Genomic DNA, 108,054 nt, shown 5'->3' with positions numbered 1-108,054 from the left:
TTGAGTTGAGGTCACACCTGTTCCCATGCCGAACACAGTAGTTAAGCTCTTCTTCGCCGAAAATACTTGGATGGTAACGTCCCGGTAAGATAGGGTGCTGCCGACACCTATGCACCATTAGCTCAGATGGTAGAGCAACTGACTCTTAATCAGTGGGTCCTGGGTTCGAGTCCCCGATGGTGCACCACATTCCCGTAACGGGCAGATATATTTTTGCTCGCTGCGGTTTTTCTTTATATGCTGCAGCTCAGCATTATATGGCCCGTTGGTCAAGCGGTTAAGACTCCGGCCTCTCACGCCGGCATCGGGAGTTCGATTCTCCCACGGGTCACCAATATTTCCTCTCGCTTGCGTGAGGTCGTTATGCAGCTTCTCAAAAAGCTTGCTATTTTTTTTGCTCTATGTGGACCATTAGCTCAGTTGGTTAGAGCAACCGGCTCATAACCGGTGGGTCCGGGGTTCGAGTCCCTGATGGTCCACCACATTTTTTATCTAGGGGTATAGCTCAGTTGGTAGAGCAGCGGTCTCCAAAACCGCGTGCCGAGGGTTCGAATCCTTCTGCCCCTGCCAGAGTGTTTTCTAAGTCGTAGACGTTTTGTCTGCGGCTTTTTTTGTTTATCTGCTACAAATTTTGCAGTATCAATTCGTATAAAGATACAAATTATTGGAAACTTATAAATAAAACTATTGACAAAATTATGATGTTGATTTAAGATATGAGTGTACACGAAAAACATCATATTTTGACATTAGGCAATAACGGTATTCATATCTGTTTTGCTTTAATTGGTATATTAGGTCGCTTTTTAATGTTTTTCAAAAGGTGGCTTTTTTTATATGGTAAAAGGAGTGGCAGATTTGAATGAGTTGGATTTTGACTTGATGGTACGATTGATAGCATGTGGGCTGTATGAGAAACGGCAGTGCAACGATAAGTATAGTTACAGTAGCAAGCTTTTTGCTGGGATAAATAGGCTTGCAGCTTTGGCGGCTGTGAATGAGCAATATGATATGCTTTCAGATCTCCATGAATGCGCTTTTATTGAGAATTATGCTGTGAAGCCAGTGAAAACGTGGTTTGAGGGGTGGAACAGTGATTTTGTCAAAAGTGTGGAAAAGTTTGACCTTTATCATACAAATGCGTTGATAGAGTTAAGTGAAAATCGTCGATATACTCTTACCGACGATTGTGTTGATCTTATTTCTGATTCAGAGAAAGATTACGCAAATGACTTGGAACAGCGTTACATTTATTCTCTATTGACTAACCTTACCAACGAATTGTATGTGGCTGTTCGGCGGTTTATTGTGGAAAATCCAATTTGTTCTGATGAAAAAATGCGTAAATTTAAAATGGAGCATTGTCAAGACTATGAGATTTTAAATAAGATGTTTTCGCAAGCCTACGAAAATGTACCAAATGAAAGCTATATTTGTCCGAAATGCGGCTGGACAATGACTTTTTATGGAGCACAAGCACAGTGCTGTAACAAAAGCTGTTTGAAAAATATACCGAAAAAAGATGATTTGAAGCCATTGAGATTTCAGGACGGCAATTGGCGGCTTAGGCATGGTGTTATGAGATATATGTGTTTGCCTGGGCAGTTGGAGTTGAAAATACAGAAAATTGCGGAAAAATGTGGTTGCGGGGCGGAGCTTTGGCCTGACAGAGATAAGTATGATGTAAAGATAACTTTGCCTGACGGGCAGGTTTGGGCTATTGACGCAAAGACCCACAGAAACCCTTATATGCTGAAAAAGAGCATTGAAAATGACTATGATTTTACTCATACTAAGGCACAAAAAGTCTTTTATGTTGTGTCTGACGATTGTTTGACGGATTATCCTGATTATTGCAAGATATGCAATGATGCGTTAGCAAGCAGTTTTCCTGATTCAATTGCTAAATGCGTTTCCATGAGAATTTTTTCAAAAGAGCTGAAAGGAGAGGTGGAAGATGTCAAGCTTAGAAACTATCAAAAGAAGTCTTAGAAATTATCTTCCAACTTCTGTGAATCTTGATGATTTCATCAAGGCAGAAATGACCCTTGCTCTTTTGGAAAAATGCAAGCCCGAGGGCGACCCCACAAAGGCGTATCTTCTGCTTCATAATTACAGCCTTTTGGGCGAGGTAGTTTGCGATGAAACTGCTTTTCTGCTTCAAAAAGCTCACAGACTTTTACATTCTTGCAGTTCAAAGATGAATTGGGCAAAGGTTCTTGAAAATTACCGCAATGCTCAGTCAGAGTTTTGTTTGTATATTTTTACAGAGAAAATCGAAAAGGGCAGCAAGGTCTTGAAATTTGCCCGAAACACCGAGCTGGCAGTTGAGCCTGACCGTGCGGACGTTTACTTCGACTATATCAGAAACCATAAGGAAGAAAAGCATTTTGGATACGCAAAAGGTGGGGAATACAGCTACAGCATTAAGGACAAGACAAGCTCCACTGTATATAGCGCTGATGTTGAGATACCTGACTGCACACCGCAAATGCCTATAAGTCCTCCGCCTAAGAAAACCAGAAAAAAGATAAGTGTTTCTACAGATGAGTTGCTTGCAAGTGCGGCTGAAATGGCTGAGAAAAAGCCTGATGATTATTGCTATTCTATACTCAAAAGCAACACCCTAAAAGCTGTCACGGAGGGCAATGTTAAGAGTGCAAACAGGCTTGAGATCGACAAGATAACAAACCTTGTTGGCATGGTCGGCTCAGGAAAATCCACTCTTATGAAAGTGCTGTCTTATCACCTTGCAAAGGCTGATAAAAAGGTCGTTCTTGTGCTTGACACTGTTTCAGTGTGCTGGAGATGTGTTCTTATTTATCTCAGTTTGGAGTTAGTGTCTCACCTGTGATAGGCAGGAGCGGACGTGAAAAATACATCGATCAGGTGGCGAAAGCTCAAGAAAAATATTTGCAAAATGAGTATTCTAAGTATCTCACTGCCCCTTGTATTATCGACGGCATGGCAAAAAATAAGAGCGACAAAAGTTCTGCACCAATGTTTGGAAACGAGCCGTGCAGGTCGCTTATGAAAATTAAAAAGCACTATAATTGCCCTTATATGGATATTTGCCCTGCGGTGAGAATGTACCGAGATGTTTATACGTCAAATGTTATCGTGACCACCGTGCAGGGGCTTGCGGCAATAAGGCTTTTGGGGGATAACAAGCTGTTTTTGGAGTATGTGCTGGAGCAAGCCGACCTTGTGGTATTTGATGAATGTGACAAGGTGCAGAAAACACTTGACGAGTTTTTCACACCGTCAGCAAGCTTTGATAAGTTTAGGCAGAATGCGGCGGCTTTATGCAGTGAAGCAATGAACAAGGAAACGGAAGCTCTTGACGGCATGGAGAAAAATGAATCGGGATATATCCGTAAACTTATGAGATCTTTAGGAGTCTGCATGGCGGTGAGAGAAGCCATAAGTGCTTATGGTGGCACATGGCGAACGATACTTAGCAGGACGTTTTCAGCAGAAATATTGTATCAGGCAATTTGCAGAGAAAACCAGAAAAATAAATACATATCTGACAAATCACTTGAGCATATGCGGCGTGTGACTATTGGATTGGATCATGACAAAGACATTGAGCATATATTAAAATTTGCCTTGTCGGAAGATGATATAAAGATTTTTTCTTCCGATATAAGCGATTGGCTCACGGACAATAACTGTAAGCCTGACAAAACTTTTTCTGACCATATCAAGCTTTATCTTGTGGTGGCGGCATTCGATAATTACATCAGGGAGATAAGCGATTCCTATTTGTTTTTGCCGTATGAGCGGAAAACACAGCAGGAGCTTACTGACTTTTTGTCTACACGTTTTACCGCACAGCAGAAAATTCTCCCTTCATCTGCAATGGGTAATCTTTTCGGCATGAAGAACGACCCGCAAAAGGGGCTTATTCTTTACCGTCAATACGCATTCGGACGTGCGCTTATGGACCGTATGCCTTGGCTTCGGCTCACGGATAAGGGTCAGCCCGCAGGACCTAATGTGCTGCTGCTTTCGGGTTCAAGCTGGGCGGACGGCTGTTTGCAATATCATGTCAATGTGCCTGTGAAGTATCTTCTTGAAGCGGAGGAGTGGAAGCGCAGGAAGATAGCGGAGTCGAAAATGATAGACCTTGGAACTGCTATAAGAGTTTCAGGCAGTGGCAGTGAAGAACGTGAAGAAAATCTTACAGAGGTCATAAAAAAGATAATTGGGACAATAGAAGCGGAGCTTCGCTCTGAGGGAAAACTGCTTATGATAGTGAACAGTTACAGTGAAGCACAAACTGCGGCAAATTATCTCAACAGACTTTTGTCGAATGGAAAGACGGTGGCGTGTATGAGCAGGGAAGCAGATGAATTTGACGAGAACATGATACTCAGGAGCGAGATAGCAGACTTTTCAGATCATTCGGCTGATATAATGGTAGCCCCTGCGCAGGCGATAGAGCGAGGTTATAACATTGTTGACAAGGACGGTCATTCGGCGTTTGGAAGCGTATTCTTTTTGGTGCGCCCAATGGAAGTTCCTGACGAGATATCTTCAAAATGCACAAAGCTAAACGGCTATCTTGAAAGACACTGTGTTCTGTCCGGGAAGAAAAACGCTTTTGACAGGGCGGCAAAGCTTCGCAGTGAAGCCACAAGGCAATGGTCGCTCATGGAACGTCAGGGAAAAATGCAGTTAAGCTCCCTTGACCCTGTGATGAAGCTTGACGTAACGGCAAGCTTGTTTGTGCTTATTTTGCAGATATTCGGACGGCTTTGCAGGATAACGGACGAGAGCAAGCCTGCACCGAGAGTTTATTTTGCAGACGGAGCTTTTCGCCGTTCTGAGAAAAATACTGCAGGCTACGACCTGCTAAACGAGCTTATAGATTATATTGACAGCATGATTGACAACAAAGAAACGGGAAAGATAGCAGAAACGCTTTATCAGCGTTTTATGAAGCATTCAAAAAAGGAGTTGAAAAAAATGAATTCGCCGATATATTCGATGACATTTATTCCGAAGAAGAGGAATTTTAAGCTGTATTATCTTGCTTTTCCAAAGTCTTGGAAAGAACTGCTCATACAGTTGCAAGTTTCTGCCAACAAAAAATACGATCCGGAGTATTATATGAAGCTGTTCGGCTTGAAAGCATGCCTGAACGGGTGGCTTGACGAAGTTGTAAACGTGGGCAACATGAAAGCAAATTCTGATGACAGCAGGTGGTTCGTGTCTTTGAATGAGCCTGATGTTCATAAGATATGCAAGATAATGAAAATATGGGTCACGGCAGAATATGAGCTGAATGATAAGGCAACCTCGGAAACAAAGGCGATAGCAGAAAAGTTTAAAAGCGAGATAGACCCTGATGTGCTGAGATATGGTATCACCTCGGAAGAAGTATGCCTTTTCAACGAGGACGGCACTGCGGCGGTGGACTATGCCTTTGACGCCTTTGCGCTGTATGTGGCGAACTCTCTTAATGGAAAGACCATACCCTTTTTCGGTCAGGAGCTTACGTTCAGCAATTGTGGCTTAAAAAAGCTTGTTAGCCAGCCTATAGAATATAAGGGTCAATATTATTCCTACGGGCTTGAATTTTCAGTTCAGACAACTCCGCCCCAGCGTGAGTGTATGCTTCTTGTTTTTCCAAGCGTGAAACGCTTTGTTTCAAATGCTTGGAAAAAGAAGATATACCTTAAAGAGAACATAAACGCTCTTGTGAAAATGTCTGAAAATAAATACAGAGTTATGAAAATGAAGCAGCAGCAAAAAAATATTGATAAAGAAAAGACAGAATATTTTCGTGATTGGAACTATGCTGACATAAACTGCTATGGATTGTATCATAATAACTCAAAATTTCCTGCGGCGGACGAGGTGCTTAAACACCCTGAAATTTATGTGGGCAAAAATGCGAGACCGCAGATACTTTTGCCTTATAAATTCGGCATGGATTTCACCAATATGAAAATTGGCACAGGAGTGTCTGTAAAGGAAAAATGTGAGTTTTATCATCAGCTGACGCCGCTTCTGAAAGATATCGCAGAGCCTATGGGCGAGGTGCAGTCTGTGGGTGCGGTGCATTATAATAAACCTGATAAAAAGAAATTTGAGGCGGCTGATATCCAGAAAATGCGCAGAGAAAGGCTGAAAGTCTGCACGGGCAGGGATAAGATCACTCTCGAGATATACGGTCATGACAGCGACGAGCCTTTAAAAAACGCTATTATGGAGGATATCTGCCAGTATTTTGGCAACACGGACGGCTCAGATGTGAAAATAGAGATAGAAAAGTGCAGTATAGGCTCTCTTGGGGATATGATGAACGGCAAAAGCTATGAAGACCACCTTTTGCGCATAAAAAGGGTGCAGGAAAGCGTTGAGAAGTCGGCTGAGATAAAGGGCGCAGTGGTTATCCTGAAAAACACTTCTGAGGAAAAGGGCGATCCGAAAGCCGCACTGAGGGCAGGTTTTGCGGACACAAACCGCCTTACGCAGTTTATTGTCCCTGACGTTTTAGATGAGAAAGCTAAGGATAAGCCTTCAAAAAGCAGGATACATGGAGCGGTGCTGGATATTTTCAGACAGTTTGGATACACGGAATTTGCTGACAACAGGAACACAGTGAAAAATCCTGCCTGCGCCGCTGATGTGATAGGTGTGTATGCTTATCAGACTTTAAGACCTTTGTGGGCGGCTGAAAGCAAATCGCCAGTGTTGACGGCTAAGTTCCTGCCTGCGTATGTGACTTTCAACGCACGAAGCGGACAGGTAAAAGCCGAGTGCGGTCTGTTTGATGAAAGAGAGCTTTCTTATCCCGAAGCGCTTATTGCTTTTTCAAAGCTTTCAAGAAAGGACGATTTTGTAGACAAGTGCAATAAAGCCGCAAGGGGTGGATTTGTCACTAAGCTTTTGGGCTTGAGAGATCTTTATAAGGAAAGCGACGGACTTGTGCTTGTTTCTTGCAATGGTTTGACAAGAAAGTTGTGGCACGGAATATCTGACACGAGCATTTCAGGCTATAACATGAAAAAGCCTTTTGTTCCTGAGAAAATTAAGATAGGAAATTCTATCTCTGAAAGGACGGCAGCTTTCACAGACTCACATCTTAGAATTATCCGTCTTAGAGAGGGCGTAAGCACTTTGGAAGTGCCTGATTATTATACTGAAATAAATGCAAAGGGCGATTTTACTCGTGCTTCAGGCGTTTATCGTCATAAAGATGTTTTTTGGGGAATTGACCTCTGTCCAAACAATTTTGAGTTTAAGGACAGCTACAAAAAATGCAGGGCTGACAATCCAAAGCTGAACTTTGACGAATGCGCTCTTATGGAGTATTATCCTTTACAGCTTAGGGGGGAGGACGACCCTAAGCAGTGGGTGGGATATGCAAATCTACTGAGAGAGCTTATGCCTGAAAATCCTTCCAGGCAATCTGTCCGCCTGCCTGCGCCGTTGCACCTCGCCAAACTCATGAGCGAATATTTTCTACTTTGCGACAAAGAAAAATAGTCTTGTTTACCTCAAACGGAAACATAATAGGATATAATAAAAGCAGTACCGAAATGCTTGGCACTGCTTCTAGGAAAGGAAATCCATATGATATACAAAATAACCTTGTTTGACGCCAACTGTCCCTCATGCACAAGCGGCACAGCTTCGTTTTTTACTGAGGATATCGACGAATTTGAACACAATTATTTTTCTGATGAAAATGTGGGATCGAACCAGCTTGAAGCGCAGAAACAACGCTATTTCCGCAGTAAGGCAGGGAAAATTGTCACCGACTATTACTCCGATGCCCCTGAGCTGAACATTTTTCAGTATGCAGAATATGGCACTATCGAAAAGCGAAAGACTTTTCATTACAAGGACAAGATCTTTGAGCTTCACAACGGATATTTAATTCCTTATCCTATATACGCCGCAGAAGCTATTGTGGAGCTGGCGCAGATAGCTTTTAAAAAGAACCCTAATGAGGAGGGCGAAAAGTATCTTGCGGTAAGATATTCACTGAGCGGAGTGTGCTGTGTGGGTTCTTCTTCGGATAAGTTCGAGGACTGCACCCCTTATGGAAATCCTATTATCAAGACCTGCTATCCTGAAGATCTGCCGTACAAAGGTGAAAAAGAAATCTATTCTGATTGCAAACTGTCAACATTTGCATGGGTGGAGCTGTATCAAAACTGTTTCAAGGGCGACCATGTCAACGGCTATGAGATAGAAGAGCCTACAGAAGAACAGCTTGCGTGGATAATGCGTGATATTCCAGGGGAGGCAGGCTAGTCTGCTGTGATGACACTGCCTATATCAATGTCGTTTTCTCTGAGATATCGGTCAGCTATTTTCAACCATTTTTGTGTGCCGTCAGAGCTTTCGATCAAAACACTGCACATGAGTTCGCTGTCCTCCGGTATGCCCTCGCAGCCGTAATCCTCTTCACTTATGTCTATAACTTTGTATTTCATGCTTTCAAGACCTTTCCGGTGTGATATTGGTGATACTATAATTATAGCACGGCATTAATTTTTTTCAAGAGAAATATACTAAGCACGGCACATGACCGTGCTTTTTTTGTTAGGTCGATTGTTAATAAAATGTAAAATATCTCTACAACCTGTTGACTTGGAGCTAACTCCAGGTGGTACAATATAAGTAAGCTAAAGCTAAGAAAAATTATAAATAAAACAGGAGGAAATGAAAATGTATCTTGAAAAAATAAACTCACCTGCTGACGTTAAAAAGCTCACTGTTGATGAAATGACAGCGCTGGCTGAGGAAATGAGAAAGGCTCTGCTTTTCAGGCTCAGCAGGCATGGCGGACATTTTGGCCCTAACTTCGGCATGGTGGAAGCCACTATCGCAATGCACTATGTTTTTGAGTCCCCCAAGGACAAGATAGTTTTTGACGTTTCACATCAAAGCTATCCACATAAAATGCTCACAGGCAGAAAGGAGTCCTATCTTGACGCTGACAAGTTCGATGATATCTCAGGCTACACAAACCCGGAGGAGAGCGAGCATGACTTTTTTACGGTTGGCCATACTTCCACTTCTGTGAGCCTTGCAAGCGGTCTTGCAAAGGCTAGAGATCTCAGGGGCGAGGAGGGCAACGTTATCGCTGTTATCGGCGACGGCTCACTCAGCGGTGGCGAAGCTCTGGAGGGTATCGACTTTGCAGGGGAAATGGATACAAACTTCATAATCGTTGTGAACGATAACGATATGTCTATCGCTGAAAACCACGGTGGTATGTACAGAAATCTCAAGCTTCTCCGTGATACCGAGGGCAAGGCTGAATGTAACCTTTTCAAGGCAATGGGTCTTGACTACGTTTTCGTTAAGGACGGCAACGATATCCCTTCGCTTATTGAGGCTTTTGAGGGCGTAAAGGACAGCAAAAAGCCTGTTGTCGTTCACATTGTAACACTAAAGGGCAAGGGCTATGCTCCTGCGGAAAAGGATAAGGAAACATGGCACTGGCATATGCCCTTCGACCCTGAAACAGGCAAGTCCCTTTACAATTCTGAGGGCGAGGATTACGGAACTGTTACCTGCGATCATCTTCTTGAGAAAATGCAGGCTGACAAGTCCGTGTGTGCTATAACTTCCGCTACTCCGACGGTTTTCGGCTTCACTACTGATGTCAGAAAGAAAGCAGGCAAGCAGTTTATGGACGTGGGCATTGCAGAGGAACACGCAGTGGCACTTGCCTCAGGTATAGCAAAGAACGGTGGGAAGCCTTTCTACGGCGTTTACAGCTCGTTCTTACAGCGTACCTACGACCAGCTTTCTCAGGACGTTTGCATAAATAAAAGTCCTGTTACAATAGCTGTTTTTGCGGCTTCGGTTTACGGCATGAGTGACGTTACTCACCTTGGAATTTACGATATACCGATGATATCAAATATCCCTGAGCTTGTTTATCTTGCACCTGTAACAAAGGAAGAATATCTTGCAATGCTGGATTGGTCCCTTGAACAGAAAGAACACCCTGTTGCAATAAGAGTTCCTGCAAGCATTGTTTCAGACGGCAAGCCTTTCACAAAGGATCTTTCAAAGCTCAACAAGTATGAGATGACACAGCAGGGGAGTCAGGTTGCTGTTATTGCACTTGGCTCGTTCTACGGCATGGGCGTTGAGGCTGCAAAGCTTATCGAGGAAAAAACAGGTGTCAAGGCTACTGTAATAAACCCTTACTACATCACAGGCATTGACAAGGAAATGCTTGAAAGCCTCAAGGCTGACCACAAGACTGTTATCACTCTTGAGGACGGCGTTCTTGAGGGCGGCTTTGGCGAGAAGATAGCAAGATTTTACGGTGACAGTGATGTAAAGGCCCTTTGCTTTGGTCTTGAAAAGAAGTTCTATGACCGCTATGACCCTGCCGAGGTGCTGAAAGAAAATCATCTTACTCCTGAGCAGATAGCTGAGGACGTTATAAAGACGCTTTGGTAAATTTTGTCATTAAGGAGCTTGCTTTGGCAGGCTCTTTTTTCTTGATTAAAAATGCAAATCGTGATATACTATAATAAGTTTAGATACATCAAGGAGAGAGAAAAAATGCTATTTAGTGAAGAGGCTATCGGCTTTTTGTTTGAAAATCATACGAGAGATAGTAAGGAATGGTTCAAGGAGCATAAGGCGGATTATCACAGGCTTATAGAAGAGCCTTTTGCGGAGCTTATCACTGCGCTAACGCCTATAATGAACGATATTGACAGCAGGATAGTATGCAACCCGAAAAAGATATCAAGGCTTTACAAAGACGCACGTTACAACAAGGGCGGACCGATATTCAGAGAGAGCGTGTGGTGTTCTTTGAAATGCCAGCGTGACAAAAGCGAATATCACCCCATGCCTGAGTTTTATTTCTATATCTCTACCCATGGTTTCGGCTATGGTTGTGGATATTACAAAACCGACAGAGAAAGTATGGACGAAATGAGGACGATGATACTTGCAGGGGCGCAGGAATATAAAAAGGCTTACAAGGCGCTGAAAGACAACAGCAAGTTCGTTTTGTTCGGTGACGAGTATAAGCGTGACCATTTTCCAAATGCCAGCCGTGAGGACGCTTTGTGGCTCAATAAAAAGGATATCGGTGTAAGTTTTGACAGTGAAGACCCTAAGCTGCTTTTCAACGTGAACTTGCTGGACACAGTATGCAGTGACCTTGCTTCTCTTGGAGATGTATACAGATTTTTTATGAGGGCGGAGGATAATATTTTGCAGAAAAAAGTAAAATAGCGGAGAAATTGTGTCTTGTTTGAGAATGCTTTCTGACAATTTTGTGTAAAACGCTATAAATTTTCTGGTTGTTTTATTGAAATATACAATTTATATGCTATTTGTTCAAAGAAATATTGACAGTGAATTGATTATATGTTATACTTTTATTATCCGAGGCACCGATGAAGTAAGGTGTATACTATGGGTGGATAAAAAATTATAAAGGCAAGACGTTTGAAATCTCTTTAAACGGTGTTGTCATGAAGGGGATCAGTGTGTGCGGCAGGCTTTTTATAGAATTACCTGCGGTGCAGCAAAAAGAGTGATAAAAATGCTCTCCGAGGTTTTCGGAAAGCATTGCAGAGCGTAGCTTATTTATCTTTTCACAGCCTGTGCAGCGAAATGCTGACAGGTCTTTTTGTTTATACGGATATGTTTGCTTGGGCTGACTTTAAATATGATATGTAATTCTGTCGGCAAAGATAGTTATAAGCGGCAGAGTTACAGCACTGAGGATAGTGGTGACTGTAAAGATCTCTGAGGCTGTTTTAGGGTCCTTGTCAAGATTTACAGCGAACATTGTACACATAGTCGCAGCAGGGCAGGCGGCGGCTATGGTAACTGTCATAAGAACTATCGGAGGAGGGTCAAGTATCCACGCTGCAAGGAAGCCTGCCACAGGGAGTATTATGAGTTTGCACAGTGAAACGTAGTAGATACGGCGGTTTTGAAGGGCTTTCAAAACGTTGGTCTGTGCGGCTGTTGCACCTGCTATCACCATGGCGATAGGCGTGTTCATATCTGCTATGTACTGCAAAGCTGTTGCAGGAACTTTCGGCAGTCTGATATTTGTAAGATAGCAAATAAGACCGACCACAACGGCTATAACTGACGGTGAGATAAGGGCTTTCACAAGAGAAGAAAAGTCACGCTCGCCTTTCATTGTCATAAGTCCGTGCGTCCAGATAAGGACGTTGAAGAACGTAAGATACGCTGTAAGATACAAAACGCCCTCTGAGCCGTAAATGCCGTTTATAAGGGGTATGCACATGAATGCACAGTTTGAATATATTGACGAAACACGCTCCACCGCAAGGTCGGGAGTCTTTTTTCTTATAAGAACATAGGTGAGCAAAATGGTCACTGCATAGGATATCGCTGACAGCAGAAAAGACCACAGCAATCCATGCACAAGGCTCTTGTCATATTTTGACTGATAGGACATGAATATAAGCACAGGATTGATTATATTCAGTGCGAATGAGGACAACTGTTTTGTTCCGTCCTTTGTGATTATCCCTTTTAAATAGCAAAATGCGCCTATAATAAGGATAATGAACATTATTATTATTTGGTTTCCGATTATCAGACCTGCTTCCATTTTTACTTCCTCTTTCACATATATTTTTCTTCTTTAGGTGTTCTTTCGTCAGAATACCCAAATAGTATATCAGACTTTTGTGAAAAAAGCATGAACTCACAGTATACATTGATGGGCGATTTTTGTATTTTTATGTGCGTAAATAAGGTAAAAAAGCAAATAATGCACCGATCTTTACACTCCGCCTTATCTCTTGACATAAAAGTTTAAGGGGTGTATAATGTTAAGAGCAGTATTGTCTTGAAAAAGAAATATAGTACATGGTCTGAAAGGATATTTACATATGGATATAAAGAAAATATGTGCGGCTCTCTGCGCTTGCGTGGTATGCTTGTGTGCAGCGGGCTGTTCAAAGGATAGTAAGGACAGCTCTTCTGTCACAGAGAGCAAGGCGAACGTTTCAACAGCCGACAATGCCGACAGCGCAAAGTCTGAGGACAGCAAGGGCAACGAGAGTGATGCGGACAGTAAGGTATTGAACGAGCAGGGCGAGCTTATTGCAAAAACCGCTGCGATCTTTGACGGTGACTACACTCTGAAAACGACCTGCACAGAAGCCGACGGCTCAAAGCAGGAGGTAGTAAGAGCCAAAAAGGGCGGAAACATATATCTTAAAGTCACATCAGATATAGGCTCCAGCGGATTTATCTCAGTTGACGGAGTAGGATATGATTACGATAACGTGACCGGTGTTTATCACAAGTCAGACGTGACGGAGCTTGACGGCGTTCTTGAAAGCATAGTCAAGCAAAACCTGCCGAGAACCTATGGTCATATAAACAGTGATGAGGCTGATGATTTCGATATCGAGGAGTACACTTATACGGGCGACACATACATTACTGCTATCGACCTGTATTTTGATAAATCTGACGGAAGCTTAAAAAAATACACGCAGACCTTTACTGTTGAAGGCTCAGATGATACAGTTTCAGAATATACTGTTGACGAGCTTTCGGGGGATGCTGACGACAGCCTGTTTGACGTATCTCAGGCGACAAGTCTTGTGGACTTTGACAGTATGTCAGAGGATCAGAGGCTTGGCTATTGTCAGGGTATCTTCAACAAAGCAGGCGTTACAACAGACGATCTCAGTGCAGGGGGATATCAGACGGACGATCTTAAGACCATATCCTATGACAGCTTTGTGAGCCTTGTTTACACATACGGCTACAAGCCTGCACAGCAGTAAGTCAAAATGCACAATTTCAGCGTGGAGATTTGTTGAAAACGCAGGGCGGAAAATGCCCTCTCTATGCTTTACTTGTATGCGTTTTTTTGGTATAATTATAGGTGCGGTCGTTACCGCATAAAAACGTATGCTAACAAGAGGACATATATAAAAATGAATATACTAAAGTTTTTGAAGCCGAAGGCTTGCGTGGATTTTGTCTATGATGACAACACAGCAAGGCAGGCTCTTGAGAAAATGAAAAATCACAGCTTTACCGCTGTGCCTGTTATCGACCGTGAGGGCAGATATGTAAAGACCCTTGCAGAGGGCGACTTTCTGTGGTTCATGCTCAATAATGGCATTCAGGATATGCGTGAGCTGGAAAAATATAAGATAAGCGAGATAACAAGACGTGTTAGAATGAAACCCGTCTATGTTTATTCTACTATCGAGGATCTGATACTTCTTTCAATGGATCAGAACTTTGTGCCTGTTATTGATGACAGGGAAGTTTTTATAGGTATTGTGACGAGAAGAGATATACTTAAATATTGTCACGATACTCTTAACGAGTATGAAGCGAAATATGGTCATAAGGAAGAAAAAGAGGAGATAGGTGCAGTATAAGCACTAGGAAAGGAATTGTTGTAAAAATGAAGAGGACAAACAAAAAGGGCGGTGCAGCTATAGTTGCTGTGCTTATAGTTATAATGCTTGTGGCTGTCGGTTCAGCGGCACTGGTGGTGACAGGAAGATATACCATTCAGGCAAGCAAGGTGACAGACGCAGTTGTTAAGGTGAACAGCAAACCTGAGGAAAGCTCTTCTGAGGAGGTTTCAGAGGTTGACGACCTTTCATCAGTTGGGGAAGAGCCTGTGAGCAATTATCCTGTGAAGTCTGCAAATTATCAGGATATAAATATAAAGGGTATGACAGCAAACTCAGCTATACTTGTTGACGCTGACACAAACGAGATAGTTGCAGGTTATAATTACGAGAAAAAGGTATATCCTGCTTCTCTTACAAAGATGCTTACGCTTCTTGTAGCCGCAGAGAATATTCAGGATATGGACGCTACATATAAGTTCACAAGCGATGATATCGACCCTCTTATCGAGGACAACGCATCAAGAGCAGGCTTTGAAGCCGGAGAAACTGTTACAATGAAAGACCTGCTTTATTCAGCTATCCTTGTGAGCGGTGCTGACGGCACAACAGGTCTTGCAAACGCAGTTGCAGGCTCAGAGGAGAAGTTTGTTGAGCTTATGAACGCTAAGATCCAGGAGCTTGGTCTTACCGGCACAAAGTTTGTGAATGCAAGCGGTCTGCACAACAAAAATCATTATTCCACAGCGCAGGATATCGCAGTTATCACAAAGGCGGCTATGGATAACGAAACTTGTCGTGAAGTGCTTACAGCAACAAAGTACACAACTTCAAAGACAAAACAGCACAAGGACGGTATCGAGCTTACAAGCATTGTTGCACAGAGAATTGAGGGTTACTATGTGGATTGTGACGGCGACGGCAAGGCTGACGACGGCATAAGCATCGAGGGCGGAAAGACAGGCTTCACAGACGAGGCCAAGTATACCCTTTCAACTATACTTGATGATAACGGACACACATATATTTGTGTTACAACAAAATCTAAGGACGAGCTGAAGTCTGTTGAGGATCAGATTGCTATTTATGAAAAGTATCTGGGCGGCAAGGCTTCTGATAATAAAGACAAGGACAGCAAAACGGACACTGACACGTCTTCTGTTTCTGAGGTCGAGGATTAATTAGACAGGATAAAAAAATAAATGCGGATATCGTGGAGGTATCCGCATTTTTGTATTTGATTGCAATTTAATGTAGGGGCGAACAGCGTTCGCCCGTCGAAGTGATAAAGCTATCGGTTTTACTATCCCTATGTAGCGTTTGTGTCAATTCGTGTAACATTGTATCAATTTTTATAGCGTTTTTACAAAAAGCGGGCGAACAATGTTCGCCCCTACATGGATTGACAGAATATATCATATCACACAAGCTTTTGTATCACACCTATGACCTTGGAAAGGTCATCACAGCAGGCATACAGAAGCTTTTTTGTTTCCTCGTCAGGCTGTGAAAGGTCGGGTATCATAACAGGCTTGCAGCCTGCGGCGTGGGCGGAGCGTATGCCGTTTGGTGAGTCCTCAAGGGCAATGCACTCGCTAGGGTCAAGCCCCAGCTCCTTTGCGGCGGCGAGATAAATATCAGGGGCGGGCTTGCCGTTTTCTATCATGTTTCCGCAGATAAGCTTGTCAAATCTGTCAATGATATTTATAGAGCTGAGATACAGCGTGGTGCGCTGTAGGTCGGTGGCAGTGGCAACGGCTTTTTTCAGCCCTGTGCTGTCAAGATAGTCAAGAAGCTCATCAAGCCCCTTTTTCTTTTCTATGCCGTTTTGCCTGATAAACTCGTTCATAAGCTCGATACGCTTGGCACGAACTTTGTAGTAATCAAAATCCTCTCCGAAAATGCCTTTAAGATGTGGGATAGCATACTTCGCTGCAAGAGAGCGTATGCCCAGAACGTGTTCCTTTGTCATTGGATAGCCGTAATGATTCGCCGCCTCGCACCAAAACCTTGTGAGCAGCTTTTCCGTATCTATCATTAGTCCGTCCATATCAAATATAACGCCTTTGAGCATTTTTATCACGCCTTTCCAACTTGGTATCTGTTATTATATCACACTTTTGACAAGTTTTCAATAAAACTGCACAAATTAGAGGTGCAGAACATACATTCTATTGTGCATCTATATAATTCGTAATTAAAATTATATAATCATATTGACAAATTATTAGAATGTGGTATAATAAGTACAGTGATAAAAGGCGACGCCATATGGGAACGCCTTAAAGAAAGGAATGAGAGCAAAGTGAACAAGAGCGTGTATAGTCTGGTGCTTGCAGACGATGTGGTGGAGGCTATCGACAGACTGGCATATTCCATGAATACCAGCCGTTCAAATCTGATAAATCAGATTTTGGCAGAGCGTGTTCAGCTTCTCACCCCTGAAAAAAGAATGCGTGAGATATTCTCTAAAATAGAACAGCTTATGGACAGCAGGTTTCAGACCCTTAATCAGCCCTCTGACGCTATGATGTCTATAAAAAGTCCTTTGAGATATAAATATAAGCCGACCATACGATACAGCATAGAGCTGAGCCGAGATTTTCACGGAAAGGTGGGGAGGCTGAAAGTATCTTTCAGAACCCAAAGCACACAGCTCATTTCAATGCTTGACAGCTTTTTTAAGCTGTGGGCAAGGCTCGAGGAAAAATATCTTTCGTATCTTTTCACAACGGGTGTGCCTTATGAAACAGCCGAGGGCAGATTTACAAGAGATTTTTACGCACCGCCTCAGTCGGAGCTGACCGACGAGGATATAGCGAACGCTATCGGTGATTATATAAGCTGTATGGACAGCTGTATTCAGCTTTACTTTGACAACGCTGCAGAACCTGAAACGGCGGCAAGAAAGGTATCTGAAATGTATGAAAGATATCTGAAAAAAGGCGTTGTCGTTCTTTAAACGGTGGGCGGAGCATTCCGCCTGCTGTGAGCATATATCTTTTTAAGATGATAAGGGAGGTAATTTTATGAACGCTCAGAAATTGACACAGAAATCATTGGAAGCTTTGCAGGAAGCGCAGAGCATTGCCTCAAGAAACTCAAATCAGGCTGTTGACCAGCAGCACCTTATGCTGGCTTTGCTTTCACAGGAAAACGGTCTTGTGCCGCAGCTTTTTGTAAAAATGGATATCGCCCCTGAAAATATAGAGGCGGCTCTTACAAGAGCAGTTGACGATATACCTAAGGTACAGGTAGGCGGACGTGCGCAGGACTATGTATACATTTCAAGCGACCTTGACAAGGCTTTTGCGGAAGCTGAGTCGGAAGCTTCAAGAATGAAGGACGAGTATGTTTCAGTAGAGCATCTTGTTATGGGCATAATGGACAGCCCTAACAGCGCAGTAAAAGAGATCTTCAAGACCTTTGGGGTAACAAAATCAAAGTTTCTGAAAGTTCTTCAAGCTGTAAGAGGAAACGCTCAGGTAACGAGCCAGAATCCGGAGGAAACCTATGACGTGCTGAAAAAGTACGGTCAGGACCTTGTGGAGCTTGCAAGACAGAACAAGCTTGACCCTGTTATCGGCAGAGACAGCGAGATAAGAAACGTTATAAGGATACTTTCAAGAAAAACAAAGAACAATCCTTGCCTTATTGGTGAGCCTGGCGTTGGTAAGACCGCCATTGCAGAGGGTCTTGCTCAGCGTATCGTCAGTGGAGATGTTCCTGACAGTCTGAAAGACAGACAGGTTTTCTCGCTTGATATGGGTGCGCTTATCGCAGGCGCAAAATACAGAGGCGAGTTTGAGGAGAGATTTAAGGCTGTCGTTGAGGAGATAAAGAAGTCTGAGGGCAGGATAATCCTCTTTATAGATGAGCTTCACAATATCGTTGGCGCAGGCAAGTCAGACGGCGCAATGGACGCAGGCAACCTGCTGAAACCTATGCTTGCAAGGGGCGAGCTCCATTGTATCGGTGCAACGACTCTTAACGAGTACCGTCAGTATATTGAAAAGGACGCCGCTCTTGAAAGACGTTTCCAGCCTGTTATGGTAGACGAGCCTACAGTTGAGGACACTATCTCTATACTCCGTGGTCTGAAAGAAAGATATGAAGTATTCCACGGCGTAAAAATTCAGGATCAGGCGCTTATTGCGGCGGCTGTTCTTTCAAACAGATATATCACAGACAGATTTCTTCCTGATAAGGCTATCGACCTTGTGGACGAAGCCTGCGCCCTCATCAGAACGGAAATGGACTCAATGCCTACCGAGCTTGATGAGATAAGACGTAAGATACTCCAGCACGAGATAGAGGAAACTGTCCTTAAAAAGGAAACTGATAAGCTTGCAGTTGAACATCTTCATGAGGTGCAGAAAGAGCTTTCAGAAATGCGTGAGCAGTTCAATGAGATGAAAGCTAAATGGGAGAATGAGAAGTCTGCTATCTCTAAGGTGCAGAAGCTCCGTGAGGATATCGAGCAATGCTCAAAGGATATCGAGAGAGCGGAGCGTGAATATGACCTTAACAAGCTTGCAGAGCTGAAATACGGCAGAATGGCTGACTTGCAGAAGCAGCTTGCCGAGGAAGAAGAAAAGGCAGAAAAGTCAAAGACAAAGAACACTCTGCTAAGAGATAAGGTAACAGAGGAAGAGATCGCAAGGATAATCTGCCGTTGGACAGGTATCCCTGTGGCAAAGCTTATGGAGGGCGAGCGTGAGAAGCTTCTCCACCTGCCTGATATCCTCCACGAGAGAGTTATCGGTCAGGACGAAGCCGTTGAGCGTGTGTCTGAGGCTATAATGAGATCTCGTGCCGGTATCGCAAATCCAAATCAGCCGATAGGTTCGTTCCTGTTCCTTGGCCCTACAGGCGTTGGTAAAACAGAGCTTGCAAAAACTCTTGCTCAGGCTTTGTTTGACGACGAGAACAATATCGTTCGTATAGATATGTCGGAGTACATGGAGAAATTCAGCGTAAGCCGTCTTATCGGAGCGCCTCCGGGATATGTAGGCTATGAGGAGGGCGGTCAGCTCACCGAGGCTGTAAGAAGAAAGCCTTATTCAGTAGTTCTTCTTGACGAGATCGAAAAGGCTCACCCTGACGTTTTCAATATCCTTTTGCAGGTGCTTGACGACGGACGTATCACAGATTCACAGGGCAGAACGGTTGACTTCAAGAACACTATCATAATCCTCACTTCAAACCTTGGTTCTCCTTATATTCTTGAGGGCATCACACCTGAGGGCGAGATATCTCAGGAAGCAAGGGACAAGGTGGACGCTCTGCTGAAACAGCAGTTCAGACCTGAGTTTCTTAACAGACTTGACGATATAATCTACTACAAGCCTCTTATGAAGACGGAGATATACAAGATCGTTGACCTTATGCTTGCAGAGCTTGGCAAGCGTCTTGAAGACAAGAGGCTAAGCATAGAGGTAACAGACGCCGCTAAGGAAGCTATCGTAAATCAGGGCTACGATCAGAACTTCGGTGCAAGACCTCTCAAGAGGTTTATCCAAAGACGTATCGAAACTCTTATCGCAAAGAAGATCATTGCAGACGAGCTTGAGCCTGATTCTATCTTGCAGGTAGATTATGACAAGGACTTCGTTGTGAACGTTATTTATAATACTGTTACAGAAGAGTGATAGTATTATGCCAAAGGGCAGTTCCGAGAGGGGCTGCCCCTTTTTTTGTGGAAAAAGAAGGTTTTAATTTATTTTAGGTTAATAATAAAAGAATTATCTTGTTAATGTTTTGGTAAGATATACTGTTTGTAAACAAAAAAGAACAGTTTATTTTGTGAATTATTCTAGGCTATTTTGCTTGCAAATGAGTTACATATATGCTAAAATATTAATATCGTGAAATATGTGATCTGATAAGGGGAATTAATATTTATGAAAGCAAATTTTTCTGATACGAATGATTTTGTTCAGAGCATGAACAGAGGAAAGCGCAAAAAGAAGATAGCGTTGCTAGTGCTGTGTATAGTGCTTGCGTTCCTTGTGGCTGCCTGTGTTATCGTGGGTCTGAAAATAAGGGAGAATAACCGTATCGCTATGGCGAAATCGGTCATAACAAAGCTTGACATAAGCACCACTTTCAAAGAGTCGGAGTTTTCTGACGATCAGGACTGGGACGGTGACGGCATAAAGAATGCCGATGAGGTACGTCATGGCACTAACCTTCAAAGCGAGGATACTGACAATGACGGAATAAGCGACGGCGATGAGATAAAGCTAGGCACGAACCCTATTGAAGCCGATACTGACGGCGACGGTCTTCTTGACGGCTATGAGCTTATGGCAGGCACAAATCCGAGAGAGTCAAAGTCTGACGGAAAGACCAATGACGCTGAAAGAGAGCTTACAGTGGAAAAAAATGCAGGGGACTGCCGCCTTGAAATAAAGGGCGACGCAAACGCTGCCAGTGCGACCCTCGTTGAGCTTGACCTCTTTGGTATCTCTTCAAATGCAAGTATCGTCACAAAGGCTTATGACGCTTATTCTGACTATAAGTTCAACTCGGCAAAGATAACTTTTGATATCGACACTGCAAAGCTGAGTAAAATGGGATATTCATTTGATGACCTTACAGTGCTGAGATTTGATTCACGCTCGACCCTTTACACAAAGGTGGATTCAAAGGCAGACAAGAGCAAAAAGACAGTTTCGGCTTCTCTTACAGAGCTTGGCACTTATGTGGTAGGCGTTGAGAAAACTGTAAACGATGAAGCCACAACAAGGATCTGCTTCCTCGTTGATAACTCCGGCTCTATGTATCCAAAGGAGCAGTGTGTAACTTCTTCTGAGAATGATGTTGACTTCAAGCGTCTTGAATTTGCAAAGAATCTTATCGACAAGTTTGAGAGCCACTATCAGGTCGGCATTTGCAAGTTCACAGGAAGCTACAAAAAGATGGTAGACTTCACTGATGATAAGACGAAGCTTACGGAAGCTCTCGATAAGATAAAGTCTGAGAAAGAGATATTTAACGGCACTCACAGCCAGACGGCTCTTAAAAAGTGCATGGACGAGTTCAAGACAACTTCCGGTGGAAAATACAGGAATATCATTGTGATGCTCACCGACGGCGAGTCTGACGAGCCAAATCCTGCAAGCGTTTCAAGCCTTGCAAATACCGCAAAGGATAAGGACATAATCGTTCTTACAGTTGGTCTTGGCAGAGATGTTGACAGAGATTGGCTTCAGAAGCTTGCTTATTCCACAGGCGGAAAATATTACTCGGCTTCCGACGCAAACGCCCTCAATGACGTTTACAAGCAGATAGTTACTACACTGAACTATGATATCGTTACATACACAAACGCTGACGATAATGTAAGAGGTTATTCGCTCTACAACACAGGCTTTGACCCAAAGGTGAACGGCTTCTCATTCAAGAATTTCAGGACAACAACTACCGCAAGCGTTGACTTCGGCATGGCTGTTATGGCAAGAGATTGGTATCTCGGAAATGTAAAGACTTCTCTTGGGGATATCGCTCCGTCAGATAAGAGCGACATAAAGGTGAATGCCGCAGGCTATGACATAAGCGGAACAGACTTTGGTAAACAGTATGACGAAAGAGTGCCGCTTAGCAAGATAACCTCAGACCTTTTTGCGGGCACATATTCAGACGTTACAAAGTATCTCGACTATTCATGCACAGGGGATATTCTCACCCTTAATGATGACTATAAGTATGACAGCAAGAACAAGGGCTGGGTAAAGGACGTTACGAAAATATCAGGCGGCAATCTCCGCTGGAAAAAGGTCGAGCTGCTTGATATGGATATAGCAAACGGCATTGGCAAAATAAAGGGTGGCTATTCCTCAAATGACGCAGAGTTCGCAAAGGCACTCTACAGACTTAACGCCCTCCAGTGGGACGATTCTTCGTCAGAGTATAACCTTAACAACGACAGCAAGGGCTTTGAAAAGCTTGAAGACCAGCTCAGCCTTGGCATACCAGTTGTTACAACTATAGACGATACTCATACAGTGAACGCTATCGGACTTATTCAGGATTCTGATTGCCACAGAAAATATATCCTTCAGATATATGACAACAACTATCCCGGTGAAACAAAACAGCTTTATATCCAGAAGCTTCCGAAGTGCAAGCTCAAGATAGACAGCAATGGCAAGGCGATAGTTGTTGGCACAACGTTTGAGTATTCCGCAACATATGAGGGCAAGCAGGTCGGCATAGAATTTTCTGACGTGACAGCTCATTAATAAGAACAAAAAAACGGAACGGCTTTGTGAAATGCTCCCCTTTTGTTAGACAATGTGTATAATAGAAATATACCAATAAAAAATCTAACGAAAGGGGGGCATTTTTATGCCAAAAGGAAAACCAAACAAAAGATACACACCGGAATTCAAAATCAAAGTAGTGGAAACAATGCACAGAGAAAAGTTAAGCTATCGTGAAACTGCACGTCAATTTGACATATGCGATCATGATAGAGTAGCAGCATGGGAACGAATCTATCTTGAAGAAGGAGCGGATGGACTTTACGCAGAACGCAGAGGAAGGAAATCCACAGGGCGACCTCCGAAAATTAAGAAAGAAGAAGATCTGATTGCAGAAGTACAGCGTCTTCGTGCGGAGAATGCATACTTAAAAAAAATTGAATGCCTTGGTTGCCGAGCGGGTACGGCAAGAGAAAAAGCAAAAGAGCTTGGATGCGGAGCAGTATGCTTTGAAGGAAATATTGATTTTTATGGAAAAAGCGGATTTAAACAGGAAAGCGAGTTTGGCATCCGCTATCATGGATTGCCGGAAGGCGAGGATGCATCTTTCTGTGCAAAGAACTGATACTGGGATATCTTAATGGAATTACAGGAGAGTATGCACCTCCGGCAGGGTATCTAGTAAATGAAAAGGAAGCAGAGGCATTTGATAGAGAGTTCCCGTATATGGAGAAGAAAAACTTCTGGGACAGATTTTTGAAGGAGATATTCTGTAAATTAGGACTTCGTATTTGTAACAGCTTTGCTGATTTCAGTGGAAAGCCGAGTTCTGATAATGATATTCAATTGATGGTTTATTCCATACGGGAATAAATCTTCATCAAATCTTTATTTTTTTCTGTTAGGTTATATTTCAGTAAGAAATGAAATATGGAAGGATAGTAAAGATGGAAATGATGTTACAGACACAAAATTTGTGTAAATATTTTAGAAAGCAGAAAGCGGTAAATAATGTTTCACTTAATATCGAAAAGGGACAGATTTATGGACTGCTTGGACCGAATGGCGCTGGTAAATCTACCACATTGAAAATGCTGACCGGTATGATGAAACCAACTGCAGGAAAGATTTACTTTGATGGAAAACTTTTGGATAGGAAAGATTTATCAAAAATAGGAGCGTTAATTGAAAATCCGCCTATTTATGAAAATCTTTCCGCCAGAGAGAATTTGAAGGTAAGACAATTATTGCTTGGTACAGATGAAAACAGAATTGATGAGGTCTTGCAGATTGTATCACTTACAAACACCGGAAAGAAGAAAGCAGGACAGTTTTCTTTGGGAATGAAGCAAAGACTAGGCATTGCAATGGCATTGCTTGGAGAACCGGAACTTTTGATATTGGATGAACCTACGAATGGATTAGATCCAATAGGCATCGAGGAATTACGAGAGCTGATCTGGTCTTTTCCGGAACAGGGAATCACTGTAATTCTCTCCAGTCATATTCTCTCAGAGGTACAGTTACTTGCAGATAAAGTCGGGATTATTTCAGGTGGAATCTTAGGATACGAAGGAGCATTAAAGCAGGGAGATAATCTTGAAGATTTGTTTATGAATGTGGTAAGAAAAAACCAGAAAGCAGGTGAAATCCATGGTTAATATTATAAAAGCAGAACATCAAAAAGCCAAAAGAACCATGCGAAAAAAGTTTATCTGGGAATTTCCTCTTCTTACATTTGTCATGGCATTTATATTTACTCTTGGGATGACAAATGCTTATGCAGAAAGTGTTTGGAACTGGTGGTATACACTTTTGCTGCCGGGGATGATTGCTCTATTTTGTTATCTTTCTGTGGCGCAGGAGAAAAAGATAAAATACTATCATTTAATGACTATTCCCACAGACAGAAGAAAATTGTTGCTTGGGAAAATTATTTATATTGGGTACATGATTTTGTTTTCTAATGTGATTGTGTTTGCAGGAGCAACGCTTGGAGGCTTTCTTCTAACGACACATGTTCCAGTTGGAGGAGCGTTGATTGCAGTATTGTTTCTGACGGTTTCTGAGTTATGGGAGATTCCGGTAGCTTTATTTTTAAGTGAACGATTTGGAATGATTGTAAACCTGTTCATCTGCCTATTTATTACCGTCAGCGGTGTGGTAATATCACAAACCAGAATCTGGTATGTACTTGTTTCTGCAATCCCTATGCGAATGATGTGCCGTTGCTTCATGTTTTACCAAATGGACTTGCCGCAGAAGCAGGGAATCCTCTTTTGGATACTGGAGTCATTGTTCCGGGAATGTGTCTCTCAATCATCTGGTTTGTTTTTGTAACGGTTCTTTTTTTGAAATGGTTTGAGAGAAGAGAGGTGAAATAAGATGATTGGAAGATCTCTTAATGCAGACTTGCGAAAGATGAAAGGAACATCTGTGATTCTGGCACACTTACTGATTCCGATTATAACCAGCGTTATATTTTTAATATATTACTTTTTTTCACCATGGAATGAAAATATGAAAGTGATTGCATTTTATCAGGCGATAGGAGCAGGACTTCCGGTACTTATTGGAATTTTTACAGCAAGTGTGATGGAACAGGAACAAAATGCAGGTGATTTTCAAAATCTGTTGTCTTTACCGGATAAACCTGCAGCATTTTTATCGAAACTGTTGATGCTACTGGTTTTGTGTATGTGCTCTATCCTATTGACAGCAATCATATTCGGAATTGGATTTGGAAGAATCGCATCAAGCGATATCGAAATCATGAAAGGATGTATATTTGCAGCATTGCTGCTGTGGGGAAGCAGTGTTCCACTTTATCTGTGGCAGCTGATTCTGGCTTTTCAGTTTGGAAAAGGGGTATCCATTGGAGCAGGGATTATATCAGGACTAATTAGTGCATTGATGCTTACCGGACTTGGAGATTATGTGTGGAAATATGTATTTGTCTGCTGGACGGGTAGAGTACCATATACTTATCTGCAATCTGTATTGGGAGAAACTAGTGTAGGTGAATGGTTGTCATTCATACCAGGTTGCTTAATATTTACAGGAATTAGTATGGTATACTATTTTTGGTGGGTAAACCATTGGGAAGGAAACAGAATATCGGAATAGAATCGAGGGAAACTATGGCAAAAATACTGGCAGTTGATGATGAACCGGCAATTCTGGAAATGATAGAAAGCATTTTGAATAAGGATGGACATCTGGTTACCAAAGTAAGTAATCCGCTGAAACTTAATATGGAAGAATTACATCGTTATGACCTGATTTTACTTGACATTATGATGCCTGGAATGGACGGCTTTGAATTATGCAAAAGAATCAGGGCACTTGTGGATTGTCCGATTTTGTTTCTTACCGCAAAAACGGAGGAAAAAAGTCTGGTGAACGGACTTTCGTTGGGAGCAGATGATTATATTTCAAAGCCATTTGGAGTGATGGAACTTCGGGCAAGGATTCATGCACATCTTAGAAGAGAGCACAGGGAACATTCTGTCCGGATGGTTTTGGGGAGGGTCTGTATTCAAATATCTCAAAAGAAACTATTGGTTGATGATAAGGAACTTCCTCTTACGAAAGCGGAGTACGAAATTTGTGAATTCCTGGCTAAAAACAGGGGACAGGTTTTCTCGAAAGAACAGATTTTAGAAGAGGTCTTTGGTTTTGACAGTGAGAGTAATGACAGTGCCATTATCACGCATATCAAAAATATAAGAGCAAAATTTGCGGATTATGATTATACACCGATAAAAACAGTCTGGGGGATTGGATATAAATGGGAAGAGTAAAGAGAAGCAATGCACTCAGCTGGATTTTTATGAGATATGTACTGGTCATGCTTGGATCATTAGTAGGTTTGGTGATTGTTGCTTGGCTGCTGCTGTACCTTTTGATTAGTGTGGGCTGTATCTATCCGGCGAATTATGCAGAGCAAAAGATTAATGAAGCATATGATACGATTTTACGTGCGGATAAAGTAACTGCTGAGATGATTCCTGCACTTTGTGATTATGTAATCTTTTCAGAGAATGGAGAGAAAATAGGTGGAGATCTGTCAGAACAATACGAACAGATAGCATGGAATGTTGCAAAGTACGGAAACGCATCCGGGAAATATTTTTATAAAGTAATTGTAAGGGAAAATGAATATGTTGTATTGCAATATCGCCTGACACCTCAATATCATTCAGCTTTTTTGAGGGAGCATTTTATAGGACCACAGAATGTGATGAGTATTATGTCAGTGATTGGAGCGGTAGCGATTATCATCATTCCGTCCATACGTTTTGGAAAAAGAATCAAAAAGCAGATGCAGCCTGTATTAGACGCAATCAGACAAATAAAGGATCAAAATCTGGAATATGAGACATCCTGTTCCGGTATCAAAGAGTTTGATGACTGTTTATCGGCAATCGATGATATGCGAGATGCATTGCGAGAATCTTTAGAAAAGCAGTGGAAAACAGAGCAGGAAAAGAAACAACAGATGTCTGCTTTGGCGCATGATATTAAAACACCTCTTACGATTGTACGGGGAAATGCAGAACTACTTTCAGAGACTGAACTGACCACAGAACAGAAGAATAATATCACTTATGTTTTGAACGGCACAACACAGATACAAAGTTATGTAAAACAGTTGATAGATGTCACAAAATCATGGAATTGCAGTGATGTTACCTATACAACGGTGAGGTTAGAAGATTTTTTCGCAGATATAAAGGAACAGGCACTCGGACTGGTAGAAATCTATCACCAGAAAATAGATTGGAAGGCGGGACAAAGTGATAAAAAGGTAACGATTGCTTATGATCCAATGTTCTGGGCCGTAATGAATATGATTCAGAATGCAGTGGAGCATACAAAAGAAAATGGAATCATTTATATTGACGCAAAGGAGCAGGATGGCCGGCTGACATTCATTGTGGAGGATAGCGGATCAGGATTTACAAAAGAAGCATTATTGCATGGCACAGAGCAGTTTTTTATGGATGACACAAGTAGAAATGGCGAAGCCCATTATGGGATGGGACTATTTTTTGCAAAAACCGTGGCTGAAAAATATGGTGGAGGTATTAAACTTTCAAATTCTGAAAATACTGGTGGGGCGAGGGTAGAAATATTTTTCCTGAGTAGTCAAGAAACAAGCTAAATAGACCGCAATTAAGCTATGTAAAAGAAATTTTACATGCTTTTATCTAATATGTAAAAGCCTTTTGATAGACATTACTACTACGTTTGCTGTAATCTCATGGAAGAAGGAGGCATACAGAATTATGATAGCTGATAAAATTAAAAATGCTCGTACTATTCTTTATTACATAACTATCATTATAGTTGGGATTATATGCACATATAAGAAGAGAATAATATAACTTTTGTTATGATATCAAATGATTTTTTTCATTTAATATAACATTGCATTGGATGAAAAATGTGTTTGGAGATGAAAACATAATCGAATTGAAAGTTGACGATTCAAACATAAAAAGAGCTGGGTGGCATCTACCCAGCTCAATCTTCTACATGGAAGACATCTTCCACCAATAAATTAGAGTATTTAGAAATCCGTAGCATAAACTCGGCAGATGGGGTGCTGTCCACACGTTCTATCCTGCCGACAGTTTTGGTGCTGAATCCGATAGCAGCGGCAAGGTCATCTTGGTAAATGCCACGCTGTTCTCGGATTTCTCGGATATTATTGGTAACCGCCATAAAAATCCATTCTTTCAGTTTTATAGAATTTTCTTATTGTCAATTATGCAAAATAATGTGTCCGATAAAAAGGACTTGCAATTTTATCGGTAATGTCCTGTAATAGCAGAAGCATCAGATTTTCCAAGAACTTTTCCCAATATGTCTAAGCGGTCATTTTCACTAACCTTGATAGGTGCATACTTTTCATTAAGATTAAGAGAGATAAGGAAGATTGAAATGCTCCCTTTTGTTAGATAGTTTGTCAGGATTATTTGATATAGTATACCCAATTGTCTTTTCTCTCGTGACCCTCGGGATATTCACCCTCAGTGTAGCCAAGTGCGCAGTGACCGATGCCCTCGTATTCGCCCTCGATGCCAAGCTGCGGAGGATCTCCTTGCCTTCTTCAGACTCAAATTCTTCCTTTGCACGATGTATCCAGCAGCTTCCAACGCCCTCGTTGTGTGCGGCAAGCATAAGATTTCCCATAACAAGACTTCCGTCATAAATGTAAGTCGGGCAGGATTTGTCAGCTAGTACAATAAGAATAACAGGCGCACCATAGAACGGGTCGAAGCCCTCAGCCCAGCCGCCTATCTTTCTGTTCATCTCAGAAATTTTGTCACGCATTTCCTTGTTGGTGACAGCAATGATAATAGGCGACTGCAAGTTTCTTCCTGTGGCGGAATAAGTTCCTGCTATTATGATGCGGTCGAGAACATCCTGCGGTATCATGTCAGGCTTGTATTTTCGTACACTTCTTCTGGTTTTCATAAGTTCGAGCAGATCTTTCATAAAACAGCCTCCTTTGTAGGTTTGACAGTTGTTTGCTTATAATTTGATTTTAGCATAGTTTGTGGAGAATGTCAACGGCTGTTTAAGTGAGGAACGAAGTTAAGTGAGGAGTGAGGAGCGGTTTAAGTGAGGAGTGAGGAGTGAGGAATGACATAGCCGCACCGAGTGGGGCTGAATGAGGAATGAGGAATGACAGCGCCGAACAGAGTGGGGTAGCCAACACCGAGCGAAGCGAGCAAAAGGTCCAGGGGCACGCCCCTGGTCAGGGTCAAGGGGTGAAACCCATTGCAGGGTCTAGGGACAGAGTCCCTAGCGGAGTTTGAGGCAGAGCCTCATTCGGCGCAAGCCGATTAAGCGGTGCAGAGGTGAAAAGAAGAAATACAAACTAAATCACTAAACAAATAAGTATCGAAGAATAAGACCTGCACCGCTTTTGTTGTTTCCTGCACAACGTAAAATCCACAAAGAGCGAAGCGATTTTGCGGCACGGCAAAGTAGCGTCCCCTACATGGTTTGTGAAAACATAAATAATGTGTGGATATCGCAGGAATGTATGGGCAAACAAGAAACAGGCGACCAGCGGTCGCCTTTACAAAAAATTTATCGCCGACAGGCGATACCATAATTCCTCATTCCTCACTCCCCATTCTACAAACGCCGCTTTCTTCATAAAAAATCTCTTGCAATTTAAGCGATACTGTGCTATACTAACAAGGTATGTTTAAAAATGCAATGAAATATGGAGGAATAATTTTGGGTAAGCTTGAAGATGAGATCAAACGCCGCCGTACTTTTGCGATAATCTCCCACCCTGACGCAGGTAAAACAACTCTTACGGAAAAATTTCTGCTCTATGGTGGTGCGATAGCACAGGCAGGTGCTGTAAAAGGTAAAAAGAACTCCCGCCATGCTGTTTCAGACTGGATGGAAATAGAAAAACAAAGAGGTATCTCTGTTACTTCTTCTGTTATGCAGTTTCAGTATAAAAATTATTGTATAAATATCCTGGATACTCCTGGACATCAGGACTTCTCTGAGGATACCTACCGTACTCTTATGGCTGCAGACTCAGCCGTAATGGTAATAGACGCTTCAAAGGGTGTGGAAAATCAGACCAGAAAGCTTTTCAAGGTCTGCGTTATGCGCCATATCCCTATATTTACTTTCGTAAATAAAATGGATCGTGAGTCCAGAAATCCTTTCGATCTTATGGAGCAGATAGAGTCTGAGCTTGGTATCCAGACCTATCCTGTGAACTGGCCTATCGGCTCAGGCAAAGAGTTTAAGGGCGTTTATGACAGAGATAAAAAGCATATAATCTCTTTTGAGGCAAGCGGTGGACAGCATCAGGTGGCAGCTACAGAAGTCGACCTCTCCGACCCGTCACTTGACAGCCTTATCGGCGAGGATCTCCACTCAACTCTCTGCGATGATATCGAGCTTCTCGATGGCGCAAGCTATGAGTTCGATATCGAAAAGGTGAGAAAGGGTGAGCTTTCGCCTGTGTTCTTTGGCTCTGCTCTTACAAACTTCGGCGTCGAGCCGTTTTTGGAAAACTTTCTCGAAATGACAACTTCTCCTACTCCGAGAAATTCTTCTGCCGGTATCATAGATCCGTTCGACCCTGAGTTCTCGGCTTTCGTATTCAAAATTCAGGCGAATATGAACAAGGCTCACCGTGACCGTATCACTTTCCTGCGTATCTGCTCGGGCAAGTTCGATAAGGATATGGAAGTTCTCCATGTTCAGGGCAATAAAAAGCTCAGACTTTCTCAGCCTCAGCAGATAATGGCTCAGGAAAGAGAGATAATCGACGAAGCCTATGCAGGAGATATAATCGGTGTGTTTGACCCGGGTATCTTCGCTATCGGCGATACGATTTGCTCGCCAAAGAAAAAGTTCGAGTTCGAGTCTATCCCGACCTTTGCACCTGAGCATTTTATGAGAGTCCGTCAGAAGGATACCCTCAAAAGAAAGCAGTTCGTAAAGGGTACAACACAGATCGCACAAGAGGGTGCGATACAGATATTCCATGAGCCTGACAGCGGTATGGAAGAAGTTATCGTGGGCGTTGTGGGCGTTCTTCAGCTTGAAGTTTTTGAATACAGAATGAAAAATGAGTACAACGTTGACCTCTTCAAAGAGGGTCTGCCTTATTCTTATATCCGCTGGATAGATAACAAGGATATCGACCCTAAGACATTGAAGCTTTCAAGTGACACAAAGCTTGTCAAGGACTTCCGTGACAACTATCTGCTTCTTTTCACAAGCGAGTGGAATATCCGCTGGGCGCTTGAAAGAAACGAGGGTCTTGAGCTTTCAGAATTTAACAGAGGCGACCTGCAATAATACAATATTGCTAAATACCCTTTTCTAAAAAGTGATAAACTGACCAAAGTGTGTGCTTTGGTCAGTTTTTTTCTTGACTTTTTATTTGATATATGTTATATATTAAGTAGATATATGTATGAAATATTAAGTAGGTATATGTATGAAAACTATTTTTGTGGGGTGATATGTATGATAAAAAAGATAAGTGCGGCGGCAATTGCGGTCATTATGTCAGCGAGCATGATGTTCACTACAGCTTCGGCAGATGCTTCCTATGTTCTTGATAAGGACGCAGGAGAAGACTTCGTCAATTTCATAGACGGCAAGCTGCCTGATATTTTAAAGAGTATGGACAGTGTTGCAGACGGCGATAAGATCTACTTCGACTATGGCTCATGGTTCATGGATCTGGATTATGACGGTGTGCCTGAGTTTATAATAGGCGGTGAAATGGCTGACGGCGACAGACATTATTCTATTCTTACCAAGGACGGCAAGGAGATAAAGATAGATGACACTGTTGCAAACGGACAGTATTTTCCGGGATTTATGGGCTTTGATTATATGCCTTACAGAGATCTTTATACAGGGGAGGTATCATATTTTTCAAGTAACGATAAGATAAAAACTATGACCTTTGACCCTGAAAAAGGCGTTACTGAAAAGGAGCTTTGCTCGGAAGAATACGATTTGGAAACTGACAGCATTGTTTACAAAACAGACGGCAAAGAGGTCAGCGAGAGCGAGTATTATAACTATAAGTCCACCCTCAGCAGATTTATCCCTCTTGAAGTGGAAAATACAGAGCTGACATCAGATGAAACTGCACAGGCTGACGCTGATAAGCTTCTGGAAATGTATAACGAGTATAACTGCGTTGTCATGACGGCGGAGAACAAAAAGGACGATATGACAAGCGTAATAGTCGAGATGTTCGATCTTCTTAAAGAGATAATGGCTGACGCTCCTTATGAAATTGCTAGTGATGTTGATTGGAGCTATAACAGTTGGTTTGAGGATTTAAACTTTGACGGCGTTCCTGACTTTGTTATCGGCGGTATTGCAGACCTCTTAGATGAAGGTACTGCTTTAAGGCTTTATGACGTTATCGGTATGGGCAATGCAGGCTTTTTGGCGGATACCAATGTGTCGAACGAACATGGCGACGGTGAGAACGGCTTCGGCTTCAAGCCTTATGTAAACAAGCAGACTGGCGAAAAAACATACCTCTCAGAGGATAGATATGCAGAGGACGGCAAGGAGCATTACGCAGTGAGAAAGCTTTTTAGCTGTCTTGGTGAATGTCTCACCGCTGATATCTGCACCGCAGAATATGACAGCAAAAAAGGCGTGACTTCATACACCATCGAGGGAAAGGAAGCCACATCAGAGGAGTTTCAGGCGTATCTTGCAAAGCTTAACAGCGACTATGATGAGCTTTCTGTAATAATAAGCACCATGGGCGAAAACAAAGTCCCTAATAATGAAGGCACCCTTGCAGAGTCATATGACGATTATAAGCTTGGGGACGTTGTGGGCGGAGCAAACTTTACATATGTAGAAAAGAAGAACACTTCAAATGATATCTCTATCCCTGACAAAACAGCAGGCTCTCAGGCTTCAAAGAATTATAATACCGATTCGTCAACAAATCCGTCAACAGGTGCGGCGGCAGGCGTTACAGCTGCAATAATAGCCGCTGGAGCAGGTTTGGCGATATGTGCAAAGCGTAAAAAGAAATAGTCTTTTCAGCCTAATATATGCAGAGGTGAACAGCGTTCACCCGTATATTGGCATATTATCTGTGTGCTGAATATTTTATCACCGTACCCTCTCGTGGTGCGGTGATTTTTTTGCATAAGCCGTCCTTTGTCCGCATAACTTGTACAAAGGACAAAAACTAGGAGGGCGGATATATGTTCAGAAGATTGCAGAATATTTTGTGCTGTGTGGTGATAGCAGGGTTTGCGGCAGTGTGCTGGTATGGCAAAAACAACGGTGAAGCCGTCATGACAGGTGGGGCGGTGAAAACGACCATGGATAAGCCTGTGGTGGTCATCGACCCAGGTCACGGTGGTATGGACGGAGGCTGTGTATCTGTTGACGGCACGCCTGAAAAGGGGATAAACCTTGCGGTGGCGGAAAGCTCCGTGACGGTCTGAAGCTTCTCGGCTATGATGTCGTTTGCACCCGTGAAAGCGATATCTCTATCTATGACAAAGGCACAGAGGGGCTTGGGAAACAGAAAAAGTCCGATATGAAAAACCGCCTTGCCATATTCTCGAAATATTCCGAGGGCATATCAGTTTCCATACACCAAAATCAGTTTACCGACAGCCGCTACAGCGGTGCGCAGATGTTCTATTCTAAAGACAATGCCGAGGGTGAAAAGCTTGCGGGAGTGATGCAAAAGCAGTTCGTTTCCCTTTTACAGCCTGACAATACCAGAGAAACTAAGCCGGTAGGCGACGAGCTTTATTTACTTAATAATACCAAAAATCCTGCGGTTATGATAGAGTGCGGTTTTCTTTCAAACCCTGAGGAGGCTCAGAAATTGGAGAATGAGGACTATCAGCGTCAGGTTGCGTTCACAGTGCTGACAGGTATCAGCGAATACAGGCTAATGCAGAAATAGTCCATTGGTGCGGCGGCAGTGAGAAAACACTGTCCGTCGTTTTTTGTTTGTAAAACGTCACATAAATTGCTTGACTTTTAAAAGGGGATATTGTATAATATAATAGTGTATTTATAACATAGTATATTTTTTAACTTTTTCCTGTCGTAAATTCTGGCAGGAGAATAAATAAAGGTGGATGAAACATGGGATTATTTGATAAAATATTCGGCAACTATTCTAAAAAAGAGCTTGCCAAGATCGAGCCTATAAAGAATAAGGTACTCGAGCTTGAAAGTAAGTATGCCGATATGTCTGACGAGGAGCTGGGCGGACAGACTGCCATTCTGAGGGGCAGGCTGGACGAGCTTTCAACTCTTGATGACGTTCTTCCTGACGCTCTTGCGGTTTGCCGTGAAGCTGCGTTCAGAGTGCTTGGCAAAAAGCCTTATCCTGTTCAGATAATCGGTGCTATCGTTCTTCATCAGGGACGTATCGCTGAAATGAAAACAGGTGAAGGTAAAACTCTCGTTGCCTGTCTGGCGGCTTATGCTAACTCCCTTACAGGAAAGGGCGTTCACGTTGTAACAGTAAACGACTATCTTGCTAAGTTCCAGTCTGAGGAAATGGGCAAGGTGTTCCACTTCCTGAACACTTCTATCGGCGTTGTGCTTACGGGCATGAATAAGGAGCAGAAGAGGGAAGCTTATAACGCCGATATTACATATGGTACAAATAACGAGTTCGGATTTGATTATCTCCGTGACAACATGGTTATCTATAAGAAAGATAAGGTTCAGAGAGAGCACGCTTTTGCTATCGTGGACGAGGTGGACTCTATCCTCATAGACGAAGCAAGAACTCCGCTCATCATTTCAGGTCAAGGCGACAAGTCAACAAAGCTTTATTCACTTGCCGACAGATTTGCAAAGACCCTGAAGCCTGTTACAGTTGTTGAAATGGACGATAAGGCAGATAACGACCTTCTGGACGGCGACTATATCATCGACGAAAAGGCTAAGACTGCAACTCTTACAAAGAGCGGTGTTAAGAAAGCAGAAAAGGCGTTCAACGTTATAAACCTTATGGACGCTGATAATATGACCCTTGCCCACCACATCAATCAGGCTATCAAGGCAAACGGCGTTATGAAAAAGGATATCGACTACGTTGTTAAGGACGGAGAAGTTCTTATCGTAGACGAGTTCACAGGCCGTATCATGCAGGGCAGACGTTTCAATGACGGTCTGCATCAGGCTATCGAAGCAAAAGAGGGCGTTGAGATAGCAAGAGAGTCAAAGACTATCGCTACTATCACATATCAGAACTACTTCCGTCTTTATGGCAAGCTGTCAGGTATGACAGGTACTGCTCTTACTGAGGAGGACGAGTTCAGGGAGATCTATAAGCTCGACGTTATCGAGATACCGACAAACAAGCCTGTTATCAGAGTTGACCACCCTGACGTTGTTTTCAAAACGGAAAAGGGCAAGTTCAACGCTGTTATCGAGCAGGTGATAGAGTGCCATAAAAAGGGACAGCCTGTTCTTGTTGGTACAGTTTCCGTTGAGAAGTCAGAGTATCTTTCAAGACTGCTGAAAAATAAGGGCATCAAGCATGAAGTGCTTAACGCCAAGCACCATGACCGTGAGGCTATGATAGTTGCACAGGCAGGTAAATACGGTGCAGTTACTATCGCTACCAACATGGCAGGACGTGGTACTGATATCATGCTTGGCGGTAACGCTGAGTATAAATCCCTTGCAGACCTCCAGAAAATGGGCTATTCTGAGGAAGTCGCTGTCGAGGCAGCAGGTTTCTCAAATACTCAGGACGAGGAAGTTCTGGCTGCAAGAGCAGAGTATAAGAAGCTTTATGCAAAGTATTCTGACGAGGTAAAGGAGCTTGCTGAAAAGGTAAGAGAGGCGGGCGGACTTTATATAATCGGTACAGAAAGACACGAGTCAAGACGTATCGACAATCAGCTTAGAGGACGTTCAGGACGTCAGGGCGACCCGGGCGAAAGCACATTCTTCCTCTCACTTGAAGACGACCTTATGAGAATTTTCGGCGGTGAGAGAATAACAGCTATGATGGACACTCTCAAAGTTGACGAGAATACTCCAATACAGTCAAAAATGCTCACAGGTGTTATCGAGTCCTCACAGAAGAAGATAGAGGGCAGAAACTTCAACATCAGAAAGAACGTCCTTAACTACGACGACGTTATGAACACACAGCGTGAGATAATCTATAAGCAAAGACAGCAGGTGCTTGACGGAGAGGATCTCCATGACAACATTCTCGGCATGATAAAGGAGTTTGTTGAGGATTCTGTAAATATGTATATCACTGACGAGGACGTTCAGGATAACTGGAACCTGCAGGGTCTTAAGGACAGACTTATGGGCATAATCACAGTTGAGGACGACTTCAACTATACCCCACAGGAGCTTGACGAGATAACAAAGAAGGATATCGTTGACCTCCTTGAAGACAGAGCTTTGAAGATATACGCAAAGCGTGAGGAAGACCTTGGTCAGGAACTTCTTCATGAGATAGAGAGAGTCGTTTTGCTTAAAGTTGTGGATACAAAGTGGATGGCTCATATCGACGATATGGACGAGCTTAAAAAGGGTATCGGTCTTCGTTCATACGGTCAGAAGAACCCAGTAGTCGAGTATCGTATGGAAGGTATGGATATGTTCGACGATATGGTAGCTTCTATCCGTGAAGATACTGTAAAAATGTTGTTCACCATTCAGGTAAGGAAGAACAGCGCCGCTCCAAAGAGAGAGGACGTCCTCAAGCCGGGCGAGCATCATAACATGACCGTAAGAAAGGCTAAGAAGCCGGGCAGGAACGATCTTTGCCCATGCGGAAGCGGCAAGAAGTATAAGAACTGCTGCGGTGCCGGAAACGGTGTACAGGCTGACGAAGCCGAGCAGGCAGAGAATAGCTCTGACAGCTCTGAGAAATAAAAACAATATGCAGGACGGTGAAAACAGCCGTCCTGTTTTGGATATAAGAATAATAGGAGTGTAGTGAAATGTCAACAGCATTTAAAAGCGCAGATATACTTCTGCCTAAGAACGCCGATATGTCAAAATGGGCAGTAGTTGCCTGCGACCAGTATACCTCTGAGCCTGAGTATTGGGCTGACGTGGAAAAGATAACAGAGGGTGCAAAAAGCGCACTTAACCTTATCCTGCCTGAGGTCTATCTGGAGGACGATAACGTTGATAAAAGAATAGCCGACATACATAAAAATATGGACAGCTATATCAGCGAGGGCGTTTTTGAAGAGTATAAGGACGCTATGATATACGTTGAAAGAACACAGTCTGACGGAAAGGTCAGAGCAGGCATCGTTGGCGCTATCGACCTTGAAGAGTATGACTACCGCAAAGGCTCGAAGTCTGCCGTAAGAGCAACAGAAGCCACAGTTGTGGAGAGAATACCGCCTAGAATAAAGGTAAGACGTGGCGCACCTGTTGAGCTGCCGCATATCATGATACTCGTTGACGATACAGAAAAAAGCGTTGTTGAGCCGCTTGAAGCCCACAAGGGAGAAATGAAAAAGCTCTATGACTTTGACCTTATGAAAAAGGGTGGTCATATCGCAGGCTATCTTATTGAAAAGCCTATGCAGGAAAAGATAATAGCCGCACTTGAAAAGCTTGGTGATATCGACGCTTTCAATACAAAGTATGGTCTTAAGGAAACTTCACCGCTCGTTTACGCTATGGGTGACGGCAACCATTCTCTCGCTACTGCAAAGGAATTTTACGAGGAGCAGAAGAGAGAGAACCCTGATAAGGACATGAGCAATGCTCTTTGCAGATATGCCCTTGTGGAGATAGTGAACCTTCATTCGCCTGCACTTGAATTTGAAGCTATCCATAGAATAGTTACAGACGTTGATACAAAGGCTCTTATGAGCGAAATGACAGCGGCTCTGGAGCTTTCTGAGGAAAAGTCAGAGCAGGCAATAGTTGTCTGCGACAATGGCGAGGAAAAGACTCTCTATATACATAAGCCAACTTCAAAGCTCACTGTTGGCTCATTGCAGAATTTCCTTGACAGCTATATCAAGGAAAAGGGCGGCAAGGTGGACTATATCCACGGCGCAGAGGTCATAAGAGAGCTTTCCACAAAGGAAAATTCCATATGCTTTATGCTCCCTGACATGGGCAAGGAAGAGCTTTTCCCTACAGTTATCGTTGACGGTGCACTGCCGAGAAAAACGTTCTCCATGGGTCATGCCGAGGATAAGAGATTTTATGTTGAGGCAAGGAAAATATTGAAATAGAAATATTAAAGAAATGTTGAAATAGAAAAATCGTAGACAATATATTTTAAAAGGAGTTTTTACGATGATAATTGAAGAAGTCAAAAAGGAACTTACAGGACATATCATTCCCTTCTGGAACAAGCTGAGAGATGATGAGAACGGTGGATTTTACGGCTTTATGAGCTATGACCTCAAACTGGATAAGCAGGCTGATAAGGGCGTTATCCTCCACGCAAGAATACTTTGGTTCTATTCAAAAGCGTATATCACTCTGGGCGATAAGACACTTCTTGACAACGCACGCCACGCTTACGAGTTTATCAAAAACCACTGTATCGACTATGAGTACGGCGGAGTTTATTGGATGATGAACTATAAGGCGAGCCTGCCGACACTATGAAGCATACATACAACATCGCATTTGCTATCTATGCACTGTCATGCTACTATAACGCAAGCGGTGACAAAGAGGCTCTTGAGCTTGCCTATAAGCTTTTCCACGATATCGAGAACAACACTCTCGACGAGTACGGCTACAGAGAAGCTTTTGACAGACAGTGGAACTTGGTATCAAATGACGCTCTTTCAGAGAACGGCTTGCAGGCTGATAAGACAATGAACGCTATCCTCCACCTTATCGAAGCTTATACCGAGCTTTATAAGGCAGACCACAACGAGGAAGTTGCTAAAAGGCTTAAATTCCAGCTTGGTCAGATGAGAGATATTGTTTATACTCCTGAAACAAACGCTCTGAAAGTTTTCTTTGACACAAAGTTTGACCTTGTTGGAGATATCCATTCATTTGGTCACGATATCGAAGCAACATGGCTCATGGATCTTGCCTGCGATACTCTTGGGGACGAGGAGCTTAAAAAGCAGTTTGCTGAAATGGATCTTAAGATCTCTCATAATATCCAGAACATCGCTTTGGATAACGGCGCACTGAACAACGAGCGTGAGAATGATAAGATAGACAAGAAGCGTGTATGGTGGGTAGAAGCAGAGTCTGTTGTTGGCTTCATCAACGCTTATCAGCACAGCGGAGAAAAGAAGTTCCTTGAAAGTGCAAGAAGTGTGTGGGAGTATATCAAGGCTGAGATGATCGACAAGAGAGAAGGCTCAGAGTGGTATTCCGAGGTTTCCTATGACCATAAACCGCACGATTGGAAAGAGATAGTAGGCCCATGGAAATGCCCTTATCATAACGGCAGAATGTGCATGGAGGTCATCAAGAGAGGCGTGGACTTCTGATGTTCAGGTATGAAACACACCTGCATACCGCCGAGGGAAGCGGCTGTGCCTCTGCAAGCGGAGCAGAGCAGGCAAGGCGTTATAAAGCCCTAGGCTATGACGGGATCATCGTCACCGATCACTTTTTCAACGGCAACTGTGCTGTCACCAACTTCGACAGTTGGGAGGACAGAGTGAACAAGTTCTGCAGGGGCTATGAGAATGCCAAAGAAGTGGGTGACAAGATAGGTCTGAAAGTCTTTTTCGGTCTGGAGTATTCCTACTTTGGCGCAGACCTTTTGACATATGGTATCGACAAGGACTTTCTTCTTGCCAATGATAACATCAGTGATATAAGCTTTTATCAGTTTGCCGACAGAGTGCATAAAGCAGGGGGCGTGCTAGTCCATGCCCACCCTTTCCGTGAAGCAGATTGGTATATCCATGAAATAAAGCTCCTGCCAAAGTGGATAGACGGAGTAGAGGTCTATAACAGCGGCAACAGCAAAGAGGTCTATAATCAGCGTGCGAAATGGTATGCCGAACAGTTCGGCTTTAAGCAAACAGGCGGTACGGATAACCACCACCTGTGGGTGGAGGACAGCCGTATCAGCGGTGTTGCAACTGACGAGCCTATCAATTCCATAGAAGATACATAGAATTTCTCCGTGACGGAAAGCTTACCCCGATAATTCCGGAAAAGCCGGCTGAAACATAAAACATAAATAAAAACTTCAATGACGTTTTTTCGCCATTGAAGTTTTTTTACTATGAAATTTTGCTTTCATTTACCGAAACATCGTCGGAATAAGATTCCGATTCAGCGGCAGAATCGTCGGGAACACGAATGTAAGTATCAACGGCGACGAATGTGTTTTCATCAACATAATTAAATGCTAAAGCGAAAGCATTTTCATGTTTTCCATAGTCAAATTCAATTAGTATCTGATCTCTTGCTTCGTGATAGGTTTTAATAGTATATGTTCTGGTTTCAGACCACATTTTTATCGTATCCTGCTTTGCGGTCTCGTCATAAAACGTAAACAGCTTATTGCAAAGATATTCCGAATCTCCGCTGTATTTCAGAGTGTTGTTTTCTCCTATTATAAAATAATCTTTGCTTGTATCTCCGTTTGGATAATATTTTCCCATATTCAGCGTTGGTTCCTGATAGGTATCGTCATGGGGACAGCTGTAGTTAAAGGTATTTATTCCGCTTTCATCATCTTCAGGTTCATCAGAAGAAACTATGTTCTTTAAGCCAAAATACCAAAAGCAAAATATAAAAGCGGCAGCAACGATTATCCATATTATTATGCCAACGTGTTTAGCTTTCATAGTTGTACCCCCATATAATTATCAAATTAAATACTCTGTGTTTAAATTATACAGTTTATGATTATAATTGTCAATGAACAAAATGAATAACAAAAAAATTAAATTTTGTATATATAGTCACATTTCAACAGAACTTTGTGCGTTTATCTAATTTTATTATTCCTATTGACAAATCCACATTAATGAGCTAAAATATAAATGTTATTATTTTATATGGTGAGAAAGGAAAACCAAAATATGAAAATCAAAAGACTACTTGCGGCAGTGCTTTCCCTTGCAATGGGCGTATCAATGATGACAGCCTGTGGCAGTTCGGACAGCTCCTCAAAGGCTGAAAACGATTCTTCAGCTACAGAAAATACTCAGAAGCATACCAATGACCCTATGACAGTGACCACTGCAAAAGACCTTGTGGCACAGATGAAAGTGGGCTGGAATCTTGGCAATACCATGGACGCCACAGGCTCAGGTCTTGACGCTGAAACCTCATGGGGAAATGTGGAAACCACAAAATTGATGATAGACCAGGTCAAGGACGCAGGCTTCAACGTGTTCAGACTTCCTGTTTCATGGGGTACTCACATGGACGAGAACTATACAGTTGACGAAGCATGGATGAACAGAGTTCAGGAAATAGTTGATTACGGTATCGACAACGGAATGTTCGTTATCCTCAACACCCACCACGAAGAGTGGTATATGCCTAAGAAAGACCGTGCCGATAAGGATATAGAGCAGCTCAAAGCCCTCTGGAAGCAGATATGTGACAGATTTCAGGGTTATGACGAGCACCTCATTTTCGAGGGCGTGAATGAACCTAGACTTAGAGGCGAGGGCAACGAGTGGATAGGCGACGCTGAGTCAAGAGAAGTTGTGAACCAGTATGCAAAGGCATTCGTTGAAACTGTCCGTGCTTCTGGCGGAAACAACCCTAACAGATGTATAATGGTAACGCCATATGCTGCTTCATCATCAAAACAAAACATGGAAGCTTTGGAAGTTCCACAGGGCGACGATAAGATAATAGTTTCTATCCATGCTTATCTACCATATTCATTTGCACTTGATACCGCAGGCACAGACCAGTATACAAGTATCGACTCTTCTATCACAACACTTTTCACCGATATCAATGAAGTGTTCCTCAGCAAGGGAATACCTGTAATAATCGGTGAGTTCGGCTCTGTAAACAAGGATAATACAGAAGCAAGAGTTCAGTGTGTGAAGGATTATCTCAGCACTGCAAAGCAGTATGGCGTACCATGCTGTTGGTGGGATAACGGCACAAGAATAGGAAACGGTGAGAACTTCGGACTTCTCAACAGATCCGAGGGTGGCTGGTATTTCCCTGAAATAGTTGACGCTATCATGGAAACAGTAAATAGCTAAAAAAATCAAGGACGGAAGCGATTCCGTCCTTTTTTTGTGAGCAAATTCTATTTTTTTCTGTAATGGCAAATGTCACTCGTTCCCGACAATCTGTTTATAAAACAAAAAAGGACGACCCCAAGTCGTCCTTTTTCATATCTATTCCCCTGAAAGGGTCTTTTTCATTGCAATGTGCGGACAGTATTCGTCCTTGTAAACATCACCATATGCCCTGTAGCCAAGCTTCTCGTAAAATTGCTGTACTCTCGTTTGCGCCGATAAGCCGACTTCCTTGTAGCCCACTTTTTCAGCCTGCTTTTCAAGGGCTTCCACTATCATTCTGCCAAGATCTCTGCCACGATATGCCTTTCTCACGCAGATACGTCCAATGTGCGCTTCACCATTTTCGTCAAACAGCCTGCCTGTTGCAATGGGATATCCTCCTGTGTAGATAACAGCATGATAAGCCTCAGGGTCGATATCGTCAAATTCGTTCACAAAGCCCTGCTCCTCAACGAATACCTGCTGTCGTATGAGTCTGGCGTCTGCGTTGTTTGCAAGCCCTTTTGCGATCTTTATGATGTAGCCGTCCATTCTGTCAGCCCCCAAGACGTATCATTTCGTCGATACATTTTCTTGCAGAGGTTATCTCCTCGTCAGTCATCTTTATCTCAAAACCGCCGCCGTTGCCGATGCCCTCGCAAGTCTTGTAAACGTCCATAAGAGTGGTGAGTTTCATGTTAGGACAAAGTATCTTCTTTGAGAGTACGTAAAATTCCTTCTCAGGGAATCTGTACTGCAAATGCTCCGCAATGGAAATCTCAGTGCCTATAATGAACTCCTTTGCGTCAGACTCAGCCGCAAAATTCATTATGCCGGAAGTCGAACCAACATAATCAGCCATTTCGCTTACAGCAGGGATACACTCAGGGTGACAAAGCACCAGTGCATCAGGGTGAGCCGTCTTAGCCGCTATCATGTCAGCCTTTGTTACCGACGCATGAACAGGACATCCGCCCTGCAAAAGCATTATATCCTTTTCAGGACAGGCTTTTTTTACGAATGCACCAAGATTGCAGTCAGGAATGAACAGTATCTTGTCAGCGTCCATGTTCTTTACTATCTTCACCGCAGACGAGGAAGTAACGCAAACGTCGCAAACCCTCTTGAGTGCGGCTGTGGTGTTTATGTAGCATACTACCTTTCTGTCAGGCTCCTGCGCCTTTATCATTTCTATCATCTCAGGTTCCATTTGCTCTGCCATTGGACAGCCTGCCGATGGATTTGCAAGATATACGTTCTTGTCAGGGTTGAGCATTTTTGCCGCCTCAGCCATAAAATGCACTCCGCACATAAGTATGTTTTTGTTTGAGACCTTCTGCGCCTCAACGCTTAGCTTGTATGAATCACCCGTAATATCTGCTACCTCCACTATCTCCTTAGCCTGATAGCTGTGCGCAAGTATACAAATATCGTTTTCTTTCTTTAACTGAAGAATTTTTTCCTGTACGTCCTTAATCATATCCAGATCATGCCTTTCGACCTTTGAAAAGCATATCCTCCTTTCGGTGTTTCGGCATTTGCCGAAAGATTTATACCATATTATTATAGTATGATATAGGCATTTTGTCAAGGGCATTTGTACCAGAACAAGCCATGCACTTGACAAATTCATCAACAGGGTGTATAATCAACAGTGTTGACAATCAACCGCCTTGACATTTGGAGGAATAACAATGAACGATAAAACAGCCCAGCGTTTTGGAGAAGTTTTCAGACGATTTTTTGAAACAGGATATATGGACGACCTTGCAGAGCTTTTTCAGGGCGAAAGCAAAGTGATAGTCTATCTTAGCACAGCCGAGGGCATAGTCTACCCCTCGGACATAAGCCGTGACCTTATGATATCACGTCAGCGTGTGACCTCTGTTCTCAGCACAATGGAGAAAAAAGGCTTTGTTAGCCTTGTGCGTGACCCTGAGGATAAACGCCGTGTGCAGGTGAAACTCCTCCCAAAAGGTGAAAAGTCCATTGAAGAAAAGCAGCAGCGTCTTGAAAAATATTTCAGCGTGTTCGTTGACGCACTGGGTGAGGAAAATCTCAAAAACCTCCTTGACAGCTCCGAAAAAGCTGTTGCGGCACTTGAACATACAATGAAAGGCAGCTCTCAGACAGTCTGAGATGCGGAAAGGAAACTGCTATGAACATTTATAACGAATTTAGAAAAACGGCAATAAACCGCTATAGCAAGACCGCTCTCGTGATGATGAATGACGAGGGTGAAACAAAGGAATATACATTCGGACAGACTTTACAACAGGCAGATGTTTTTTGCAGTCGCCTGAAAGCCATGGGCGTTGTGGCAGGGGATAGGGTCTGTATCGCCTCTGAGGGCAGACCTGAGTGGAATATCGCATTTCTCGCCTGTGCAAAGCTAAACGCCACAGCCGTCCTTTTGGATTATTCGCTTCCTGCGGCAGAGCTTGTCGCACTGGTGAAAAAGTCACAGCCTGTGTGCGTTGTCGCTTCTCAAAAGGCGGCAAAGAAGCTTACAAGCGTGAAAAATATACCTGTTCTCGATATCCAAAACCAGCTTGACAGACTTGACGGTTCAGGGGAAAATATACTCCGCCAAGGTGAAGTAGGCGATCCTGATATCGCAGTGATAATCTTTTCAAGCGGTACGACAAGGACAGCCTCAGGCATCATGCACACCCACGATTCTCAGATAAATTCCTGCAAAATGGTCTGCCGGTGCAACGGCATAACCGATAACGAACGCTATCTCGGGATCCTGCCAAACAGCCATATCTACGGACTTTTTGCACAGGTCTTAGCCCCTCTCCTCACAGGTGGAACAGTGTGCTTTATTGAGTCTCTCTCCGCAAAGGGCCTTTCCGCAGGCTTTCAAAACTTCAAGCCGACAGTTTTCCCGGGCGTGCCAAAGGTCTATGAGCTTTTGAAAACCCAGATAATGCAGCAGATCAACGCAAGCAAAGTATCTTCAGCACTTTTCAGGAAAATGTTTCCTGTTGCGCTTCATCAGCGTAAGATCTACGGCATAAACAGCGGCAAAAAGATCTTTGCAAAGATACATAAAGCCTTGGGCGGCGAACTTAGATTTCTCTGCTCCGCAGGCTCGCCAATGTCAAAGGATACATTTGATTTCTTCTACGGCACAGGCTTTAATATTGTGAACAACTACGGTGCGACCGAAACGAGCATACCAACTATCGGCACATATGGCAAGCACGTCTATGCCGACACCTGCGGCAAGCCGTACCCCGATATCAAAGTGAAGATAGACCGCAGCGGTGAGCTTCTCATAAAGTCACCTTATATGATGATAGGCTACTATGGCGACAAAAAGTCCACAGATGAAGCTTTCAATCCTGACGGCTGGTTCAAGTCAGGCGACCTTGCAAAGTTCGATAAGCATAAAAATATCGTCATTCTCGGCAGATGTAAAGAAAATATTGTCCTATCCACAGGCAAAAAAGCCGCCCCTGACGATATCGAACAGGTCTATAGGGGCATCGAGAGCGTTGACGAGCTTGTGGTCTGCGGAGTGCCTGCGAAAGAGGGAAGCTATGACGAGGTGCACGCCTTTGTGGTCTGTGCTGAGGATAAGCGTGAGCAAACGGAAGAAAAGCTAAAAGAGATAAGCTCATCCGCAGGGCAGGCAATGAAACTCAGCGGCATACATTTTGTGGATTCTATACCAAGAACAGCTATCGGCAAGCCAAAGCGTTATCTGCTGAAGAAAATGGTCATGGAGGATGACCTTGACAGCCTTACAAAGCAGGCAGAAAAGAGTATCGACCCGTCGGATATCCCGTCAATGGTGAGAAACGCCGTGGCAAAAATAGCACACGTTCAGCCGAATGAAGTCAAGCTCAGTACAAAATTTTTGCAGGAGTTCACCATAGACTCCCTCTCAGCTATCGAGCTTGCATTGGAGATAGAGGAGTTCAGTGGTGTGCGTGTTGACGGCTGTATGGATAAGAACATGACAGTGGGCAAGCTTATCTCCCTCGTTCAAAACCCAAACCGTATAAAGCCGCAAACAGTGAAATCAATGCTCTATCCACTGGATAAGAAAAAGATAGACTATCGTATTTACCGCTTTTACAGAAATCTTGTGACAGCCTTCTATGAGGTCAAGGTCGCAAACGAGGAAAATCTACCTGATAAGGACGGTTATATAATCTGTGCAAATCACGTTTCAAACTTCGATTTTATCTTCCTCACCCTGAATTTCAGATACGAGCGTTTTGCAAAATTCTGCTGTATGGCGAAAAAAGAGCTTTTCAACGGCAGTTTAGCCAGCCGACTTATAGTAAGAATAGGCGGTATGGTGCCTGTTGACAGAGGCGGAAGAGTAGACGAAACAATGGCGGCTCTGCGTAAAAAGCTTGGTCAGAAATGGGGTGTGCTGGTTCACCCGGAGGGTACAAGAAGCAAAACCGGTGAAATGGGCAAGTTCAAAAGCGGTGCAGCCGTCCTTGCTATCGAAGCCAATGTACCTATAGTACCAGCCTACATCAAAGGCGGACACGAGATATTCCCGCCAGACAGAAAGCTCCCAAGGCTTTTCAACTGGAAGCGTCTTAGCAAATATAAAGTAAAAGTCGTTTACGGTGAGCCTATTTATCCAAACGGGGAAAGCCTGAGGAACTTATGGCGAAAGTCCGTGAAGCGGTTTTGGCTTTGAAGAACGAAGAAAACTGAGCGGAACGCTCTAATGAGGAATGAGGAGTGAGGAATGACAAATGAGGAATTAGGAATGAGGAATGAGGAATTAGCATAGCTGTGGTTTGAGATACTCCAAGAGGTAAGTTAATAAGAACGTTGGTGAGTTAATTGTGCGAACGCAGTTCGCAATAAAAAAATCATCGCCGCAGGCGATACCTTCATTCCTCACTCCTCACTCCTCACTCCTCACTCCTCACTTCTCACTCCTCATTCCTAATTCCTCATTCAACCTCATTCCTCACTCTTTCCGTTTGACAAGTCGCAAAATATGTAGTATAATGTATTAATACGCTGATACGGTGACGTGTTATCGTAATATTTTGTTAAGGAATGAATATTTATGACTTTTGAGGAAGTAAAAAAGGTCACGGAGATCCTGCTGGAGTTCCTGCCTAATACACTGAAGCTTTTTGCATGGACCATCGTGCTTTCAATACCTGTGGGAGTGCTTGTGACAATGCTGAAAAAATGCCGCTTCAAGCCTATCTCGTGGCTGACAAATCTATATATACTTGTCATGCGTGGCACACCGCTCATGCTTCAGATAATCGCTATCTACTATGCAGTGCCGCTTATTATCGCAAGTGCTGCAAAGCAGGGCAAAACAGGCGGTGTATATGACGTGCTTACCAATATAAAAAACAACGAGAACTATATGTTTATCGCCCTTGTTACGGCATTTGTCCTTAACTATGCAGCGTATTTTGCAGAGATATTCAGAGGCGGTATCGAGGCTATCCCAAAGGGACAGTACGAAGCGGCTTCAATGCTCGGCATGACAAAAATGCAGACCTTTTTTAGAATAATCCTGCCCCAGGTCACAAAGCGTGTTATCCCTGCCACATCGAATGAGGTCATCGTCCTTGTAAAGGATACCTCTCTCGCAAACGTTATCGCATTCGCTGAGATAACAATGAAGGCAAAACAGCAGATGAACCTGTATAGCTCAATAACACCGCTTTTTATCGCAGGCGCATTCTATTTTGTACTCAACGCTATCGTGACGGTGGCATTTGCCGTTATCGAAAAGAAATTCGACTATTATAAATAAGGAGAACTCATATGGCTATTCTTGAAGTGAAAAATATTTCCAAAAGTTTTGACAGCCTTAAGGTACTCAAAGATATTTCTTTTAACGTTGAGGTGGGCGAGGTAGTCGCAATAATAGGTCCGTCAGGAAGCGGAAAATCAACGCTTCTGCGCTGTATAAACCAGCTTGAAAAAGCAGACGGCGGAGAGATAAACGTTGATGGCGTGAATATGTTCCACACGGAAAACGGCAAGGCGGTGTATGCACCCTCTAAGACCCTCAGGGATATCCGCCTGAAAATAGGTCTTGTGTTCCAGAATTTTAATCTGTTTCCGCACTTTTCGGTGGAGCAGAATATAATCGAGGCTCCTGTTCACGTTCTCAAACAGTCAAAGGCGGAGGCTAGAGCCAACTGCGAAGAGCTTCTGAAAAAAATGGGCCTTGAAACTAAAGGCAAGTCCTATCCCTGTGAGCTTTCAGGCGGTCAGCAGCAGCGTGTTTCTATCGCAAGAGCATTGGCTTTGAAGCCGCAGATACTTTTCTTTGACGAGCCGACCTCCGCACTTGACCCTGAACTTACAGGAGAGATATTAAAGGTAATAAAAGAGCTTGCAAAAGAGAAAATGACCATGGTCATCGTCACCCATGAAATGGCATTCGCCCGTGATGTGGCAAACCATGTTATTTTTATGGACGATGGTTATATCGTGGAGGAGGGTACTCCGGAGGAAGTTTTCGGTCAGACCCAGAACGAAAGAACAAAGCAGTTCTTGCAGAGATTCAATGACAGATAGGACTGACAATTGTTGTAAAAAGCAAAAAATGATAACGTTTTCTGTGATTAATGCACAAAAGAAGTGTGACAATATTGTTAGAAATTTCAACACTTTTTGGAATAAAAAACGTGAAAACCCCTTGATTTTAGGGAGAAAGTCTGCTATAATAAGACTAGAATTGAATGACAATTCATAAAACTATATTCATATGGAGGAGATTAACGATGAAAATTTCTAAGATTCTCGCTGGTATGTCAGCAGCAGCTATCGTAGCTTCTATGGCAATGATCCCAGCATCAGCAGCAGGCACAAAGCTCAACGTAAGCGATGACCTTCTTGCAATCGGCAGACAGTCACAGGATGACCTTTTTGCAATTTTCTTCAGAGGCGATGAGTCTGAGGGCAACGTAGTTAAGGACGGTATCACTGATATCACAGCTGTTTACGGTGCATCTTTCACTATCAAGGTTGACAACAACGACTGGAACACGATCGGCGGCGGCGGATCCATCAACTTCAACGACACAAAGAACGGCTGGAACGCTAAGGATTGGGCTGGCGGCTCTTGGGTTGAAGATGATAAGCCAAAGGACACACTCTGCTACACAACAGACGAGGAAGGTACATACGTTCTTGAATACAAGGGCGATACACCTCTCTTTGACGCAGTTGACGATGAGGAAAAGGGTTATGCAGCAGTTGGTATCAACAACTGGGCAGCTGACCTCAAGGGCATCGACGTTGTAGGCGTTAAGGTTCTTGGCGCTGACGGCAATGCTATCTACGAGGCTGGTTCTAACAAGGACAAGAAGGAAGTTCAGAAGAAGCCAGTAGCTGAGGAGTCAAGCTCTAAAACTGATTCAACAGCTTCAGGCACAGATTCTAAGACTGACTCCAAGAAGGACGATTCTAAGACATCTTCTGCAGCAGCTACTTCAACAGCAGCTACATCTTCAAAGGCTGGCACAACAAGCACAGCAGCTACTTCTTCAGCAGCAGCTTCTGACAACGTAGCAGCTACAGGCGCAACAGCTGGTCTTGCACTCGCTGGCGTAGCACTTGCTGGTGCAGCTATCGTTATCTCTAAGAGAAAGTAATCTCTCACAGATAACACACTTGAATAAGTGAATTTATACAGAGCTTTCTGTCATTCGGGAAGCTCTGTTTTTTTATTCGTTTGTGTAACCTGCACTAATTTGTAAACGATTTCTGTGCAAAACATATGAAATCATGCGCTTAAATTGTGCAAATAGTATATTGAAAATATGTGACGATTGTGTTATAATACAAAAGTAAATATAGGTCAGGCTATGTGTATAGCATGACAATTAAACGGAGGTTATTAAAATGAAAAAGTTTTTAGCTTGCGCTCTTGCACTTACACTTACAAGTGCTATGTTCGCTTCTTGCGGCAGCTCTGATGATTCTTCTTCATCAAAGGCTGAGGCAAAAACTACTACAACAACTACAGCTGCTACAACAACAGAGGCTACTACAACAACAGCTGCTCCTGAGTCAACAGCTGATTCAACAGCCGCTTCCGGCACAGAGTCTGAGGGTGAGGCTGCAAAGGATATTTCCGAAATGCCAGCTACTCTGAAGAACTATGAAGAGGCTTCTGTATATTTCAAGAAGGATATGGACGTTGCTTCTATCGTTGAACCTTTCGCTGAGAAGGATTACGAGAACGATGAGTCTCATGTAAATCTCTCTATTGAGGAACTTGCAGGTGTTCCAATGCTCAAGGTCGAGGTTCTCGATCAGGATAATGGCAACTACAAGATCCCTAAGATCAAGTTCCACATGGAGAAGTTCTTCGAGGGTCAGGAAGCTGATCTTGAGAAGATCTTCACAGTTAAGGCTGACGTAGTTACAAAGGCAGTTGGCGAGTTCACTGGTGACGATGGAGTTTCTTCACTTGTTCCTGGTAACTTCATGGGCGCATTCGTTACACAGCCTACAACAGGTGAGGGCGAAAACAGCTGGAATGACCTCTATGACTTCGGCGAGGCTGAGTGGACATCTGAGTGGGGTTCCTATGAGCTTACAATGAGACCTGGTATCAAGGACGGTGCTACATTTGTAAACTCAACTGAACCACAGTATGTTTCACTTATGAGATGGGGCATTCCAAACCAGGCTGATTTCTACATTGCTGACCTCAGATTTGAGGACGAGGACGGTAACGTTATCGCTTGTGCAAACTTTGGTAAATAATTCATTTCCATACATAAGAAAGGTGCAGATTTTCTCTGCACCTTTTTTTATGTGAATTTTACGCTTACCTCCCCTGATATCTCCAAGCTTTTTACCTTTCCGCCTTTGATTTTAGCCGAAAAATCCTGCCCTTTTATCTGACCCGTGGCGGTGATATCTCCCTTGTCATTTTTGAGATACGTCACACCTTTCTGCGAAATAAGCTTGTCAAGCACAGCGGCAGTCATTGTGACAGCGGAGCTTTCGGGTATGTTTCCTCGGTCAGTTTCGTAGGTCAAACCCTTGTATTCAAGTCGTGCGCTTTCTCCTGAGCAGGTTATCACCATGCCGCTTACAGTTTCCGGTGCGGTTATCTCGCATTCCCACATATCTGCGCCCTCACGGGTGAAGCTTGCGACGTATTCCGTGCCGTCAATGGTGAACTCAGCCGGGGTCTTGTAATCCTCTGCCAGCTTTACGGGTTTGACTTCGCTGCTTTCACCACATGAGCATAAGCCCATTACCGCCAAAATCGTGATAAAAAATGCCTTTGTTCTTTTCATTTTGCCCTCCATTAAAAAAGACCCTCTTCATAAGAAGAAGGTCTTTGTTTTTAGTACAGCCTAGTCGGCGTTTTCAAGGTTATACAAAAATCGTGGCAAAGCGTCAATAACATCTCTTGCAATGATTCCACGTTCAGATCTTTTGTATCCTGCAAGCAGAGCCGTCGAGCCAAGTGTGAACGACCCAAGTGCCGCCGCATCGAGAGCGTTGCACCCCTGAGCTACATAGGAGGATACAATGCCTGCAAGCATATCCCCTGAGCCACCCTTTGCAAGAGCAGTTGTGCCTTCGGTGCAAAGATAAACTTTTCCACCGCCCACCGCAAAGGTGTCAGCTGACTTCGCAAGCACTGTCACACCATATTTTTCTGACAGCCTATATGCAGATCCAAGTCTGTCCGACATGACCTCGCCCACCGTCACGCCACAAAGCCTTGCAAGCTCCGCAGGGTGAGGGGTGAGGATAACTGTACTTTTCTTCTTCAACAGTACATCTATATTCGGACAAAGTGAATTTATTCCGTCAGCGTCCAAAACTATGGGTATCTCCGCATTTTGGGTAAGCTCCGCCACAAGCTTCTCTGTCTGAGCCGTGTGACCAAGCCCACAGCCTATCAGCAAACAGCTTGCTTTTTCGCACTTTTTCAGTATCGCCTCCGCATTTTCAGCCACCATAAAGCCGTCCTTGTCGGTTTTCATTGCCGAGTATGTACATTCATACATACCAGCCGACAGGGAGTTGACTACGCTTTTTGCAGTGCAAAGCTCAAAAAGCCCCACGCCTGTTCGCATTGCCGCCATTGCTGAAAGCCCTGCCGCACCTATATAGCTCTCCGAACCTGCCACGCTCACCACCTTGCCGAACGTGCCCTTGTGTCCGTCAGCAGGTCTAAAAGGCAGTGCCGCCCTTGCTTTTACCACGTCAAAAGGCGTTATAACAGGGTATAGGGTATTCTCGCAACGCTCGTCAATGCCGATATCTTTTACCAGAATTTCACCGCAAAAGTCCACCGCAGGCTGTAAATAAAGACCCAGCTTGCCACGATGAAAGGTCACTGTCACGTCAGCCTTGAACGACAGCTTGTCAGCCTGACCATTCCGTGCATTGACTCCCGACGGCAGGTCGCATGCTATCTTCATGCCTTCACATTTTTCACAAGCTCTGAATACTGGCAGGATATTTTCACGCAAACTGCCATGAAAACCCGTTCCGAAAATGCAGTCCACAAGCACATCTGCACCCTCGATAAAATCCAGCGCATTTTCAGCTTTCAGCACCTCTACGCTCTTATCAAGCCTAGCATACGCTGCCGAGGAGAGGTCAGTGTCAGGCTCGCCACAGCATAGGACTACCGCAGGCTTGAGGCCTTGTTCCGCAAGTAAATTTGCCGCCACAAGTCCGTCACCGCCATTGTTTCCCTTGCCAATAAGAAGCACTATCTTTGAGGACGCAGTTGAGTTGCTCGCAATGACCTCCGCAAGCTGTGCCGCCGCATTGTCCATGAGCTGAGCAAGGCTCACGCCATATTTTTCAGCCTCATGCTCGCAAAATGTCATTTGCTCCACTGTCAATATCCTATCCATTTTTATCCTCCTTTTCATAAGCTATCACCACTGCCGAAGCGATATCCTTGATGTGGGAAAGTGACACCGCAAAGGTCAGCCCCCTATTTTCAGCCGCCAAAAGCGCGTTTCCTGTAAGCTCCAGATAAGGACAGCCAAGCTCGTCACGCAAGCATGACACCTCGTTCAAGGCGAAGCCTCCACCCCCGTGCCTAAAGCCTTTGCGAAGCTTTCCTTAGCCGCCCAATTCGCCGCCATGGATTCGTATGGGTTTTTCTTCTGTGAAAAAAGGGTCAGCTCCTTTTCGGAGTAAACCCTTTCACAGAAACGTCGGCTCTGACAGCTTTTTTTTATGCGTTCGATCTCAATAAGATCAGTTCCGACAAATATTTTCATTTTTATTTCCTCAGTGTTCTCGGAAGCGCAGGCTTCATAAGCTCCAGCATATCATCATCAGGTGTGAAGATAACAGTTGTAAGCCCGAGATTTTTGTGGTTGAATGTTATGTAGTAGTCTGTAAGGCTATCGTCACAAGCGCAGGCAAGGACCTGTGTTGCGCCCTCTGGCACAGAGAAATTCTCGTCAGCAATACCGAAATCTGTCGCACTGCCGCAACGGAATGTGATAAGGCGCTTTCTTGAACGCTGAGCCGTTATCTTGTCAACGTCTATTTCTCCGTTTGTGAAAATGTATTCATACTCCACATCGAGTTTTGTTGTAAGATAATAACCGCCATAAAGTGCGGCAGCGGCAAGAAAAATGCCTATTACAGAAAACTGCGTGCCGAATGGGAAAATGAAGCACAGTGCGGCAAGTGCCACGCTTGCTATCATGATAAAAATTTTCTGTATCTTATCGTTCTTTGTGGGAATCTTGCGAACTATCTGTTCCTTGAAGCTGTCCATTATTTGTCCTCCGTTTATTCAGTGCCGCTGAGAAGCTCTTTCATTACCCAGCCGCTTTTATTGTTATATTTTACATATACCCATATGTTTCCGTCACCATCTGTTCTCTCACCATAGCCGTTTATGGTCTTGCCGTCAGGTATCTTTTCTATTACGTCATATTTCTTTGACGGGCCGTATCTGAGATTAAGATAAGAGGTGTCTGACTTTACAAGAAATGGGATAGAATCAGGGTATTTCACATCATCACCCAAAGGGAAAAGTGCGTCCTTTTTGAACTTTGTGGTGGTGGTCTTTTTAGTCGCCTTTGTTTCGGCAGATGTTGTGGTTGTTGTGGTGGTCGTCCTCTTTGTTGCCGTTGCGATTATGTCAGGGTCGTAGCCCTCGTCAATGCTCACGTCAGGGTTTTCAAGTGTGCCTGCCGTCACAGAAGTGGTGGTGGTGTAGCCTCGTAATCCTCATCGTCCTCATCATAATCGTCACCCATTGTGGCGGTCTTTGTGGTCTCTATAACTCTCTGGGCGGCAGTACCCGTGGTGGTCTCCGTTTCGGAGGAGCTTTCTGGAAGCATTGCCCCACATGACGCAAGCCCGAAAACCGTAGAACAAGCCAGCACAGCCGCAAGCAGTTTTGATCTCATTTATTTATATCCTCTTTTCAGAATTTACACAATTTTATTTTAAGCCAAGAAGTCTTTCTGCGTTGCCGCCGAGAATTTTATCTTTGTTATCCTCGGAAATGTCCAAGCGCAGTATCTTTTCTTTTATAAGGTAGGAACTGTCCCAAGGGCAGTCGCTTGCAAAAAGTATCCTGTCAGCCCCATGCTTTTCAACGATAGCCTGCATAAGATCGTCAGGACACATACTTGTGAAAGCGGTGTCAAAATAAACTTCACCGTCAACTCCTGCCAAAACGTCACGCACCTGCTCCCACATCATGTTTGCACCAAGATGTGCAAGAATGACCTTGAGCTTAGGGTGCTTTTTTATCATGTTCAGCGCCCTCTCAGGTGTGGAGTGGATAAGGTCAGGGGAAACACAGTCATAGCCCGAATGGAATATAACAGGCAGATCAGCTTTCTCAATGGCGTCATATATCTTGTCCATGCGCTCATCATCTATCATAAAGCCTGATAATCAGGGTGAAGCTTTATGCCGTGAAGTCCAAGCTCCTTTATGTGGGCTATCTCCTGCTCATAGTCCTCAGCGTCAGGGTGTATTCCACCGAAGCTATAAATCTTCCGCCGTCCTGTTGGGCACACCAATCGTTTATAACTCTCTGCTGAGCAGGCTTTGTCGCCACTGACAGCAGCACGCCCTTGTCAATGCCCCATTCGTCAAAACGCTGTATGGTTTCCTCTGCAGTGCCTCTTGTGAAAGGGGTTATGCCGCTTTGAGCCTGAAGCTTTTCAACAGCCTTTTCCGCTACCTTTGGATTAAAGGCGTGAACGTGAAAATCAATTACCATTTAAAACATCTCTTTCTGAAAATACTTTTCCATATGGTATTATACCACAAATTCAAGCCTCTTTCAACGAATATCGGCAATTTTCACAGTATTTTCATCTAGGGCTATTCCCAGCTTTTCCACACCTCGGGGCAGAAGCCTACTGTGGCTTTCTTGCCGTTTCTTACGATAGGTGCGGCAAAAAGCTCGGGATAGTCAAGAAGCTTTTCTATCTTTTCCTCGGTGCTTCCAAGATATTTTATGAGCATTGCCTGCTCTCCCTTTGCCTTTGGGTCGATAAGCTTGTCGATGTCGCCGACAGCCGCAAGCACTGAGTTAAGCTCGCCCTTGCTAAGCCCCTTTGTAGGCAGGTCAACAGATTGGAACTTTATTCCACGCTCTTTGAAATAACGTTCGGCCTTTTTGGTGTCAAAGGATTTTGACTTGCCGAATATCTGAATGTTCATGGGATTATCTCTCCGTTTCTGCATTCAAGAATGATAGTAAAAGGACCGTCATTGAGCAGTGAAACCTTCATGTCTGCACCGAAAACGCCCTTTTCTACCTTGCCTGTAATTTTCTCGCCGCAGACCTTGCAGAAGTATTCATAAAGTCTGTTGGCTTCATCAGGCTTGCCTGCATAGATAAATGACGGGCGGTTGCCGTGGTGACAATCTGCATAAAGGGTGAACTGTGAAACGCAAAGAATATCTCCGCCAACATCGTTTATAGAAAGATTTGTCTTGTCGTTCTCGTCGGCGAAAATGCGAAGCTTTGATATCTTGTCGGCAAGCTTGTCGCAGTCAGCCTCAGTGTCCTCCTGACCTACTCCGAAAAGTATCAGAAAGCCCTTTCCTATCTCGCCTGTGACCTTGCCCTCGACCTCAACTTTTGCACTTGTGACCCTCTGTATTACCGCTCTCATCAGCCCACCTCCACGGTGTAGCTGTAGGTGTAAACAGCTTCAGGTGCAAGCTTGATAGCGTGAGGCTTGTTTTCGATATCCTCAAAAGCGTCGTCCTCGTAAACAGGCACGCTAGTCCAAGGCTCAAGGCAGATAAACTGAGCGTCAGGGTCACCGGTGGAAGTCCATACGGCAATGCAGTCAGAATGTGGGAATGAAAGCTTTACGAAACCGCCGTCAGACTTTTTCAGGGTGACAGCCTTTGAAGCAGGGTGGTCTTTCATGATAACGTCATAGTCGAAAAGCTCTCTTGTTAGAGTGATAGTCTTTTCACCGTCAAGGATAGTCCTCTCGCCGTTTGGGATAGGCTGAACGATATGCTCGTTTTTCTCGTACTCAACTGTGCATTTGCCACCTTGGATATCGCAGATAAAAGCAGGGTGACCGCCGAGATAGAAGTACATAGCCTTTTCATCAGTGTTCTTTACTGTGTTTGTGACGGTGACTTTTGAACCTTTTATGGAGTAGGTGACTTCAAGCTCAAAGTGATATGGGTATTGAGCAAGTGTCACGTCATTATCTTTGAGGAGAAAGCTTACGGAATTTTTGGTGCTTCCAGCGTATGTAAATTCGCTGTCACGGGCGAAACCATGGTTTGCAGCCATGTGATATTCCTGACCGCCTGCCTTGTAGGTGCGGTCTTTAGGGGAACATATGAACGGGAAGAGAATAGGAGCGTAGCGCTTCCAAGCGTCACCGCATTGCCAGAGATATTCTTTGCCGTCCAGTTTGATAGAGTGAAGCTCAGCACCGAAAGTGTCGGCTGAGATAGAGAGTTTATCATTTTTTATTTCATAAAGCATAGATATGACCTCCGAGAGAAAAATTTTATACCTTATTATTATAGCACATTGTTTGGGAGATGTCAAAACCAAGTGAGCAGTGAGGTTATGAGGTCGGCTGGGGTATGGGCGAAAACGTTTGAAAAAACTTAAAAGTCTGTTGAAAATTCTGTTCTGATATCAATATTTTAACAGTTAAATTTTATGACTTTGATACAGAATAACTAAAATATTTTCAATTGTTTGTGTAAGCTGACAAAACTTGTGATGACTATTGACTTTAATTTGGAGATAGTCTATAATAAAATGGTAAGATTATTAATTGTGCAGTGCTTTTTGTTCACAGCTTCAGACTGCACTGAGGAGAAATGACTATGAATATTAAAGACGCAAAACAACAGATACTTAATGCAATACAAGCCTATCTCATTAAAGACGAATTTGGCGATTACCGAATTAGCATAGAACATCAGAGACCTGTGTTCCTGCTTGGCGCACCTGGTATCGGTAAGACCGCTATCATGGAGCAGATAGCTCAGGAAACTGGCGTAAACCTTGTTACCTACTCGATGTCCCACCACACAAGAGAGTCTGCCCTCGGTCTTCCTGTTATTGTACATAGAAACTACACCGGTGCTGACGTGCAGATATCCGAGTACACGATGAGTGAGATCGTGGCTACTCTTTATGACACTATCGAAGCCACTGGCATTAAAGAGGGTATTCTTTTCCTCGATGAGATAAACTGCGTTTCCGAGTCCCTTGCTCCTGCAATGCTCCAGTTTTTGCAGTATAAGGTTTTCGGACTTCATCAGGTTCCGGCAGGTTGGGTAGTTGTTACGGCAGGTAACCCGCCTGAGTTCAACAAGTCTGTTTCTGAGTTCGATATCGTTACTCTCGACCGTGTTAAGAGAGTCGAGTGTCAGCCTGATTTTGGCGTTTGGAAGGAATATGCTTACTATGCAGGCGTTCACCCTGCTATCATATCATATCTTGAGCTTCACCCTGACCACTATTATATGGTAGACGCAAGCGATAAGAACAACTACCGCTTTGTTACTGCCCGTGGCTGGGAGGACCTTTCTGAAATGATGCAGCTTTATGAGGAGAGCGGTATCCTTGTTGACCACGCTCTGGCTGCTCAGTATGTACAGAACCCAGAGTTCTCAAAGGGCTTTGCGGAATATTATGACAGATTCAACTACTATCGTGAGAAATATGACGTTGACGCTATCCTCGAGGGCGGTATAACTGCTCAGAACATTGCTGACGCAAGAGCGGCAGGCACTGAGGAAGCTGTGGCTCTTATGAATCTGCTTATGGACGGCATCACATACACAATGAGAAGCTGTATCCAAATGGAGAAGATGATAAGACTTATCCACCCAAGAATGGAAGATATCCTTGTGAAGATAAACAATGGTCTTTCATGCCGTCAGATAATCAGTGAACACATCATGGACTGCAACAAGAGCCTTGACAAGGCGGTAAGAGCAAGAAACATCTCGCCGTCCAACAAGAAGATTCAGCACTGGATTCTTCACAATCTTGAAGCTTATCTTGATAAGTGTACGAACGAGGGAAGAGATAACAAAAACCGCTGTACTGTTATTTTGCAGAACTCCTTCAACAATCTGCTCCATGGCGCAAACAACGTTACACAGCAGTCTATGAATGGTCTGAAATACGCTTTTGACTTCCTTGAGAATGCTTATGGCGCTGACAGCAATGTTATGAAGAAGTTTATCGAGGAGCTGAAAATAAATTGCCACACCACAAACTTCATCAAGAAGTACGGCTCAGAGCAGTTCTACAGACTTGCAGGTGAGCCTGTTCAGCAGCCTACCTACAACAATCTCTATGACCTTAATCTTACCGATTGCCTTTTAGAGCAGGAATAAGCATAGACACAAAATGAATATCACACGGGCGAACGCATTTTGCCATACATTGTAATAGTTGCATTGTAGGGGCGAACAGTGTTCGCCCGTTTTAGCTTTATAGGTAGTTTTCAGATACATATTTGTTAATATAAAAAGCTTGTAATTTGCGAAAAAGTGTGATATAATAACTAAGAGTGTACAAACGAGAATCAGTGAGGTTTTTACTATGGGCAAGATTTATGATTTAGGCATAGACGTAGGTTCGACCACGGTCAAGACGGTAATTCTTGACGATGGCGAGTTTATTTATAACAAATATGAAAGACACTTTTCAAAGGTCAGGGAAACGGTGGCTGAGCAGCTGCGTGCTATCAGAGAGCTTTATCCTGAGGACAAGTTCAGGATAGCCATAACAGGCTCGGCAGGTCTTGGCATCGCTGAGGCAAGCGGGATCTCTTTCGTGCAGGAGGTCTTTTCTGCTTTTATCGCTGTAAACAAGAAGTATCCAAAGGCTGACGTTGTGGTTGAGCTTGGCGGTGAGGACGCTAAGATAATCTTCCTCACAGGGGGCGTTGAACAGCGTATGAACGGCTCCTGCGCAGGCGGAACTGGCGCTTTTATCGACCAGATGGCAGGACTTTTGGGCGTTACCCCTGACGAGATGAACGACCTTGCTCTTAAGGCTGAAAAGACTTATCCTATCGCTTCAAGATGTGGTGTTTTCGCAAAGTCTGATATTCAGCCGCTTCTTAATCAGGGTGCAAGAAAAGAGGACATATCTGCGTCTATTTTTCAGGCTGTTGTTGACCAGACAGTTTCGGGTCTGGCACAGGGCAGAAAGATCGGCGGTCAGGTGCTTTTCCTTGGCGGTCCGCTTACATATCTCAGTGCACTGAGAAAGGCTTTCAGGACTACTCTGAACCTCGACGAGGAACACGCTATTCTTCCTGAAAATTCTTCCTGCTATATGGCTTTCGGTGCGGCACTTCATGCTGACACGCTGGCGGAGGAAATGACTATAGATGAGGCTATCGACAAGATAGTGAACGCAAAGGCTACTGACAATATCGTGGTAGGCAAGCCACTGTTTGCAAGCCGTGAGGAATATAATGCTTTCGTGGAAAGACACAAGAAGTCTGACCTTAAATATGAAGACATCAGAACTTACAGGGGCGACGCTTATCTTGGCATAGACGCAGGCTCGACAACCACAAAGCTTGTGCTTATCACACCTGACGGAAAGCTTCTTTATCAGCACTACTGCTCAAACAAGGGTCAGCCGCTGGATATAATCGCTTCCAAGCTTGAGGAGATCTACAGCCTTGCTACCCCTGAGCTTAACATAAAAGCTTCTGCGGTAACAGGCTACGGTGAGGATCTTATAAAGGCAGGTCTGGGTGTTGACTATGGTATAGTTGAAACTGTTGCACACTACAAGGCGGCGGCTTATTTCTGCCCTGACGTTGATTTTATCATCGACATCGGCGGACAGGATATCAAGTGCTTCAAGATAAAAAACAACGCTATCGACAGCATTATGCTCAACGAGGCTTGTTCATCAGGCTGTGGCTCGTTCATTCAGACTTTTGCAGGTGCAATGGGATATGACATTGCAGAGTTTGCAAGGCTCGGTCTGTTTGCAAAAGCACCTGTGGAGCTTGGCTCGAGATGTACAGTGTTCATGAACTCATCTGTAAAGCAGGCGCAGAAAGACGGAGCTTCCGTTGAGGATATCTCTGCAGGACTTTCTTCGTCTATCATCAAGAACGCAGTTTATAAGGTAATAAGAGCAAAATCTATTGACGAGCTTGGCAAGAATATAGTCGTTCAGGGCGGAACGTTCCTTAACGACGCTGTGCTCAGGTCATTTGAAATGGAGCTTGGCAGAAACGTTATAAGACCTGCTATTGCGGGACTTATGGGTGCGTTCGGCTGTGCACTTTTCGCAAAAGAAAAATCTCAGGGCAGGGACGGCAAGTCAGGCGTTCTTACAAAGGCTCAGCTTGAAGAATTTGCTTACAATTCAAGGGCCGTTCAGTGCGGAGGCTGTGGTGCGCACTGCAACCTTACTATAATAAAATTTAATGACGGCAGAAGATTTACTTCCGGAAACCGCTGTGAAAAGGGTGCAGGCATAAAGATAACCGACAGAACGGAGAACATGATAGAGTATAAGTATAACAAGATACTCTCTTATGCTGATAACAAGCCTGCAAAGCCTATTGCAAAGGTAGGTCTGCCGCTTGCGCTGTCTTATTATGACCTTATGCCGTTTTTCTCAACACTGCTCACAAGCCTTGGCTTTGAGGTGGTGCTGTCTGAGGAGTCAACGAGAGATACATACTACAAGGGTCAGCAAACTATTCCGTCTGATACAGTATGTTATCCTGCAAAGCTTTGTCACGGCCATATAGAGAGCCTCCTTGACAAGGGCGTGGACTTTATATTCTATCCTTGCATGAGCTACAATGCTGACGAGGGTCAGTCGGACAATCACTATAACTGTCCTGTTGTTGCTTATTATCCTGAGCTTCTAAAGGCTAACAATGACAAGCTGAATGATGATAATTTTATCATGCCTTATCTTGACATAAACATCAAAAAGCACGTTGCAAAGGCAATGGCAAGAGCGCTTTCAAAGTATAACATCACTGCAAAGCAGGTGCTTGGAGTGCTTAACAAGGCTTATTCTGAGCAGGTGAGATACCATAGGGATATTGAGGCTAAGGCACAGGAGATAATCGCTGAGGCAAGGGCGAAGGGTCAGAAAATAATCGTTCTGGCAGGCAGACCTTACCACATCGACCCTGAGATAAACCACGGCATACATAGCTTATCGCTTCTCTTGGCTTTGCTGTTATCACTGAGGACAGCGTGGCAATGAAGGTGGATACACCCGCACTTGACGTACTCAATCAGTGGACTTATCACTCAAGGCTTTACAGAGCGGCAGAGTATGTATGCGAGAATGATGATATGCAGCTCGTTCAGCTTGTATCCTTCGGCTGTGGTATCGACGCTGTTACAACAGACGAGGTAAGAGCTATACTTGAAGAAAAGGGCAAGCTTTACACTCAGCTAAAGATAGACGAGATAACGAATCTCGGTGCGGCTAAGATAAGACTCAGGTCTTTGGCGGCGGCACTGGAGGAAAAAGAAGCCAGCGCAAATGCTGAAAAGAAAATGGACAAGGAGGCAATGTAATGGCTGAAAAGGAGATAAAACACGCAGGCTCGGACAGAGTAAAAAGGTCTTATTTTGACAAGTCAAGACGTGAGGAATACACTATACTTATACCTGATATGCTTCCTATACACTTCAAGCTTATCATGGCGATATACAAAAAATACGGCTATAACATGGAGCTTTTGCAAAACTGCTCACGAAACGTTATAGACGAGGGACTTAAAAACACACATAATGACGCTTGCTATCCTGCACTGCTCGTTATAGGACAGTTTATGGACGCTCTCAAAAGCGGCAAGTACGACCTTGAACACACGGCTCTGCTTATGTCACAGACGGGCGGCGGCTGTCGTGCTTCAAATTATATCCACCTTATAAGAAAGGCGCTGTCAACGCAGTTCCCTGAAGTGCCTGTTCTGTCGCTGAATTTCAGCGGACTTGAAAAGGACGCCTCCATAGATATCACCCCTGCAATTGCAATGAAGCTTATTTATGCGGTACTTTACGGCGATATGCTCATGCTTTTGTACAATCAGTGCAAGCCTTACGAGATAGAGAAAAATTCTACTGACGAGCTTTTGGCAAGGTGGCAGCACAGGCTTGGAAAGCTGTTTGCGACCCCGAGCAGATATATGCACACAAAGAGCATTTACAACGCTATGCTGAAAGATTTTGCGGCGCTTCCAAGGACAAAGGAGAAGAAGCCTAAGGTGGGTATCGTGGGAGAGATATACGTTAAGTATTCACCCCTTGCGAACAATCACCTTAACGATTTTCTGCTGTCTGAGGGCTGTGAGCCTAACGTGCCTGGACTGTTGGACTTCGTGCTTTACTGTGCGTCGGACGCTGTCAACGACGAAAAGCTTTATGACAAGAAAACCAGCCGCACTCTTATGTACGGCATTGGTTATGATGTGCTTTACAAGTTCCAGAAGCAGCAGATAAAGGTCATCAACGAACAGGGCATTTTCCAGCCGCCTCATGATTTTGAACACCTTAGAAAGTGTGCTGATAAGTACATCAGTCAGGGTGTAAAAATGGGCGAGGGCTGGCTTATCACTGCGGAAATGGCGGCTCTTGCAGAAACAGGCACAAAGAACATAATCTGCACTCAGCCGTTCGGCTGTCTGCCTAACCATATTGTTGCAAAGGGTATGTCAAGGACTATCAAGCAGGCTTATCCGGACGCAAATATAGTCGCTATCGACTATGACCCGGGTGCGACAAAGGTCAATCAGGAGAACCGTATCAAGCTTATGCTTGCAAATGCGGTCATGGATTAATAGAGAACAGAAAGATAAAACCCCCTTGGAGCGTGGCTCTGAGGGGGTTTTTGTTAGTGATAGAATTCTTTCGTTTCAAGATAGGATATTTGTTCCGGTGAAATAAAATCAAGGGCTTTTATTTCTTCTGCCACCTGTTCGGTACTGTTCTTTGTCAGCCTGACGTCAATGTCGATCACATCAATGATGCTGTTATTGTCGCTGTAAATATCGTCCGAATTACGGGTGTATAAAGTTATTGAGGCGAAGTTGCCTGCAAGGTTGCGGTGTTTCAGACAGTCAATATAATCGCTAAAGCTCTTTTCACGGCTGTCCAGAGCTTTAATGTAAATGTCTGTAAGCTGCTCAGCCTGCTCTTTAGTGAGAGTTTTTCTGCCTTCTGGGTTTTTGTAGCTTGAGGTATAGGTCATTATATCTTCGTCTGTCTGCACCCACACCCAAACGTGGTCATAGTCGGTGAGCACTGACAGGTCAGGCTTGCCAGCGAAACCGTCGCAAAGATATGAAATGAAGTTAAAGGCAAATATCATGATCATATATACAGCAAAGACTGCTATCCATTTTACGAATTTCGCTATTGTCAAGGTGCTCTTTGCAGAGAATATCCTTATAAGAAGGTAGCTCAGTAGCACCACTGGCAGCAGAACTATGTTGTCAGGATCGGAAAGAACGTAGGTCGTCACGGTCACAATGCCGAGGATAAGAACTATCTCACGAAAAGCGGTGAATACAAATGGCTTGCCTGTGGCTCTGCCGTCACGCTTTTTGTAAATGAAATACAGCAGGCATATGAGTGCTGCCGAAAGCAGCGAGCTGCCCATGAGCATTAAAACCAGTGCGTTTGAATAGCCGTTATCCATAAGATAAGCAGGAAATGCACTCCACGCAAACCACTTATCTGTAATGATTTCAATATCATCACTGCCTCGTGTTGAGAAAATGCTGATAGATGAAAGAACTATGCACCTTGCAGTATCGCCTCACAGGCTGTTATTATCACAGCCGTGTATATGACCTCCGCAAGCCTGCCGCAGCAGACAAGACACAGTATCACAACAAGGTCAACGAACAGGCAGGTAGAAAGCTCAGTGAGAAACAGCACTGCGGCATACCTTGCAAGTATCTTCAAAGATAGATCGGTGGTTATGATAGTGGAAATAAACTGAATGATGTTCCAAAAAACTACAGGCAAGATGTGCAGCTTTACAAGTGTGCAAAGCTTTGAGAAAAAGCGTTCCTTTGCACCTGCGGGCAGTGAGTAGGCAAGGTCTGCGTGACTTTTGCTGTAGCTCTCATGGAAAAGAGCGAACACAGTGAAAACTCCGCACAGTGCGACAGCGGCAACGCCAATGTATGCAATGTCATAGCCCTGATAATAGTTCGTTATGCTTTCATTGTAGTAAGTAATAAAATTCCGTATGGACATCTGCACGATGTAATTTACAAAAAGCACCAGATTTGTGATTATAAAAAACAAACTGTTCGCTTTAAGATCACGGTTTGAGGTCTTACTTATCCTCTTCGCTGCTGACAGCATATCCACGCACCTCCATTTCGTAAATGAAAATCTCTTCAAGGGTCAGAGGGACAAGCTCCAAAACGGCAGGGGAGAGCTTTTTAAGCTTTGCAGTGATATCCGCTTTTTCGCCCTTTGCCACAACGGTGGAAATTCTTCCGAGTTTTTTGAAACTGAGCACTTCGACGCCTGCGTTTTCTATGGCGGAGCGGTCAAGCTCGCCCTCAGGCAAGGCTATCTGCACCTTTTCAAAGCCCTCTCTTACATCATCGATATCCTTGGCAAAAATGACTTCGCCTTTGTGCAGGAGCATTGCTTTGTCGCAAAGCTCGCCTATCTCGGTGATGTTGTGGGAGGACACCACAAGGGTCGCACCACGGTCGAAAATATCGTCAACTATCATTGTGCGGATAAGCTTTCGTATGGCAGGGTCAAGGCCGTCAAAAGCCTCGTCAAGGAGGATATACTTTGTTCGGCAGGCAAGTGCAGCCGCAACGATAGCCTGTCTTTTTATGCCCTTTGAAAACTGTGACAGCGGTTTCTTCCGTGGCAGGTCAAGCTTTGAGATAAGGTCATCGAACACCTTGTCGTCAAAGGTCGGGTAGCTGCTTTGGTAAAAGCTTTTCAGGTCATTCACTGTCAGTCTTGAAAACTGCACCGTTTCGTCGCTCACAAAGAAGATGTTCTCTTTAGCCTGCGGCCGGTCATAGACCTCTGTTTTGTCAATGGTGACGCTGCCGCTGTCGGGGCGGTAGATCCCGCTTATAACACGCAGCAGGGTGGATTTGCCTGCTCCGTTCGAGCCTACAAAGCCGTATATGCAGCCCTCGGGGATATCCAGGGTGACGGCTTTCAGTGCCTCGTGATCTTCGTCTGCGTTTTTGAATGTAAGTGACAGGTCTTTTATTTCTATCATTCTTTGTCACTCCTTTCTTTCTGTTCCTCCGCCAGTTCTTCAAGGACGGAGGTAAGCGATCCAAGGCTTATGCCTGCCTGCATTGCGGCGGCGGCATGGAGCTTAAATTCTTCCAGTAATTTTTTCTCTATAGAGCCTTTCTGCTTTGCCACAAAGCAGCCTTTTCCTGCCACGGAATAGATTATTTCGTCATGCTCAAGTCTGCTATAGGCTTTGGCGACTGTGTTTGGATTCAGACCCAGTTCCTTTGCCAACATTCTTGAGCTTGGTAGCTTATCGTTTTCTTTCAGCACGCCTTTTGATATAAGGCTTGAGAACTGGCTGCATATCTGTTCGTAGATAGGTGCTCTTCCTGTAAGATCAAGCGTTATCACCTTGAATACCTCCTTTCGATTTTGTTGTTTCGTTTCATTTGTTCTGCTGTACTAACTGTATTATCTGTTGCAGTACACTTAGAGTATACAACTATAAGTCTGATTTGTCAAGTCGTATGATGATTTTTCGGCGAATTTTACAAATGGGTAGAAGCTTCATAGGGAGAAGTATATAAAAGTTGGGTGTAAAATGACGAGAAATATTATTAAAATGTAAAAAATGTGTTTAAAGGGCTTTGGGGCTATTGACAGGGAAGAAAAATAGTGTTATACTTTAATACATAAAAGCTTAAAAGCATAAAATCTTTAAAGTGATAAATTTTATACAGGCATGGTAAGGGTCTGTTTTTTGGAAAGGAAGTAATCACAATGGCAAATCAGGCAAAGACGATAAATCAGAAAGGTGACCTTATGTCATATCGTCCTGATATAAAGCTTCTGGACGCAACTATCCGTGACGGAGGACTTGTAAATAATTTTGGATTTTCAGACGAGTTTGTAAAAGAACTCTATAAAACTAATATAAAATCAGGCGTTGAATACATGGAGTTCGGCTACAAGGCTTCTAAGGAGCTTTTTGACGTCAAGGGGTTCGGTAAGTGGAAGTTCTGTGATGAGGAAGATATCAGAGCTATCGTGGGCGAGAATGACAGCCTCTGAAGCTTTCTGTTATGGCTGACGTTGGCAGATGTGATTTCAAGAAGGATATCCTGCCAAAGAGCGAGAGCGTTATCGACATGATAAGGATCGCAACGTACACTCATCAGATGCCTGGTGCGCTGGAGATGATAAACTACTGCCACGATATGGGCTATGAAACTACTATCAACATCATGGCTGTTTCTGCAAGCCGTGAGGACGATATCGCACAGGCTCTTGACCTTGTGGCAAAAAGCCCTGTTGACGTTATCTATCTTGTTGACAGCTACGGCTCACTTTTCCCAGAGCAGGTGAGAAGGCTTACTGCGCAGTATTGCGAGGTGGCTGAGGCTAGTGGCAAAAAGGTGGGCGTTCATATGCACAACAATCAGCAGCTCGCTTTTGCAAACACTATCGAGAGCATTTCTCACGGCGCAAGCTTTGCTGACGCCACAATGAGCGGAATGGGCAGAGGTGCAGGAAACTGCTTTATGGAGCAGATGCTCAGCTTCCTGAGAAACCCTAACTACAAGCTTACTCCTACACTGAAATTTGTTGAAAAGTACGTTGCTGAGGAGAGGGCAAAGGGTTCACAGTGGGGCTATGACGTGCCTTATATGCTCACAGGTGCGCTCAACCGCCACCCTCGTGCGGCTATCGCATTCCTGAAGGATAACAGAACAGATTACAACGAATTGTACATGGATCTTCTTAACGAGTTGTCATAAAACAATGTCATAAAATCATTCTTCATATAAACGGCGTTCCATAGTGATATGGGACGTCGTTTTTGTGTTGCATAATTTTTTATCATATGTTATAATTATTTTGCGTTTTCATAAAACCTTTTGGCGGACATCTCGTCATTACAGGTGAAAGGACTTTCAATGAAGTATATTGTATAGGGGGCGGAAAATGGAGGACAGCAAGATAATCGAGCTTTATGAAAGCAGAGATCAGCAGGCTATCTCACAATCGGATATGAAATACGGCGGATACTGTTATTCTGTGGGCTACAATATTCTTGGAGTCAGGGAGGACACGGAGGAGTGCGTGAACGAAACTTGGCTCAGGGCATGGAACTCCATTCCGCCACAGAAACCCAGAATGCTGTCGGCATTTTTCGGGCGGATAACAAGAAATATCGCATTTGACAGATATCGTGCGTCAAAGGCCGCTAAGCGTGGAAAAGGTGAGATAGCGGCGGTCTTGGAGGAGCTTGACGAGTGCATACCTGACAATGACACCACCGAGAGTCTTTGCGACGGCAGACATCTTGAGGGGCTTATAAACGAATTTCTTGGCGAGTTGCAGGAGAGAGACAGAAATATATTTCTCCAGCGATATTGGTTTGCAGTACCTATAAAAGAGATATCAAAAAAGTATGCTATGAACCTGAACACAGTTAAGGCGAGCCTTTTCAGAAGCAGAAATAAGTTAAAGGCTTTGCTTGAAAAGGAGGGAGTTCTTTTATGAAAACAACAGGAGAGGATATTTTCAAGGCTTTGGAAAATGCTGACGAGCATTTTATCGAGGAGTGTCGGCAGAGCGGAAGCGGAGTAAAGATAAAAACAGTGTGGAAAAAGTGGGCGGCAGTTGCAGCCTGCGGTGTTTTCGCTGCAGCGACGGGTGTTATGATGTTTGCAGGCAGGTCGGACAGAGATATAAAGGCAAAGTCTGCGGCTGACCAGCAGATGGCAGACGAGGAAGAAACAGTGTCATATAGAGTTCCTTGGGACGAATATGCAATGAATGCAAAATATGAGACGTTTGAATATAACGATGTGGAATATGTTTCAATGGGACATGTTGATAAGTCTTTTCTTGACAGCAAGCTCACCACCATGACTCTTGAAACGGAAAACTATGAGACAAACAAAAAGGAAACAACAAAAGCGGATATTTATTCAATAAAGGACTTGTCACCAAGCGTTTATTTGGCGGTGGTCTTTGATGACGGCTCTGTGGCGTGGTATGATGATTGGAAATACTCACCTGATTGCAAGACCGATATGACCCTTGATGACATAATAAATGACGTAAGTCTTGAAAAAACGGCTCGTGTGGACTATGCTTACAATGATGCAGGAATGGGCAGGCTTAGAAAGTATACTAATACCGACCTCTCAAAGCTGCTTGACCTGTTAAAGGACGATAATGGTTCATACAATGCGGTATATGAGGGAGACGCTTATGAGAGCGACCCTGATATTAATTTGTCGGTAACAAATGATGATGAATATTACATTGAGGGCGGAATAACAATAAGTTTCTATGTAGAAAGACTTGACGTCAACGGTACGGCTTATTTTACTGCTAACGGAGATCTGTATGTTCAGCTTTTTGCAGGAGATGTATTAAAATTTGATATAGGCGGTGAAAAGGCAGAAAAGCTTGAAAACTGGCTCAATGAGAACTGCGAATACACTGACGAAAAGAAAAACGCTGAGGTCGCTGGCGATGTTGACCCTAGTGAGAAAGCAGTGACTTCTGTCGCCAAGGACGATTCTGATATGGCTGACGAAGCTGATATTGGATATATCGACTATTTTGAGGACGTTGGGGACAATACCTTTACAACAAAGGACGGCAGGCTCACGGCGAAATACTCCTATGAGGTAAGCGGAGGCGAGTTCATAAGCCATATTACCTACACAAACAACTGGGACAAGGACATGGTGCTTGACTTCACGACTGACCAGTATATCACCACAGAGGACAGTAAGGGCAATTCCACGAGCTATGGCGAAAATGGCGACAGAAACACCATGAACACTTTGCTCAAAGCCGGAGAGAGCTACACGGAGGACTACAAGACGGATATTGGTGCCGACTATGTGAAAGGCACGGCAAAGATAACGCTTATCGCAAACATTTCAAACGATAAAAACTGCAATGTAGTAAACTATGTGACGCTAAAAGATATAGAGATAGATTTTCAGTAATGAAATAGTTTAATGCGTAGTGGAGAACTGAGTTTTTTCGATAAAAAGATAAAAGCCTGTCGTATCGGACTGATACGGCAGGCTTGATTTTATTTGTGCTTGTAGACCACACGCTCTTTTACGTCTATCTGCTTGTAGGATATTTTGAAGCCTATCCATGTGGCAAATGGATAGAGTAGTGGGAATATGGCGGTCATGATGAAAACAAATGGGGACATATCTTTCACGTCGGCAGAGTGGGCAGCCCAATCTATAAGAGGATAGAAGCAGGCGTCGAGAAGCTTATAGGCAGGCATGAAGTTGAACGAACCGCTGAATTTTGATATCATCAGCAGTATCATTGTTATGTAGCATGGTATGCTTGCAATAAGACCAAGTGTGAAGCCATAGTTAGGGCAATCCTTTTCACCGTGGAATGTGACCTTATTTCTGGCTTCCTCTCCCTGTTTCAGACCAAAGTCAGCCATAAGGCAGACCACTGTGAGAAGTCCTGTAAGGCCGAAAATTATATTTGCCAATGCACCGAAAGGCTTTGCAACTGCGATAAAAAAGAGAAATACGAAAATTCCGAAGAATTCTGTTTCCACCCATTTCAGCAGTGCGGTGAGTATAGCTTTTTGTTTGTTGTATTTTTCCATTTTAATACTCCCGATAAAAATAGTATAAGATGATTATACCACGTTATCGTGATATTTTCAACTGTTATGCAGATTTTTCATCTGATAATCACAAAAGCTTCGGGCAGGATAATAACATAAAAAGGAGAGTGATAGCCATGAAAAAGCGTGACAAGAGCCGTTTCCCACAGGCGACAGACGGAACAAAGGTATACAAGCCCCATGACGTTATCTCGGCAGGTCAGGAATATGTTGTGACGGACAACTACACTGCGCCAAACGGCAGAGTATACAATCGTCAGGAGCAGAATGCAGGCTGGGCGAGAAAATGGGTAGACGAGAACGAAAAGTAGCCGTTGAAAAACCTCCGCAGGTGTGATATAATTACAGTATATCATGATCTGCGGGGGGTATTTTTATGAAAAAGACAGCATTGGTAACAGGTGGCTCTGGTGGGATAGGCTCGGAGATATGCAGGGTGCTTGCTGAGGACGGCTGGCAGGTGGCTGTATGCTACAAGAATGGCAGAGCGGCGGCGGAAGCGTTGGTATCTGAGCTTAAAGAGCGTGGCTTATGTGCAGAGGTTTTTTACTGCGACATTGGCGACAAGGACAGTATAGATAAATGCGTGGCGGAAGTCAGGGACAGTTTTGGTATGGTGACGCTTCTTGTAAACAACGCAGGCACAGCGGATATAGAGCTTTTCACTGACATGACTGACGAGAAGCTATGGGAGATGATGAACGTGAATCTGCTTGGCGCAATGCGTATGAGCAGAGCGGTGCTTCCTGAGATGATAAGAGAACACAGCGGAAATGTGATAAATATAACCTCCGTATGGGGCGAAAAGGGAGCTTCATGCGAGGTTGCATACTCGGCGGCAAAGGCTGGGCTTATAGGATTTACGAAGGCGTTGGCGAGGGAAGTTGCTATAAGCGGTATAAGGGTGAACTGCGTACTGCGATGATAGACACGAAAATGAACGGCGAGCTGACGGAGGAAGATGTTCGTGTGATAGTTGATGACATACCGGCAGGCAGGATAGGCAAGCCGAGAGATGTGGCGAATGTTGTGCGTTTTCTCAGTGGGGAGGGAGCAGATTACATTCACGGGCAGGTCGTTAGAGTTGACGGGTGCTGGATATAGGTCACTGGCCGTGACGGGCATTTTACGCTGCAATTTGTGATATGATGTAATTTTGCACTGCTTTTTGAAATGTGTAGGGGAGCGATGCTGTGGTTGCCATATCCTTGATGCCAAATTATTTTGGGGTGACATTGTGTGATATTTTTCAACAATTCAATGGGCGAGAAATATCGGGCTGTCGAGGGCGCCAGCCCCTACAATGCTGAAATTATGCAAATTCTGAATACAAGCGGATATTCGGGAGAGTTTGCCATGCCGTAAAATCGCTACGCTAGGTGCTTGTGCACAACTTTGGTCAGCTATGCTAATTCCTCATTCCTCATTCCTAATTCCTCACTCCTCATTAAGCGTGTATACTCTCCACACACATCTGCATATACTAAGTTAAAACATTTCTCCCCAACAGGACAAGGAGGTCAGTATATGGATTATCTTATGCTTGTGGATAAATTCAATCCCATAGATATGGGATTTTACGATCGTGTGGAGCTGACAGAGGTGAACGGCAAGTTTATGGAATCTCAGGCAGGAAACAGGCTCAGGCTTCTGCTCAAAAAGGCGGAAGCTGACGGCATAAAGCTGAAAATTATTTCTGCCTATCGTTCTTTTGAATATCAGCAGATGCTTTGGGAACGTGAAGTATCTCACGAAATGTGGGGCGGTCTGAGTTATGAAAAGGCTGTGGAAAAGGTGGGCAGAACTCTCGCTCTCCCCGGGTCAAGCGAACACAACACCGGGCTTGCTGTGGATCTCGGCAGAGAGGGTGACAATGATGTGAGCGAGGATTTTTACAAGACGCCTGAATCACGGTGGCTTTGTGCAAATGCCGCAGATTTCGGCTTTATCCTTCGCTATCCTCGCCTTAAAGAGCAGATGACCGGCATTGATTTTGAGCCGTGGCATTATCGTTATGTGGGCGTCGAAGCCGCTCGTATCATTGCCGCAGGCGGGCTTTGCCTTGAGGAATTTCTGCACTTTTACTCGGAAAAATATATCTGAAAATCCTGTGAAAATAATTGACAGAAAGAGCATTGTGTAGTATAATTATAACAAAGCTATGAGCGATAGCCGCAGGTTTTTGTATGCTATTGCGAAAGAAAGGAAGTTTTGTTATGTCAAACTATTCAAGAAAAAAGTCGTTCTGGACTTTAATGGGTGCGATGATACTTGTTGTTGCGTCAACTGCGCTTTTTGTATACAAATATTTTGAGGATAAGGAGTATGCCGAAAAGTGGAAAGACTATGACGAGTGCGGTATACAGTAAATAACAGACAGCTTTAAAGGCACTGCTTTTTGTGAGCAGTGCCTTTGTATATCAACACAATTCATTGATGTAAAGTTTATCGAAATTGCTGAAAAAGCGTGCTTGCACTTGAAATGCGGTTTGAAATGTGATATAATAGTCGTAATGACCTGATGACAAACTTGTTCTAGGGAGGGACGTTATAATGCAGATAAGAGAATCAGCTGAAAATTATCTCGAAACGATACTTATTCTTAGCCAGCGCAAGGGCAAAGGCGAGGTAAGAAGCATAGATATAGTAAACGAACTTGAGTTTTCAAAGCCGAGCGTAAGTGTGGCAATGAAAAATCTCCGTGAGAACGGCTATATAACTGTCGACAAGGACGGTTATATTCGTTTGACAGACAAGGGCTTGGAGATAGCCGAGAAAATGTATGAGCGTCATACGTTGCTTTCACAGTGGCTCATAAAGCTTGGTGTTGACGAGAAAGTTGCAGTAGAGGACGCTTGCCGTATGGAACACGTTATCAGTGCGGAGTCCTTTGCGGCTATCAAAAAGCACACAGGTATGGCTTGATAAGATGATAATTGCCGTGGGTCTTCCTGCGGCATTTTTTATTGCAAACAAAAAGGAGAACAGCTTGTGCCGTTCTCCTTTTTGTTATTTGAATTTGTCTTTGAGCTTGTCAAAGAATGTTTTGCGCTTTGCGTAGTTCTTTTCACCGAGGGACTTTTCGTAGTCACGGAGCTTTTCTTTCTGCTCTTTGGTTAGATTGCGTGGAACTTCAACTGTTACACGAACGTAGTGGTCGCCGTGGTCGTTTCTGTTTACCTTCTTTATGCCCTTGCCTCTCAGACGGAACACTGTGCCTGTCTGTGTACCCTCCGGCACTGTGTATTTTACCCTGCCGTCAACTGTAGGAACTGTTATCTCGTCACCGAGAGTAGCCTGTGCATAAGTAAGCGGTATCTCTGTCCACACATCATAGCCGTCACGCTCGAAAATAGGGTCAGGTCGAACTGTAATGTTGATGTGCAGGTCACCGTTAGGACCTCCGTTTATACCGCAGTTGCCCTCACCGCCTACTCTAAGTGTCTGACCATCGTCGATGCCGGCAGGAACGTTTATCTCCTTTTCAGATACCTTCTTTACTCTGCCCTGACCGTTGCAGGTATGGCAAGGGTTGTCGATTATCTGACCCTTACCGCCACAGCGACTGCAAGTCGTGGTCTGAGCGATGTTTCCGAAAGGCGTTCTCTGTGTTATCCTTACTGTACCGGTGCCGTGGCAGTCAGGACAGGTCTTAGGCGAAGAACCTGCGGCTGCGCCTGTGCCGTGACAGTCAGGACATTTTTCGGCTCTGTTTATGCGAATTTTCACGGTCTTGCCCTTGCAGGCTTCCATGAAGTCAAGAACAACGTTCGCTCTTATATCCTCGCCACGTCTTGGTGCGTTAGGGTTAGCAGAACGTCCGCCACCAAAGCCTCCGCCAAATCCACCGAAAATGGAATCGAAAATATCGCCCATATCGCCAAATCCGCCGAAGCCTCCTGCACCTGCTCCACCGCCTGCACCGTAGTTCGGGTCTACGCCTGCGTGACCAAACTGGTCATATCTTGCTCTTTTATCTTTATCTGAAAGCACTTCATAAGCTTCATTTACTTCCTTGAACTTTTCCTCGCACGCTTTGTCGCCGGGGTGAAGGTCAGGGTGATACTGCTTTGCAAGCTTACGGAATGCCTTTTTTAATTCATCGTCTGTGGCAGTTTTAGAAACGCCAAGCACTTCATAGTAATCTCTTTTTTCAGCCATATAAACGCCCATGCTCTGTAAGCTGCAGATCGTGAAAGTCTTGGGGCATGGGCTTGCCTCCTTTTTGTAAGTATAGTCCTTTCACGCTTTTCACACAGCCTTTTAATACGGCAATAGCCCCTGCTCGGAAAATCGGAGCAGAGGCAGCCGTTATGATTTATTCTGCGTCAGTAAATTCAGCGTCTATAACATCGTCGCCGCCGTTGTTTGAAGCGCCGCCGTTGCTGCCGCCATTTGCTCCGCCCATGTTGTTAGGGTCAAAGCCTGCGGCACCGCCTGCTGCCTGCTGTGCCTGTGCAGCCTGCTGATATACCTTAGTTGCAACGCCCTGGAATGTTTCCTCAAGCTCCTTGTGCTTAGCCTTGATAGCCTCGATATCAGTACCCTTGAGGGCTTCCTTAAGAGCGTCTATCTTAGCCTGACAAGCTGACTTGTCAGCAGCGTCTACCTTGTCACCGAACTCGCCCAGTGACTTTTCAGCCTGGAAGCAAAGCTGGTCAGCAGCGTTTCTAGCGTCAACGTCCTCTTTCTTCTTAGCGTCCTCTGCTGCATATGCCTCAGCTCCTTGACAGCCTTATCTATATCGTCCTTAGACATATTTGTTGAAGAAGTGATAGTGATGTTCTGCTCCTTGCCTGTGCCAAGATCCTTAGCGGAAACGTGTACGATACCGTTAGCGTCGATATCGAATGTTACCTCGATCTGTGGAACGCCTCTTGGAGCAGGAGCGATTCCGTCAAGTCTGAACATACCGAGCTGCTTGTTGTCCTTTGCGAACTCACGCTCACCCTGAAGTACGTTGATATCAACGGCTGACTGATTATCAGCGGCAGTTGAGAATATCTGTGACTTCTTTGTAGGTATAGTTGTGTTTCTCTCGATGATCTTTGTGCAGATACCGCCCATTGTTTCAAGACCAAGTGACAGTGGAGTTACATCGAGGAGGAGCAGACCGTCCTTAACGTCGCCTGCGAGTACACCGCCCTGATATGCAGCGCCAAGTGCTACGCACTCATCCGGGTTGATGCCCTTGAATGGCTCTTTGCCAAGGAATTTCTTAACAGCTTCCTGAACGGCTGGTATTCTTGAAGAACCGCCGACCATAAGGACTTTCTGGAGGTCGTTAGCTGACAGACCTGAGTCTGAAAGTGCCTGACGAACTGGTCCCATTGTTGATTCAACAAGGTCAGCTGTCATTTCGTTGAACTTAGCCTGTGTAAGTGTCATTTCAAGATGCTTTGGACCTGTAGCGTCTGCTGTGATGAATGGGAGAGAGATAGTTGATGAAGCAGTAGAAGAAAGCTCTATCTTAGCCTTTTCAGCGGCTTCCTTGAGTCTCTGCATTGCCATTTTATCGCCTGAGAGGTCAACGCCCTCAGTCTTCTTGAACTCTGTGATCATCCAATCTATAATTCTCTGGTCGAAGTCGTCGCCGCCCAGGTGGTTGTTACCTGCTGTAGCAAGAACTTCCGTAACACCGTCGCCCATTTCGATGATAGATACATCGAATGTACCGCCGCCAAGGTCATAAACCATGACCTTCTGATCATCTTCCTTATCGATACCGTAAGAAAGTGCAGCGGCTGTTGGCTCGTTGATTATTCTCTTTACTGTCAGACCTGCGATCTGACCAGCGTCCTTAGTAGCCTGTCTTTGTGCGTCTGTGAAGTAAGCAGGAACTGTGATAACAGCCTCTGTTACCTTTTCACCCAGATAAGCTTCTGCGTCAGATTTCAGCTTCTGAAGTATCATAGCTGAAATTTCCTGTGGAGTGTAATCCTTGCCGCCCATGTGAGCCTTGTAGTCAGAGCCCATATGTCTTTTGATAGAAATTACAGTGTTGTCATAGTTTGTAACAGCCTGTCTTTTTGCTACCTGACCGATAAGTCTGTCGCCGTTCTTTGAAACGCCAACTACTGACGGAGTTGTTCTTGCACCCTCGCTGTTAGGGATAACAACGGCTTCGCCGCCCTCCATAACTGCTACACAAGAGTTTGTTGTACCTAAATCTATACCGATGATTTTGCTCATAAGATCAAGTCCTTTCAAAATTTACTTAATTTATATCAAGACCTTTAGTCCCGATGTCTTTGTTTATGGATTTGCTACTATTACCATTGCGTGTCTTATGACCTTGCCGCCTATGGTGTAGCCGTTTTGAAGCACCTGCGCCACAATATTTTCACCGAGGTCAGGGTCGTCAACTGTGCTGACTGCCGTTGCAACGTTCGGGTCAAATTCCTTGCCCGCAAGCTCCATTACCTCGACGTTGAGCTTTTTAAGTGCGTCGCTGAACTGATTGAAGATCATTTCAACACCCTGTTTATAAACTGCGTCCTGAGTTTCTGTGCCTAACGCTCTTTCAAAGTTGTCAAACACCGGCAGGAAGCCGTTTATCACATTTCCCTTTGCTGTGTCTGTAGCTCCAGTCTTTCCTTTGCGCTTCTTTTCCTGAAGTTATCATATTCAGCCATAAGTCTGAGATACTTGTCATTAGCCTCGGCAAGCTCTTTTTTCAGCTTTTCTGTTTCGCTTTCCTCCGCCTTTTTCTCTGTATCCTCAGTGGCATTTTCTGCGGTATCCGCCGCTTCTTCTACTTCTTCGCTTTCAGCAGAGGTGTTTTCCTCTTTTTCAAGCTCGGTGTCCTTTTCAGTTTCCTTACTCAATTTACGCCGCCTGCCTTCCTTTTTATTCATTTTCGTCATCTTCTTTGTTTTGCTCTTGTGGCTTTTCGGATATCATTTCCGATATCTTCCCTGTGAAATACTCGAGATATGGGATAAACTTCGCATAGTCGAGCCTCATAGGACCTATAAGCCCCAGCGCACCTGCTGTTTTGCCGTCCTTTGAGAACGGAGCTGTTATAATAGAGGAGTTGTGGATAACAAACCCGTCACGCTCAGGGGAGAACATAACGTGAAGCCCTGAGAACGTTTCGTCAATAAATCCTTTAAGCTCCTTCTGATTATCGAGAAAGCTTATTATCTCATTTTGGTTGAAGTCCTTGCAGGTGAGAAGATTGCTTTGACCTTTGATAGACACGCTGCTCATTTCCTTTGTCATCTTCATGATCTCGGAAACAAGCGGTGAAAGGGTCATCATGTACGTTCCCATTGCTTCTGTGAGCTTTTCAAGATAAGCGTCCGAAAGACTGTCGATAGGCACGCCGTTGAGATTTTCCTTTACGAAGTTATCAAAAAACTCAAGCTGATCCTGACTGAGGTCGAACTCCAATCGGCAAACCTTATTCTTAATAGAGCCGTTGGACGTTATCATCAAAATAACGTACATTCTCTTTCCTGTAGGTATTACCTCTACCTTTGAGATAAGCGAGAACTTTGGCGTTGCGTTTGCGACCACCGCCGCACATTTCGTAAGATCCGCCAATGCCATTGAAGCCTTGTTCACAAGGTCTTCCTCTGTGACATATTCCTGCGGTATCATTGAATCCAGCATCTTCTTTTCATTTGCTGTAAGCTGGTTTTGCTCCATAAGCTGGTCAACATAAAGCCTGTAGCCCTTATATGTTGGTATTCTGCCTGCGGAGGTGTGTGGCTGTTCGAGATAGCCTTGCTTCTCAAGCTCTGCCATTTCATTTCTTATGGTCGCTGAGGACGCTTTGACGTGAGCCATTATCGCCTTTGAGCCTACAGGCTCGCCTGTTACGATATATTCATTGACTACCGCTGAAAGTATTTTCAGCTTGCGGTCGTCCATTTGCTCACCACCCGTTCTTCTTGTTAGCACTTATTACATTTAAGTGTTAGCACTCTTTCTTCTTGAGTGCTAAGTATAGTTTATACCCTTTTGACGATTTTGTCAAGTGGTTTAAGACTATTTTTCTCACAAATTTCAAAAATATTTGAATCTCATTTCCGTCACATTGCACAATGCTTTGCTGAAAATGCAAAAAAAGCGGGCAGACCGCAGTGGTCTGTCCGCCCGATGTTGGAAAAAGATCAGATAAAATTATTCTTTTGTATAAGCAGAAAGATCAGGAACAGCAAGCAGGCTGTCGTCTGCTTCGCCCATGGAATCTACAGTGAAGTAAACTGCACTTGATTCGTCAGCACCCTCTGGGAGCAGAACTACCTGCTTAAGGTCATATGTAGCACCGTCAAAGCCGTAAACTATCTGACCCTCAGCACCTGCAACGGCACTGTCGAGGTTATAATACTCGTGAACAACGTTTGTTGTTTCGTCAATATATGCGTGGTCAAAATCGAGAGCCGCCCCGAAGAGAATGTCAGAGTCCTTCCAAGCGTTCTCGTCAGCATCAGCTACCGAGTAAGTAGTTGTTGCCTCAGAAACGTTATACTTCTTGCCGTCGCCTGGGTAAACAGCATATGACTTCATGCCCTGTATTGTGCTTGACTCGTAAGCCTTGCCGTCCTTTACGCAGATAGTATATTTTGTTCCGCTGTTTGACATCTGACCCTCAAGGGTAACGAGGTAGCCGTCTGCATATTTTTCTTTGAGCTGCTCAAATGCTCTGAAATCACCGTCAACGTCATAATCTGTTGTGCCTGCGTTTGTGGAAGTGCTGTCAGCGGAGCTTTCGTCTACTGTGCTTTCAACAGGAGCAGCCGATTCTGCGGCAGCCGTCGTTGTAGTAGTTGTTTCAGCCTTTGAAGAGCTTGCAGTATCGTTCTCAGTGCAGCCTGCCATTGCTGTACACATTGCCAAAGCTGCAATAATAGTTACCATTTTCTTGTTCATAATATTTTGCCTCCGAAAAATGACAAGAATCACTCGGCTGACTCAGCGCCTGACTCAACATCGAGTTCAGCGTCATAAGGGATATCGTCAGTGCTCATATCGAAAGACTGCTCTGTCCAACTGTCAAAATCGTCAGGGAGTTTGACTTCAACGTTTTCAGTTGTGAATGAGTTTACTGTAACAGTAGTTGTTGAGCCGTCAGAGATAGTTTCTATCTTAACAATATCCTTTGTGTCAGCATTGAAGTAATACTTGAATGTTGTTGTGAAAGAATGATCGTCAGAATCGCTTGTGTCGAGAGTTACGCCTGATTCAAGCTCGATATCAGGATCTTCTGTGTTTTCAAAAGTTTCGCAGATAAGACCGTCGTCAGTTGTTTCAGAGCTTATGAACTTGTAGCTGTCGTTAATGCCGTAGCCTATTTCGCTCTTGAAGTCGTCGATAGATTCTTCCATATCAACAGTGTAATACGTTTTTGACTCGCTGTCAAGTGTGTACATAACTCCGTCGATACTATAGATGTCCATATCCACGCCCATAAAGTTCATTTTCATGTGCATATTGCCGCCTGCTATCTCAACAACGGCTGATGAATTGTCATATTCGCTTGCCACTGTCATGTCGATAGCAAGGCTCTCGCCCTGTATCTTCTTTGTATACTGCGCTGTGAGAGTATCCTCGAGATCTGTGGCTGTGCCTGCTTCTGAAGCAGTTGACTCGTCAGCGGCTGCGCTTGTTTCTGCCTTTGATGTGCTGTCTGCTTTTGATGAGCTTGAAGAACTGCTGTCAGAACAGCCTGCCATTACTGCGCATGACATGATAAGAGAAACGAGAAGTGCAGTTATTTTTTTCATTATAAATACCTCTTTCTAAAATTTTAATAAATTATTATTGTTATATAACCTATACTCAAAACTATAACATATTTCACAAATAACGTCAATAGATTTTGTGAAATATTTTTCCCTTTTCGTATCGAATCACAAATCAGCAAAGCTAAGAAAGCATGATTTAGGTATTTATAATCAAACATATTTGTGGTATAATGTGAATAGTAAGAATAAAAGGAGCGAATTATGAGATACGATAATATACATAAAGGCAAATTTCTATCAAGACCGAACAGATTTATCGCCAACGTTGAGATAGACGGCAAGTCTGAGGTCTGCCATGTGAAAAATACGGGAAGATGCAAAGAGCTTTTGGTGGAGGGGTGTACTGTTTGGCTTGAGCATTCAGACAGCGAATCGAGAAAGACCGCTTTTGACCTTGTGGCTGTGGAAAAAGGTGACAGGCTCATAAACATGGACAGCCAAGCCCCGAATAAGGCGGTAGGGGAGTGGCTGAGAGAGAACAGACCCTTTGGCGAGGGCTTCTCGGTCTATCCCGAAAAGAAATACGGCAATTCACGCTTTGATTTTTACTTAGAGTCGCAGGATAGGAAAATCTTCATGGAGGTAAAGGGCTGTACGCTGGAGAAAGACGGCGTTGTGCTTTTCCCTGACGCTCCTACCCTCCGTGGGGTGAAGCATATAGAGGAGCTTTCTCACTGCCTTGATGAGGGGTATGAGTCTTATATAATGATACTCGTTCAGATGAGCGATGTGAAATATTTCACTCCAAATTATGACACTCACCCTGAGTTCGGAGAGGCTTTGGAGAAAGCTTCCCGAAAGGGCGTGAAGATACTATGCTATGACTGCAACGTGACCCATGACTCTATGACAGTGGGCAAGCCTGTTAAGGTGAAGCTGGGCAGGTAATATGACGGCTCGTCCTGCATATACATTATAATACTAAGATGTATACGGGAGTGACGGCATTGGATATAAAGAAAGTCTGCCTGCGTTGTGTTGCAGTTATAATTGTGGCGTTCGTTATGCCCACGGGGATATGGCTTTATGCAAGATCTGCAAGCAGGTTCGGCAGGGTGGCGGCTGCGGCGGCAGGGGTGGCTATGGGAGAATACAAGCCTTATTTCGCTATGGAAAGTGAAACGGACACGGCATCAAAGCCTGTGGTATCAAACAAGCTTGAAGCGGCAGTGGTGTCAAAGCACAGCATATGGGATATGGATATGGCACCACAGGAGAAGCAAACGCCCTCAAAAAGCTCAGAAGTGCCAAGTCCTTTGCCTGCTCAGGACGTGACGGACAAGATACCATATCCTGCAAGCATGGAGGGGAATGACGGTGTTATAGAAAAATACACCTACGGCAGATATGACGGCGAGCAGTATTTCGACCTTGACGGCGGCGGTCAGGTGAGAAACTGCACTGACCTTTCAAATGATGAGCTTTATGAGGAAAGCTCAAAGCCATATGATTTTCAAATAGACGGAAATTCCTCTGAGCCGCAGATACTTATTTATCATACCCATGCCACGGAAAGCTTTGAGCCCACAGACAAAGACCACTATGACAGCTCCTTTTCCTGTAAGACCACCGACCCTGAAATGAATATGCTGTCGGTAGGGGACAAGATATGCGAACAGCTTGACAAAGCAGGCGTTGCGTATATCCACGATACACTTGTGCATGATTATCCCAGCTATGACGGCTCTTACGATTCAAGCCGAATGGCGGTAAAGCAGATATTGGAGGAGTACCCCTCTATAAAGGTATGCCTTGACGTTCACCGTGACGGCATAGAACGTGAGGACGGCACAAGGCTCGCGCCTGTGGCGGAGATAGAGGGCAGGGAAGCGGCTCAGCTTATGATAATATCAGGGTGTGATGACGGCACTATGGGTATGCCTGACTATATGAAGAATTTTCACTTTGCCTGTGCCTTGCAGTCGGCTTTGGAGAGCGATTGGCAGGGGCTTACACGGCCTGTACTTTTCGACTATCGCCACTATAATCAGGATTTGACCACCGGCTCGCTTCTTATAGAGGTGGGAAGCCACGGCAATTCTATCACTCAGGCACAGTATACAGGCGAGCTTATAGGAAAGACCTTGGGTGAGATGTTCGGAGGAGAATAGGTGCAATAACGCACAAAATATGTGTGGCGAATTGTCTTAAAATGCCGAAAATACGGCTTTTAGCGGTTGGTTTCTTGACAAGAACGGGGTTTTGCGTTATAATAAAAGGGACTACATAAACGTTACAGCGTGAAAAATATATAATACGCTTATATTTTGGAGAACTGATATTATGAAAAAAATTTACCCCATGAAAAGAATAGCCGCAGGCTGTATGGCTCTGTGCATAGCTTTTGCCGCCTTTGGTTTTTCTGACAACAGTGTGAAAGATGTCGTAATGGCGGATAACGATACATACAGCAGTCAGCTTGAAGAGCTAAAAAAGCAACAGCAGGAGCTTGATAAGCAGATAGCTGACGCTGACAAAAAGCTTGCCGACGAGCAGGACAACCTTGAGGCTATAAAGAAAAAATATAAGTCCATACAGAAAAAGATAGCAAATTCAGAGAAATATTCCTCTGAGCTTGAAGATCAAATGGCAGAGCTTGACGGCAAACAGCTTGACACTCAGCACAGCCTTGACTTGCAGGAAACTGCAATAAACGAGGGCAAGGACGATTTTATGGAGCGTATTCGTGCAATGTATGTTGCAGGCGGAGCAGATTCGTACACGAACGTGCTGATAAATTCATCTGATTTTTATGACGTTCTTATGAGGATAGAGCTTGTGACGAGAGTTGCAAAGCACGATAATGACGAGCTTAACGAGCTTTTGGATCAGTATAAAAAGCTTGAAAAGACCAAGGCGGAGCTTGATGAGCAGATAAAACAGCTAAAAGCAAAGGCTGAGGAATATGCCAAGGAGCAGAAAACTTTGGCGGGCGAGCAGGCGGAGCTTCTGAAAATGGAGCAGGAGTCGGGCAAGCTTATCGAGCAGATAAAGAACGATAAGAGCAACCTTGAAAATAAGTCACAGCAGGTGGACAATAAGTATTCGGAGGTGTCCTCAAAGGCGAATACCACCACGACTGCGACCACCACCAAGAAAAAGACTACCACCACCAAAAAGAGTGGCAACAGCGGTGAAAAGACCACCACCACGAAGAAGCCGGCTCAGACGGAAAAGCCTGACGAAACTACGGTTCAGACTACCACAACTCCGCAGGAAACAGCTAAGCCAAAGCCTGAAACAAGCAAAAAGACCACTACCACAACAACAGCAGCGCCTGCACCTAAGCCTGATTATTCAAGCAGTTCTAAAATAGACACTGTTGTTTCATATGCCAAAAGCATGGTGGGCGGAGCGTATGTATGGGGCGGTTCACAGTTTGGTGCAACGGATTGTTCGGGTCTTGTGATGCTCTCGTTCGCACAAGTGGGAATAAATCTTCCGCACTATGCGGCTTCGCAGGCTTTATACGGCACTACAGTTTCATATAACAACATGAAGAAGGGCGACGTTATCTTCTTTGGCGGAGCGTCGATCTCAAGTATTTACCATGTTGCTATCTATATCGGCGACGGCAAAATGGTACACGCCCAGAACACTGCCACTGGTATCGTTATTTCAAATGTTGAGTATTTTTCAAGATACAACAACATCACTATAATAAAAAGACTTATATAACGTAAAAACGCAGTCTGCAAGGGCTGCGTTTTTTATATCTATAATTATTTAACATAAAATGCCACAAAAATTCATATAAAATTACTTAAATGTGAACATTCATTTTCAAACCTATTGACAAAGCTAAGTATTTGTGATATAATTAAATCAAATAAAGATTGTAGGCTTTGATAACAATTGCTGTACAAAACAGCGGTAAGGCAGGGGGAAGAATAATGGATAGTCTGAAAACGTGTTTTTTTGGCGGCTATGATAAGCTTGATACATTAAAATATATCGACACCATAACAAGCGAGATCTATATGCTGGAGTCGGCTATCGAAAAGAAAAAGAACGGTGATAACTTTGTTATTCCCGGAGAAACAGGTCAGCGAAAGCTTAAAGGTTCAGCGCTTGGCGGCTTTGCAAAGCCTGATGTGGACAGCTACATCTGTGCGCTTCTTGGAAAGGCGGCTGAGCTTCGTGAAAAGCTTTGCAGCTGACGGCTAATAAAGGCAAAAAAATATCCGCAGAGGTCATTTTATATGGCTTCTGCGGTTTTTTTGTCGTATCTTGTCTTAAAAGAGCAATAAAAAAATTAATACCCACTTCCATCGGCTGAAATGAGCATTAATTTTTATAGAATTATGAAAGGGATTCTTTGGTATTTGGTAAAACCTAAAGACGAGGAAATGTATCAGCGACTTGGGGAATCGCAGAGGGAAAGAAGATAAAAACCTGACTTTAAGTTTTACCAATTACCAAAGCTTTTTTGTATCTTCTGCTGTGATTATATAATACCAGTTCTGTGTGAACCGAATATGAATTTTCAGGGGATTTCGGAGAGTTTTTTGAAAAAAATAAATGTTAATCACCAGTTCACAATTATAAGCTATAATGTCATTATTGGGGATTTTTTTTTACGAGGGAGGATATTTTATGTTTCAGATACTTGTGGTGGAGGACGACGCAAGCCTTAGAAAGCTCATGTCTGCCGCACTTAAACAGCATGGCTATGTGACTTTTCTTGCAAATGACGGTCTGGAGGCTTTGGACGTTCTTGAAAAGACGAATATAGACCTTATAATTTCAGATATAATGATGCCGAATATGGACGGCTATGAGCTTACAAGACAGCTTAGAAAGGCTGATTTCAACTTGCCTATACTTATGGTCACCGCAAAGGAGACCTCGAGGACAAGCAGGAGGGCTTTTCTGCCGGCACAGACGATTATATGGTAAAGCCTATTGATATAAATGAGATGATACTCCGTGTGGGTGCGCTTTTAAGGCGTTCAAAAATGGCGTCGGAACATTCTCTTACTGTGGGAAACTGCGTGCTTGATTATGACGCTATGAGCGTGGCGGTTGACGGCGGTGCGGCGGAAACTATACCGCAAATGGAGTTCAAACTGCTTTTTAAACTGCTCAGCTACCCTGACAAGATATTCACACGCCGCCAGCTCCTTGACGAGCTTTGGGGCATGGATAAGGACGTTGATGAGCGTACTGTTGACGTTCACGTTAAAAGGCTGAGAGAGCGTTACGGAAGCTGTGAGTCATTCGATATTGTCACGGTTCGTGGACTTGGCTATAAGGCTGTGAAAAAGCAGTGATAGATAAGCCTGAGGGGTGAGGGGTTTGGATAAGAAAAAGGCCAAAAATAAAACAAGTTTGCAGTTCAAGCTGACTCTTATGTTTTTCTTTGTGATGCTGGTGTCGGCTTCTATATCGGTGTCAGTGCTTGTAATGGTGTGCAGTCCTGTAATGAAAAGCAATGCCGAACAGCAGTTGGTGGAGCTTTCCATGGCAATGGATCAGCTTGAAGAAAAGGGCGGCTTCACTGTGGACGAGATAGTTTCCATTGTGAACAATTCAGCCTATAGTCTGTCAGTGGTGGATAAAAACGATTCAAGAGTACACGACCATTTTGCAGATATCGTGCATAAGGGATATTATGTGTCCTCAGAGGGTGTTGTGCCTAACGCAACTATAATCTCCCAGGTCTATGATAAGTTCGTTATCATAGACAGCTTTTCAAGCGACAGCGTTTACTGGGTAGTAAATCTTGTTGTCATCATAGCTTTTATGGTCTGTATCGTTATCGGTACTATTATAACAGCGTTCATGAGCCGAAGCATTATACAGCCTATACGAGATCTTAGTGCGGCGGCGGCTGAGATAGCAAAGGGCAATTTTAAGGTAAGAGTAAGAGAGCCGTCTGATCCTGAATACAGTATACTTGCGCAGAACTTTAACAAAATGGCTGAGGAGCTTGCAGGCACGGAAACGCTGAGAGGTGACTTTATCTCAAACGTTTCCCACGAGTTCAAAACGCCGCTGGCTTCCATACAGGGCTTTGCAAAGCTTCTGCAATCTGACGATATAACCGAGCAGGAGCGTGAGGAATACACGCAGATAATAATCGACGAAACATCACGGCTTTCAAAGCTTTCGTCAAATATTTTGAGGCTCACAAAGCTTGAAAATCAGAAAACAGTGGGCAAAAAGACAAGATTTTCTCTTGACGAGCAGATAAGAAAAATACTTCTTGTGCTTGAACCTGAGTGGTCGAAGAAAAAAATCGACCTTGATATCGACCTTGAGGATATCATGTATGTGGGCAGTGAGGAGCTTATGGCACAGATATGGCAGAACATCATCAACAACGCTATCAAGTTCACTCCGGAGGGCGGAAAGATAAGCGTGAAGCTTTTCCGCAACGAGAAGAATATTTCAGCGGAGATATGGGACAACGGTCCGTCTATCGCTCCTGACGTAAAGGCGAAGATATTTGATAAGTTCTATCAGGGCGACCGCTCCCGTGCAACAGAGGGCAACGGTCTTGGACTTGCACTTGTAAAAAGGATAATCGAGCTTTCCGAGGGAAGCATAGAGGTAGAAAACGATATGAAAAAAGGCGGCGTTTGCTTCCGCATAAGCCTGCCTTACCTTATTGAGGATATGATGTAGTGTGGTGGCAACCTTTGGTCGCCCGCCTATCACAGCCCATTGTACATACGAAGAATTTTTGCAAACAAAAAGGAGCAGTTCATTGCGAATTGCTCCTTTTATCTGTCTGTCATATTTTAGAACAGACTTGCCACAAAGCCTGCTGCCACACCGAAAACATAAAGTATTCCCATTATGGCGAAATTCTCTTTCATGTTGTGCTTGTTGGTCTTGAAAAGCACCAGAAGTCCTACGCCTGCCCCTGTGCAAAGTCCTGCGATAAGCGAGCCGAAGCTCACAACGCCCTCGATATAAAGCTGAGTGAGAACAACAGAAGCCGCACAGTTCGGGATAAAGCCTATAATGCCTGCTATGAACGGCTGAACTATACTGTCAGACATAAGCAGGGTCTTAACAGTGTCCTCACCTGCAAACTCCATTACCGCACCGAGAATAAGGTTTACCGCAAATATAAAAAGTATTATGCTTACAGTGTGGTGAAGTGCCGAGTGCAAAATACTGTGGTGTTCGCAGTCGCAGTCCTCGCATATCTCTTTGAAAGGCTCTTCGTCCTGTTTTTTGCCCATAAGCTTTAAGATAAGGTCAACAAGCACACCTGCTATTATAGCCACAGCTACCTTTATAAGAATAAGCTGCCAAAGCTTGCCGGCAAATGCAGGGTTTGCTATCATCATTGGTATTGCCTCGTCGCTTGTGGCAAGGTATACCGAAATGAGAGTTCCCATTGTGATGAGCCTGCCTGAGTAAAGGTTGGAAGCTACAACGGAAAATCCGCACTGCGGCACTGCTCCAAGTATGCTTCCTCCTATCGCACCGAAGGGTCCCATTTTTCTAAGAGCCTTTCCAAGCTTGTCGGCAGAACGATGTTCTATATACTCTATAAGCAGATAAACTCCGAACAGAAAAGGCAGGATCTTAAGGCTGTCTATTAATGCGTCAAGAAAAACGTCAACTAAAGTTTCAAACATATATCTATCTCCTGTAAAATATCCATGGTCTTAAAACGATCTCTGTATCAACTCGACTATTATACAATATTTATTCAGCCTTGTCAATCTTATGTTTATATGATAATCTGTTCATTTGTTTACCCTTTTCAGCAACAAAAAACGAGCGAAATTTCTCCGCCCGTTTGATGTTTTTATTCTGTTTTATACAGAACGCTTTGTAAAGCCGTCCCATGCAGTGAGTAGGAACACCACCATGTGTGCTATAAGAACGCCTACGGCAAATGTCAGGCTGTGCTGAGCAAATATTGAGTAGCCCTTTGAGATAGAAGCAAGGTCTGTGTTTGCGAACACAAGGAATCTTGCCCAATCCTGTCCAAGCTGACCCAAAAGCTGTGTGACCGTTGAGCCTATGCACATTGTGAATACGCTGACGCCGATAGCAAGAGCCGTGCTTCTTACAAGTGACGAGATAGCGAACGCCAGTGTTGACATTACCACCATTTCAACGCTTTTCATCAGATATTGCTCTGCCGCATAAAGCAGTGTAGGCATTTCCTTTACCTCGCCGCCGCTTACATAGATATAAGGCGTTGAAAAGCCGTCAAAGCCGAGCATAAGCCCTGTAATAGGTATCATCACAACGAAAAGTATGCAAAGCATTATGTAACCCACTGTGATGACAGTGAAGTATTTTGCCATCAGTATCTTCCAACGTTTAACAGGGTTTATAAGCAGGAACTTGACAGTTCCCTGTGAAAATTCAGAGGATACAATGCCGCCTGCGATAACGATAGCAAGCAGTGCGACTACTGTCACAAGGGAAGTGCTTGTGAGAAACACTGTCCAGAATGTTATCTGCTCAGGCTCGCTTGTTTCAAACAGCGACATCTGGTTTGCCGTGTTGTCGAGCTTATCATTGTCAAGCTGATAGAGTGCAAGTTTTATATTATCCTCCAGCTTTGCTCTGCTGTTCTGTCCGTCAGACTTTGCGTCGCCCATGGTCGCAATGGTGTTTTTTGCGTTTGCAACTGTCATGATAAGATCGTTTTTCTTCTCGTTTGACTTGTCAAAGGAAATATCCTTGTCCAACCTGTATTGATATTCCCACTTTTCGCCCTCTGTGAGTATTTCATTATCCAGCCTGTATTGACAGAAGCCACGCCAATCGTTGTCGTCAAGATATTTCTTTATCCCTGACATATCACCGGTGCCGTCTGCAAACATGGCTGACAGTACGTCATATCTCCAATCATCGCTGTCGATATCGTTGTCGATTAGATACTGCCACATTGCGATCTCGTTAGGGTCGCCGTTTGTGTCTTTGAGCCAATCTATGTTTTGCTGATAATCACCAGTTGCGTCATAGCTTGAATAGTTATTGCTCTCCATATTGTGCTTTGCAAAAAGTGCAATTCCTGAAAGTCCAAGCGCACATATTATTATAAGCACGATCATTATTTTTGTTGATAGTTTTTTGAAAACCTTTATGTACTCGTTTTTCACAAGTCTGAAAAATCTAGCCAATCTGTACGCCCCCTTCCTTTCCTCCTGTAAGCTCGATGAATACGTCCTCAAGCTTCTTGTTCTCTCTGCGGTGAACAGTGTAAAGTGAAACTCCGCCATCGATAAGCGTCTTGTTCACCGACGCTATTTTTTTCTTCTCTATCTCCACAGGGATAGAAAGGACAACTGCACCTGTTTCCTTGTCGATACGCTTGCCCTCGTCTGCGAGCATTATAAGGTCCATAGCCTTTTGCGGGTCGTCAACTTCAAGTACATATTCAGCAATTGAGCTGTCAGACTGTGAGATAAGCTCTTCCATTGTGTATGAGCCTATCATTTTTCCGTTTGCGATAATGCCCACTCTGTCGCACATCATTTCCATTTCGCTCATGAGATGTGACGATACCACAACGCAAGTGCCTTCTTTGTGAGCAAGCTCTTTGAGTATGTCACGAAGCTCCTTTATGCCCTGCGGGTCAAGACCATTTGTAGGCTCGTCAAGTATAAGAAGCTTTGGTCTGTGGAGGATAGCCTGCGCAACGCCAAGACGCTGACGCATACCCAGAGAGTATTTTGACACCTTGTCATTAATGCGGTTTGAAAGCCTTACAAGCTCCACCACCTCTTTGATACGCTCCTCAGTTACTCCCTCTCTCATTCTTGCATACTGACGTAGGTTTTCAAGTCCCGAGAGATACTTGTACATCTCAGGGTTTTCAACAATGCCTCCAACGTTTGCCATTGCGCCCTCGAAGTCTTTTCTGATATCCTTTCCGTCAATGGATATCTCCCCCTCGTCAAGCTGTAAAAGTCCCACTGCTATCTTTATAGTTGTGGTTTTTCCTGCGCCGTTAGGACCGAGAAAGCCGTAGACCTCGCCGCTGTAACACTCCATATCTATGCTGTGAAGTATCTGCTTTTTGCCAAGGGTCTTGTTAAGCCCCTTTATCTTTAGAATAGTATCACTCAACGCTGTCTGCCCCCTCGCTGTCGGTATTTTCTGCACTGTCTGAGCTTTCTGCCAAACTGCTGTCCGGAATTACCTCAGACTCAGCCTTGCTTTCATCAGCCACGCTGTCACTGTTGTTATCATCAAAGCTGTAATCCTCGCCATATCCATAGTCGCTGGACGTTGCTATCTTCCAGCCGTCAGAGGTACGCAAAAGATAAAATTCAGCATATTCATAACTGAAAATCGCCTTGTATGAAGATGTGCTGGGCTTATAGTTGTCGGCGTTTGTGTAATTGCCGCTTGTCATGGTGTTTATGCCGTTGGTTGTGAGAAAAGTTGGGTCGCCCTTTGATACGTCATAGCACACATTGTATATCATAATGACCTTTGCTCCGTCAGCTCCACTCTTGTTTATTGACATCTCTTTTATGTCATACTCAGCCGAGGTGATATCTCCCCCCTGCGCTGCAACTTCAGCCTGGTTTATTTCCTCCAGAAGTCCTGACTTTGACGAAGCGTACTCATTGTCAGATGTGGTGTAGTCAGCATAATGCTTATTCACAAAATCTGTCAGCTGACTTTTTAACTTATCACTGCTTCCAACGTTTGCACTTGTCAAGTCTGCGATATAATCCCTCATGGTCTGTTCTATCTCAGGCTTGGAAGTCTTGAACTGGTTGTTATCATACACTGTGTAGCATACAACGCCCAGCGCAAGCACACCGCCAAGAACCAGACCTCTGTTTATGTTTCTTAGTTTCACTGTTTCTCCTCCTTGTGTTTTACCTTTTTCAGACGTATTATTGGTGTCGTATATAAGTTTATCATAGCCCTTTCCAACTGTCAACCGCTTTAAGAAACGCTTAAGATTTTCATAAGACAACCATACAGACCATAAGATAAAATACGTTCTTTGTTTAAATATCTGTAGTGGCGAACAGTTCGCTCTCCTTATTAGCGTATTTGCAAGCAAAGCAAAAAGGCGGTGGAACACGCACGATAACGTATCCCACCGCCTATATGGAATGAGGAAAATTATCCTTTTTATAAAAACAGCTTCAGGTCATTCTCTGCCTTTTTCGGGTCTTTAAGACTTATGCTCCTTACCGCCTTTCTCAGTGGCAGTACCCTTGACGGAACTACCGACAGCATATCAACGTCAAGCTCCAGAAATATCTCTGTGAGCGTTGGGTCGCCTGCTATCTCACCGCAAATGCCTGCTTTTATGCCGTTTGCATGTGCGTTGTCGCAAACCATTTTTATCATTCTAAGCAGTGCCCTGTGATTTTTCGGTGACACCCTGTCATAGCATGGGTTCTGCCTGTCAAGTGCAAAGGTGAACTGCTCAAGGTCGTTGGTGCCGATGTTGAAAAAGTCCACCTCTTTGGCTATGATATCGCTTGTCATCACCGCCGCAGGGGTCTCTATCATTGCCCCGAGCTTAACATTGTCGGCAAATTTCCTGCCCTCTTTTATAAGCTCTGCCTTGACCTGCACGATAAGCTCTTTCACCCTCAGTATCTCGCCCACGTCTATGACCATAGGCAGAAGTATTGAAAGCTGTCCGTAAACAGACGCTCTGTATAACGCCCTTAGCTGTGTTTTGAATATGCTTTCTCTTTCAAGACAAAATCGTATGCCTCTACAGCCCATAGAGGGATTTCTCTCAGCACTCATGTCTGCACAATCTGGTATCTTGTCTGCACCTATATCATAAGTGCCTATTATGACCTCTTTACCCTCCATTGCCTTCAATGCCTTGCGGTAGGTGTAAAACTGAAAATCCTCGTCAGGAAAAGCAGGTCTGTCAAAGCACATAAACTCCGTTCTGAAAAGACCTATCCCACCTGCGTCGTTTTTTACCGCCGATTCAAGCTCCTCAGAGTTGAGTATATTCGCATATATCTTTATCTCATGTCCGTCACGAGTGATGTTCTTTCTGCCTTTGAGCCTTGTGAGAAGTTCCTTTTTCCTGCCCTCAACGGCTTCCTTGTATTCAAGCTGTCTGAGCGTATGCTCATCAGGCTCTATGTAAAGCGTTCCGCTGTAGCCGTCAAGGACGGCTTCCTTGCCCTCGTATTCGTCAGAAAGCTCCGTTCCAACGTTCACAATGGCAGGTATGCCAAGATTTTTCGCAAGTATCGCAGTATGAGAGTTTACAGAACCGGACCTTGTGCAGAAGCCCTTTATCTTCGTCTTGTCCATGAGCAGGGTTTCTGAGGGCATAAGGTCACCGGTGCAGATAATGGCGTTCTCTCTGAGTATGGGAAGCTTGTCGGCACAGTTTAATATGTGTCTTAAAAGTCTGTTTGAAACGTCCTTGACGTCAGCCGCTCTGCTTTGCATATATTCGCTGTCCATTTGTGCCAGCATTTCCGCAAAGCTTCTTGAAGTGCTTGCGACCGCATAATCGGCATTGAAATGCTCGTCAAGTATCTTTGTGCGAATACTGCTGTCGTATTGCTCGTCGGTGATAAGCATTTGGTGTATCACAAATATTTGAGCGTCGCTTTCCCCAACGCTTAACCTTGCACGGTCATAAAGCTCTCCAAGCTCCACAAGAGCAGCGTTTTTAGCCTTGACATATTTTTTGTATTCAAGTTCAGGGTCGGAAACTTTTATCTTGTTGATGATAAATTCGTCACGATGATAAAAGGTCAGCTTTCCTCTTGCAATGCTTCCGAATACCGATCGTCCTTTTATGCTTATCATGAGCGCTCACCCCCAAAAACATACCTATCTGATATAATTATATCACCCTTTGATTAACGATAAAAGTAAAATGCCGTCTGTTTACAGATTATTAACAATATTCGTGATTTTAGCAAACAAGACAATCAATATTTCAGCAAATTTAACAAATCAGAAACATTTTGCAATCTTATGTCAAAATCAGAATAGTACAATCCCTAAAAATCATATGATTAAAAAGCGTATGAGCGATACTTTATATAAGGAGGGACAAATATGTTTTCAGCACTGTTTGAACTGCTTACGGGGAACTTTCTATTTTTCGCACTGCATTTTGACAGCCGCAGCGTGTTTCCAAAACCGCTTTCGGCGAAGGAGGAGCGTGAGTGTTTTGAGAGAATGGCGCAGGGTGACAAGGCGGCAAAGGATAAGCTTATCGAACACAATCTCCGTCTTGTGGCACACATTATAAAAAAGTATTATTCAAATTCCACAGATCAGGAGGATCTTATCTCTATCGGCACTATCGGTCTAATAAAAGCTGTGTCAACATTTGACCACAAGAAAGGCTGTCGCTTCGCCACCTATGGGAGCAGGTGCGTGGAGAACGAGATACTAATGCACTTCCGCTCCCAGAAAAAGTCTGCCAACGATATCCACTTTGACGAGCCTGTTGACTCCGATAAGGACGGCAATCAGCTTTGCCTTATCGACATAATCGCAGACGGAGAGGACGTTGCCGACAAAATAGAACTTTCCATTCGCAGTGAACAGCTCTACCGCTATATCGAAAGCTCTCTTGATGAGCGTGAAAGACAGATAGTCACTCTGCGCTATGGTCTTTTCGGTCAGCCGCAACTGCCGCAGCGAGAAGTCGCAAAACGCCTTGGTATCTCACGTTCCTATGTTTCAAGGATAGAAAAGAAAGCTTTGAAGCTTCTTAAAGACCGCTTCGATAAGCAGTGATAGGCGTTGACGCAGTAGGGGCGAACAGCGTTCGCCCGCTGATTATCATATCATGTCATGACATTGTTTTAGCACTCATAAAGTTAATATGCTAGCACTCACATAACGAGAGTGCTAAAATTCAGCTAATGTTCACAATATTTTCACACAATGAACACATAGCAGGGGTATCATAAAGACAATGAAGAAAGGAAATGATACCAATGGAAGAGCAGAATAAATGATAAAAGCTTATAAGATAAATTAAGATATAACACATCAAGGAGGAATTTATATGTTTGGACTTACACCATTTGAAAGAAAGAGCTACGACCTGTTTAACGCATTCCATGATTTTGAGAATGATTTCTTTGGAGAAAATGCACTCCAGAGCTTCAAGACCGATATCAAGGACGAGGGCGACAAATATGTAATGGAAGCAGAGCTTCCGGGCTTTGATAAGGACGATATCAAGCTTGACATCTCAGGCAACGATCTTGTTCTTACCGCTGAGCATAAGGCAGAGACAGAGGATAAGAAAGACAAGTATATCCGCCGTGAGAGGACATACGGTTCTTACCAGAGAAGCTTTGACCTTACAGGCATTGATACGGGCAATATCTCCGCAGAGTACAAGAATGGTATCCTGACCCTTGACCTGCCAAAGATGCAGGAGGTAAAGCCTGAAACCAAAAGACTTGAGATAAAGTGATTTAAGTAAAGCCAAGGCTTTGAATGAGGCGATACCAATGGGTCACGATATGATTTGCAATAGGTTTTGCTAGAATAAAATATCCGTGAGAGCGAAATGCCCCCACGGATATTTTTTGCTATCACGATTTTTTCTCACGGCTTTTGAGCCATATTTTTCGTATTAGTATGGCAAGTAAAATTCCTGCCACTGCACCGCTTGTGTCGATAAGAACATCACGCACCTGCCCTGCACGCCCCGGCACGAAAAGCTGATGTATCTCATCGCTTGAAGCGTAGATGCAAGAAAAAACTGCCGCAAAAAGCCCTCTGTATCCAAGCTTTTTCACCTTTGAAAAATTGATGAACGCCAGCATTCCAAGCAAGGCGTATTCGCTGAAATGCGCAAGCTTTCTTATGATGAACGTGGCGGTGTCCTTGTATTCCGCCTGCGCTGTAGTGTCAAGGCTGTCATATACAGGGTTGACAAATTCTATCACTGTGTTAAACACCGCATTTGATTGCTTGTTGGACTCGTCAGCATTGTTTGCCGAGAACATGAATATCACCACGCACCACAGCACAAGTGCCAACGCCTTAAGTATTATCTTTATCCTGCCTTTTGAAGTTGCTTTCAATGTAGCCTTTCAGCTCCTCTTTTTTGTTTTCCACCTTTTCGTCTATAACACCATTCAATGCAAGCTCCAGCCCAATGCCGATATCCTTTCCGCCAAAGCCCATTTGTATAAGATCCTTGCCGTTTATGTCAAGGTCGCAAATGTGTATACACTCGTTGTCCTCTTTTATCTCCATTGCAAGCTCTGCGATATGGTCAAGTTCTGCAAGCTTTTCCTGCCGTTTGTAGTCCGACTGGGCATATGTGTCAGCCCTGCGCACTTCCAGATAATCCATAACAAAGTCAAAGTCATGCTGAGCCATAAATCTCCGCACCGATTTTTTCGTGGCAGGTATCCTGTTGTCATGCTCCCATATAAGCTCATAAATATATTTCGCCGACGCATTGTCTATCCTGAGCCTTTTTAATATCTTCTCCGCCATGTAAGCCCCCTGGAACTGGTGCTTTTTAAAGTGCGAAATGCCGTTCTCGTCAACAGTGTGCATTCTCGGCTTGCCAATATCGTGAAGAAGCATAGTAAGCCTCATCTGCCACTGTGGTCTGACGTTCTCAACGCTCAAACAAATGTGACCGTAAACATCAAGAAAATGGTGGGGATTGTTCTGCCTGAAATCAAAGCTTTCCCGAAGTTCAGGTATGAACACCGCTATGACCTCACGATAGTCAAGCAATATCTTCCTTGCACCCTTTCCGCAGAGAAGCTTTTTAAGCTCCGACGCAATGCGTTCGGCAGAAATGCTTTTTAAAAGCTCACGTTGTTCAAGTATAGCCTTTGAGGTCTTTTCCTCGATCTCAAACCCAAGGCATGAAGAAAATCTCAGCCCTCTTAATATCCTCAGAGCGTCCTCGTCAAAACGCTTTTCAGGGTCGCCAACGCATTTTATAATGCCCTTTTCAAGGTCGCCTTGTCCACCGTAAAGGTCAATAAGCCCCTCTTTTGGTGAGTATGCCATAGCGTTCACAGTAAAGTCACGACGTTTTAAGTCCTCCGCCAGCGAGCTTTCAAATGTCACCTGAGCAGGCTTTCTATGCCCTATGTACTCTCCGTCACTGCGATAACAGGTTATCTCCACCGGCTCGCCCTCTATCAAAACAGTGAGCGTGCCATGCTTCAGTCCGGTTTCAATAGTGCGGAAATTTGCGAAAACTTCAAGCATTTTGTCAGGGGTGCAGTTGGTGCAGACATCGTAATCATGAGGCTTTTTCCCAAGCAAACTATCTCTTACACAGCCACCGACTATATATCCCTCGTAGCCGCACTCATTCAGCCTGTCAAGAGCTGTCCTGACAAACTGCGGAATAAAGATCTCCAATTTACTGCCTCCCTTTATAGTTTTGTGAATTATGTGCGACTTTCGGGTCATAATATTTACATGAATATCTCGAAAATAATTGACCCAAAAATCTCACGGAGAGCGTTCCTCGCCCTCACGGGTATAGTGAGCGCACTTATGCAATCTATCTTGAATTTGCCGTGGCTTGCGTTTTTTATCTTTGCGCCAATGGTGCATTGCCTGTCAGTCTGCCATGAAAAAAGGGCTTTCAGGCTTGATTTTCTGTGCTTTTTTGTACCATATTATCTTTTCCAGCTCACTTTTATGCTCACCATATGGAAAATATGTCCTCTGCCGTCCTTTGTCTCTATACCTCTTGCCACTTTAGCGTGGTTAGGTCTGACCTTGTGGGAGTGTATCCTTATGTATCTTCCACTGAGCCTTTTCCTGCCCCTGCGACCGCATCTCAAACACCGTTTATCTGAGATAGTTTTGCTCTGCCTGCTTTTGACAGCAGGGGAGTGGCTTCAGGAGAAAGTTCCGATTTTGGCATTTCCGTGGTCTGCGGCATGGCTAGCTGTAACAAGTTCGCCGCTGCTTTTGCAATCCGCAACGCTCATAAGCTGCCGCCTTACAAGCTTTATAATTTTCCTGCTCAACGGTCTGCATGGGGAGATATATACAAGCAAAAAGCGTTTTGCCTGCACCGCCTTTGCACTGCTTTTGCAGGGGGCAAATTTAAGCTATGGACTTTATTCCATAAACCTGGACAAAAAGCTTGATAACATCTACCCTCAGATAGACGTTATCTGCGCTCAGGATAGTCTGGAGGGCAGGGAAAAATCACACCGTAAAGCCCTTGACTCAGCACGCTCCTATCTTTCTATAATGGAAAGCTGTTGGCGGTGGGGTACCGACCTTGTTCTGCTTCCTGAAACTGCCGTGCCGAAAGACTATGACGAACAGCTAAAAGAATTTTCCCTTATATCAGACTTTGCCGCCACCCATGGGTGTACCCTTGTGACAGGCTCGTTCTATCTTGAAAACGGCAAGGATTACAACGCCCTTTTCGCCTATGATAAAAACGGCATTGCGTCTTCGCCCTACCTGAAACAAGTGCTTGTGCCTTTCGGTGAAAAGACACCTTTTGCAGGCATTTTCCACCTTGACACTATGAGCGAATGTGCAGACGAAAGACACACCAAGCCCCTCACCTCAGACGGCATGACCATAGGCTCTGTTATCTGTATAGAGTCCATTTTTCCAAGCCTTGTGAGCCGACAGAAAGAGCAGGGCGCACAGATAATTTGCGTTTCCACCAACGATTCATGGTTCGGCAAAAGCTCCGCCCGTGAACAGCATTACCGCCACTGCATAATGCGAGCCGTTGAGAACAGAAGATATGTCCTCCGTGCAGGAAACTGCGGAATATCAGCGATAATATCTCCCACAGGCGAGCAACTGTCCGTAAAATCGGACAAGGCAAAAGGTGCGGTGTGGGGAAAAGTTACCCTTATTGGCAGGTAACTTTTTTTACCACTCTATCTCAAAAAGTCTAGCCATATAAGGTCTGTCAAACTTAACGGAAACATTGCCTGTCGCCTTTGAAAACTCCACAGGGGTTTCGCTGAAATCAGGATAAATGCACTTCACCCTTGCGTCAACACCTTTGAGGAAGCCTATAGGCAAAACGCAGGTGTCGCTCTTGCCCTCTCTCCTCCATACGGCAAGATAAGCCTTGTTGCCGTTTCTCAGACCGAGAGATACCCAGTCGTCCGAAAATTTGGACAGTCCCAAGCTCCAGAACGGCACTGCTTCCTTTATGTCCGCCCTTATCTTCTTGTAAACGCTGATAGCTTCCTTGACAAGTGCCTTGCGCTCAGGGTCGATGTTGCCAAGATGACCGCTCTGATGTATTCTCAAAAGCATTGCGTTAATCATGTTGAAAACAACTTCTTCTCTGTCACCTGATGTGATAGGATAAGCCCAGATAGCCGATTGCTCAGGGCAAAGGGCAGTAGGGGAGTTCGCCGCAATGGTACAGTATTTTTTGTAATCGTCCTGATCTGATGTGGATTGAATGGAGTATCTTGAAAGCATCGCATAGTCCATTCTGAGCCCACCGCTGGAGCAGTTTTCTATAATAAGGTCAGGGTGACGAGCAAAAACACCGTCAAGCCATTCAAGGTAAGCCTTTTCATGACCCCACAGACCCTCGCCAACGCTGTCGCAGTTCTGCTCAGTGCCGATGCCCGGCTCTATATTGTAATCCATTTTTATATAGCCTATGCCGTATTCAGAAACGAGCCTGTCTATTACCTCGTCAGCGTGGGCACGGACTTTCGGATTCCTGAAATCGAGCTGATAACGGCTTCTGTCATAGACCCTCTTGCCGTGACGTGTGAAAAACCAACTGTCATCGCAAACGCTGTCCACAAGCGGACACTTTATTCCCATGACCTCTATTTCAAGCCAAAGTCCAGGTATCATGCCCTTTTTGCGGATATAGTCGGCAACTTCCTTTACGCCGTTAGGAAAACGCTTTCTGCTCTCTTTCCATTCGCCGACCTCGTCCCACCAAAAGCCGTCAGCATACCAGCCTGCGTCAATGCAGAAATATTCACAGCCTGCCTCTGCCGCAGCGTCCACAAGTGGAAACTCCTTTTCAGCCGTTGGGTCGCCCCACAGACAGTTCATGTAGTCGTTGAATATTACCGCAAGCCTCTGATTATCCTTGTTGCGGCGGCGTATTTTTCTGCGGTATTTCGTCAGCTCGCCCATAGCCTTGTCAAAGCTTCCTGTCACCGAGCCTACTGCACATTTCACGCTTTCTATGCTCTCATTAGGCACAAGGTTTTTATACCAGTGGGACTCTATCTCCGACGGGCCAGAAAGCTGTAAATAAAAGTGTCCTCCCACGTCCGAAAGCTCCCAGTGCCAAGAGCCATTTTGCTCTATCTGCCAAAACAGCACAGAGCCTGCTTCTGTGTTTTCAAGCACACCCATTGGTATGTATTCCTTTGCCGACCAGTTTCCAACGTTTGTGCAGGCAAAGACCTTTGATGAACGCTGTTCCGTAGGCTTAGCAGAGGACGCAAGCCCCACCTGTTCAAGAGTGTAGTCCTGCCACTGCAATTCACGCTGCCATGAGTTGTAGCATACCCATATCTTCATCTTGTCTTCAGGTTTTTTAAGCCCCTCTTTTTCTACGCCCGTCAGCGCAAAGGAGGACATATATTCAATTGTCTGTACCTCGCTGCCCTTGTTTGTAAGGGTAGTCCAACAGCGTACAACAGACGTGCCGGTGTAAAACTGATAGTGGGACACAGCTTCAAGACCTGTGCCCTCATCAAATGTCACAAGCTCAAGCTTTCTGCCATGGTCATTGTTCACATCACGGAAGTCCTTGAACTTCATTCTCCAACCCGGAGCGGTCACAATATATTTGTTTCCGTGACGCTCGTCAGGGCGGTCGATACCGCTCGCCTGTATCTCTACAGGTCTGAAAGTTTTCAGCCCCATGTATGAAGCACTTTTTGCCTCATCAAAAGGCAGAGCAGAGAAGTGCAGAAGCTTCGCCTCGTTCTCGTCTGTTATCTCAAATACTATATTAATGCCGTTTTCATATATCTCAATACGTTTCATATTGGGTATTTCCCTTCGTAATCTATTTATCTGTACATATTATCGTACACTTATATCATTTTCGCAAGCTCGTCAAGTATCCTGTGAGCGGCTTGCTCTTTGGTCATAATAGGCAGCTCCACAGCACCGCCCTCAGTGATAAGGGTGATAACATTAGTGTCCGTCTTAAAGCCTGCGCCAGCGGTCTTTAGTGAGTTTGCGCATATCATATCGCAGTTTTTGTTGGTGAGCTTTTTCTCAGAGTTCTTGATAACGTCCTGCGTTCCATGGAAAAACCGCATATGACCTGACCGTCACGTTTGTGCTGACCGAGATAGCCAAGAATATCCTTTGTGCGTTTTAGCTCTATCTTCATGTCATCGTCAGACTTCTTTATCTTGTTGTCAGCCACCGCAACAGGCGTGTAATCGGCCACAGCCGCCGCCTTTACGATAATATCCTGCTCAGGAGCAAGCTTTGTGACAGCCTCAAACATATCCGCCGCAGACTTTACGTTCACAACGTCCACGAACATAGGCGGCAAAACCTCCATGTGACCTGCCACCAACGTCACCTTTGCACCTCTTTGCATAGCCGCTTTAGCCACCGCACAGCCCATTTTTCCGCTTGAATGATTAGTGATGTACCTCACAGGGTCGATAGCCTCCATGGTCGCACCAGCTGTAACAAGCACCTTTTTGCCTGCAAGATCCTTCTCAAAAGCAAGCTCCCGAAGAATGTATTCAAACAACACCTCAGGCTCAGGCATTCTGCCGTCGCCGTCATCACCGTTTGCAAGCATACCTCTGTCAGGAGCGATCATCTCGTAGCCGAAACGCTCAAGCTTCTGGATATTGTCCTGCACAATAGGATTGTGATACATATTGTGGTTCATGGCAGGGGATATCATTTTCTTGCAAGGGCAAGCCATGACAGTGGTGGTGAGCATATCGTCAGCAATGCCGTATGCTATCTTTCCGATAACATTAGCGGAAGCAGGAGCGATCATAACAAGGTCAGCCTGCTTTGCAAGAGCAACGTGTTCAACGCTGTATTGAAAATTTCTGTCAAAAGTATCTATAAGGCACTTATTGCCTGTGAGGGATTCAAAAGTGATAGGGTTTATAAATTGAGTGGCGTTCTGTGTCATGAGTACCTGAACATTGCAGCCTTGTTTTTTAAGCAGCCTTGCTAAAGTTGGGATCTTGTAAGCCGCAATACTGCCGCTGACGCCGAGAACGACCGTCTTACCTGAAAGAAGCATAGAGATGACCTCCTTAGTGGAATATACAAGGCAACACCGCACAAAGCCCGCCTGACGGCTTTGCACGCCATCTGCTTGCGGATTTTCCGTCATATCACACAAAAATCTGACTACGCATCTGACGCACGATCTTTGTGCGGTATTGCCTTAAATATAGTATAACACAGATCATGTTGAAATGCAAGATTTCAAGTGATAAGTGAGCATGGAGAATAACAAAAGACCGCTGTTCACAGATGCCCGTGAACAGCGGTCTGAACCATATGTCAATCCTTGTATTGCGAAGTTATCCCGAAGTATTCTTCAAGAGAAAGTCCGCTGTTGGTTATGTTTTGTGCTAAAGGCGTGCCTACATATCTTATGTGCCAAGACTCATACTGATAACCGGTGTATGCCTCTTTGCCCTTTGGATAACGAATTATAAAACCATATTTCGCACAGTTGTTTGCAAGCCACTTGGCTTCTCTTGTACCGTTAAATGAGTCGCTGGCGTTGTTTACGTCTATTGCCATGCCCGTCTGATGGTCGCTGTAGCCGGGTCTTGCGGAGTATTTGTCTGCTGCAGCCTTGCCGTCACGGTTGCAGTACATATCATAAAGGTACTTCTGATCGTAATAAGAGCGGTAGCCTGAGCATACCCACAGGCTTATGCCGTCTTTATATGCGGCAGTCTGCATCTCTTTGAACGCCGCAGATGTTTCTTTGGTCAGACCCTTTGGGTCGTAGCTTGCAGGGAGGGAATATGTTTTGTTCGCCAAAAGAACTCCGTCAACATAGCTCATGCCGTTTATGACCTCGACAGTGTGGTCTGGGGTCTTGACGGTTATCTCCTCGGAATATGCTCCATAGTGATTTGAACCTTTATCGTCCGTCTTGCAGGCTCTTACCTTGAATCTGTATGTAGTCTTTGCGTAAAGTCCGTTTATTGCGCAGGAATTTACCGTAGATGAAGCTATGTTCTTCCACTTGCCGTTTGTGTATATAAACACCTTGTAGCTTGTGCAGCCTACAGACTTCCAGTTAAGGTCAAGTGTAGAAGCGGTGATGTCAGAAGCTTTTACTCCTGTTACCTTCCTTGGATTTGTGGCGGAATTGTAGTTTTCACAATAGTCGCTGTATATCTTAACTCCGCCTACTATCTTATATGCTCTTACCTTGAAATTCTCCCTTGTTGCCGCAGGCAGACCCTTGACAGTGTATGTCGTGCCTTTCACGTCAGCTATCTCAGGATATTTACCCTTTGAACGCATTCCCACAGAATAGCCGTCCGCACCGCTCACGGCGTTCCAGCTAAGCTTTATAGAGCTTGTGTTAGGTGTCTTGGAGGTCAAACCGGTGACCTTGTCCACCTTGACAGCCTGAGCCGTTATCTCCTGCGAATATTTGCCGTAGTGATTTGCACCCTTATCGTCACGCTTGCAGGCTCTTACTTTAAATGTATAGCTTCCTGCGTCAAGCCCTTTGACAGTGTAGCTGTTTGTATCCGTCTGCGCTATCTGCTTCCACTTGCCGTTTTTCAGCATAAAGACACGATAGTTTGAACAACCCACTTTTTTCCATGAAAGGCTAACGGAACCATTGCCCGTCTGAGCTTTAAGACCGCTTATAGGGCGAGGATTTGTGGCGGAATTATAGTTCACTGAATAGTCGCCATAGACCTTTTGACCGTTCACTATCTTATATGCTCTTACCTTGAAATTTTCCCTTGTTGCCGCAGGCAGACCAGTAACAAGATATGTAGTGTCCGTAACGTCTGCTATCTCAGGATACTGACCCTTTGAACGCATTCCAACAGAATAGCCGTCCGCACCATTCACGGCGTTCCAGCTAAGTCTTATGGAGCTTATATCAGGCGTTTTAGATGTCAGCCTGTGACCTGAGGCAGACTTGTCTGCACCGCAGCTTCAGCCGCCTGCACAGGCATACTCACACTTAGCACGCTGTCAGGCACAGCACCTGCCGCACATATCATCATAGCGGCACAAGCCACTGCCGCTGCATTTTTTCTGTTTATTATCTTTTTCATTTTTCAGACCTCCTTTGATGAAATTCTTTTGCACTTTAAGTATAACACATTTTTACCAGTTTGTAAACACGCAATTCCGAATTATTTTTGTTCACATTTTGTTTTTTATGTTTACTTATACTCAGTTGCAAAACCTCTCTTTTGGTTGCTGAAAGAATGTATAAAAAAACAAAGACCGCAGAAAAAATCTACGGTCTTTTGTGTGCTACTGGAACAAAAAAGATGACATTAAATTCACCTGATTTTGCGGCTTATGAGATATCTTTTAAAATCACATAACCTGTCATTAAATTTATTATATCATATGCATCAAAAAATGTCAAGAGATTTTTTAATATGTACGGGGCTGTACTCGATTATACAACCCATATCTAAAAGAATTATCTCATATCGCTTGGTATAAAATTTAATAATGCTCCCGCTGCCTGTTCCAGCAAATATTCATATAATTCTTCTGAGCTCGTTATGAGGTAAATCTCAATAACACCGTTTCGCTGCGGAATGCCAAAGAATAATTCGCCGTTCTCATCGCGCTTATAAATAAAATCACGGATAATACCGTAGCGATCGAGCATAACCGTTTCAGCATTTTCAGCAAATCATTCTGCAAATTACCGCCGTGTATGAACTCATTTGTTTCTTCTAAAGATAAATTATTAACCTCGCAGAATTGCCTGCATTTGCAAATACCGAAATCCAAAGCATTAACTATTGTCATAAAAGTCTTTTTTGTGATCATCATTTACTTCCACGTTAATTTTTATTAAACTCGTCAATCATCCTGCAATACTCTTTTTCCTCGCAGTCGATATAATCCATAGCAAACTGCTCCGCTTCTTCAAGACTGTCTTTCAGCAGTTCAAAATCAACTGCCACTGAAAAAACATCGATTTCGAGTTTTTCGGATTCATCCGCAAAAACTTCAATAGTGAAGCCCTCACAGCGAATATCATTTCCGTCCTTGTCCTCCCGATGCAGATCAGTATCGGGAGTAATCTTCACATAAAATCCTTTGTATTTCATTCAACCACTCTCCTTAAAATCTCATCTGCATATCGTCGTCAAGGTCGTAATCTTCAAATTCGTCCTCATACAACTCGTCATTTACGGAATGTTCAAGGAACAGCGAATTTTCCAAAGCTGTTTGAAGATATTTTTCATCCAGACCGTTCTCTCTGTAACCCTGTAAAATCGTATTGTAGTACTGCTGACTTGGCGGAGAAAGTTCCCCATAATTCATCAGATATGCCATGCCTAAGACTTCTTTGCCATCCAAATCAAAAGACATTTTTTCCTGTCTGTAAAGCCTCGGATAGCCCTCATAACGGTTTAGGGTAGGCAAATCTCTTTCATCAAGCTCCCAGATAAGAACAGGAACACTTGTACCCTTGCTAGGCACAATAGTCGCAACGCCTCTGAACTCCAATTCATAATCCTTGATCTCCGATGTTCCCACAACCTTTGAATGCGGACACCGATATGCCATTTGTTTAAGATTGATGTTGCTGCCATAGGCAATGTATAGCTGTTTATTTTTCATTTTTACCTCCGATCACATAGACATTTCCATGCCCATTTCTTCATCTTCTTCAAAGTCCTCACATTCGCTCTCTGACGGCTCGAAATTTTCATCGGGTACATTTTCGTTTAACTGCTGAACCTCGCTTACAGGCTCGACACGCTGCTCACGAGCGGCTTGTCGTTCTGCTTTCAGCCTTTCACGTTGTTTAACGGCATCTTCGGGATGAAGCCACGCAATATTACCCTCAAGATGTGAAAGCAAGTGCTTGCGGCAGTTTTTAAACTCCTGCCCGTTCAGACCTATTCGGATAAGCCATGTACGGAACGTATAGCGAGGATTTTCACTCTGTGTCACACGGGAACTTGCTGATTTCTGAGTCAGAGCCTGATTGCTGACTGCCAGAACCAGTGAAATATATGCCCTGAGAACTCCTGCATTCAGGCAACCGTTGAACGCTCTTACCTCGATATTGTTATCTGTAAACACTGGGTGTAAATTCAGGCAACGATACCGTGACGGATCGTAATGTGAGTGATACTCACGGTCATCGCCGTACCATAGCCTTTTTATCGTCTGCAAGTCAGTTGGTTTTCTTCGGTTAAGTTCTTCAAGAAAACGCTTGTCCACTTTTCTGCAATAATGCTGCTCACGATCCGAATTTACTTGCAAAGCCTGATAGAGCATATCCTCTTTACTTGCAAAAATGTTTACTAAATTACGAAGCTTTTGCGCGTTATATGGAGCAAAATCAATATGAATATGGATTCCTGTTGTTTCGTTGCAAACGCCTCCGCTTCGGCGAATAGAACGAACCACTTCCTGAAGCGTCGCCATATCCTCGTATTCCAGAATAGGAGTTACAAGCTCGACGGAATACAGCTTGGAAGCCGGATTCCCGTTTTTATTCGTACATCTGATACTTGCGTCGGACATGATTTTCCAACGCCTATTTTTACCGTCGTAAACATCGTATCTGTCATAACTGCCGCCGTAATGCTCGGTCAAGCCGCCTAAAACCTTTGCGACCGCTTTTGCCGCTGCCGACCTTGTTAAGCCTGTGCATTCTACTTCCACACCGAAACGCTGAGTTTTTATCCCCTCAAAATTGCCTGCCAAATAACCAGCTCCCAACAAAAACAGCTTGCAGATTTTCTCCGCAAGCCGTAAATTTTAATCGTTATTCAATTTCCGTTCTGACCTCGTAACCGCCTTTGAAAATAACCAGTATTTCGGTCTTGCTCAGTATTTTTACGCACTCGATCAGCTTTCTTATCAGTACATTATCAAAGGTTTCCAACTCAAATTTCTCATGCTCTATCATATCCATAATTTTATCAAGCTTTGCCTGAGTTTCTTCTGAAGTCTTGTTCTGTGATTTCAGCATTGTAAGCCGCTCACTTAAGCCTTGTTCTTCAGCATACAGTTTTGCAAACTCGCTGTCAAGCTTGTCCTCGTCGCAGCCGCCCGAAGCTATTAAGTTGACTAAATCAGTCCTTGCTTGATCGATCTCTTTCAGCCGCTTTTCTACGGAAAGGATTTCTTCCTGTCCCTGACATTCCAAAACCGAACCGATATTTGCTTTCAAAATCCTCACAATATCGTTACGGCAGGAATAGTAATTGTTGATCGCCCTGAGTATTCCTCTATGCAGCTGTTCTTCCTTTATAGTGGGTGAATCTGGACAATATTTTTTGCCATGCTCCAATCGGCTCAGACATCTCCAAACGATTTGCTTTTTTCCTCGAGCCGCCCAAGTGGTTCTTCTGTAAGGCGTACCGCAGTGTCCGCAGATAAGAAGCTCAGACAAGGCATATTTGCTGCTGTACTTGCCTTGTTCCGTAACCGTTTTATCCGAAATCTTCCGTTTGGAATTGCGTCTTGCAAGCTCCTGCTGGACTCGGTTGTAGGTGTCTCGGTCAATTATCGGATCGTGATGGTTGGTCACAAGATACATCGGACGTTCGCCGTGATTTTTCACAACTTTGTGAGTGATACAGTCGGAGGTAAACGTTTTTTGAAGGAGCGCGTCGCCTACATACTTTTCGTTCTGTAAAATCCTCGTTATTGTATTGGTCCGCCATTCCGTGCTGCCTGTTTTGGTATGTATGCCTTTGACGTGCAATATCAATGCGATATTTTTCATCGAATGACCGTCCAGAAACATGGTGTAGATCAGTTTTACCGTTTCGGCTTCTTCGGGGATTATTTCCGGCTTGCCGTCCGCTCCTTTTTTGTAGCCAAGCAAATGCTTGTACTGAAATTGTACCTTACCCTCACGATAAGCTTTTTCTTTTCCCCAGCTTACATTTTTACTTATCGATTCACTCTCAGCCTGAGCAAAACTTCCGTACAGAGCAATCATAAATTCTGAGGTCATTGTCAGCGTGTTTATGTTCTCTTTTTCAAAAATAACTCCGATTCCCAAGTCTTTAAGCTGTCTGACATATTCAAGGCAATCCACGGTATTTCTTGCGAATCGGCTTATGGATTTTGTGATCACAAGGTCGATTTTCTTGTTTCTGCACATACGGATCATGCGGTTAAACTCGGTACGCTTTTTTGTCTGGGTGCCAGAAATTCCTTCGTCGGCAAAAATTCCTGCCAGAGTCCATTCTTTCTTTTTGTTAATAAGATCTGTGTAGTATGCAATCTGAACCTGATAGCTGTTCTGCTGTTCCTCCAGTTCGGTTGACACTCGGCAGTATGCGGCAACTCTTAATTGGTGGTATTTATCACGACTTTCCGCTGTCTGTAATCCTGTATAATAAAACTTGACACATACAAAACAATCAAAGTATAATAAAAACAAAGGAGTGTGTCATCAATGGGAACAGGAAAACAATATGATGAAGAGTTTAAAAAGCAGGCAATAAAGCTCGCAAAGGAGATTGGCACCAAGGCAGCAGCAGATGAGCTGTGCATCCCCAAAGGGACGCT

At 44.1% G+C, this 108,054-nt stretch carries 97 protein-coding genes, 4 tRNA genes, 1 rRNA gene and 6 pseudogenes; 60 read left to right on the top strand and 48 right to left on the bottom strand.

What is annotated here, in order from left to right:
- The 9 genes from rrf to DW793_RS02285 form a co-directional block, all read left to right on the top strand.
- A 5S ribosomal RNA gene (rrf, locus tag DW793_RS02325) occupies positions 1-106 on the top strand; the annotation flags it as partial.
- 5 nt (positions 107-111) lie between these two features.
- Positions 112-187 (top strand) — tRNA-Lys (locus tag DW793_RS02320).
- Positions 188-259: 72 nt separating this feature from the next.
- Positions 260-334: transfer RNA gene (locus tag DW793_RS02315), tRNA-Glu, on the top strand.
- A gap of 71 nt (positions 335-405) precedes the next feature.
- Positions 406-482: transfer RNA gene (locus DW793_RS02310), tRNA-Ile, on the top strand.
- Between the two features lie 12 nt (positions 483-494).
- A tRNA-Trp gene (locus tag DW793_RS02305) sits at positions 495-570 on the top strand.
- Positions 571-858: 288 nt separating this feature from the next.
- Positions 859-1,992, top strand: coding sequence for a restriction endonuclease-related protein (locus DW793_RS02300; RefSeq protein ID WP_147342149.1), 1,134 nt, complete (start codon positions 859-861; stop codon positions 1,990-1,992).
- Positions 1,958-2,854, top strand: coding sequence for a hypothetical protein (locus tag DW793_RS02295; protein ID WP_118156946.1), 897 nt, complete (start codon positions 1,958-1,960; stop codon positions 2,852-2,854). Before DW793_RS02300 ends, DW793_RS02295 begins: the two co-directional genes overlap by 35 nt.
- The gene (locus tag DW793_RS02290; protein ID WP_181988268.1) at positions 2,851-7,503 is read left to right on the top strand and encodes a pPIWI_RE module domain-containing protein; all 4,653 of its coding nucleotides are present in this window, start codon (positions 2,851-2,853) and stop codon (positions 7,501-7,503) included. Before DW793_RS02295 ends, DW793_RS02290 begins: the two co-directional genes overlap by 4 nt.
- An 87-nt stretch (positions 7,504-7,590) precedes the next feature.
- Entirely contained in the window at positions 7,591-8,277 is a 687-nt protein-coding gene (locus DW793_RS02285) for a hypothetical protein (protein ID WP_118156944.1), read from the top strand.
- On the opposite strand, the gene DW793_RS02280 is transcribed toward DW793_RS02285, so the two are convergent.
- Positions 8,274-8,459: a hypothetical protein gene (locus DW793_RS02280; RefSeq protein ID WP_022288254.1), complete on the bottom strand. Its 186-nt coding sequence runs from the start codon at positions 8,457-8,459 to the stop codon at positions 8,274-8,276. The two genes, DW793_RS02285 and DW793_RS02280, sit on opposite strands and share 4 nt — an antisense overlap.
- A 235-nt stretch (positions 8,460-8,694) precedes the next feature.
- Here DW793_RS02280 and DW793_RS02275 point away from each other — a divergent pair, with 235 nt between their 5' ends.
- Together DW793_RS02275 and DW793_RS02270 are read left to right on the top strand one after the other, a co-directional pair.
- Complete coding sequence (locus DW793_RS02275; protein ID WP_118156943.1) at positions 8,695-10,449, top strand: 1-deoxy-D-xylulose-5-phosphate synthase; 1,755 nt, start codon at positions 8,695-8,697, stop codon at positions 10,447-10,449.
- Between the two features lie 105 nt (positions 10,450-10,554).
- Positions 10,555-11,241: a DUF2461 domain-containing protein gene (locus DW793_RS02270; protein WP_181988267.1), complete on the top strand. Its 687-nt coding sequence runs from the start codon at positions 10,555-10,557 to the stop codon at positions 11,239-11,241.
- 433 nt (positions 11,242-11,674) lie between these two features.
- Here the strand turns inward: DW793_RS02270 and DW793_RS02265 are convergent, their stop codons facing one another.
- A complete protein-coding gene (locus DW793_RS02265; RefSeq protein ID WP_252969622.1) occupies positions 11,675-12,604 on the bottom strand; it encodes an AEC family transporter in 930 nt (309 codons plus the stop codon).
- A gap of 283 nt (positions 12,605-12,887) precedes the next feature.
- Here DW793_RS02265 and DW793_RS02260 point away from each other — a divergent pair, with 283 nt between their 5' ends.
- From DW793_RS02260 to DW793_RS02250, 3 genes are all read left to right on the top strand, one after another.
- Positions 12,888-13,796 carry a hypothetical protein gene (locus DW793_RS02260; protein WP_118156941.1) on the top strand — a complete coding sequence of 303 codons (909 nt, stop codon included), beginning with the start codon at positions 12,888-12,890 and terminating at the stop codon, positions 13,794-13,796.
- 153 nt (positions 13,797-13,949) lie between these two features.
- On the top strand, positions 13,950-14,405 hold the full coding sequence (locus tag DW793_RS02255; protein ID WP_046441579.1) for a CBS domain-containing protein: 456 nt from the start codon (positions 13,950-13,952) through the stop codon (positions 14,403-14,405).
- A 26-nt stretch (positions 14,406-14,431) separates the two neighbouring features.
- Positions 14,432-15,565: a D-alanyl-D-alanine carboxypeptidase family protein gene (locus DW793_RS02250; RefSeq protein WP_118156940.1), complete on the top strand. Its 1,134-nt coding sequence runs from the start codon at positions 14,432-14,434 to the stop codon at positions 15,563-15,565.
- A gap of 239 nt (positions 15,566-15,804) precedes the next feature.
- Here the strand turns inward: DW793_RS02250 and DW793_RS02245 are convergent, their stop codons facing one another.
- The gene (locus DW793_RS02245; protein ID WP_117877367.1) at positions 15,805-16,458 is read right to left on the bottom strand and encodes an HAD family hydrolase; all 654 of its coding nucleotides are present in this window, start codon (positions 16,456-16,458) and stop codon (positions 15,805-15,807) included.
- A gap of 177 nt (positions 16,459-16,635) precedes the next feature.
- Here DW793_RS02245 and DW793_RS02240 point away from each other — a divergent pair, with 177 nt between their 5' ends.
- The 9 genes and pseudogenes from DW793_RS02240 (at position 16,636) to DW793_RS02200 (ending at position 27,758) form a co-directional block, all read left to right on the top strand.
- Positions 16,636-17,346 carry a hypothetical protein gene (locus tag DW793_RS02240; protein ID WP_147340041.1) on the top strand — a complete coding sequence of 237 codons (711 nt, stop codon included), beginning with the start codon at positions 16,636-16,638 and terminating at the stop codon, positions 17,344-17,346.
- A gap of 67 nt (positions 17,347-17,413) precedes the next feature.
- Positions 17,414-20,035 carry an ATP-dependent chaperone ClpB gene (gene clpB, locus DW793_RS02235; protein ID WP_118156939.1) on the top strand — a complete coding sequence of 874 codons (2,622 nt, stop codon included), beginning with the start codon at positions 17,414-17,416 and terminating at the stop codon, positions 20,033-20,035.
- A gap of 252 nt (positions 20,036-20,287) precedes the next feature.
- On the top strand, positions 20,288-22,630 hold the full coding sequence (locus DW793_RS02230) for a vWA domain-containing protein (protein ID WP_118156938.1): 2,343 nt from the start codon (positions 20,288-20,290) through the stop codon (positions 22,628-22,630).
- Positions 22,631-22,736: 106 nt separating this feature from the next.
- The gene (locus tag DW793_RS15030; protein WP_252969621.1) at positions 22,737-23,216 is read left to right on the top strand and encodes a helix-turn-helix domain-containing protein; all 480 of its coding nucleotides are present in this window, start codon (positions 22,737-22,739) and stop codon (positions 23,214-23,216) included.
- 322 nt (positions 23,217-23,538) lie between these two features.
- Positions 23,539-24,252 (top strand): lantibiotic protection ABC transporter ATP-binding protein, encoded by a 714-nt coding sequence (locus DW793_RS02220; protein WP_118156937.1) that lies wholly within the window; start codon positions 23,539-23,541, stop codon positions 24,250-24,252.
- Positions 24,245-24,975 (top strand): annotated as a pseudogene (locus DW793_RS02215) (lantibiotic immunity ABC transporter MutE/EpiE family permease subunit). Before DW793_RS02220 ends, DW793_RS02215 begins: the two are co-directional and overlap by 8 nt.
- A 1-nt stretch (position 24,976) precedes the next feature.
- Complete coding sequence (locus DW793_RS02210; RefSeq protein ID WP_118156936.1) at positions 24,977-25,717, top strand: lantibiotic immunity ABC transporter MutG family permease subunit; 741 nt, start codon at positions 24,977-24,979, stop codon at positions 25,715-25,717.
- 14 nt (positions 25,718-25,731) lie between these two features.
- Positions 25,732-26,394, top strand: a complete 663-nt coding sequence (locus DW793_RS02205) for a response regulator transcription factor (RefSeq protein ID WP_118156951.1) — start codon at positions 25,732-25,734, stop codon at positions 26,392-26,394.
- A complete protein-coding gene (locus DW793_RS02200) occupies positions 26,382-27,758 on the top strand; it encodes a sensor histidine kinase (protein ID WP_118156935.1) in 1,377 nt (458 codons plus the stop codon). The genes DW793_RS02205 and DW793_RS02200 overlap by 13 nt, the downstream gene beginning before the upstream one ends.
- Positions 27,759-28,120: 362 nt before the next feature.
- Here DW793_RS02200 and DW793_RS02195 read toward each other — a convergent pair whose 3' ends face one another.
- Positions 28,121-28,321, bottom strand: coding sequence for a helix-turn-helix transcriptional regulator (locus DW793_RS02195; RefSeq protein WP_118156934.1), 201 nt, complete (start codon positions 28,319-28,321; stop codon positions 28,121-28,123).
- Between the two features lie 195 nt (positions 28,322-28,516).
- Positions 28,517-29,098 carry a nitroreductase gene (locus tag DW793_RS02185; protein ID WP_390624603.1) on the bottom strand — a complete coding sequence of 194 codons (582 nt, stop codon included), beginning with the start codon at positions 29,096-29,098 and terminating at the stop codon, positions 28,517-28,519.
- Positions 29,099-29,851: 753 nt separating this feature from the next.
- On the opposite strand from DW793_RS02185, the gene DW793_RS02180 reads away from it, so the two are divergent.
- The 8 genes and pseudogenes from DW793_RS02180 to DW793_RS02150 all read left to right on the top strand — a co-directional run bounded on the left by DW793_RS02180 (position 29,852) and on the right by DW793_RS02150 (position 40,226).
- The gene (locus DW793_RS02180) at positions 29,852-31,447 is read left to right on the top strand and encodes a peptide chain release factor 3 (RefSeq protein ID WP_022287650.1); all 1,596 of its coding nucleotides are present in this window, start codon (positions 29,852-29,854) and stop codon (positions 31,445-31,447) included.
- 171 nt (positions 31,448-31,618) lie between these two features.
- A complete protein-coding gene (locus tag DW793_RS02175; RefSeq protein WP_118156933.1) occupies positions 31,619-33,172 on the top strand; it encodes an NPXTG-anchored protein in 1,554 nt (517 codons plus the stop codon).
- Positions 33,173-33,345: 173 nt separating this feature from the next.
- A pseudogene (locus DW793_RS02170) lies at positions 33,346-34,064 on the top strand (N-acetylmuramoyl-L-alanine amidase).
- 185 nt (positions 34,065-34,249) lie between these two features.
- Positions 34,250-37,024 (top strand): preprotein translocase subunit SecA, encoded by a 2,775-nt coding sequence (gene secA / locus DW793_RS02165; RefSeq protein WP_118156932.1) that lies wholly within the window; start codon positions 34,250-34,252, stop codon positions 37,022-37,024.
- Between the two features lie 68 nt (positions 37,025-37,092).
- The gene (locus DW793_RS02160; protein WP_118156931.1) at positions 37,093-38,355 is read left to right on the top strand and encodes a DUF1015 domain-containing protein; all 1,263 of its coding nucleotides are present in this window, start codon (positions 37,093-37,095) and stop codon (positions 38,353-38,355) included.
- A gap of 64 nt (positions 38,356-38,419) precedes the next feature.
- Positions 38,420-38,737 carry an AGE family epimerase/isomerase gene (locus tag DW793_RS15790; protein WP_390624602.1) on the top strand — a complete coding sequence of 106 codons (318 nt, stop codon included), beginning with the start codon at positions 38,420-38,422 and terminating at the stop codon, positions 38,735-38,737.
- Positions 38,734-39,588 carry an AGE family epimerase/isomerase gene (locus DW793_RS02155; protein ID WP_390624601.1) on the top strand — a complete coding sequence of 285 codons (855 nt, stop codon included), beginning with the start codon at positions 38,734-38,736 and terminating at the stop codon, positions 39,586-39,588. Before DW793_RS15790 ends, DW793_RS02155 begins: the two co-directional genes overlap by 4 nt.
- Positions 39,588-40,226 (top strand): PHP domain-containing protein, encoded by a 639-nt coding sequence (locus DW793_RS02150; RefSeq protein ID WP_118156930.1) that lies wholly within the window; start codon positions 39,588-39,590, stop codon positions 40,224-40,226. The genes DW793_RS02155 and DW793_RS02150 overlap by 1 nt, the downstream gene beginning before the upstream one ends.
- A 109-nt stretch (positions 40,227-40,335) precedes the next feature.
- On the opposite strand, the gene DW793_RS02145 is transcribed toward DW793_RS02150, so the two are convergent.
- On the bottom strand, positions 40,336-40,905 hold the full coding sequence (locus DW793_RS02145; protein WP_118156929.1) for a hypothetical protein: 570 nt from the start codon (positions 40,903-40,905) through the stop codon (positions 40,336-40,338).
- Between the two features lie 237 nt (positions 40,906-41,142).
- Here DW793_RS02145 and DW793_RS02140 point away from each other — a divergent pair, with 237 nt between their 5' ends.
- Entirely contained in the window at positions 41,143-42,294 is a 1,152-nt protein-coding gene (locus DW793_RS02140; RefSeq protein ID WP_118156928.1) for a glycoside hydrolase family 5 protein, read from the top strand.
- A gap of 138 nt (positions 42,295-42,432) precedes the next feature.
- Here the strand turns inward: DW793_RS02140 and DW793_RS02135 are convergent, their stop codons facing one another.
- Positions 42,433-42,867: a GNAT family N-acetyltransferase gene (locus DW793_RS02135; protein ID WP_118156927.1), complete on the bottom strand. Its 435-nt coding sequence runs from the start codon at positions 42,865-42,867 to the stop codon at positions 42,433-42,435.
- Between the two features lie 4 nt (positions 42,868-42,871).
- Positions 42,872-43,795 carry a quinolinate synthase NadA gene (gene nadA / locus DW793_RS02130; RefSeq protein ID WP_041337370.1) on the bottom strand — a complete coding sequence of 308 codons (924 nt, stop codon included), beginning with the start codon at positions 43,793-43,795 and terminating at the stop codon, positions 42,872-42,874.
- Positions 43,796-44,009: 214 nt separating this feature from the next.
- On the opposite strand from nadA, the gene DW793_RS02125 reads away from it, so the two are divergent.
- The 6 genes from DW793_RS02125 (at position 44,010) to DW793_RS02100 (ending at position 51,051) form a co-directional block, all read left to right on the top strand.
- Entirely contained in the window at positions 44,010-44,453 is a 444-nt protein-coding gene (locus tag DW793_RS02125) for a MarR family winged helix-turn-helix transcriptional regulator (RefSeq protein ID WP_118053046.1), read from the top strand.
- A gap of 20 nt (positions 44,454-44,473) precedes the next feature.
- Positions 44,474-46,987: an AMP-binding protein gene (locus DW793_RS02120; protein ID WP_118156926.1), complete on the top strand. Its 2,514-nt coding sequence runs from the start codon at positions 44,474-44,476 to the stop codon at positions 46,985-46,987.
- Between the two features lie 381 nt (positions 46,988-47,368).
- Positions 47,369-48,079: an amino acid ABC transporter permease gene (locus tag DW793_RS02115; protein ID WP_041337372.1), complete on the top strand. Its 711-nt coding sequence runs from the start codon at positions 47,369-47,371 to the stop codon at positions 48,077-48,079.
- An 11-nt stretch (positions 48,080-48,090) separates the two neighbouring features.
- Positions 48,091-48,852, top strand: a complete 762-nt coding sequence (locus DW793_RS02110; RefSeq protein ID WP_118156925.1) for an amino acid ABC transporter ATP-binding protein — start codon at positions 48,091-48,093, stop codon at positions 48,850-48,852.
- A gap of 206 nt (positions 48,853-49,058) precedes the next feature.
- Positions 49,059-49,931 carry an NPXTG-anchored protein gene (locus tag DW793_RS02105; protein ID WP_118053054.1) on the top strand — a complete coding sequence of 291 codons (873 nt, stop codon included), beginning with the start codon at positions 49,059-49,061 and terminating at the stop codon, positions 49,929-49,931.
- Positions 49,932-50,181: 250 nt separating this feature from the next.
- The gene (locus DW793_RS02100) at positions 50,182-51,051 is read left to right on the top strand and encodes a hypothetical protein (RefSeq protein ID WP_118156924.1); all 870 of its coding nucleotides are present in this window, start codon (positions 50,182-50,184) and stop codon (positions 51,049-51,051) included.
- A 47-nt stretch (positions 51,052-51,098) separates the two neighbouring features.
- On the opposite strand, the gene DW793_RS02095 is transcribed toward DW793_RS02100, so the two are convergent.
- The 12 genes from DW793_RS02095 to DW793_RS02050 all read right to left on the bottom strand — a co-directional run bounded on the left by DW793_RS02095 (position 51,099) and on the right by DW793_RS02050 (position 57,274).
- Positions 51,099-51,593, bottom strand: a complete 495-nt coding sequence (locus tag DW793_RS02095) for a hypothetical protein (protein ID WP_147342146.1) — start codon at positions 51,591-51,593, stop codon at positions 51,099-51,101.
- 60 nt (positions 51,594-51,653) lie between these two features.
- Positions 51,654-53,177 carry an NAD(P)H-hydrate dehydratase gene (locus DW793_RS02090; protein WP_252969620.1) on the bottom strand — a complete coding sequence of 508 codons (1,524 nt, stop codon included), beginning with the start codon at positions 53,175-53,177 and terminating at the stop codon, positions 51,654-51,656.
- On the bottom strand, positions 53,170-53,346 hold the full coding sequence (locus tag DW793_RS15025; RefSeq protein WP_252969619.1) for a hypothetical protein: 177 nt from the start codon (positions 53,344-53,346) through the stop codon (positions 53,170-53,172). The genes DW793_RS02090 and DW793_RS15025 overlap by 8 nt, the downstream gene beginning before the upstream one ends.
- Complete coding sequence (locus DW793_RS15020; protein WP_252967829.1) at positions 53,343-53,552, bottom strand: holo-ACP synthase; 210 nt, start codon at positions 53,550-53,552, stop codon at positions 53,343-53,345. The genes DW793_RS15025 and DW793_RS15020 overlap by 4 nt, the downstream gene beginning before the upstream one ends.
- Positions 53,553-53,554: 2 nt before the next feature.
- Positions 53,555-54,061 carry a DUF6106 family protein gene (locus DW793_RS02080; protein ID WP_117857854.1) on the bottom strand — a complete coding sequence of 169 codons (507 nt, stop codon included), beginning with the start codon at positions 54,059-54,061 and terminating at the stop codon, positions 53,555-53,557.
- A gap of 14 nt (positions 54,062-54,075) precedes the next feature.
- A complete protein-coding gene (locus DW793_RS02075; protein WP_118156922.1) occupies positions 54,076-54,489 on the bottom strand; it encodes an SH3 domain-containing protein in 414 nt (137 codons plus the stop codon).
- Positions 54,486-54,701 (bottom strand): hypothetical protein, encoded by a 216-nt coding sequence (locus DW793_RS02070; RefSeq protein ID WP_118156921.1) that lies wholly within the window; start codon positions 54,699-54,701, stop codon positions 54,486-54,488. The genes DW793_RS02075 and DW793_RS02070 overlap by 4 nt, the downstream gene beginning before the upstream one ends.
- Positions 54,702-54,735: 34 nt before the next feature.
- On the bottom strand, positions 54,736-55,167 hold the full coding sequence (locus tag DW793_RS15015) for an amidohydrolase family protein (RefSeq protein ID WP_252969618.1): 432 nt from the start codon (positions 55,165-55,167) through the stop codon (positions 54,736-54,738).
- Positions 55,168-55,243: 76 nt separating this feature from the next.
- On the bottom strand, positions 55,244-55,528 hold the full coding sequence (locus DW793_RS15010; RefSeq protein ID WP_252967828.1) for a hypothetical protein: 285 nt from the start codon (positions 55,526-55,528) through the stop codon (positions 55,244-55,246).
- Positions 55,529-55,632: 104 nt separating this feature from the next.
- A complete protein-coding gene (locus DW793_RS02060) occupies positions 55,633-55,974 on the bottom strand; it encodes an arsenate reductase family protein (protein WP_022287732.1) in 342 nt (113 codons plus the stop codon).
- A complete protein-coding gene (gene dtd, locus DW793_RS02055) occupies positions 55,971-56,432 on the bottom strand; it encodes a D-aminoacyl-tRNA deacylase (RefSeq protein WP_118156920.1) in 462 nt (153 codons plus the stop codon). The genes DW793_RS02060 and dtd overlap by 4 nt, the downstream gene beginning before the upstream one ends.
- Complete coding sequence (locus DW793_RS02050; protein ID WP_118156919.1) at positions 56,432-57,274, bottom strand: aldose 1-epimerase family protein; 843 nt, start codon at positions 57,272-57,274, stop codon at positions 56,432-56,434. The genes dtd and DW793_RS02050 overlap by 1 nt, the downstream gene beginning before the upstream one ends.
- Positions 57,275-57,627: 353 nt before the next feature.
- Here DW793_RS02050 and DW793_RS02045 point away from each other — a divergent pair, with 353 nt between their 5' ends.
- The 3 genes and pseudogenes from DW793_RS02045 (at position 57,628) to DW793_RS02035 (ending at position 63,605) form a co-directional block, all read left to right on the top strand.
- Positions 57,628-59,154, top strand: a complete 1,527-nt coding sequence (locus DW793_RS02045) for an AAA family ATPase (RefSeq protein ID WP_117857870.1) — start codon at positions 57,628-57,630, stop codon at positions 59,152-59,154.
- Between the two features lie 208 nt (positions 59,155-59,362).
- A pseudogene (locus DW793_RS02040) lies at positions 59,363-62,340 on the top strand (acyl-CoA dehydratase activase).
- Positions 62,340-63,605, top strand: coding sequence for a 2-hydroxyacyl-CoA dehydratase (locus tag DW793_RS02035; protein ID WP_118156918.1), 1,266 nt, complete (start codon positions 62,340-62,342; stop codon positions 63,603-63,605). Before DW793_RS02040 ends, DW793_RS02035 begins: the two are co-directional and overlap by 1 nt.
- Before the next feature lie 53 nt (positions 63,606-63,658).
- On the opposite strand, the gene DW793_RS02030 is transcribed toward DW793_RS02035, so the two are convergent.
- The 4 genes from DW793_RS02030 to DW793_RS02015 form a co-directional block, all read right to left on the bottom strand.
- The gene (locus DW793_RS02030; protein WP_118156917.1) at positions 63,659-64,465 is read right to left on the bottom strand and encodes a hypothetical protein; all 807 of its coding nucleotides are present in this window, start codon (positions 64,463-64,465) and stop codon (positions 63,659-63,661) included.
- A 98-nt stretch (positions 64,466-64,563) separates the two neighbouring features.
- Positions 64,564-65,142 (bottom strand): hypothetical protein, encoded by a 579-nt coding sequence (locus DW793_RS02025; protein ID WP_118156916.1) that lies wholly within the window; start codon positions 65,140-65,142, stop codon positions 64,564-64,566.
- On the bottom strand, positions 65,114-66,037 hold the full coding sequence (locus tag DW793_RS02020) for an ABC transporter ATP-binding protein (protein WP_118156915.1): 924 nt from the start codon (positions 66,035-66,037) through the stop codon (positions 65,114-65,116). Before DW793_RS02020 ends, DW793_RS02025 begins: the two co-directional genes overlap by 29 nt.
- On the bottom strand, positions 66,034-66,411 hold the full coding sequence (locus tag DW793_RS02015; protein WP_046439432.1) for a GntR family transcriptional regulator: 378 nt from the start codon (positions 66,409-66,411) through the stop codon (positions 66,034-66,036). The genes DW793_RS02020 and DW793_RS02015 overlap by 4 nt, the downstream gene beginning before the upstream one ends.
- Before the next feature lie 369 nt (positions 66,412-66,780).
- On the opposite strand from DW793_RS02015, the gene DW793_RS15785 reads away from it, so the two are divergent.
- The 4 genes from DW793_RS15785 to DW793_RS02000 all read left to right on the top strand — a co-directional run bounded on the left by DW793_RS15785 (position 66,781) and on the right by DW793_RS02000 (position 69,995).
- The gene (locus tag DW793_RS15785; protein ID WP_390624599.1) at positions 66,781-67,071 is read left to right on the top strand and encodes a hypothetical protein; all 291 of its coding nucleotides are present in this window, start codon (positions 66,781-66,783) and stop codon (positions 67,069-67,071) included.
- An 11-nt stretch (positions 67,072-67,082) separates the two neighbouring features.
- Positions 67,083-67,778: a nucleoid-structuring protein H-NS gene (locus tag DW793_RS02010; RefSeq protein ID WP_390624598.1), complete on the top strand. Its 696-nt coding sequence runs from the start codon at positions 67,083-67,085 to the stop codon at positions 67,776-67,778.
- A gap of 187 nt (positions 67,779-67,965) precedes the next feature.
- Positions 67,966-68,526 carry an RNA polymerase sigma factor gene (locus tag DW793_RS02005; RefSeq protein WP_117897324.1) on the top strand — a complete coding sequence of 187 codons (561 nt, stop codon included), beginning with the start codon at positions 67,966-67,968 and terminating at the stop codon, positions 68,524-68,526.
- Entirely contained in the window at positions 68,523-69,995 is a 1,473-nt protein-coding gene (locus DW793_RS02000) for a hypothetical protein (RefSeq protein WP_118156914.1), read from the top strand. The genes DW793_RS02005 and DW793_RS02000 overlap by 4 nt, the downstream gene beginning before the upstream one ends.
- A gap of 89 nt (positions 69,996-70,084) precedes the next feature.
- On the opposite strand, the gene DW793_RS01995 is transcribed toward DW793_RS02000, so the two are convergent.
- Entirely contained in the window at positions 70,085-70,633 is a 549-nt protein-coding gene (locus DW793_RS01995) for a hypothetical protein (protein WP_041337392.1), read from the bottom strand.
- A 137-nt stretch (positions 70,634-70,770) separates the two neighbouring features.
- Here DW793_RS01995 and DW793_RS01990 point away from each other — a divergent pair, with 137 nt between their 5' ends.
- The 6 genes from DW793_RS01990 to DW793_RS01970 all read left to right on the top strand — a co-directional run bounded on the left by DW793_RS01990 (position 70,771) and on the right by DW793_RS01970 (position 73,579).
- Positions 70,771-70,965, top strand: a complete 195-nt coding sequence (locus tag DW793_RS01990) for a hypothetical protein (RefSeq protein WP_117897322.1) — start codon at positions 70,771-70,773, stop codon at positions 70,963-70,965.
- A gap of 65 nt (positions 70,966-71,030) precedes the next feature.
- Positions 71,031-71,579 (top strand): SDR family NAD(P)-dependent oxidoreductase, encoded by a 549-nt coding sequence (locus DW793_RS01985; RefSeq protein ID WP_252969617.1) that lies wholly within the window; start codon positions 71,031-71,033, stop codon positions 71,577-71,579.
- Positions 71,576-71,758, top strand: a complete 183-nt coding sequence (locus DW793_RS15005) for an SDR family oxidoreductase (protein ID WP_252969616.1) — start codon at positions 71,576-71,578, stop codon at positions 71,756-71,758. Before DW793_RS01985 ends, DW793_RS15005 begins: the two co-directional genes overlap by 4 nt.
- 423 nt (positions 71,759-72,181) lie before the next feature.
- Complete coding sequence (locus tag DW793_RS01980) at positions 72,182-72,757, top strand: M15 family metallopeptidase (RefSeq protein ID WP_117877300.1); 576 nt, start codon at positions 72,182-72,184, stop codon at positions 72,755-72,757.
- Positions 72,758-72,870: 113 nt separating this feature from the next.
- Entirely contained in the window at positions 72,871-73,023 is a 153-nt protein-coding gene (locus DW793_RS01975) for a hypothetical protein (protein WP_242989208.1), read from the top strand.
- Between the two features lie 184 nt (positions 73,024-73,207).
- On the top strand, positions 73,208-73,579 hold the full coding sequence (locus tag DW793_RS01970; protein ID WP_022287718.1) for a metal-dependent transcriptional regulator: 372 nt from the start codon (positions 73,208-73,210) through the stop codon (positions 73,577-73,579).
- Positions 73,580-73,663: 84 nt separating this feature from the next.
- On the opposite strand, the gene dnaJ is transcribed toward DW793_RS01970, so the two are convergent.
- From dnaJ to DW793_RS01940, 7 genes and pseudogenes are all read right to left on the bottom strand, one after another.
- The gene (gene dnaJ, locus DW793_RS01965) at positions 73,664-74,815 is read right to left on the bottom strand and encodes a molecular chaperone DnaJ (protein WP_118156949.1); all 1,152 of its coding nucleotides are present in this window, start codon (positions 74,813-74,815) and stop codon (positions 73,664-73,666) included.
- Between the two features lie 157 nt (positions 74,816-74,972).
- A pseudogene (gene dnaK / locus DW793_RS01960) lies at positions 74,973-76,846 on the bottom strand (molecular chaperone DnaK).
- A 63-nt stretch (positions 76,847-76,909) separates the two neighbouring features.
- A complete protein-coding gene (locus tag DW793_RS15780) occupies positions 76,910-77,215 on the bottom strand; it encodes a nucleotide exchange factor GrpE (RefSeq protein ID WP_252977369.1) in 306 nt (101 codons plus the stop codon).
- On the bottom strand, positions 77,212-77,511 hold the full coding sequence (locus tag DW793_RS15775) for a hypothetical protein (protein ID WP_390624597.1): 300 nt from the start codon (positions 77,509-77,511) through the stop codon (positions 77,212-77,214). The genes DW793_RS15780 and DW793_RS15775 overlap by 4 nt, the downstream gene beginning before the upstream one ends.
- Positions 77,504-78,532 carry a heat-inducible transcriptional repressor HrcA gene (gene hrcA / locus DW793_RS01950; protein ID WP_022287714.1) on the bottom strand — a complete coding sequence of 343 codons (1,029 nt, stop codon included), beginning with the start codon at positions 78,530-78,532 and terminating at the stop codon, positions 77,504-77,506. The genes DW793_RS15775 and hrcA overlap by 8 nt, the downstream gene beginning before the upstream one ends.
- Before the next feature lie 252 nt (positions 78,533-78,784).
- Complete coding sequence (locus DW793_RS01945) at positions 78,785-79,534, bottom strand: hypothetical protein (protein ID WP_117877294.1); 750 nt, start codon at positions 79,532-79,534, stop codon at positions 78,785-78,787.
- A 29-nt stretch (positions 79,535-79,563) separates the two neighbouring features.
- Positions 79,564-80,388, bottom strand: a complete 825-nt coding sequence (locus tag DW793_RS01940; RefSeq protein ID WP_117897315.1) for a hypothetical protein — start codon at positions 80,386-80,388, stop codon at positions 79,564-79,566.
- A gap of 222 nt (positions 80,389-80,610) precedes the next feature.
- On the opposite strand from DW793_RS01940, the gene sfsA reads away from it, so the two are divergent.
- From sfsA to DW793_RS01910, 6 genes and pseudogenes are all read left to right on the top strand, one after another.
- Positions 80,611-81,297, top strand: coding sequence for a DNA/RNA nuclease SfsA (gene sfsA / locus DW793_RS01935; RefSeq protein ID WP_118156913.1), 687 nt, complete (start codon positions 80,611-80,613; stop codon positions 81,295-81,297).
- A gap of 59 nt (positions 81,298-81,356) precedes the next feature.
- Positions 81,357-82,520: a stage II sporulation protein P gene (gene spoIIP, locus DW793_RS01930; RefSeq protein ID WP_118156912.1), complete on the top strand. Its 1,164-nt coding sequence runs from the start codon at positions 81,357-81,359 to the stop codon at positions 82,518-82,520.
- A gap of 172 nt (positions 82,521-82,692) precedes the next feature.
- Positions 82,693-84,087 carry a C40 family peptidase gene (locus DW793_RS01925; protein ID WP_118156911.1) on the top strand — a complete coding sequence of 465 codons (1,395 nt, stop codon included), beginning with the start codon at positions 82,693-82,695 and terminating at the stop codon, positions 84,085-84,087.
- 215 nt (positions 84,088-84,302) lie between these two features.
- Positions 84,303-84,569 (top strand): hypothetical protein, encoded by a 267-nt coding sequence (locus DW793_RS01920; RefSeq protein ID WP_022287708.1) that lies wholly within the window; start codon positions 84,303-84,305, stop codon positions 84,567-84,569.
- 436 nt (positions 84,570-85,005) lie between these two features.
- Positions 85,006-85,682, top strand: a pseudogene (locus tag DW793_RS01915) (response regulator transcription factor).
- A 25-nt stretch (positions 85,683-85,707) separates the two neighbouring features.
- The gene (locus DW793_RS01910; protein WP_242843697.1) at positions 85,708-87,039 is read left to right on the top strand and encodes a sensor histidine kinase; all 1,332 of its coding nucleotides are present in this window, start codon (positions 85,708-85,710) and stop codon (positions 87,037-87,039) included.
- A 116-nt stretch (positions 87,040-87,155) separates the two neighbouring features.
- On the opposite strand, the gene DW793_RS01905 is transcribed toward DW793_RS01910, so the two are convergent.
- The 5 genes from DW793_RS01905 to ptsP all read right to left on the bottom strand — a co-directional run bounded on the left by DW793_RS01905 (position 87,156) and on the right by ptsP (position 93,156).
- On the bottom strand, positions 87,156-88,007 hold the full coding sequence (locus DW793_RS01905; protein ID WP_022287705.1) for a putative manganese transporter: 852 nt from the start codon (positions 88,005-88,007) through the stop codon (positions 87,156-87,158).
- A 183-nt stretch (positions 88,008-88,190) separates the two neighbouring features.
- Complete coding sequence (locus tag DW793_RS01900) at positions 88,191-89,513, bottom strand: ABC transporter permease (protein ID WP_181988266.1); 1,323 nt, start codon at positions 89,511-89,513, stop codon at positions 88,191-88,193.
- Positions 89,506-90,462 (bottom strand): ABC transporter ATP-binding protein, encoded by a 957-nt coding sequence (locus tag DW793_RS01895; RefSeq protein WP_252969615.1) that lies wholly within the window; start codon positions 90,460-90,462, stop codon positions 89,506-89,508. The genes DW793_RS01900 and DW793_RS01895 overlap by 8 nt, the downstream gene beginning before the upstream one ends.
- Positions 90,455-91,207, bottom strand: a complete 753-nt coding sequence (locus DW793_RS01890; RefSeq protein ID WP_118156909.1) for a hypothetical protein — start codon at positions 91,205-91,207, stop codon at positions 90,455-90,457. The genes DW793_RS01895 and DW793_RS01890 overlap by 8 nt, the downstream gene beginning before the upstream one ends.
- Positions 91,208-91,488: 281 nt before the next feature.
- Complete coding sequence (ptsP, locus tag DW793_RS01885) at positions 91,489-93,156, bottom strand: phosphoenolpyruvate--protein phosphotransferase (RefSeq protein WP_118156908.1); 1,668 nt, start codon at positions 93,154-93,156, stop codon at positions 91,489-91,491.
- 255 nt (positions 93,157-93,411) lie between these two features.
- On the opposite strand from ptsP, the gene sigK reads away from it, so the two are divergent.
- Both sigK and DW793_RS01875 read left to right on the top strand, forming a co-directional pair.
- Positions 93,412-94,101: an RNA polymerase sporulation sigma factor SigK gene (gene sigK, locus DW793_RS01880; RefSeq protein WP_041337407.1), complete on the top strand. Its 690-nt coding sequence runs from the start codon at positions 93,412-93,414 to the stop codon at positions 94,099-94,101.
- 274 nt (positions 94,102-94,375) lie between these two features.
- Positions 94,376-94,792 (top strand): Hsp20/alpha crystallin family protein, encoded by a 417-nt coding sequence (locus DW793_RS01875; protein ID WP_117897306.1) that lies wholly within the window; start codon positions 94,376-94,378, stop codon positions 94,790-94,792.
- Positions 94,793-94,913: 121 nt separating this feature from the next.
- Here DW793_RS01875 and DW793_RS01870 read toward each other — a convergent pair whose 3' ends face one another.
- A complete protein-coding gene (locus DW793_RS01870; RefSeq protein ID WP_118156907.1) occupies positions 94,914-95,408 on the bottom strand; it encodes a VanZ family protein in 495 nt (164 codons plus the stop codon).
- Positions 95,368-96,720 (bottom strand): CCA tRNA nucleotidyltransferase, encoded by a 1,353-nt coding sequence (locus DW793_RS01865; protein ID WP_118156906.1) that lies wholly within the window; start codon positions 96,718-96,720, stop codon positions 95,368-95,370. The genes DW793_RS01870 and DW793_RS01865 overlap by 41 nt, the downstream gene beginning before the upstream one ends.
- A gap of 60 nt (positions 96,721-96,780) precedes the next feature.
- Between DW793_RS01865 and lnt the strand changes: the two genes are divergently transcribed.
- Positions 96,781-98,208, top strand: a complete 1,428-nt coding sequence (gene lnt, locus DW793_RS01860) for an apolipoprotein N-acyltransferase (RefSeq protein WP_181988265.1) — start codon at positions 96,781-96,783, stop codon at positions 98,206-98,208.
- Between the two features lie 6 nt (positions 98,209-98,214).
- On the opposite strand, the gene DW793_RS01855 is transcribed toward lnt, so the two are convergent.
- The 9 genes and pseudogenes from DW793_RS01855 to DW793_RS01820 form a co-directional block, all read right to left on the bottom strand.
- On the bottom strand, positions 98,215-100,326 hold the full coding sequence (locus tag DW793_RS01855) for a glycoside hydrolase family 36 protein (RefSeq protein ID WP_118156904.1): 2,112 nt from the start codon (positions 100,324-100,326) through the stop codon (positions 98,215-98,217).
- 50 nt (positions 100,327-100,376) lie between these two features.
- A pseudogene (gene coaBC, locus DW793_RS01850) lies at positions 100,377-101,569 on the bottom strand (bifunctional phosphopantothenoylcysteine decarboxylase/phosphopantothenate--cysteine ligase CoaBC).
- 266 nt (positions 101,570-101,835) lie between these two features.
- The gene (locus DW793_RS01845) at positions 101,836-103,386 is read right to left on the bottom strand and encodes a D-alanyl-D-alanine carboxypeptidase family protein (RefSeq protein WP_118156903.1); all 1,551 of its coding nucleotides are present in this window, start codon (positions 103,384-103,386) and stop codon (positions 101,836-101,838) included.
- Positions 103,387-103,433: 47 nt separating this feature from the next.
- A complete protein-coding gene (locus tag DW793_RS14530) occupies positions 103,434-103,595 on the bottom strand; it encodes a hypothetical protein (RefSeq protein ID WP_181988264.1) in 162 nt (53 codons plus the stop codon).
- 380 nt (positions 103,596-103,975) lie between these two features.
- Complete coding sequence (locus DW793_RS14425; RefSeq protein WP_147342145.1) at positions 103,976-104,170, bottom strand: hypothetical protein; 195 nt, start codon at positions 104,168-104,170, stop codon at positions 103,976-103,978.
- Between the two features lie 178 nt (positions 104,171-104,348).
- Positions 104,349-104,618, bottom strand: coding sequence for a hypothetical protein (locus DW793_RS01835; protein WP_118053002.1), 270 nt, complete (start codon positions 104,616-104,618; stop codon positions 104,349-104,351).
- A gap of 13 nt (positions 104,619-104,631) precedes the next feature.
- The gene (locus tag DW793_RS01830) at positions 104,632-105,135 is read right to left on the bottom strand and encodes a gamma-glutamylcyclotransferase family protein (protein ID WP_118052999.1); all 504 of its coding nucleotides are present in this window, start codon (positions 105,133-105,135) and stop codon (positions 104,632-104,634) included.
- Between the two features lie 12 nt (positions 105,136-105,147).
- The gene (locus DW793_RS01825; protein WP_207722549.1) at positions 105,148-106,233 is read right to left on the bottom strand and encodes an amidoligase family protein; all 1,086 of its coding nucleotides are present in this window, start codon (positions 106,231-106,233) and stop codon (positions 105,148-105,150) included.
- Between the two features lie 61 nt (positions 106,234-106,294).
- Complete coding sequence (locus tag DW793_RS01820) at positions 106,295-107,926, bottom strand: recombinase family protein (protein WP_118156901.1); 1,632 nt, start codon at positions 107,924-107,926, stop codon at positions 106,295-106,297.
- Positions 107,927-108,054: the final 128 nt, after the last annotated feature.

The organism is Ruminococcus sp. AM31-15AC (genome assembly GCF_003462045.1).
Taxonomy (GTDB): Bacteria; Bacillota; Clostridia; order Oscillospirales; family Ruminococcaceae; genus Hominimerdicola; species Hominimerdicola aceti.
The sequence above is the reverse complement of the archived record's forward strand: the minus strand, read 5'-3'. Positions and strand labels throughout refer to the sequence as shown.

Excerpts from the sequence above, each read along its gene's own strand:
- DW793_RS02295 (WP_118156946.1), top strand. The coding sequence starts at position 1,958 with ATGTCAAGCTTAGAAACTATCAAAAGAAGTCTTAGAAATTATCTTCCA.
- DW793_RS02285 (WP_118156944.1), top strand. The coding sequence starts at position 7,591 with ATGATATACAAAATAACCTTGTTTGACGCCAACTGTCCCTCATGCACA.
- DW793_RS02280 (WP_022288254.1), bottom strand. The coding sequence starts at position 8,459 with ATGAAATACAAAGTTATAGACATAAGTGAAGAGGATTACGGCTGCGAG.
- DW793_RS02275 (WP_118156943.1), top strand. The coding sequence starts at position 8,695 with ATGTATCTTGAAAAAATAAACTCACCTGCTGACGTTAAAAAGCTCACT.
- DW793_RS02270 (WP_181988267.1), top strand. The coding sequence starts at position 10,555 with ATGCTATTTAGTGAAGAGGCTATCGGCTTTTTGTTTGAAAATCATACG.
- DW793_RS02265 (WP_252969622.1), bottom strand. The coding sequence starts at position 12,604 with ATGGAAGCAGGTCTGATAATCGGAAACCAAATAATAATAATGTTCATT.
- DW793_RS02260 (WP_118156941.1), top strand. The coding sequence starts at position 12,888 with ATGGATATAAAGAAAATATGTGCGGCTCTCTGCGCTTGCGTGGTATGC.
- DW793_RS02255 (WP_046441579.1), top strand. The coding sequence starts at position 13,950 with ATGAATATACTAAAGTTTTTGAAGCCGAAGGCTTGCGTGGATTTTGTC.
- DW793_RS02250 (WP_118156940.1), top strand. The coding sequence starts at position 14,432 with ATGAAGAGGACAAACAAAAAGGGCGGTGCAGCTATAGTTGCTGTGCTT.
- DW793_RS02245 (WP_117877367.1), bottom strand. The coding sequence starts at position 16,458 with ATGCTCAAAGGCGTTATATTTGATATGGACGGACTAATGATAGATACG.
- clpB (WP_118156939.1), top strand. The coding sequence starts at position 17,414 with ATGAACGCTCAGAAATTGACACAGAAATCATTGGAAGCTTTGCAGGAA.
- DW793_RS02230 (WP_118156938.1), top strand. The coding sequence starts at position 20,288 with ATGAAAGCAAATTTTTCTGATACGAATGATTTTGTTCAGAGCATGAAC.
- DW793_RS15030 (WP_252969621.1), top strand. The coding sequence starts at position 22,737 with ATGCCAAAAGGAAAACCAAACAAAAGATACACACCGGAATTCAAAATC.
- DW793_RS02220 (WP_118156937.1), top strand. The coding sequence starts at position 23,539 with ATGGAAATGATGTTACAGACACAAAATTTGTGTAAATATTTTAGAAAG.
- DW793_RS02210 (WP_118156936.1), top strand. The coding sequence starts at position 24,977 with ATGATTGGAAGATCTCTTAATGCAGACTTGCGAAAGATGAAAGGAACA.
- DW793_RS02205 (WP_118156951.1), top strand. The coding sequence starts at position 25,732 with ATGGCAAAAATACTGGCAGTTGATGATGAACCGGCAATTCTGGAAATG.
- DW793_RS02200 (WP_118156935.1), top strand. The coding sequence starts at position 26,382 with ATGGGAAGAGTAAAGAGAAGCAATGCACTCAGCTGGATTTTTATGAGA.
- DW793_RS02195 (WP_118156934.1), bottom strand. The coding sequence starts at position 28,321 with ATGGCGGTTACCAATAATATCCGAGAAATCCGAGAACAGCGTGGCATT.
- DW793_RS02185 (WP_390624603.1), bottom strand. The coding sequence starts at position 29,098 with ATGAAAGATCTGCTCGAACTTATGAAAACCAGAAGAAGTGTACGAAAA.
- DW793_RS02175 (WP_118156933.1), top strand. The coding sequence starts at position 31,619 with ATGATAAAAAAGATAAGTGCGGCGGCAATTGCGGTCATTATGTCAGCG.
- secA (WP_118156932.1), top strand. The coding sequence starts at position 34,250 with ATGGGATTATTTGATAAAATATTCGGCAACTATTCTAAAAAAGAGCTT.
- DW793_RS02160 (WP_118156931.1), top strand. The coding sequence starts at position 37,093 with ATGTCAACAGCATTTAAAAGCGCAGATATACTTCTGCCTAAGAACGCC.
- DW793_RS15790 (WP_390624602.1), top strand. The coding sequence starts at position 38,420 with ATGATAATTGAAGAAGTCAAAAAGGAACTTACAGGACATATCATTCCC.
- DW793_RS02155 (WP_390624601.1), top strand. The coding sequence starts at position 38,734 with ATGAAGCATACATACAACATCGCATTTGCTATCTATGCACTGTCATGC.
- DW793_RS02150 (WP_118156930.1), top strand. The coding sequence starts at position 39,588 with ATGTTCAGGTATGAAACACACCTGCATACCGCCGAGGGAAGCGGCTGT.
- DW793_RS02145 (WP_118156929.1), bottom strand. The coding sequence starts at position 40,905 with ATGAAAGCTAAACACGTTGGCATAATAATATGGATAATCGTTGCTGCC.
- DW793_RS02140 (WP_118156928.1), top strand. The coding sequence starts at position 41,143 with ATGAAAATCAAAAGACTACTTGCGGCAGTGCTTTCCCTTGCAATGGGC.
- DW793_RS02135 (WP_118156927.1), bottom strand. The coding sequence starts at position 42,867 with ATGGACGGCTACATCATAAAGATCGCAAAAGGGCTTGCAAACAACGCA.
- nadA (WP_041337370.1), bottom strand. The coding sequence starts at position 43,795 with ATGATTAAGGACGTACAGGAAAAAATTCTTCAGTTAAAGAAAGAAAAC.
- DW793_RS02125 (WP_118053046.1), top strand. The coding sequence starts at position 44,010 with ATGAACGATAAAACAGCCCAGCGTTTTGGAGAAGTTTTCAGACGATTT.
- DW793_RS02120 (WP_118156926.1), top strand. The coding sequence starts at position 44,474 with ATGAACATTTATAACGAATTTAGAAAAACGGCAATAAACCGCTATAGC.
- DW793_RS02115 (WP_041337372.1), top strand. The coding sequence starts at position 47,369 with ATGACTTTTGAGGAAGTAAAAAAGGTCACGGAGATCCTGCTGGAGTTC.
- DW793_RS02110 (WP_118156925.1), top strand. The coding sequence starts at position 48,091 with ATGGCTATTCTTGAAGTGAAAAATATTTCCAAAAGTTTTGACAGCCTT.
- DW793_RS02105 (WP_118053054.1), top strand. The coding sequence starts at position 49,059 with ATGAAAATTTCTAAGATTCTCGCTGGTATGTCAGCAGCAGCTATCGTA.
- DW793_RS02100 (WP_118156924.1), top strand. The coding sequence starts at position 50,182 with ATGAAAAAGTTTTTAGCTTGCGCTCTTGCACTTACACTTACAAGTGCT.
- DW793_RS02095 (WP_147342146.1), bottom strand. The coding sequence starts at position 51,593 with ATGAAAAGAACAAAGGCATTTTTTATCACGATTTTGGCGGTAATGGGC.
- DW793_RS02090 (WP_252969620.1), bottom strand. The coding sequence starts at position 53,177 with ATGGATAGGATATTGACAGTGGAGCAAATGACATTTTGCGAGCATGAG.
- DW793_RS15020 (WP_252967829.1), bottom strand. The coding sequence starts at position 53,552 with ATGAAAATATTTGTCGGAACTGATCTTATTGAGATCGAACGCATAAAA.
- DW793_RS02080 (WP_117857854.1), bottom strand. The coding sequence starts at position 54,061 with ATGGACAGCTTCAAGGAACAGATAGTTCGCAAGATTCCCACAAAGAAC.
- DW793_RS02070 (WP_118156921.1), bottom strand. The coding sequence starts at position 54,701 with ATGAGATCAAAACTGCTTGCGGCTGTGCTGGCTTGTTCTACGGTTTTC.
- DW793_RS15015 (WP_252969618.1), bottom strand. The coding sequence starts at position 55,167 with ATGGACAAGATATATGACGCCATTGAGAAAGCTGATCTGCCTGTTATA.
- DW793_RS15010 (WP_252967828.1), bottom strand. The coding sequence starts at position 55,528 with ATGGTAATTGATTTTCACGTTCACGCCTTTAATCCAAAGGTAGCGGAA.
- DW793_RS02060 (WP_022287732.1), bottom strand. The coding sequence starts at position 55,974 with ATGAACATTCAGATATTCGGCAAGTCAAAATCCTTTGACACCAAAAAG.
- dtd (WP_118156920.1), bottom strand. The coding sequence starts at position 56,432 with ATGAGAGCGGTAATACAGAGGGTCACAAGTGCAAAAGTTGAGGTCGAG.
- DW793_RS02050 (WP_118156919.1), bottom strand. The coding sequence starts at position 57,274 with ATGCTTTATGAAATAAAAAATGATAAACTCTCTATCTCAGCCGACACT.
- DW793_RS02045 (WP_117857870.1), top strand. The coding sequence starts at position 57,628 with ATGAATATTAAAGACGCAAAACAACAGATACTTAATGCAATACAAGCC.
- DW793_RS02035 (WP_118156918.1), top strand. The coding sequence starts at position 62,340 with ATGGCTGAAAAGGAGATAAAACACGCAGGCTCGGACAGAGTAAAAAGG.
- DW793_RS02030 (WP_118156917.1), bottom strand. The coding sequence starts at position 64,465 with ATGGATAACGGCTATTCAAACGCACTGGTTTTAATGCTCATGGGCAGC.
- DW793_RS02025 (WP_118156916.1), bottom strand. The coding sequence starts at position 65,142 with ATGCTGTCAGCAGCGAAGAGGATAAGTAAGACCTCAAACCGTGATCTT.
- DW793_RS02020 (WP_118156915.1), bottom strand. The coding sequence starts at position 66,037 with ATGATAGAAATAAAAGACCTGTCACTTACATTCAAAAACGCAGACGAA.
- DW793_RS15785 (WP_390624599.1), top strand. The coding sequence starts at position 66,781 with ATGGCAAATCAGGCAAAGACGATAAATCAGAAAGGTGACCTTATGTCA.
- DW793_RS02010 (WP_390624598.1), top strand. The coding sequence starts at position 67,083 with ATGGCTGACGTTGGCAGATGTGATTTCAAGAAGGATATCCTGCCAAAG.
- DW793_RS02005 (WP_117897324.1), top strand. The coding sequence starts at position 67,966 with ATGGAGGACAGCAAGATAATCGAGCTTTATGAAAGCAGAGATCAGCAG.
- DW793_RS02000 (WP_118156914.1), top strand. The coding sequence starts at position 68,523 with ATGAAAACAACAGGAGAGGATATTTTCAAGGCTTTGGAAAATGCTGAC.
- DW793_RS01995 (WP_041337392.1), bottom strand. The coding sequence starts at position 70,633 with ATGGAAAAATACAACAAACAAAAAGCTATACTCACCGCACTGCTGAAA.
- DW793_RS01990 (WP_117897322.1), top strand. The coding sequence starts at position 70,771 with ATGAAAAAGCGTGACAAGAGCCGTTTCCCACAGGCGACAGACGGAACA.
- DW793_RS01985 (WP_252969617.1), top strand. The coding sequence starts at position 71,031 with ATGAAAAAGACAGCATTGGTAACAGGTGGCTCTGGTGGGATAGGCTCG.
- DW793_RS15005 (WP_252969616.1), top strand. The coding sequence starts at position 71,576 with ATGATAGACACGAAAATGAACGGCGAGCTGACGGAGGAAGATGTTCGT.
- DW793_RS01980 (WP_117877300.1), top strand. The coding sequence starts at position 72,182 with ATGGATTATCTTATGCTTGTGGATAAATTCAATCCCATAGATATGGGA.
- DW793_RS01975 (WP_242989208.1), top strand. The coding sequence starts at position 72,871 with ATGTCAAACTATTCAAGAAAAAAGTCGTTCTGGACTTTAATGGGTGCG.
- DW793_RS01970 (WP_022287718.1), top strand. The coding sequence starts at position 73,208 with ATGCAGATAAGAGAATCAGCTGAAAATTATCTCGAAACGATACTTATT.
- dnaJ (WP_118156949.1), bottom strand. The coding sequence starts at position 74,815 with ATGGCTGAAAAAAGAGATTACTATGAAGTGCTTGGCGTTTCTAAAACT.
- DW793_RS15775 (WP_390624597.1), bottom strand. The coding sequence starts at position 77,511 with ATGAATAAAAAGGAAGGCAGGCGGCGTAAATTGAGTAAGGAAACTGAA.
- hrcA (WP_022287714.1), bottom strand. The coding sequence starts at position 78,532 with ATGGACGACCGCAAGCTGAAAATACTTTCAGCGGTAGTCAATGAATAT.
- DW793_RS01945 (WP_117877294.1), bottom strand. The coding sequence starts at position 79,534 with ATGAACAAGAAAATGGTAACTATTATTGCAGCTTTGGCAATGTGTACA.
- DW793_RS01940 (WP_117897315.1), bottom strand. The coding sequence starts at position 80,388 with ATGAAAAAAATAACTGCACTTCTCGTTTCTCTTATCATGTCATGCGCA.
- sfsA (WP_118156913.1), top strand. The coding sequence starts at position 80,611 with ATGAGATACGATAATATACATAAAGGCAAATTTCTATCAAGACCGAAC.
- DW793_RS01925 (WP_118156911.1), top strand. The coding sequence starts at position 82,693 with ATGAAAAAAATTTACCCCATGAAAAGAATAGCCGCAGGCTGTATGGCT.
- DW793_RS01920 (WP_022287708.1), top strand. The coding sequence starts at position 84,303 with ATGGATAGTCTGAAAACGTGTTTTTTTGGCGGCTATGATAAGCTTGAT.
- DW793_RS01905 (WP_022287705.1), bottom strand. The coding sequence starts at position 88,007 with ATGTTTGAAACTTTAGTTGACGTTTTTCTTGACGCATTAATAGACAGC.
- ptsP (WP_118156908.1), bottom strand. The coding sequence starts at position 93,156 with ATGATAAGCATAAAAGGACGATCGGTATTCGGAAGCATTGCAAGAGGA.
- sigK (WP_041337407.1), top strand. The coding sequence starts at position 93,412 with ATGTTTTCAGCACTGTTTGAACTGCTTACGGGGAACTTTCTATTTTTC.
- DW793_RS01875 (WP_117897306.1), top strand. The coding sequence starts at position 94,376 with ATGTTTGGACTTACACCATTTGAAAGAAAGAGCTACGACCTGTTTAAC.
- lnt (WP_181988265.1), top strand. The coding sequence starts at position 96,781 with ATGAATATCTCGAAAATAATTGACCCAAAAATCTCACGGAGAGCGTTC.
- DW793_RS01855 (WP_118156904.1), bottom strand. The coding sequence starts at position 100,326 with ATGAAACGTATTGAGATATATGAAAACGGCATTAATATAGTATTTGAG.
- DW793_RS14530 (WP_181988264.1), bottom strand. The coding sequence starts at position 103,595 with ATGAAAAAGATAATAAACAGAAAAAATGCAGCGGCAGTGGCTTGTGCC.
- DW793_RS14425 (WP_147342145.1), bottom strand. The coding sequence starts at position 104,170 with ATGCTCGATCGCTACGGTATTATCCGTGATTTTATTTATAAGCGCGAT.
- DW793_RS01835 (WP_118053002.1), bottom strand. The coding sequence starts at position 104,618 with ATGAAATACAAAGGATTTTATGTGAAGATTACTCCCGATACTGATCTG.
- DW793_RS01830 (WP_118052999.1), bottom strand. The coding sequence starts at position 105,135 with ATGAAAAATAAACAGCTATACATTGCCTATGGCAGCAACATCAATCTT.